The 111,915-nt window shown below is 67.5% G+C and carries 106 protein-coding genes and 1 pseudogene (2 of these 107 only partly in view); 24 read left to right on the top strand and 83 right to left on the bottom strand.

Annotated features, from left to right (window positions below):
- The 3 genes in view from J2Y70_RS16580 to J2Y70_RS16570 are tightly spaced (at most 7 nt apart) and all read left to right on the top strand, a layout consistent with a single transcriptional unit that may run on beyond the window.
- Window positions 1-60, top strand: the 3' end of a protein-coding gene (locus J2Y70_RS16580; protein WP_309919919.1) for an ABC transporter substrate-binding protein. 609 nt of this gene lie to the left of the window's left edge; the window shows 60 of its 669 coding nt (coding positions 610-669); its start codon lies beyond the left edge, outside the window; the stop codon is at window positions 58-60.
- Between the two features lie 7 nt (window positions 61-67).
- Window positions 68-364 carry an STAS domain-containing protein gene (locus J2Y70_RS16575; RefSeq protein WP_309920011.1) on the top strand — a complete coding sequence of 99 codons (297 nt, stop codon included), beginning with the start codon at window positions 68-70 and terminating at the stop codon, window positions 362-364.
- A 4-nt stretch (window positions 365-368) separates the two neighbouring features.
- Window positions 369-1,442 carry a VacJ family lipoprotein gene (locus J2Y70_RS16570; protein WP_309919917.1) on the top strand — a complete coding sequence of 358 codons (1,074 nt, stop codon included), beginning with the start codon at window positions 369-371 and terminating at the stop codon, window positions 1,440-1,442.
- A 1,097-nt stretch (window positions 1,443-2,539) separates the two neighbouring features.
- Here the strand turns inward: J2Y70_RS16570 and J2Y70_RS16565 are convergent.
- The 3 genes from J2Y70_RS16565 to rmuC all read right to left on the bottom strand — a co-directional run bounded on the left by J2Y70_RS16565 (window position 2,540) and on the right by rmuC (window position 5,209).
- Window positions 2,540-3,079 (bottom strand): glutathione peroxidase, encoded by a 540-nt coding sequence (locus J2Y70_RS16565; RefSeq protein ID WP_309919915.1) that lies wholly within the window; start codon window positions 3,077-3,079, stop codon window positions 2,540-2,542.
- Window positions 3,080-3,152: 73 nt separating this feature from the next.
- A complete protein-coding gene (locus J2Y70_RS16560; RefSeq protein ID WP_309919913.1) occupies window positions 3,153-3,533 on the bottom strand; it encodes a hypothetical protein in 381 nt (126 codons plus the stop codon).
- Window positions 3,534-3,616: 83 nt separating this feature from the next.
- On the bottom strand, window positions 3,617-5,209 hold the full coding sequence (rmuC, locus tag J2Y70_RS16555; RefSeq protein WP_309919912.1) for a DNA recombination protein RmuC: 1,593 nt from the start codon (window positions 5,207-5,209) through the stop codon (window positions 3,617-3,619).
- 166 nt (window positions 5,210-5,375) lie between these two features.
- On the opposite strand from rmuC, the gene J2Y70_RS16550 reads away from it, so the two are divergent.
- From J2Y70_RS16550 to J2Y70_RS16540, 3 genes are all read left to right on the top strand, one after another.
- Complete coding sequence (locus J2Y70_RS16550; protein WP_309919910.1) at window positions 5,376-5,999, top strand: glutathione S-transferase; 624 nt, start codon at window positions 5,376-5,378, stop codon at window positions 5,997-5,999.
- Between the two features lie 116 nt (window positions 6,000-6,115).
- Window positions 6,116-7,543 (top strand): amino acid permease, encoded by a 1,428-nt coding sequence (locus J2Y70_RS16545; protein WP_309919908.1) that lies wholly within the window; start codon window positions 6,116-6,118, stop codon window positions 7,541-7,543.
- Entirely contained in the window at window positions 7,540-8,265 is a 726-nt protein-coding gene (locus J2Y70_RS16540; protein WP_309919906.1) for a DUF6882 domain-containing protein, read from the top strand. Before J2Y70_RS16545 ends, J2Y70_RS16540 begins: the two co-directional genes overlap by 4 nt.
- 552 nt (window positions 8,266-8,817) lie before the next feature.
- On the opposite strand, the gene J2Y70_RS16535 is transcribed toward J2Y70_RS16540, so the two are convergent.
- The 10 genes from J2Y70_RS16535 to J2Y70_RS16490 all read right to left on the bottom strand — a co-directional run bounded on the left by J2Y70_RS16535 (window position 8,818) and on the right by J2Y70_RS16490 (window position 23,068).
- Complete coding sequence (locus J2Y70_RS16535; RefSeq protein WP_309919904.1) at window positions 8,818-10,029, bottom strand: MFS transporter; 1,212 nt, start codon at window positions 10,027-10,029, stop codon at window positions 8,818-8,820.
- A gap of 127 nt (window positions 10,030-10,156) precedes the next feature.
- Window positions 10,157-10,558 (bottom strand): DUF2628 domain-containing protein, encoded by a 402-nt coding sequence (locus tag J2Y70_RS16530; RefSeq protein ID WP_263396376.1) that lies wholly within the window; start codon window positions 10,556-10,558, stop codon window positions 10,157-10,159.
- 335 nt (window positions 10,559-10,893) lie between these two features.
- Window positions 10,894-12,039, bottom strand: coding sequence for a glycerate kinase (locus tag J2Y70_RS16525; RefSeq protein WP_309919902.1), 1,146 nt, complete (start codon window positions 12,037-12,039; stop codon window positions 10,894-10,896).
- A gap of 318 nt (window positions 12,040-12,357) precedes the next feature.
- Entirely contained in the window at window positions 12,358-13,608 is a 1,251-nt protein-coding gene (locus J2Y70_RS16520; protein ID WP_309919900.1) for a dipeptidase, read from the bottom strand.
- A gap of 112 nt (window positions 13,609-13,720) precedes the next feature.
- Window positions 13,721-14,044 (bottom strand): hypothetical protein, encoded by a 324-nt coding sequence (locus J2Y70_RS16515; RefSeq protein ID WP_309919898.1) that lies wholly within the window; start codon window positions 14,042-14,044, stop codon window positions 13,721-13,723.
- 379 nt (window positions 14,045-14,423) lie between these two features.
- Window positions 14,424-15,947, bottom strand: coding sequence for a tryptophan 7-halogenase (locus J2Y70_RS16510; RefSeq protein WP_309919894.1), 1,524 nt, complete (start codon window positions 15,945-15,947; stop codon window positions 14,424-14,426).
- Between the two features lie 69 nt (window positions 15,948-16,016).
- A complete protein-coding gene (locus J2Y70_RS16505) occupies window positions 16,017-17,027 on the bottom strand; it encodes a cupin-like domain-containing protein (protein ID WP_309919888.1) in 1,011 nt (336 codons plus the stop codon).
- Between the two features lie 5 nt (window positions 17,028-17,032).
- Window positions 17,033-17,797 (bottom strand): SapC family protein, encoded by a 765-nt coding sequence (locus J2Y70_RS16500; RefSeq protein WP_263396382.1) that lies wholly within the window; start codon window positions 17,795-17,797, stop codon window positions 17,033-17,035.
- Window positions 17,798-17,935: 138 nt separating this feature from the next.
- Window positions 17,936-21,109, bottom strand: a complete 3,174-nt coding sequence (locus J2Y70_RS16495; protein WP_309919883.1) for a TonB-dependent receptor — start codon at window positions 21,107-21,109, stop codon at window positions 17,936-17,938.
- A gap of 777 nt (window positions 21,110-21,886) precedes the next feature.
- Entirely contained in the window at window positions 21,887-23,068 is a 1,182-nt protein-coding gene (locus J2Y70_RS16490) for a class I SAM-dependent rRNA methyltransferase (RefSeq protein WP_263396384.1), read from the bottom strand.
- A 256-nt stretch (window positions 23,069-23,324) separates the two neighbouring features.
- Here J2Y70_RS16490 and J2Y70_RS16485 point away from each other — a divergent pair, with 256 nt between their 5' ends.
- The 4 genes from J2Y70_RS16485 to J2Y70_RS16470 all read left to right on the top strand — a co-directional run bounded on the left by J2Y70_RS16485 (window position 23,325) and on the right by J2Y70_RS16470 (window position 27,605).
- On the top strand, window positions 23,325-24,278 hold the full coding sequence (locus tag J2Y70_RS16485; protein WP_309919880.1) for a TerC family protein: 954 nt from the start codon (window positions 23,325-23,327) through the stop codon (window positions 24,276-24,278).
- 102 nt (window positions 24,279-24,380) lie between these two features.
- Window positions 24,381-25,169: a rhomboid family intramembrane serine protease gene (locus J2Y70_RS16480; protein WP_309919877.1), complete on the top strand. Its 789-nt coding sequence runs from the start codon at window positions 24,381-24,383 to the stop codon at window positions 25,167-25,169.
- Window positions 25,170-25,726: 557 nt separating this feature from the next.
- Complete coding sequence (locus J2Y70_RS16475; RefSeq protein ID WP_309919874.1) at window positions 25,727-26,587, top strand: phosphatase PAP2 family protein; 861 nt, start codon at window positions 25,727-25,729, stop codon at window positions 26,585-26,587.
- A gap of 169 nt (window positions 26,588-26,756) precedes the next feature.
- Window positions 26,757-27,605, top strand: a complete 849-nt coding sequence (locus J2Y70_RS16470) for a phosphatase PAP2 family protein (RefSeq protein ID WP_309919871.1) — start codon at window positions 26,757-26,759, stop codon at window positions 27,603-27,605.
- A 306-nt stretch (window positions 27,606-27,911) separates the two neighbouring features.
- Here the strand turns inward: J2Y70_RS16470 and J2Y70_RS16465 are convergent, their stop codons facing one another.
- The gene (locus J2Y70_RS16465) at window positions 27,912-30,824 is read right to left on the bottom strand and encodes a TonB-dependent receptor (protein ID WP_309919868.1); all 2,913 of its coding nucleotides are present in this window, start codon (window positions 30,822-30,824) and stop codon (window positions 27,912-27,914) included.
- A gap of 990 nt (window positions 30,825-31,814) precedes the next feature.
- Between J2Y70_RS16465 and J2Y70_RS16460 the strand changes: the two genes are divergently transcribed.
- On the top strand, window positions 31,815-32,834 hold the full coding sequence (locus tag J2Y70_RS16460; protein ID WP_309919866.1) for a TIGR00266 family protein: 1,020 nt from the start codon (window positions 31,815-31,817) through the stop codon (window positions 32,832-32,834).
- Window positions 32,835-32,866: 32 nt separating this feature from the next.
- Here J2Y70_RS16460 and J2Y70_RS16455 read toward each other — a convergent pair whose 3' ends face one another.
- The 7 genes from J2Y70_RS16455 to J2Y70_RS16425 form a co-directional block, all read right to left on the bottom strand.
- Window positions 32,867-33,604, bottom strand: coding sequence for a DNA-binding domain-containing protein (locus J2Y70_RS16455; protein ID WP_309919863.1), 738 nt, complete (start codon window positions 33,602-33,604; stop codon window positions 32,867-32,869).
- A complete protein-coding gene (locus tag J2Y70_RS16450; protein WP_309919860.1) occupies window positions 33,601-34,437 on the bottom strand; it encodes a DUF692 domain-containing protein in 837 nt (278 codons plus the stop codon). The genes J2Y70_RS16455 and J2Y70_RS16450 overlap by 4 nt, the downstream gene beginning before the upstream one ends.
- 67 nt (window positions 34,438-34,504) lie before the next feature.
- The gene (locus J2Y70_RS16445) at window positions 34,505-34,780 is read right to left on the bottom strand and encodes a hypothetical protein (protein ID WP_263396393.1); all 276 of its coding nucleotides are present in this window, start codon (window positions 34,778-34,780) and stop codon (window positions 34,505-34,507) included.
- An 86-nt stretch (window positions 34,781-34,866) separates the two neighbouring features.
- On the bottom strand, window positions 34,867-35,325 hold the full coding sequence (locus J2Y70_RS16440; RefSeq protein ID WP_309919857.1) for a DoxX family protein: 459 nt from the start codon (window positions 35,323-35,325) through the stop codon (window positions 34,867-34,869).
- Entirely contained in the window at window positions 35,322-36,083 is a 762-nt protein-coding gene (locus tag J2Y70_RS16435; RefSeq protein WP_309919854.1) for a DNA-binding domain-containing protein, read from the bottom strand. Before J2Y70_RS16435 ends, J2Y70_RS16440 begins: the two co-directional genes overlap by 4 nt.
- Window positions 36,080-36,922, bottom strand: a complete 843-nt coding sequence (locus J2Y70_RS16430) for a DUF692 domain-containing protein (RefSeq protein ID WP_309919851.1) — start codon at window positions 36,920-36,922, stop codon at window positions 36,080-36,082. The genes J2Y70_RS16435 and J2Y70_RS16430 overlap by 4 nt, the downstream gene beginning before the upstream one ends.
- A 16-nt stretch (window positions 36,923-36,938) precedes the next feature.
- A complete protein-coding gene (locus tag J2Y70_RS16425) occupies window positions 36,939-37,226 on the bottom strand; it encodes a DUF2282 domain-containing protein (RefSeq protein ID WP_309919848.1) in 288 nt (95 codons plus the stop codon).
- 519 nt (window positions 37,227-37,745) lie between these two features.
- Between J2Y70_RS16425 and J2Y70_RS16420 the strand changes: the two genes are divergently transcribed.
- The 3 genes from J2Y70_RS16420 to J2Y70_RS16410 all read left to right on the top strand — a co-directional run bounded on the left by J2Y70_RS16420 (window position 37,746) and on the right by J2Y70_RS16410 (window position 40,100).
- Window positions 37,746-38,309 (top strand): sigma-70 family RNA polymerase sigma factor, encoded by a 564-nt coding sequence (locus J2Y70_RS16420; protein WP_309919845.1) that lies wholly within the window; start codon window positions 37,746-37,748, stop codon window positions 38,307-38,309.
- A complete protein-coding gene (locus J2Y70_RS16415; protein ID WP_309919842.1) occupies window positions 38,306-38,947 on the top strand; it encodes a DUF1109 domain-containing protein in 642 nt (213 codons plus the stop codon). Before J2Y70_RS16420 ends, J2Y70_RS16415 begins: the two co-directional genes overlap by 4 nt.
- A 124-nt stretch (window positions 38,948-39,071) precedes the next feature.
- On the top strand, window positions 39,072-40,100 hold the full coding sequence (locus J2Y70_RS16410) for a patatin-like phospholipase family protein (protein WP_309919840.1): 1,029 nt from the start codon (window positions 39,072-39,074) through the stop codon (window positions 40,098-40,100).
- Between the two features lie 92 nt (window positions 40,101-40,192).
- On the opposite strand, the gene J2Y70_RS16405 is transcribed toward J2Y70_RS16410, so the two are convergent.
- Together J2Y70_RS16405 and J2Y70_RS16400 are read right to left on the bottom strand one after the other, a co-directional pair.
- The gene (locus tag J2Y70_RS16405) at window positions 40,193-42,400 is read right to left on the bottom strand and encodes a TonB-dependent siderophore receptor (protein ID WP_309919838.1); all 2,208 of its coding nucleotides are present in this window, start codon (window positions 42,398-42,400) and stop codon (window positions 40,193-40,195) included.
- 251 nt (window positions 42,401-42,651) lie between these two features.
- A complete protein-coding gene (locus tag J2Y70_RS16400; protein ID WP_309919835.1) occupies window positions 42,652-43,131 on the bottom strand; it encodes an Lrp/AsnC family transcriptional regulator in 480 nt (159 codons plus the stop codon).
- Window positions 43,132-43,257: 126 nt separating this feature from the next.
- Here J2Y70_RS16400 and phhA point away from each other — a divergent pair, with 126 nt between their 5' ends.
- Entirely contained in the window at window positions 43,258-44,148 is an 891-nt protein-coding gene (gene phhA, locus J2Y70_RS16395; protein ID WP_309919833.1) for a phenylalanine 4-monooxygenase, read from the top strand.
- Between the two features lie 29 nt (window positions 44,149-44,177).
- On the opposite strand, the gene J2Y70_RS16390 is transcribed toward phhA, so the two are convergent.
- The 11 genes from J2Y70_RS16390 to J2Y70_RS16340 form a co-directional block, all read right to left on the bottom strand.
- Window positions 44,178-45,380 (bottom strand): Fic/DOC family N-terminal domain-containing protein, encoded by a 1,203-nt coding sequence (locus J2Y70_RS16390; RefSeq protein WP_309919830.1) that lies wholly within the window; start codon window positions 45,378-45,380, stop codon window positions 44,178-44,180.
- 123 nt (window positions 45,381-45,503) lie between these two features.
- Window positions 45,504-46,631, bottom strand: coding sequence for a GDSL-type esterase/lipase family protein (locus J2Y70_RS16385; RefSeq protein WP_309920009.1), 1,128 nt, complete (start codon window positions 46,629-46,631; stop codon window positions 45,504-45,506).
- A 137-nt stretch (window positions 46,632-46,768) separates the two neighbouring features.
- Window positions 46,769-47,425, bottom strand: coding sequence for an RpiB/LacA/LacB family sugar-phosphate isomerase (locus tag J2Y70_RS16380; protein WP_309919827.1), 657 nt, complete (start codon window positions 47,423-47,425; stop codon window positions 46,769-46,771).
- Between the two features lie 154 nt (window positions 47,426-47,579).
- Window positions 47,580-48,335: a 2-dehydro-3-deoxy-D-gluconate 5-dehydrogenase KduD gene (kduD, locus tag J2Y70_RS16375; protein ID WP_309919824.1), complete on the bottom strand. Its 756-nt coding sequence runs from the start codon at window positions 48,333-48,335 to the stop codon at window positions 47,580-47,582.
- A 74-nt stretch (window positions 48,336-48,409) separates the two neighbouring features.
- Entirely contained in the window at window positions 48,410-49,264 is an 855-nt protein-coding gene (kduI, locus tag J2Y70_RS16370) for a 5-dehydro-4-deoxy-D-glucuronate isomerase (protein WP_309919821.1), read from the bottom strand.
- Between the two features lie 374 nt (window positions 49,265-49,638).
- A complete protein-coding gene (locus tag J2Y70_RS16365) occupies window positions 49,639-50,697 on the bottom strand; it encodes a LacI family DNA-binding transcriptional regulator (protein ID WP_263396408.1) in 1,059 nt (352 codons plus the stop codon).
- Between the two features lie 47 nt (window positions 50,698-50,744).
- Complete coding sequence (locus J2Y70_RS16360; RefSeq protein WP_309919816.1) at window positions 50,745-52,328, bottom strand: family 43 glycosylhydrolase; 1,584 nt, start codon at window positions 52,326-52,328, stop codon at window positions 50,745-50,747.
- Window positions 52,329-52,402: 74 nt separating this feature from the next.
- Window positions 52,403-53,686 (bottom strand): TRAP transporter large permease, encoded by a 1,284-nt coding sequence (locus tag J2Y70_RS16355; RefSeq protein ID WP_263396410.1) that lies wholly within the window; start codon window positions 53,684-53,686, stop codon window positions 52,403-52,405.
- Window positions 53,687-53,689: 3 nt separating this feature from the next.
- A complete protein-coding gene (locus J2Y70_RS16350) occupies window positions 53,690-54,208 on the bottom strand; it encodes a TRAP transporter small permease (RefSeq protein WP_263396411.1) in 519 nt (172 codons plus the stop codon).
- Window positions 54,209-54,218: 10 nt separating this feature from the next.
- Window positions 54,219-55,211, bottom strand: a complete 993-nt coding sequence (locus J2Y70_RS16345) for a TRAP transporter substrate-binding protein (RefSeq protein ID WP_263396412.1) — start codon at window positions 55,209-55,211, stop codon at window positions 54,219-54,221.
- 35 nt (window positions 55,212-55,246) lie between these two features.
- Complete coding sequence (locus tag J2Y70_RS16340; protein ID WP_263396413.1) at window positions 55,247-56,071, bottom strand: 2-keto-4-pentenoate hydratase; 825 nt, start codon at window positions 56,069-56,071, stop codon at window positions 55,247-55,249.
- Window positions 56,072-56,441: 370 nt separating this feature from the next.
- On the opposite strand from J2Y70_RS16340, the gene J2Y70_RS16335 reads away from it, so the two are divergent.
- On the top strand, window positions 56,442-57,605 hold the full coding sequence (locus J2Y70_RS16335) for an alpha/beta hydrolase (protein ID WP_309919809.1): 1,164 nt from the start codon (window positions 56,442-56,444) through the stop codon (window positions 57,603-57,605).
- Window positions 57,606-57,785: 180 nt separating this feature from the next.
- Entirely contained in the window at window positions 57,786-59,450 is a 1,665-nt protein-coding gene (locus J2Y70_RS16330) for a carboxylesterase/lipase family protein (protein ID WP_309919806.1), read from the top strand.
- 220 nt (window positions 59,451-59,670) lie between these two features.
- Here J2Y70_RS16330 and J2Y70_RS16325 read toward each other — a convergent pair whose 3' ends face one another.
- From J2Y70_RS16325 to J2Y70_RS16300, 6 genes are all read right to left on the bottom strand, one after another.
- Window positions 59,671-60,852, bottom strand: a complete 1,182-nt coding sequence (locus J2Y70_RS16325) for a GGDEF domain-containing protein (protein WP_309919801.1) — start codon at window positions 60,850-60,852, stop codon at window positions 59,671-59,673.
- A gap of 244 nt (window positions 60,853-61,096) precedes the next feature.
- Complete coding sequence (locus J2Y70_RS16320; protein WP_309919799.1) at window positions 61,097-62,644, bottom strand: PepSY-associated TM helix domain-containing protein; 1,548 nt, start codon at window positions 62,642-62,644, stop codon at window positions 61,097-61,099.
- Complete coding sequence (locus J2Y70_RS16315; protein ID WP_309919796.1) at window positions 62,641-62,913, bottom strand: hypothetical protein; 273 nt, start codon at window positions 62,911-62,913, stop codon at window positions 62,641-62,643. Before J2Y70_RS16315 ends, J2Y70_RS16320 begins: the two co-directional genes overlap by 4 nt.
- Window positions 62,903-63,199, bottom strand: a complete 297-nt coding sequence (locus tag J2Y70_RS16310; RefSeq protein ID WP_309919793.1) for a hypothetical protein — start codon at window positions 63,197-63,199, stop codon at window positions 62,903-62,905. Before J2Y70_RS16310 ends, J2Y70_RS16315 begins: the two co-directional genes overlap by 11 nt.
- A gap of 6 nt (window positions 63,200-63,205) precedes the next feature.
- Complete coding sequence (locus J2Y70_RS16305; protein WP_309919790.1) at window positions 63,206-65,482, bottom strand: TonB-dependent receptor; 2,277 nt, start codon at window positions 65,480-65,482, stop codon at window positions 63,206-63,208.
- A 369-nt stretch (window positions 65,483-65,851) separates the two neighbouring features.
- Window positions 65,852-68,248: a TonB-dependent receptor gene (locus tag J2Y70_RS16300; RefSeq protein ID WP_309919787.1), complete on the bottom strand. Its 2,397-nt coding sequence runs from the start codon at window positions 68,246-68,248 to the stop codon at window positions 65,852-65,854.
- Between the two features lie 291 nt (window positions 68,249-68,539).
- Here J2Y70_RS16300 and J2Y70_RS16295 point away from each other — a divergent pair, with 291 nt between their 5' ends.
- The gene (locus J2Y70_RS16295) at window positions 68,540-69,304 is read left to right on the top strand and encodes an OBAP family protein (RefSeq protein WP_309919784.1); all 765 of its coding nucleotides are present in this window, start codon (window positions 68,540-68,542) and stop codon (window positions 69,302-69,304) included.
- Window positions 69,305-69,512: 208 nt separating this feature from the next.
- Here the strand turns inward: J2Y70_RS16295 and J2Y70_RS16290 are convergent, their stop codons facing one another.
- On the bottom strand, window positions 69,513-69,938 hold the full coding sequence (locus tag J2Y70_RS16290; protein WP_309919781.1) for a hypothetical protein: 426 nt from the start codon (window positions 69,936-69,938) through the stop codon (window positions 69,513-69,515).
- 241 nt (window positions 69,939-70,179) lie between these two features.
- Here J2Y70_RS16290 and J2Y70_RS16285 point away from each other — a divergent pair, with 241 nt between their 5' ends.
- The gene (locus J2Y70_RS16285) at window positions 70,180-71,064 is read left to right on the top strand and encodes a hypothetical protein (RefSeq protein ID WP_309919778.1); all 885 of its coding nucleotides are present in this window, start codon (window positions 70,180-70,182) and stop codon (window positions 71,062-71,064) included.
- 394 nt (window positions 71,065-71,458) lie between these two features.
- Here J2Y70_RS16285 and J2Y70_RS16280 read toward each other — a convergent pair whose 3' ends face one another.
- The 21 genes from J2Y70_RS16280 to J2Y70_RS16180 all read right to left on the bottom strand — a co-directional run bounded on the left by J2Y70_RS16280 (window position 71,459) and on the right by J2Y70_RS16180 (window position 84,064).
- The gene (locus J2Y70_RS16280) at window positions 71,459-71,854 is read right to left on the bottom strand and encodes a VOC family protein (RefSeq protein WP_309919775.1); all 396 of its coding nucleotides are present in this window, start codon (window positions 71,852-71,854) and stop codon (window positions 71,459-71,461) included.
- Complete coding sequence (locus J2Y70_RS16275) at window positions 71,851-72,369, bottom strand: hypothetical protein (RefSeq protein ID WP_309919772.1); 519 nt, start codon at window positions 72,367-72,369, stop codon at window positions 71,851-71,853. The genes J2Y70_RS16280 and J2Y70_RS16275 overlap by 4 nt, the downstream gene beginning before the upstream one ends.
- 185 nt (window positions 72,370-72,554) lie before the next feature.
- Complete coding sequence (locus J2Y70_RS16270) at window positions 72,555-72,881, bottom strand: hypothetical protein (protein ID WP_309919769.1); 327 nt, start codon at window positions 72,879-72,881, stop codon at window positions 72,555-72,557.
- A 73-nt stretch (window positions 72,882-72,954) separates the two neighbouring features.
- A complete protein-coding gene (locus J2Y70_RS16265) occupies window positions 72,955-73,266 on the bottom strand; it encodes a hypothetical protein (protein ID WP_309919765.1) in 312 nt (103 codons plus the stop codon).
- Window positions 73,267-73,585: 319 nt separating this feature from the next.
- A complete protein-coding gene (locus J2Y70_RS16260; protein WP_309919762.1) occupies window positions 73,586-74,575 on the bottom strand; it encodes a DUF1028 domain-containing protein in 990 nt (329 codons plus the stop codon).
- A 208-nt stretch (window positions 74,576-74,783) separates the two neighbouring features.
- Window positions 74,784-75,299: a DUF2314 domain-containing protein gene (locus J2Y70_RS16255; protein WP_309919760.1), complete on the bottom strand. Its 516-nt coding sequence runs from the start codon at window positions 75,297-75,299 to the stop codon at window positions 74,784-74,786.
- Between the two features lie 253 nt (window positions 75,300-75,552).
- Entirely contained in the window at window positions 75,553-75,870 is a 318-nt protein-coding gene (locus J2Y70_RS16250) for a type II toxin-antitoxin system RelE/ParE family toxin (RefSeq protein WP_309919757.1), read from the bottom strand.
- Window positions 75,858-76,115, bottom strand: coding sequence for a type II toxin-antitoxin system prevent-host-death family antitoxin (locus tag J2Y70_RS16245; protein ID WP_309919754.1), 258 nt, complete (start codon window positions 76,113-76,115; stop codon window positions 75,858-75,860). The genes J2Y70_RS16250 and J2Y70_RS16245 overlap by 13 nt, the downstream gene beginning before the upstream one ends.
- Window positions 76,116-76,191: 76 nt before the next feature.
- A complete protein-coding gene (locus J2Y70_RS16240) occupies window positions 76,192-76,431 on the bottom strand; it encodes a hypothetical protein (protein WP_309919752.1) in 240 nt (79 codons plus the stop codon).
- Window positions 76,432-76,691: 260 nt separating this feature from the next.
- A complete protein-coding gene (locus tag J2Y70_RS16235) occupies window positions 76,692-76,931 on the bottom strand; it encodes a hypothetical protein (RefSeq protein WP_309919748.1) in 240 nt (79 codons plus the stop codon).
- Between the two features lie 44 nt (window positions 76,932-76,975).
- Complete coding sequence (locus tag J2Y70_RS16230) at window positions 76,976-77,374, bottom strand: hypothetical protein (protein WP_309919745.1); 399 nt, start codon at window positions 77,372-77,374, stop codon at window positions 76,976-76,978.
- Window positions 77,375-77,580: 206 nt separating this feature from the next.
- Window positions 77,581-77,913, bottom strand: a complete 333-nt coding sequence (locus tag J2Y70_RS16225) for a hypothetical protein (RefSeq protein WP_309919742.1) — start codon at window positions 77,911-77,913, stop codon at window positions 77,581-77,583.
- Window positions 77,914-78,102: 189 nt separating this feature from the next.
- Window positions 78,103-78,564, bottom strand: a complete 462-nt coding sequence (locus tag J2Y70_RS16220; protein WP_309919738.1) for a hypothetical protein — start codon at window positions 78,562-78,564, stop codon at window positions 78,103-78,105.
- Between the two features lie 43 nt (window positions 78,565-78,607).
- Window positions 78,608-79,000: a hypothetical protein gene (locus J2Y70_RS16215; protein ID WP_309919735.1), complete on the bottom strand. Its 393-nt coding sequence runs from the start codon at window positions 78,998-79,000 to the stop codon at window positions 78,608-78,610.
- Window positions 79,001-79,072: 72 nt separating this feature from the next.
- The gene (locus tag J2Y70_RS16210) at window positions 79,073-79,429 is read right to left on the bottom strand and encodes a hypothetical protein (protein WP_309919732.1); all 357 of its coding nucleotides are present in this window, start codon (window positions 79,427-79,429) and stop codon (window positions 79,073-79,075) included.
- 67 nt (window positions 79,430-79,496) lie between these two features.
- Complete coding sequence (locus J2Y70_RS16205; protein ID WP_309919729.1) at window positions 79,497-79,895, bottom strand: Imm10 family immunity protein; 399 nt, start codon at window positions 79,893-79,895, stop codon at window positions 79,497-79,499.
- A 161-nt stretch (window positions 79,896-80,056) separates the two neighbouring features.
- Window positions 80,057-80,521 carry a hypothetical protein gene (locus J2Y70_RS16200; RefSeq protein WP_309919727.1) on the bottom strand — a complete coding sequence of 155 codons (465 nt, stop codon included), beginning with the start codon at window positions 80,519-80,521 and terminating at the stop codon, window positions 80,057-80,059.
- A gap of 4 nt (window positions 80,522-80,525) precedes the next feature.
- Window positions 80,526-80,876 (bottom strand): hypothetical protein, encoded by a 351-nt coding sequence (locus J2Y70_RS16195; RefSeq protein ID WP_309919724.1) that lies wholly within the window; start codon window positions 80,874-80,876, stop codon window positions 80,526-80,528.
- Window positions 80,877-80,923: 47 nt separating this feature from the next.
- The gene (locus J2Y70_RS16190) at window positions 80,924-81,436 is read right to left on the bottom strand and encodes a DUF4431 domain-containing protein (RefSeq protein ID WP_309919721.1); all 513 of its coding nucleotides are present in this window, start codon (window positions 81,434-81,436) and stop codon (window positions 80,924-80,926) included.
- Between the two features lie 124 nt (window positions 81,437-81,560).
- Window positions 81,561-83,720 carry a TonB-dependent siderophore receptor gene (locus J2Y70_RS16185; RefSeq protein WP_309919719.1) on the bottom strand — a complete coding sequence of 720 codons (2,160 nt, stop codon included), beginning with the start codon at window positions 83,718-83,720 and terminating at the stop codon, window positions 81,561-81,563.
- Between the two features lie 248 nt (window positions 83,721-83,968).
- On the bottom strand, window positions 83,969-84,064 hold the full coding sequence (locus J2Y70_RS16180) for a SymE family type I addiction module toxin (protein WP_309919716.1): 96 nt from the start codon (window positions 84,062-84,064) through the stop codon (window positions 83,969-83,971).
- A gap of 155 nt (window positions 84,065-84,219) precedes the next feature.
- On the opposite strand from J2Y70_RS16180, the gene J2Y70_RS16175 reads away from it, so the two are divergent.
- Entirely contained in the window at window positions 84,220-84,648 is a 429-nt protein-coding gene (locus J2Y70_RS16175) for a Dabb family protein (RefSeq protein ID WP_309919712.1), read from the top strand.
- Between the two features lie 157 nt (window positions 84,649-84,805).
- Here the strand turns inward: J2Y70_RS16175 and J2Y70_RS16170 are convergent, their stop codons facing one another.
- The 16 genes from J2Y70_RS16170 to J2Y70_RS16100 all read right to left on the bottom strand — a co-directional run bounded on the left by J2Y70_RS16170 (window position 84,806) and on the right by J2Y70_RS16100 (window position 101,710).
- On the bottom strand, window positions 84,806-85,096 hold the full coding sequence (locus tag J2Y70_RS16170; RefSeq protein ID WP_309919710.1) for a hypothetical protein: 291 nt from the start codon (window positions 85,094-85,096) through the stop codon (window positions 84,806-84,808).
- A gap of 45 nt (window positions 85,097-85,141) precedes the next feature.
- Window positions 85,142-85,654, bottom strand: coding sequence for a DUF4262 domain-containing protein (locus J2Y70_RS16165; protein ID WP_309919708.1), 513 nt, complete (start codon window positions 85,652-85,654; stop codon window positions 85,142-85,144).
- Window positions 85,655-85,729: 75 nt separating this feature from the next.
- Window positions 85,730-85,948 (bottom strand): hypothetical protein, encoded by a 219-nt coding sequence (locus J2Y70_RS16160; RefSeq protein ID WP_309919705.1) that lies wholly within the window; start codon window positions 85,946-85,948, stop codon window positions 85,730-85,732.
- A gap of 228 nt (window positions 85,949-86,176) precedes the next feature.
- Window positions 86,177-86,551, bottom strand: a complete 375-nt coding sequence (locus tag J2Y70_RS16155; protein ID WP_309919702.1) for a hypothetical protein — start codon at window positions 86,549-86,551, stop codon at window positions 86,177-86,179.
- 272 nt (window positions 86,552-86,823) lie between these two features.
- Window positions 86,824-87,129, bottom strand: a complete 306-nt coding sequence (locus J2Y70_RS16150; protein WP_309919699.1) for a cyclic-phosphate processing receiver domain-containing protein — start codon at window positions 87,127-87,129, stop codon at window positions 86,824-86,826.
- A 225-nt stretch (window positions 87,130-87,354) separates the two neighbouring features.
- On the bottom strand, window positions 87,355-87,741 hold the full coding sequence (locus J2Y70_RS16145) for a hypothetical protein (RefSeq protein WP_309919697.1): 387 nt from the start codon (window positions 87,739-87,741) through the stop codon (window positions 87,355-87,357).
- A gap of 308 nt (window positions 87,742-88,049) precedes the next feature.
- Window positions 88,050-88,298: a SymE family type I addiction module toxin gene (locus tag J2Y70_RS16140; RefSeq protein ID WP_309919694.1), complete on the bottom strand. Its 249-nt coding sequence runs from the start codon at window positions 88,296-88,298 to the stop codon at window positions 88,050-88,052.
- 508 nt (window positions 88,299-88,806) lie between these two features.
- The gene (locus J2Y70_RS16135; RefSeq protein ID WP_309919692.1) at window positions 88,807-89,136 is read right to left on the bottom strand and encodes an excalibur calcium-binding domain-containing protein; all 330 of its coding nucleotides are present in this window, start codon (window positions 89,134-89,136) and stop codon (window positions 88,807-88,809) included.
- 122 nt (window positions 89,137-89,258) lie between these two features.
- Window positions 89,259-90,326, bottom strand: coding sequence for a hypothetical protein (locus J2Y70_RS16130; RefSeq protein WP_309919689.1), 1,068 nt, complete (start codon window positions 90,324-90,326; stop codon window positions 89,259-89,261).
- A gap of 126 nt (window positions 90,327-90,452) precedes the next feature.
- Entirely contained in the window at window positions 90,453-90,947 is a 495-nt protein-coding gene (locus tag J2Y70_RS16125; protein WP_309919686.1) for a hypothetical protein, read from the bottom strand.
- 184 nt (window positions 90,948-91,131) lie between these two features.
- Window positions 91,132-92,226 carry a protein kinase gene (locus J2Y70_RS16120; protein ID WP_309919684.1) on the bottom strand — a complete coding sequence of 365 codons (1,095 nt, stop codon included), beginning with the start codon at window positions 92,224-92,226 and terminating at the stop codon, window positions 91,132-91,134.
- The gene (locus J2Y70_RS16115; RefSeq protein WP_309919681.1) at window positions 92,223-92,645 is read right to left on the bottom strand and encodes a DUF3010 family protein; all 423 of its coding nucleotides are present in this window, start codon (window positions 92,643-92,645) and stop codon (window positions 92,223-92,225) included. The genes J2Y70_RS16120 and J2Y70_RS16115 overlap by 4 nt, the downstream gene beginning before the upstream one ends.
- 166 nt (window positions 92,646-92,811) lie before the next feature.
- The gene (locus tag J2Y70_RS16110) at window positions 92,812-93,177 is read right to left on the bottom strand and encodes a hypothetical protein (protein ID WP_309919678.1); all 366 of its coding nucleotides are present in this window, start codon (window positions 93,175-93,177) and stop codon (window positions 92,812-92,814) included.
- Window positions 93,178-93,269: 92 nt separating this feature from the next.
- Window positions 93,270-94,331, bottom strand: a complete 1,062-nt coding sequence (locus J2Y70_RS22265; RefSeq protein ID WP_369011101.1) for a ParA family protein — start codon at window positions 94,329-94,331, stop codon at window positions 93,270-93,272.
- A 482-nt stretch (window positions 94,332-94,813) separates the two neighbouring features.
- Window positions 94,814-98,623 carry a LamG-like jellyroll fold domain-containing protein gene (locus tag J2Y70_RS16105; protein WP_309919675.1) on the bottom strand — a complete coding sequence of 1,270 codons (3,810 nt, stop codon included), beginning with the start codon at window positions 98,621-98,623 and terminating at the stop codon, window positions 94,814-94,816.
- A 315-nt stretch (window positions 98,624-98,938) separates the two neighbouring features.
- Window positions 98,939-101,710 (bottom strand): TonB-dependent receptor, encoded by a 2,772-nt coding sequence (locus tag J2Y70_RS16100; protein ID WP_309919674.1) that lies wholly within the window; start codon window positions 101,708-101,710, stop codon window positions 98,939-98,941.
- Window positions 101,711-101,999: 289 nt separating this feature from the next.
- On the opposite strand from J2Y70_RS16100, the gene J2Y70_RS16095 reads away from it, so the two are divergent.
- The gene (locus J2Y70_RS16095) at window positions 102,000-103,022 is read left to right on the top strand and encodes a sugar kinase (RefSeq protein WP_309919671.1); all 1,023 of its coding nucleotides are present in this window, start codon (window positions 102,000-102,002) and stop codon (window positions 103,020-103,022) included.
- A gap of 602 nt (window positions 103,023-103,624) precedes the next feature.
- Here J2Y70_RS16095 and fabV read toward each other — a convergent pair.
- From fabV to J2Y70_RS16080, 3 genes are all read right to left on the bottom strand, one after another.
- A complete protein-coding gene (gene fabV / locus J2Y70_RS16090; protein ID WP_309919670.1) occupies window positions 103,625-104,830 on the bottom strand; it encodes an enoyl-ACP reductase FabV in 1,206 nt (401 codons plus the stop codon).
- Window positions 104,831-105,164: 334 nt separating this feature from the next.
- Window positions 105,165-105,797: a response regulator transcription factor gene (locus J2Y70_RS16085; protein ID WP_309919667.1), complete on the bottom strand. Its 633-nt coding sequence runs from the start codon at window positions 105,795-105,797 to the stop codon at window positions 105,165-105,167.
- On the bottom strand, window positions 105,794-106,894 hold the full coding sequence (locus J2Y70_RS16080) for a sensor histidine kinase (RefSeq protein WP_309919664.1): 1,101 nt from the start codon (window positions 106,892-106,894) through the stop codon (window positions 105,794-105,796). Before J2Y70_RS16080 ends, J2Y70_RS16085 begins: the two co-directional genes overlap by 4 nt.
- Window positions 106,895-107,129: 235 nt before the next feature.
- On the opposite strand from J2Y70_RS16080, the gene J2Y70_RS16075 reads away from it, so the two are divergent.
- From J2Y70_RS16075 to lldD, 3 genes are all read left to right on the top strand, one after another.
- Window positions 107,130-107,711 carry an isoprenylcysteine carboxylmethyltransferase family protein gene (locus J2Y70_RS16075; RefSeq protein WP_309919661.1) on the top strand — a complete coding sequence of 194 codons (582 nt, stop codon included), beginning with the start codon at window positions 107,130-107,132 and terminating at the stop codon, window positions 107,709-107,711.
- Window positions 107,712-107,984: 273 nt separating this feature from the next.
- Window positions 107,985-108,836 carry a transcriptional regulator LldR gene (gene lldR, locus J2Y70_RS16070; protein WP_309919658.1) on the top strand — a complete coding sequence of 284 codons (852 nt, stop codon included), beginning with the start codon at window positions 107,985-107,987 and terminating at the stop codon, window positions 108,834-108,836.
- 11 nt (window positions 108,837-108,847) lie between these two features.
- On the top strand, window positions 108,848-110,008 hold the full coding sequence (gene lldD / locus J2Y70_RS16065) for an FMN-dependent L-lactate dehydrogenase LldD (RefSeq protein WP_309919656.1): 1,161 nt from the start codon (window positions 108,848-108,850) through the stop codon (window positions 110,006-110,008).
- A gap of 575 nt (window positions 110,009-110,583) precedes the next feature.
- Here the strand turns inward: lldD and ligD are convergent.
- Window positions 110,584-111,438: pseudogene (ligD, locus tag J2Y70_RS16060) on the bottom strand (non-homologous end-joining DNA ligase); the annotation flags it as partial.
- Window positions 111,439-111,789: 351 nt separating this feature from the next.
- Window positions 111,790-111,915 carry the final stretch of a Ku protein gene (locus J2Y70_RS16055; RefSeq protein WP_309919652.1) on the bottom strand. Its footprint extends 852 nt past the window's final position, so 126 of the gene's 978 nt are visible here — the last part of the coding sequence; its start codon lies beyond the right edge, outside the window; its stop codon occupies window positions 111,790-111,792.

The following is a 111,915-nucleotide window of genomic DNA, read 5'->3' as shown; positions in this document are numbered from 1 at the left end:
GCCGACCTGCGCAACGGCGCGCTGCAGGTCGCACCGGCGAGCAGCAGTGACAAGAAGTGAGCCACGCCTGCGTCGCGACGGCGACACGCTCGCGCTGAGCGGCGTGCTCGACCGCGCCGCCGTCACCGCGTTGTGGCCGGCGGCGCTGCCGCTGCTGGCCGGCACGCGCGCGCTGGATCTGCGCGAGGTATCGCGGGTGGACAGCGCCGGCCTGGCGTTGCTCGCCGAACTGGCCGCACGCCTGCGTGCACAGGGCCAGGCCGAGGTCGCCATCCACGGCACCCCGGCCGGCCTGACCGAATTGAGTGCCGCCTACCGGCTGGCCTCGACCCTGGATTTCCAATCTCCCCCGGCGGCGAGCTGATCCCATGAACGTGCTGCGTATTCTCACTTCCCTGGCCCTGATCGCCGCCCTGGGCGCCTGTGCCGGCGCTCCTAAACGCACGCCACCGCCGCCACAAGCGGCCGTGGCCACCCCCGAGGCGATACCCGCCGACACGGCGGCCGCCGATGACGCGCGCGCCGCCGAGGCCGCGACGCAGGCCGCCGCCGAGGCACAGGCGGCACAGGCACCCGCCGCCGGCGAAGCGATGGCCGCTGCTGCGGGCACGCCGCCGACTGGCGGCGCCGAGACGTCGGCCGAGGGCGACTATGCCGCGCTGTACGGCGGCGACCCGTACAACCCGGTCGCCGATCCGACCCTGCCGGCCGGCGTCGCCGTGCCGCAGAGTTTCGATCCGTGGGAGAAGTTCAACCGCAAGGTCCACAAATTCAACAACGTGGTCGACCGCGCGGTGGCGCGGCCGCTGGCGCGCGCCTACGTCAACGTGGTGCCGCGGCCGGTGCGGCTGGGCGTGACCAACTTCTTCGACAACCTCAGTTCGCCGCTGACCATGGTCAACCAGCTGCTGCAGGGCCGGCCGTTGCAGGCCGGGCAGACCCTGGGCCGGTTCCTGATGAACAGCACGCTGGGCATCGCCGGCATCTTCGACCCGGCCAGCGACGCCAAGCTGCCACGGCGCAGCGAGGACTTCGGCCAGACGCTCGGCGCCTGGGGCTGGCGCCGCTCGCGTTACGTGGAGCTGCCGCTGTTCGGGCCGCGCACGGTCCGCGACGTCTTCGGCCTGGCCGGCGACGCGCCGCTGTCGCCGTTGCGGCAGATCGAGGAAGACACGGTGCGCATCGGCCTGCAGGGCCTGCAGCTGGTGGACACCCGCGCGCAGCTGCTGTCGCTGGACAGCCTGCGCGACGAGGCGCCCGACGAGTACCAGCTGACCCGCGACGCGTGGATGCAGCGCCGCAGCTACCAGATCGAAGGCGACCTGCACACGCACAAGCGCCAGGACAACGATCTGCCCGACTATCTGCGCGAGGAAGAGACCAATCCGACCGTGCCGGTGGACGCGATGCCGATCCCGGAGTGGCGCGGCGGCAGCCGCTGAGCCGAATGCGCTCGCGGTGGTACGAAAAACCCGGCTTCGGCCGGGTTTTTTTGTGGCTGAATCCTTCTGACATTTCCCGCTGTGGGGGTATCGCGATCGTGAGAGAGCATTACGGCGCGACTTGCGGCGCAGGACGCCCGGCGGCATCGCGGATGCCATGCATGCCGTGCACGCAGCAGGCTTCGCTATTGCCGTTGCTTTTGCGTTGTTCTTGCCGTTGTTCTTGCCGTTGCTCCTGCTGTCGCTCCTGCTGTTGCTTAGCTTTTGATTTACCGGGCCCCCTCAGCGCGGCAGGCCCGGCGGGCGAATACCCGAAGGGCGGCGCGCAGGATGCGCGCCGTTTTTCGCCGGCACATGGATGTGCCGTCGAAAAATGCCCGTTGGGACTGCGGACCTGGAGCGCGAAGCGCGGAAGGCGCGCTGCGGGGTGTGCTTTCTTTTGGTTACTTTTCTTTGCACAAGCAAAGAAAAGTGACCCGCGCCAGCGGAAGCCGTTGCTCTTGCTTCAAGCTTTCAAAGCTTCAAGTGCCAGCACAAAGGCAGAGGCAAAGCTTTCGCCTTGCGGCGAGTCACTTTTCTTTGCTCGCGCAAAGAAAAGTAACCAAAAGAAAGCGCGCCCTGCCTACGCGCCCTACGCGCTGCGCGCTACGGGTCCGCGGATGCACCGGGGATTCGCGGAAGGGGCATCCTGCCCCTGCCGCGAACGGCGCACATCCATGTGCGCCGCCCCTTCGGGGTTTTTCCCCGGTCCATCCGCCGCTGCGGAAGGGAACCCGGTAAGTCAAAAGCAACAGCCAAAGCCAAGCCAAAGCCAAAGCCAAAGCCGAAGCCGAAGCGACAGCAAAGGCGACGCCGCGCGCTGCATGCACTCGCGACGCAGCACAATCCGCAATGGCAGGCGCGCGCGTCCGTCGCCTGGATCAGCGACGAGCGCCAGCCGCGTGACTACTGTGGGAGCGGCTTCAGCCGCGACGAGCGGAGCCGGAACCGCAAGGGGTGCGATGGCTCCTCGGGTCCGATGGCCGAGCCACCCGGAGCCAAAACAGCGCATCCGGATAGCCAGGCATGGCCTTGCGGCAGCGAACGCCGCAGGCCATTTACGCCAGCGCCGCCTCGATCGCCGTGCGCAGGCGCGGATCCTCGGCCGTCACGTCCGGCGCGAAGCGGCCGACGACCTGGCCGTCGCGGCCGACCAGGAACTTCTCGAAGTTCCACAGCACGCCCGGCGCCGGGTTGGGCTCGATGCCGTAGCCGCGCAGCTTCTCGCGCATCGGGCCCTCGCCCTCGGTCTGCGGCTGCGCGTCGATCAGCGCGCGGTACAGCGGATGCGTGGCCTCTCCGGTGACCGCGATCTTGGCGAACATCGGGAAGGTCACGTCGTAGGTGAGCTGGCAGAACTGCTGAATCTCCGCCTCGCTGCCCGGCTCCTGGCCCTTGAAGTCGTTGGCGGGAAAACCGAGCACTTCCAGCCCGTCGGCCTGCTTTTCGCGGTACAGCGCCTCCAGCCCTTCGTACTGCTTGGTCAGCCCGCACTTGGAGGCGACGTTGACCAGCAGCAGCACCTTGCCGCGATGCTCGGCCAGCGACGTCGGCTGGCCTTCGATGGTGGTCAGCGGGATGTCTTGGATCGACTGCATGCACGGCTCCTGCAACGGAATGGGGAGCGCAAGCATAGGCGCATGGGCCGTGCAGCGGCCACTGTCCGCGCGCTCAGTCGACGCAGATCTGCGAAGCGCCCACACCGCCCTGCACTTGCTGCCGGCAGCCGAAGTTCTCGCTGATGTCGCGCTGGCACACGCCCTGGGCGGCGCTGCCGGTCGGCACCGGCGTCACCGCCAGGCAATCGCCGTGGCACTGGCCGCTGTCGCTGCAGGTCTTGCCGGCGTCGGCGAACGGGACCACGCACTTGAGCAGGCCGCGCCGGCCGAGCGGACGCAGGCTGCCGCCCTGCGCGGTACACGCCGCAGCGTCCGGCGCCACCTCGGCGCCATCGCTGCCGGATTGCGCTGCGGGCATAGCATGCGGGGTGGGGCCGCTGACGCAGGCGGCCAGCAGCAGGCTGGACAACAGGGTGGACCAGCGCATCGACATCGGCGTCTCCATTCGGACAGGGTTGCGATGCTCAGTATCGCAGCGCGCGCGTTGCGGCGGATGCAGGACCGTGCGCGATGCGCTCATTCCTGTTCGTCGCGCGCGGCATCCTCGTCCGGATCGGGATCGGCGATCGGCAGTTCGAGATCGAGCAACGGCGCGAGTTGTGCGTCGGCCAACGTCTCCACGCCGCGCAGGCGGCGCTCGATGGTGCGGGTCTTGCGGCTGGCATCGCCCAGGCTCTTGCCGACGGTGCTGATCTGCTTTTCGGCCTTTTCCAGGATGCCGGCGAACTTGCCGAACTCGCTCTTGACCGCCGCCAGCACGCCCCACACTTCGCTGGAACGCTTCTCGATGGCCAGCGTGCGAAAGCCCATCTGCAGGCTGTTGAGCAACGCAGTGACGGTGGTGGGGCCGGCGATGACGATGCGGTGCTCGCGCTGCAGCAGGTCGGCCAAGCCGGGCCGGCGCAGGGTTTCGGCGTACAGGCCTTCGGTGGGCAGGAACATCACCGCGAAGTCGGTGGTGTGCGGCGGCGCGATGTACTTGTCGCTGATCGACTTGGCCTGCACCCGGATCGCGCGTTCCAGTTGCGCGCCCATCGCCAGCACCAGGTCCGGATCGCCCTGTTCCTGCGCGTCGAGCAGCCGCTCGTAGTCCTCGCGCGGGAACTTGGCGTCGATCGGCAGCCACACCGGCGTGTCCTCGTGGCCGCGGCCGGGCAGGCGCACCGCGAAATCGACCATCTCGTTGCGCTCCGGGCGCACCTTCACGCCGCGCGCGTACTGCTCCTGGGTCAGGGTCTGCTCGAGGATGTTCTCCAGTTGCACCTCGCCCCAGCCGCCGCGGTTCTTGACGTTGCTCAGCACGCGCTTGAGGTCGCCGACGCCGGTGGCCAGCTGCTGCATCTCGCCCAGCCCGCGCTGGACCTGCTCGAGCCGTTCGGAAACCAGCTTGAACGACGCATCCAGGCGCGTGTTGAGCGTGGTCTGCAGCTTCTCGTCGACGGTGCCGCGCATCTGCTCGAGCTTGGCCGCGTTGTCGGCCTGCAGTTCCTTCAGCCGCTCTTCCAGGGTTGCGCGCATCTCGCCGATGCGCTGTTCGTTGCGCTGGATCAGTTCGTTGAGCCGCTGGCCGAGCGCGTCGGCGAAGCGTTGCTGCGATTCGGCGCCTTCCAGACGCCCGCGGCGCGCATCCTCGACCAGGGTTTCGCGCAATCCGGTCAGGTGCGCGTCGATGCGCGCGATCAGCTCGCTCTGTTGCTGGCCGAAGTGCAGCATGCGCGCGTCCTGCTGCTGACCGAACGCGTCGAGCTGGCCGCGCATTTCGAGCAGGCGCTGGTTGAGCAGTTCGGCCACGCGCTGCTGCGCCTCGCCGGCCTCGACCCGGCCGCGGCGCGCGTCCTCAGTCAGCGCCTCGCGCAGCAGGTCCAGGCGCTGGTCGGTGCGGGTGGACAGGTCGGCCAGATGGCGGGCGAAGCCCTCGCTGCGCGCGTCCTGCTGCCGCGCCAGGCTGTCGAGCTGCTCGCGCAGTTCGCCGCGGCCGCTGCGCTGTTCCTCGCGCAGGGCCTGTTCCAGCGCCGCGGGGTTGTTCCGGCGCAACAGCAGCGCCAGCAACAGCACGATGACCGCGCACAGCAGGCCGGCCAGGATCAGGAAATGGGGATCGGTTTGCATGCCGCCAGTGTAGCCGGCCGCGTCGCAGCAGCTGCGCCGCGGCCGCGCCGTCGGCCATGCCCTGACCAGCATGTCGCGCTGAGCGTGCGCGCTGCATGGCGAGCGGCGCATTGCGCACGATGCCGCGCTGGTGCACGCTCGGCCGCCCCACACTCGGCCCGACCGCATGCTCACCCTGTACGGCAAGTCGTCCTCGATCAACGTGCGCAAGGTGCTGTGGCTGTGCGCGGAACTGGACCTGGCGATCGAACAGCTGCCCTATGGCGCCGGCTTCGCCGCGGTGGACACGCCGGCATTCCGTGCGTTGAATCCGAATGCGCTGGTCCCGGTGCTGCGCGACGGCGACTTCGTGCTGTGGGAATCCAACAGCATCTGCCGCTACCTGGCGGCGCGCCAGGGACGCAGCGACCTGCTGCCGGCCGCCGCGCAGGGCCGCGCCCACGTCGAGCAATGGATGGACTGGCAGGCCACCGAATTGAACAACGCCTGGCGCTACGCGTTCATGGCGTTGGTGCGCAACAGCCCCGACTATCGCGACGCCAAGGCGATCGCGCGCAGCACGGCGGACTGGCACCGGCACATGGGCATTCTCGACGCGCAGCTGCAGCGCACCGGCGCCTATGCGGCGGGCGCGGATTTCACCCTGGCCGACATCGTGCTCGGCGTGGCCACCCAGCGCTGGATGGCCACGCCGATGCCGCGCCCGACGCTGACGGCGGTGGAGGCGTACTACGAGCGGCTGTCGGCGCGTCCCGGGTTCCTGGCGCACGGGCGCAACGGCCTGCCCTGACCGCGCCGTCGCGCAGGGTGCGCCGCCGCGATGCCGCCCGCCACGCGCTCCCGTAGCTTTGCTGCACCGCATTGGGCGACACTCGCGGGCTTGTCCCATCGCTTCCCGAGGCCCGCATGTCGTTCCTGTTCCGGCGCAAGTCGCTCGATCTGGTCACCGTCCACGAGGCCGGGCGCCGGCTGGTGCCCACGCTGAGCTGGCCGCACCTGGTGGCGCTGGGCATCGGCGCGATCGTCGGCACCGGCATCTACACCCTGATCGGGGTCGGCGCCGACAAGGCCGGCCCGGCGGTGCTGCTGTCGTTCGCGGTGGCCGGGGCGATCTGCGCCTGCGCCGCGCTGGCCTACGCGGAAATGGCGACGATGATGCCGGCCGCCGGCAGCGCCTACACCTACAGCTACATCGCGCTCGGCGAGAGCATCGCCTGGGTGGTGGGCTGGAGCCTGATCCTGGAGTACTCGCTGGTGGTCAGCACGGTGGCGGTAGGCTGGTCCGGCTATGCGGTGGGCTTCCTCAAGGGCGTGGGCGTGGACCTGCCGCTATGGCTGACCGCCGGGCCGCATGTGCCGGGCGGATTCGTCAACCTGCCGGCGGTGCTGATCACCTTCGTCGTCGCCGGCATGCTGATGCTCGGCACCCAGGCCAGCGCGACGGTCAATGCGGTGCTGGTGGCGGTGAAGATCGTCGCCCTGACCGTGTTCGTGGTGATCGCGCTGCCGCATTTCGACAGCGCACGGATGGAGCCGTTCATGCCGTTCGGCTTCGCCAAGACGATGGGCGCCGACGGCGTCGAACGCGGGGTGATGGCCGCGGCGGCGATCATCTTCTTCGCCTTCTACGGCTTCGACGCGATCTCCACCGCGGCCGAGGAAACCAAGAAACCCGAGCGCGACCTGGCGATCGGCATCCTCGGCTCGATGGTCGGCTGCACGCTGATCTACGTGCTGGTGGCGCTGTCCGCGGTCGGCGCGATGAGCTACACGGTGTTCGGGCAGAGCGCCGAGCCGCTGGCGCTGATCCTGCGCGAACTCGGCCAGGGCAAGGCGGCGACGCTGATCGCCGCGGCCGCGGTGATCGCGTTGCCGACGGTGCTGCTGGCGTTCCTGTACGGGCAGAGCCGGATCTTCTTCGTGATGTCGCGCGACGGGCTGCTGCCGCGCGGGCTGTCCAAGGTCAGCGCGCGCACCGGCACGCCGGTGGCGACCACGCTGTTCACCGCGATCCTGGTGGCGGCGCTGGCCGGCGTGGCGCGGCTGGACGAGATCGCCGCGCTGGCCAACGCCGGCACCCTGGCCGCGTTCATCGCGGTGGCCGCGTGCCTGCTGGTGCTGCGCGTGCGCGAGCCCGACCGGGTGCGCAAGTTCCGCACGCCACTGGCGTGGGTGGTCGCGCCGCTGGCGATCGGCGGCTGCCTGTACCTGTTCTGGAGCCTGCCGCACACCACGCAGAAATGGTTCCTGTTGTGGAATGCGATCGGCGTGGTCGCCTACCTGCTGTACGGGCGCCGCCACAGCCTGCTGCGGCGCGAGCAGCCGCGGCCGTGACGCCGTCCTTCCAGACCCTGCTGGCGCGCCACATCGGCACCGCCTTCGCCCGGCAGATGGCGCTGGCCGACGTGCTCGGCGAACGCGGCTGGCGCCTGGATCTGGCCGAGGGCATTGCGCACTTCGGCGACGACCTGCACTTCCCGGTCCAACTGCTGGGCAGCGCCGCCGAGGACAGCGCCAGCTGGCTGTGGGCCTGGGCCAACACCGCCAGCGACCTGCCGGAGAACCTGCTGGTCGCGGCGAACGCGCTGCGCGAAATTGGCGAACGCGAGGGTCCGGCCGAACTGGCCACCGCGTCGCTGCCGCTGGACGACGACGGCCACACGCTGGCCCTGCTCGCCGCCGCACTCAGCGTGCAGTGCTACTACCGCGGCCCGTATCGCGGCGGCGCGCTGTTCTTCCTGCTCGACGACGTCCCCGCCAGCGTATTCGCGCCGTGCGACGATCCGCGCGTGCTCAGCCTGCTCGGACAATTGGTCGCGCAGTTCCCGCTCGATCACCGCGCGATGACCGAGGGCTTTCTCGAGGACCAGGAGTATGCGTTGCAGCGCGAATCCGGGCAGACCGTGGCCACGCGTGGCGGCAGCCGGATCACGCTCGCCTTCGATGCGCTGGGTCGCCTGGCCCAAGTGCAGGGCAGCCTCGCGCCGCAGCAAGCCACCACGGTGGCGGCGGCGGCGGACAAGCCGGCGCCGAAATGGCAGTTCTGGAAAAAGTAACAACGCCACGCATAGCCCCTCTCCCCTCGGGAGAGGGGTTGGGGTGAGGGTCCGGCGCGAAAGCGCCTCGCCGAGTTTGGCTGCACGAGGCTTCGCCCGTACCCTCATCCGCCCCTGCGGGGCCCCTTCTCCCGATGGGAGAAGGGAACAGCCATAGCCCCTCTCCCACCGGGAGAGGGGTTGGGGTGAGGGTACGGCGCGAAGCGTCTCGCGGAGTTTGGATACACGAGGCTGCGCCCGTACCCTCATCCGCCCCTGCGGGGCACCTTCTCCCGATGGGAGAAGGAACAGCCGTAGCCCCTCTCCCACCGGGAGAGGGGTTGGGGTGAGGGTACGGCGCGAAAGCGTCTCGTCGCGTTTGGGTGCACGAGGCTGCGCCCGTGCCCTCATTTGCCCCTGCGCGCCACCTTCCCCCGAAAAGGGAGCCATGTCCCGACGGGAGAAGGTACAAATTTCACGGCGCCGCGGCCTGCCAGTTGCCACAAATGCATGCCTTGAAACGGATGCGAGCATCACCCGATCCAAGCAGAAAACAGCGCACCGGGCACGCGCTCAGCGCGCCGCCACCGCCGCCCGCCGGAATTCGCTGAAGTAGAACAACAGCGCGGCCACGCCGAAGCCGGCGCCGAGCAGCGACAGTCCCGGCCAGCCGGCGTAGGCGAACACCGCCGCGGCCAGCAATGAACCGGCCGCGCCGCACAGGAACACCGAGGTCATGAACAGGCCGTTGAGGCGGCCACGCTGTTCCGGCGCCAGCATGTAGATGCTGCGCAGGCTCAACACCTGGCACACCTGCACCGCCGCATCCAGGACCAGCGCGGCGACCACCAGCCACAGCAGCGCATGCGCGTGCGCGGCCCAGGCGCCGATGCCGAACGACAGCGCCGCCGCGGCCAGCGCCCAGCCGGTGGCCGGGCGGGTCCAGCCGCGGTCGGCCATGCGTCCGGCGAGCGGCGCGACCAGGGCGCCGGCGGCACCGGCCAGCGCGAACAGCGCGATATGCCGCTGGTCCATGCCGAAGGACTGCGCCAGCAGCAGCGGCGAGCCGGTCCAGAACACGTTGAACGCGGCGAACATCATGCCCTGGTAGAACGCGCGCCGGCGCAGCAGCGGGGTGTCGGCATACAGCCGCGGCAACGAGGCCAGCACTGCCGCATAGGACGCGCGCTGCGCAGGCCGGCGCTGCGGCAGGCGCCAGCGCAGCACCACCATCAGCAACAGCATCATGCCGGCGGACAGGAAGAACACCGCGCGCCAGCCCAGGGTGGCGGCGACGAAACTGGAGAACGGCCGCGCCAGCATGATCCCGGCCAGCAGCCCGCCCATCACCGTGCCGACCACGCGGCCGCGGCTGGCCTCCGGCGCCAGGTGCGAGGCGAACGGCACCAGGATCTGCGTAGCCACGGCGCACACGCCGACCACGAACGAGCCGATCAGAAAGCCGGCGGCCGACTGCGACAGGCCGATGCCGACCAGGCCCAGCACCACCCCGCCCAGCAGCAGGATTGCCAGGCGCCGGTTCTCGGCCACGTCGGCCAGCGGCACCAGCAACAGCAGGCCGGCGCCGTAGCCGAGCTGGGTCAGCGCCACGATCAGCCCGGCCAGGCCCGCGTGCAGGCGCAGTTCCGGCGCGATGATGCCGATCAGCGGCTGCGAGAAGTAGATGTTGGCCACCGCCAGGCCGCAGGCGGCGGCGAACAGCGCGATCAGGCCGGAGGACAGGCCGGCGGGTGCCGCAGCGGCCTGGGACGCAGGAGGGGACATGGGAACCTGAAGCCGGGACTCGGGACTCGGGACTGGGGACCCGGAAGAGCAAAAGCATAAGGCAAAGCGCCGCGGCGCCGCTTTTCCGGGTCCCGGTCCCGCGTCCCCGGTCCCGGCTACATCCCGCTTACCACCAGCGCATGCCTTCGAAGGGGTTCCAGCTGGTGCTGCCCTTCTTCACTTCCAGGTAGTAGGCGTAGTTGGCGATCATGCCGACCAGTACCGCATAGGCCACGCTGAGGCCGTTGATGACCATGTTCGGCAGGAAGAACGACAGCACGCCGATCGCCACCGAGATGCCGATCAGCACGATCGCCTTGCGCCACAGGCCGAGGATGAAGAAATAGATCCAGCCGAAGAAGAACGCGAAGAAGTTCATGTTGATCTTCAGGCGTTCGCCGAACGACAGGGCCTTGAACGCCGGCTTGAAGCCGGGCGAAGCCGGGCCGCCGTGGCGATCGAAGAAGTCGAAGCGGAACTGCCACTTCGGGCTGAGCGGCGCGCGCTCGGGAAGGTTCTGGGTGCTCATGCAGGTCAATTCCTTTTTTTGTAATCGTTTTCATTGTAGCTGAATAGGCTGCTGCGAGGCCATGCGCGCAGGTGGTGACTGCTGTCGGCAGCAGCCTTTGCGACGCCGGAGCCAGGCGCTCGCGGAACCGCGCACGAGGTTGCGCTGGCCACCGCACCTGGGCGCCAGGCCGGCTCGTTGCCGCTCGTTGGCATGGCCTGATCGTGCCGGGGCGCAGCTGATCCCTATCGCAGCGAAGAACGGCTGCTGTTCCCCGCCCGTGGAAGCGCAGGCCTCGGACGTGCAACCGCGTCCGGCCTATCAACCCGATTCGAGCGCGCGCGCCTGCGCGCCGCTCACTTCCCCAGATCGCGGCCGATCCGGATCGCTTCGGCCACGTTGCGCGCCGTCCCGCGCAGGTTCGCCGCCGCCTCGGCCAACGCCTGCTCCAGCGTGCAGGGGCGTGGCACCGTGCCGAACATCGCATCGATGCCATGCGCATGCAGCAGCGCCGCGTCGGCGCCCAGGCCGCCGGCGATCGCCATCACCGGTTTGTCGTGGCGCTTGGCGATGCGGGCCACGCCGAGCGGCGTCTTGCCGCGCGCGCTCTGGCTATCCAGCCGGCCCTCGCCGGTGACGACCAGATCGGCAGCGGCCACCAGCGCCTCCAGTCCCAGCGCCTCGGCGACGATGTCCGCGCCCGGGCGCAGCTGCGCGCCCAGGAACGCGACCAGCGCCGCGCCCAGGCCGCCGCCGGCACCCGCGCCGGGCAGCGCGGCGATCGCGATGCCCAGGTCGGCGTCGATCACCGCGGCGTAGTGGGACAGGTTGGCGTCGAGTTGCGCGACCTGCGCCGGGGTGGCGCCCTTCTGCGGCCCGAACACCGCCGAGGCGCCTGCGGGCCCGGTCAGCGGATTGTCGACATCGCAGGCGACTTGGATGTCGCAGTGCCGCAATCGCGGATCCAGGCCGGTCGCATCGATCCGCGCGAGCGCGGCCAGCGCACCGCCGCCGGCGCCGAGCTCACGGTCCTGCGCGTCGAGCAAGCGCACGCCCAGTGCCTGCGCCATGCCGGCGCCGCCATCGTTGCTGGCGCTGCCGCCGACCCCGACGACGATGCTGTGCGCGCCGGCGTCCAGCGCCGCCAGGATCAATTCGCCGACGCCGTAGCTGGTGGCGGCGAGCGCATCGCGCCGCGCCGGCGGCAGCAACGCCAGCCCGCTCGCCGCGGCCATCTCGACGATGGCGGTGCGGCCATCGCCGCTCATGCCGAAGAAGGCCTCCACCGGCGCGCCCAGCGGTCCGGTCGCCGTGTGTGGGACGCGACGCCCGCCGGTGGCCGCGACCAGCGCCGCGACCGTGCCCTCGCCGCCGTCGGCGACCGGCACCTTGACGTAGGTCCACGTCGGAAACACGTCGCGAAACCCCGCCTCGATCTGCGTGGCCACTTCCAGCGCGGACAGGCTTTCCTTGAACGAATCCGGTGCGATGACGATCTTCATGGTCGCCCCGATGCTAGCCGAAGCCGGGCGTCGCCGCCGCGCTGCAGGCCATGCGCGTGACCACGCGGGTCGCGCTCGCTCGCGCGACAGCTACAGGCGTTGGCACGGCCAGCCGATCCACGCCGAGCGCGCGGCAATGCGCCCGTTCCGATCGAAGTCGCCCAACACGCGCTGGCGTCATCGACGCACGCTGCGGCAGCGTCGCGGTGGCGATGCGCCAGCACGTGCGCAGTGCATTCCTGCCGTGGGCGTAGCGCCAATTGGAGCCGCGGATGCGGCCTGCCGCGATGGCCGCTGCTGCCTCTGTCCTTGGCGGGCTCAGGAAGCCCCGGCCTTCGCCTGCGCCGCCGCCCAATCCTGCGCCTGCTGCATCACCCGCAACAGGTTGCCGCCCCAGATGGCGGCGATCTGCTGCTCGCTGTAGCCCTTGCGCAGCAACCAGGCGGTGATCTTGGGCAGGTCGCCGACGTCCTCCATGCCGGCCACGCCGCCACCGCCGTCCCAGTCCATGCCGATGCCCACGTGCTCGGGGCCGACCAGCGCCAGCACGTGCTCCAGGTGCGCGAAGAAATCGTCCAGCGTCGCCTGCCGCACCGGATACCTGGCGTCCAGCGCCTTCATCTCTTCGCCCAGCGTGAGCCCATCGGCAAGTTGCAGATGCTCCCAGCCGCCGTATCTGGCGATCAACGCCTCCTCGGCGGCCTTGCGCTCGGGGCTGGCGCCGTTGTCGATCAGGTAGCCGCCGTAGGAATTCATCTGGATCACCCCGCCGTGTGCGGCCAGCACCTTCAGCCGTGCATCGTCGATGTTGCGCGGATGCGCGTGCAGCGCGCGCGCGCCGCTGTGCGAGAGCAGGATCGGCACCGGCGACAGCGCGATCAGCTGGTCGAACACCGCATCGGAGGCATGCGACTGGTCGATGATGATGCCGAGCTTCTGCGCCTGCTGCACCAGCTGCTTTCCGGCCGGGCTCAGCCCATGCCATTCCGGTCCCTTCGGATCGGTGGCCGAGTCGGCGAATTCGTTGTTGAGGAAATGCGCCGTGCTCATCAGCCGCAGGCCTTGCGCGTAGTAGAAGCGCAGCAGCGTGGGATCGGCGACCAGCGGGCTGGCGTTCTCCATGCTCAGGTACACCACGCGCTTGCCGGCGGCCTTGATCCGCGCCGCGTCGGCCGGGGTGGTGGCCATGCCGAACTGCTGCGGATGCGCCGCGAGCAGCCCGCGGATCGCCATCAGCCGTTGCAGCCCGGCATCACGATCGTCCAGATGCGCCTGCGCGCTGCGGTCGCCCTGGCCGGTGTAGATCGCCCAGAACCCGCCGTCCAGCGCGCCGGCGAGCATGCGCGGATAGTCCACCTGCGCCAGCCGGTTGCCGGCATGCGCGGTCATGATGTCGAAGTCGCCGCGCTCGAAATTGGCCGGCGTGTCCAGGTGCGAATCCAGCGTCAGCAGCCGCTGCTGCAACGCGGTGGCGCGCGCCAGTTCCGCTTTCGTGAATTCGACGGCATGCGCCGGCAACGCCGCGGCCAGCGCCAGCGATACGGAAAGACACAGGGTTCGCAGCGTCATGCATGGAGCTCCGGAACGGACGGCCTTCGATGATAGCCATGCCGGTGGGCAGGCGAGCGCCATGAAGCGACGGCGGATGCCGCCGGCCTGTCGGCGTGGTGCGCGCTGCGGCTCAATCGGCCGCCGGCGCGGCCCCTCCGGCAGCTGCCGTGACCGCGGTGAGAAGCGCATCCACCAACTCGCCAAGCGTCAACGTCCCGGCGGCTTGCCAGAAACGCGCCGGCATGGCGACGCCGAGGGAGGCGTGGATGTCGTGGATCGCGTGTTCGAGCTCGCCCTCGTTGCCCAGCGATGCAAAACGCGGGCCTCCGCCGATGACCTCGACCGCGTCGTCGGGCGAAAAATACGGACCAGGCCAATGCAGGCGATACATGAAGATGGCACCGATCGCGCGCGCCGCCTGTTGTCGCGCGCCACCGCCCCACAGATCCAGCAACTCGCCGCTGCGCGCCTTCTGCTGGGCGTAGAGTCGCCCGAAGAACGACAGGTCCAGGCCGAGCCACCTGACCGATGAAGAATCGCTCGCGCGCGCCGGTCGGCGGATAGCCTGAAGGGTAGCGCAGCGGCGCTGCCGGATCCGAGCAAGCGGTTGGCGTTGGCGTGTGCACGGCAGCCTCCGTCGCTGCAGGACAATGCGTGGGCAGGACTCGAGGCGCCGTCCTGGCCGCGCACGCTGCGCAAGCGTAGCGTGCGCGAGTCGCGTGAACCAGCACGCGTGCACTGCGCGGCAAAGCCGTGAAGGCTATGGCGCTACCGACCGATCCCGTGCTTGCGCGACCAATGGCGCGCCGCGCGCGTCGGCAATCGGCTATCCGTCACGCCGGCGCCGTCGTCCTGGCGGGGGCACGCCCCGCCCAGACTTCCGGTGGCGCCTTGCAATAGCCCGCGATGAACGCCTCCTGCGACGGCATCTGCGCCACCGCACGGTCGATGGGTTGGCGGATCGCGTCGAGGAAGCGCTGCAGTTCCTGGTCGGGCAGCGCGCGCGCCAGCAGGTGGTGCTGCGCCGGCACGATGCCCTGGCCAAGCAGCACGTGGATCCACGAATCCACCCGGAACAGTTCGTCGCTGCCCTGCCAGGCGTGCGCGCGCTCGCGCCAGGCGCGCAGCCGCTGCTGCAGCGACTCGGGCAGCGCCATCTCGCGGCAGGCCTGCCACATCGGTTCCTCGCGCTGGTTGGCGTGGTAGTGCAGGATGATGAAATCGCGCACGTGCTCCATCTCGGCGCGGCTGACGTCGTTGTAGAAGTCGGCCATCGACGGGGCGATGCCGTCGGTGGGGAACAGCGCGATCAGCCGCATCACCGCGGAGATGGTCAGGTGGATGCTGGTGGATTCCAGCGGTTCGATGAAGCCGCTGGCCAGGCCCAGCGCGACCACGTTCTTGTTCCAGGCCTTGAGCCGACGGCCGGTGCGGAACGGCACCAGCCACGGGTCCTTGATCGGCGGCGCGGCGGCGTCGTGCAGCAGCTTGGCGCGTGCCTCGTCGTCGGACATGTGCGCGCTGGAGAACACCAGCCCGCAACCGACGCGATGCTGCAACGGGATATGCCAGCGCCAGCCGGCGGCATGGGCGATGGCGCGGGTGTACGGCACCGGCGCCGCCACCGCCTCGGTCTGCACCGCCACCGCGCGATCGCACGGCAGCCACTGCTTCCAGTCTTCGTAGCCGGTGTGCAGGGTCTGCTCGATCAACAGCCCGCGGAAACCGGTGCAGTCGATGAACAGGTCGCCTTCGACCAGCGTGCCGTCTTCCAGCAGCAGCGCCTCCACGAAACCGCTCTCGGCGTGCTGCTGCACCTGCTGGATCTTGCCTTCCACGCGCTTGAGTCCGTAGCGCTCGGCGTGGCTGCGCAGCAGGCGCGCGTACAGCCCGGCATCGAGGTGGTAGGCATAGTTGACCGGCGGCGACTGTTGCAGCGCGAAGCGGTCCACGCGCGAGGCCACGGTTTCCAGGCAGTAGTCGCCCAGCTCGGAGACCATCCCGCGGCGCTGCGCTTCCAGCCAGAAATGGTGGAACGCGCAGACCAGGGTGCTCTGCCCGGTGAGGCCGAACGGGTGGATGTAGCGCTCGCCATGCCGCGGCCAGTTCTCGAAGGAAATGGAGAGCTTGAAGGTGCCGGCCACCGCGCGCAGGAATTCCTGCTCGTCGATCTGCAGGAAACGGTGGAAGCTGCGGATCGGCGGCACCGTGGATTCGCCGACGCCGACCGTGCCGATCTGCTCGGATTCGATCAGGGTGATGTCCAGCAGGTCGCGGAACTGGTGCGACAGCGCGCAGGCAGCGATCCAGCCTGCCGTGCCGCCGCCTGCGATCACCACCTTGCGTATCTGGGCCATTGCGTCGTCTCTCCTGCAGTGATGGATGGTGGCGCGCGCGGCGGCGCGCAGCCTTGGATGGGGCCGCGGTCAGCGGTTGAGCTTGGCCAGCAGCATCGCGCGCAGCTGCCGCGCCTGCATGTCGTCGATCGGCCCGAGCAGGTGCCGCGCCTGCGCCGGCAGATGCTCGCCCGCGCGGTCGGCCGGCCCGAACACGTAGTACTCGAACACCTCGCGCCAGGCCGCCTTCTCCGCTTGCGGCCGGTCGCGCAGCGCCCACATGGCGTGATACAGCGCCGGCAACGGCGGCGGCAGCCAGGCCGGTGCGCCGCTCCACCAGTAGTTGACCAGCACGTTGAACGCTTCCAGCCCTTCCACGTGGTGCCACCACAGGCCGGGCAGGAACAGCGCGTCGCCGGGTTCCAGCACCGCGCTGCGGCCATGCGCCAGCGCCTCGGCGAAGCGCGGGTAGCGGGCGAAGTCGGGCGCGGCGAAATCCACCACGCTGATCGCCTGCCCGCCCGGCGTCGGCTCCAGCGGGCCGGGATAGAGGTTGCCGATCTGCTCCGGCGGGAACACGGTGAAGCGGCGCCGGCCGACCGCGCAGCAGGCCAGGTTGTTCGGCGCGTCGTAGTGGCAGGACGCGGTGATGCGGTTGCCGATCCAGATGCTTGGCCGCCCCTGGATGCCATGCGCGGCGAAGTCGACGTCGTTGCCGTCGCGGAACCCCGGCAGGCTGTCGTCCACCGGCAGCGAGGCCAGGTAGTAGGCCGGCGGCCGCGGATCGTCCAGGTGCGCGGTGATCGCATCGAGCAGGCCGGGCAAGTCGCCGCGCCGCACCTCGAAGTTCAGCGCGGTGAAGTCGTCGTTGTAGAACGGGCGGCCGCCGATCTCCGGCGCGCCGTAGGAATATTGCAGCGCGCGGCCGTTGCTGTGCCCGCGCAGCAGCTCCATCGCCGCGTGCGTGCCGCGCAGGCCGGCCTGGACCAGCGCCCAGTCGCGCACCAGCCCGCGCAGCACCACCGGCTCGCCGGCCTCGAGCAGTTCGGCCAGCGGCAGCGCGCCGGACCGGCAATCGCTGCGTTCGGCAATCGCCGCCATCGCGCTCAGGCGGCCTGCCCGGCGGCGGCCGTGGCGATGTCCGGATGCTGCAGGCGGCGTTGCTTCTCGGCCATCAGCCGGCGCATGTTGTGCAGCGAGGCCAGCAGCAGATAGGCCCCTTCCAGGTAGCCGGTGCGGTGCAGTCCATGCAGCGACGGCGCATCCAGCGCAGCCAGCCGCTCGCGATCGATGCCGTACAGCCCGGCCAGGTGCACGTTGTGCGCCTGCCCCAGCTGCACGTCGATGCGCACCGGCTGGATCAGGCCCAGCGCATCGAACGCGGCGAACATGGCGTTGCCGCCTTCCACGCCGTCGCGGATGCCGCGCAGCACGGTGATGATGTGCTCCAGGTAGGGGCTGTTCCCGCCTTGCGGCAGGAACACCCGCTCGCCTTCGCTGAAGCTCACCCGCGGGTGGTCCAGGTCGACGTGGATCACCGGCTCGCGGCGCAGTTCGCCGTCCTCGTGCTGCTCCTGGAACCCGATCAGGAACGGGCCCTTGGCGACGATGCCCGGCAGGTACGCCGCATTCCACTGCGCGCCCTGCAGGAACAGGTTTTCCTGCTGTTCGAAGCCCAGCAGCGCCACCGACTGGAACGCGCCGTCGCCCGGATCCTTGCGCAGCAGGATCGGGTATTCGCGCTGCAGCTCGGCGAACTCGGTCGGGAACGCCTGGACCACGCCGGTGGCGTCGCCGAACTCCGGACCGAAGCGCAGGATCACGCGCAGGTCCTGGTGGGCGACGTTGTTGAGCAGTTCGTATCGGGCCATCTGTACTCCAGCGGGTCGGTGGCGGAACTCGGCGGGACGCCACGCGACCATTGCAGCAAAGCGCCGCGCCCGCAAGACGCGGTGCGGCGCACGTGCCATTGCCGCACGCGGCCGCCGCCGCGCGCGGCCGTGCCGGGTTCAGAAGTTGTAGCGCACGCCCAGCGTGTAGCGCGGACTCTGGTCGATCACCTTGATCACCTGCTTCTCCGAGCGCCCGTGCCAGCGCACGTCCTCGCTGGTCAGGTTGATCGCCTCGAAACCGACCGACAGGTTGTCGGTGATCGCGTAGCTGACGCTCAGGTCCAGCTGCCGGTACGGCTCGACGTAGTACGGATTGCGGCTGGACCCGTTCTGGTTGGCCGCAATCAGGTATTCGTCGCGCCAGTTCCAGGCCAGGCGCGCGCTCCACCCGTACTTCTCGTACATCAGCATGACGTTGGCGGTGTCGCTGAGGCCGAGCAGCGCGAACTGGTCGCGGTCCAGCACCGTGTTGTCGAAGCCGACGTCGCCCTTGACCACGGTGTAGTTGGCATAGACGCCGAAGCCGGTTTCGCCCAGGAAGTACTGGCCGCCCAGTTCCCAGCCGTGGATCTTGGCCTTGTTCTGGTTGATCGGGCGCGACACGTCGAACTCGTACAGCGGATCGTCGGCTTCGCCGACCAGGTCGTAGGCGTTCTCCAGCGCCAGGGTCTGCGCCGAGCTGCCGTTGTAGGCGCCCAGCCCGCCGGTGGCCGCGGAATTGCGCAGCAGCGCCATCGCCGAGAACAGCGAGGTGTCGTTGGCCGAACATGCCGCCGCCACGTCGTTGCCGGCCGCGCCGACCTGCGCGGCGCACGCTCCGCTCTGCAGGAACGCCAGCGCCGCCTGCGCGTCCGGCCCGGAGGTCGGATCGGTCAGCCCGTACAGGTTTTCGCGGGTGACGCTGGTGCCGATGAAGTTGGATACGCGCTTGTCCCAGAACGTCAGCGACACGTAGCTGGCGTCGGCGAAGTACCACTCCAGCGCCAGGTCCAGGTTGTTGGATTCCAGCGGATCCAGGCTCGGGTTCTCCGAAGAGCCGGACGCGCGCGTGGAGGGGTTGATCAGGATCGAACCGGACGGCGTGCCCGGGGTCGGTCCGGCGATCAGATTGGTGTACGGCGCCCGCGCGATGCTCTGCCCGAACGAGGCCCGGGCTTTCAGCGTGTCGGTGAGGTTGATGCTGAAATCCAGGTTCGGCAGGATGTGGCTGTAGCTGTGCTTTTCGCTGAACGGTTGCAGTTCGGTGGAGCGCAGCAGCCGGAAGTCGTTGTTGGCCTGCCACTCCAGCGCGGTCGGGATCGACACCTGCGAGGTGGAGACCACGTCGGTCTTCTCGTAGCGCACGCCGATGCGGGTATTGGTGGTCATGCCGCCGAGCTCGCCGTCGAACTCAAGCTGCATGTAGGCGGCGCGGGTCTTCTCCTCGACCTGGTTGTCGGAGCTGAACTGCGGGTTGTAGCGGGTGGTCGCGCCGTAGGCGGTGCTCGCCCATTGCGCCAGCTGGTCGGCGTTGCCGCGCCAGGCACCCGGCGCGGCGCCGGAGGCGTTGAAATCGTTGAACATGCCGGTGATGCCGACCGGCTGCAGCAAATCGATCATGCCCGGCTCGTTGCCGGCATTGGCCACGCTCCAGTCGCCCAGCGTCGAGTTGGTGTCGCTGATGCGCCGGTGCATCGTGGTCTTGGCGCTGTCCACGCCGAACTGGAAGCGGCCGTTGTCGAAGTCGAACTGGCCGTCGATGCGGCCTTCCTTCACCTCGGTCACCTGGCTCTGGTAATAGATGCGCAGCACCTGCGAGCCGATTTCGGCCGGGGAGAAGTTCTGATTGAGCAGGCCGTTGGTCCCGGCGACCGAATCGGCCGCGGTCGGGTACCAGGTGCGCGCGCCGATCGGCAGGCTGTTGTTGAAGAACAGTTCCTGCGCCCACTGGCCGCCGCATTGCGTGCCGCCGGTGCAGTTGTTGGTGCCGGCATAGCTGAAATAGGTGGCGCTGCCGCCGGTGACCGGATCGTTGGGCAGGCTCTGGGTCTTGGAGTTGTGCGCATCGAAGGTCAGGCGCAGGCGGTCGGTGGCCTGCCAGTCGGCATTGAAGCCGAGCGAGCCGAGCTTGTACTTCTGCATGTTGCGCTGCTGCTCCATGCCGAAGTCCTTGGCGCCGTTGGGCACGTCGCGCAGGTACACCGGCGTGGCCACCGCCTGCCCGGTGTCGAACACCAGGTCGGTGAAGCTGTTGGCGCGCTGCAGCCAGATGCCCTGCTCGCCGCGGTCCTCGCGGATCTCGTTGCTCGAGTAGGTGTAGTCCAGGGTCAGGGTCAGGCTGTCGGTCGGCGCGAACTGCACCACCGCCTGGCCGTTGAGCCGCTCGCGTTCGAAATCGGCGAAGGCGTAGCGCAGGTCGTTGGGCATGCCGTAGAGCTGGCCGATCGCCGGCGCGTTCTGCACGTTGGCGTCCGGGCGCAGCGCCGGATCGGTCCCGGTCCAGCGCTGGATGTTCCAGCCGTTCTCGGTCGCCTGCACCGAACCGCCGCGGCGCTTCTGGTAGCTGCCGCTCAGGCCGATGCCCCAGGTCTTGTCCGGGTTGGTATAGCTGAAGATGCCGGAGACCTCCGGCGTGATCTTGTTGTCGAACGGCTGCGAGTCGTCGTACGCGGCCTTGGCGCCGGCGCTGGCGACCAGGCCTTTGTGGTTGAACGGGCGATCGGTGAGGATGTTGATGGTGGCGCCGATGCCGCCGCTGGGCGCGTTGGCGCGGCTGGTCTTGTACACCTCCAGGCCGGTGATCGACTCGGACGCGAGCTGGGCGAAGTTGAACGCGCGGGTACCGCCGTCCACGCCGCCGATCGGCACCGCGCCCGGCGCGCCGAACGCGTCGGCGCCGGGGATCACGCGGCCGTTGAGGGTGACCGCATTGAACTGCGGGCCGAAGCCGCGCGCGGTGACCTGCGCGCCTTCGCCGTCGCGGCGTTCGATCGAGATGCCGGTGATGCGCTGCAGCGACTCGGCCAGGTTGGTGTCGGGGAACTTGCCGATGTCCTCGGCGCTGATCGCATCGACCACGCCGGCGTTGTCGCGCTTGATCCCCATCGACTGGTTGAGGCTGTTGCGGATGCCGGTGACGCTGACCGTGTCCAGCGTGGTGGCATCGGCGGAAGACTGCTGCTGGCTGGTCTGTGCCTGCGTTTGCGCCTGGGTCTGCGGCGCCTGCTGGGCGAACGCCGGATTGATCACCAGCACCCCGCCGACGAAGGTGAACATGGCCTTGGAGCGGAACTTCTTCAACTGCTGACGCATCAGAATGTCCTCGGTGCTGGAGTCGGACGGGCAACGCCGCCTACGGCGCCCGACGCGCGTCGCGCGCCGAAGCTGTCCCTGGTACGTGACACGCATCGCTGCATGCCTGCATGTGGTCCCCTAACTTCTTGTCGATGGATGAATCGCGCCTTCCCCCCGAAGGGCGCCGGGTGCGCCATCGCGCGCCCGCTTCCGACCCGGGCGCCGACAGAGCCGCCCGCTACAGCGAATGCCGGTACTCAACTCGAAACAAGATCCATGCGGCGCTGCTGCCGCCGCGGCGGATGACGCGATGACCACGGCGTCAGCCTCTGGCTGCTCGTGATAGCGCTATCAACCGACCGCGCAAACCTAATCCCGTGTGCCGGCGTTTGTCACCGTGCGGCGCAACAAAGCTACGTTATGCAGACATTCGCTGGGATGCGGACCACGATGTAAGCGTTATCAGTTGCAGGCGTTGCGCAAGCGGCCCGCCTGCAGCGGAATGCTGGAGTTGCGCGTCGCCGCGAGGCCATGGACGCATGCGCAAGGTGCGTGGACGCTGCCGCGTTGGCGTGGTCACGCTGATGTAGACAAAAACGGCGGCACGCGCGTGCCCCGGCGCGATATGGGCGTGCGTGCGCATCGCTGCCCACGCATGCGCACGCTCGGGGCTTACGTCAGCGGCACGCGGCTGGAAGCGTTCTCAGCCGTGACCGCACCGCGCATCGCGATGCCGGCACGCCGCCGGAACGATGGCTTTGCTGCGCGCGGCAAACGCCAGCGCGCAGCGGCGGCTCAGTTCAAGACGCGGCAGAACACCGCTTTCAGGTAGCGCGATTCCTGCACGTGGGCCATGAACGGATGGTCGGCGCCGGCGCCGGCCACTTTCAGGATCTGGATCGTGCGGCCGGAGAAGTACGCGGCGCGGCGCAGCATGTCCAGGAACTCGTGCTCGGCGACCAGGCCGGTGCAGGAGAAGGTGGCGAACAGGCCGCCGGGCGCGACCACGCCCAGCGCCAGCTTGTTCATGTCCAGGTATTTCTTCAGCGCCGGGATCACCTGGTCGCGGTCGCGGGTCATCTTGGCCGGATCCAGGATCACCACGTCGTAGCGGTCGCCGCGCAGCGCCGCGTCGCGCAGGTACGGGAAGATATCGGCCTGCACCAACTTGAGCCGCACGTCGTTGAGCTTGGCGTTGCCCTTGGCGATCTCGATCACGTCCTCGTCGATGTCCACGCCGACCACGTCCTCGGCGCCGCGCACCTTGGCGTAGACGGCGAAGCCGCCGGTGTTGCAGCACAGGTCGAGCACGCGCTTGCCGGCCACCTGCTGGCTCAGCCACTGGCGGTTCTCGCGCTGGTCGGCGAAGAAGCCGGTCTTGTGCGCGCCGGCCGGGTCGGCGCGGAAACGCACGCCGTATTCGCTGATGATCGCCGGCTCCGGACGCTCGCCGCTGCTGGACACCGGGCGGTAGTCGAAGCTCTCCTGCTTCTGTACGTGCTCCTCGGCGAAGCTGTAGAAGCGCGCGCCGGGAAACTGGGTGCGCAGCGCGGCGTAGATCCACTCGCGGTAGCGGAACATGCCGGCGCTGAAGAACTCCACCACCAGCAGATCGCCATAGCGGTCGACCACCAGCCCGGACAGGCCGTCGCCCTCGGCGTGCACCACGCGCCAGGCGTCGGACACCGCGTCCAGCTTCAGCACGTCGCGGCGCAGCGACACCGCCTCGGCGATCTTGCCGGCGAACCAGGCTTCGTCGACCGGCACGTCGCGATCGATCTCCAGGATGCGCACGGCGATGCGCGAATGGCCGTTGTAGAAGCCGCGGCCGATCCACTCCCCGTCCACCCCGACCACGTCGACGAGGCTGCCCGGCTTGGGCTTGGCGGCGGGCTTTTCGACCAGTTTCTGGAAGATCCACGGATGGCTGGAGCGCCAGGCGTTCTTGAGGCGGACTACGGGCAGGGGAGTATTCATGAACGCCATTGTATCCGCCCGGATTGACGCCACCGCCGCCAGCCGCAAGAATGGGCGCAGAAGGGGAGTAGCTCCCGACGTTGTCGCCGTCAATTCGAGCCCGCAGGCTCCGGTGCAACGGCAGCCGGAACATCGGCTGCGAGCGAGACCTTCGCCGCAGTGGCGAAGGCATTCCTCTGGCAACGACCCATCGTTTCCGTCCAGGACGCCTCGCCGCAACGGCCCGAGGTTCAACCTTCACTGACGGGAATTCCCCATGCAAACGATAGGCAACGTGTGGTTGTGGAGCGGTTTCGCGATCGTGGTGATCGCGGCGCTGCTGGCGGATCTGGTGCTGATGCGCCACGGCGGTCCGCACAAGGTCACCTTCAAGGAAGCGCTGTGGTGGAGCCTGGGCTGGATCGGGCTGGCGCTGGCGTTCAACGCCGGCCTGTGGTGGTACCTGCGCGAGACCATCGACGTGGCCACCGGCAACCAGTACGCGCTGGAGTTCCTGACCGGCTACCTGGTGGAGAAGTCGCTGGCGGTCGACAACATCTTCGTGTTCCTGATGATCATGAGCTACTTCGCGGTGCCGGAGGAGCAGCGCCAGCGTGTGCTGGTGATCGGCGTGCTCGGCGCGATCGTGCTGCGCGCGATCATGATCTTCGCCGGCTCGGTGCTGCTGACCAAGTTCCACTGGCTGCTGTACGTGTTCGGCGCGTTCCTGCTGCTGACCGGCATCAAGATGTGGTTCTCGGCGGGCAAGGAACCGGACCTGGAGGCCAACCCGGTGCTGCGCTTCATGCGCAAGCACCTGCGCCTGACCCCGCAGTACCACGGCAACGCGCTGAGCGTGACCCAGGAAGGCAAGCGCTGGTATACGCCGCTGTTCGCGGTGCTGATGCTGATCGCCATCACCGACGTGATCTTCGCGGTGGACAGCATCCCGGCGATCTTCGCGATCACCACCGACCCGTTCCTGGTGCTGACCTCCAACGTGTTCGCGGTGCTGGGCCTGCGCGCGATGTTCTTCCTGCTGGCGGGCATGGCCGACCGCTTCCACCTGCTGCCGTACGGGCTGGCGATCGTGCTGGTGTTCATCGGCACCAAGATGCTGATCATCGACCTGTACAAGATCCCGGTGCTGGTGTCGCTGCTGGCGGTGGCGCTGGTCATCGGCGCGACGGTGGCCTTGAGCCTGCTGCGCCCGGCTAAGCCGGCGCACTGACGCGCAGGACGGGTCGCGGCCGCGGATTGTCCCGCGGCCGCGGCCAGTCCCTCCCACCGGCGGCGCCTTGCCCTGGGCGCTGGGCGCCGCCATCCAGGGACCATGGACACCTCTTCTTCGCTCGCCTCGCCCCCGCCCGCCGACGACGCGCAGGCGCAGGACCGCTTCGACCGGGCGCGGATCCTGCGCGCCTTCAACGCCAGCCTGGCCCTGATCGCGGTGCTGGTGGCGGTGTTCGCCAGCCAGGACCTGTTCGACTGGCGGCCGTGGTCGGTGGGGCCGCAGCAGGCCAGCGGTCTGCTCGGGGTGCTGACCGCGCCGTTGCTGCACGGTTCGCTGGAGCACCTGGCCGGCAACGCCGGCGCGCTGCTGATCCTGGGCACGCTGGCCGGCAGCGTGTATCCGCGCGCCACCCTGGCGGCGCTGCCGTTGCTGTGGCTGGGCTCGGGCCTGGGCGCGTGGCTGCTTGGCGACCCCGGCAGCCACCATCTGGGCGCCAGCGGCGTCACCCATGGGCTGCTGTTCCTGGTGTTCGCGCTCGGGTTGCTGCGCCGCGACCGCGCCGCGATCGCCGCCAGCATGATCGCGTTCCTGTTCTACGGCGGCATGCTGATGACGGTGCTGCCGCACGAGGCCGGCGTGTCCTGGCAGTCGCATCTGGGCGGCGCGCTGGGCGGCGCGGTCGCGGCGCTGCTGCTGCGCCACCGCGACCCGCTGCCGCCACGCAAGCGCTACAGCTGGGAAGACGAGGACGAGGAGACGCTGTCGGCGCTGGACGAGGAACTGGAACCGCCGCCGCCGGCGCAGGTACCGGTGCTGTGGCAACCGCCACAGGTGCCGCGCGGCGTGGTGCTGCGCTTCCCGTCGCGGCAGGAGCGCGACGAGGGCTGAGGCTCTGCCGCGGGCGTGGTTGCCTCGCTGCGCAGTACGACAGCGGCTGTCTGCCTGCAGCGCTTCGCCCAGGGAAGCCCAGCGCTGAAGCCTGGCGACCGAGCTGTTAAGGACTACAGCGAGCTTTTTGTGGGAGCGACTTCAGTCGCGACGGGCCTTACCGGCGATGCGTCGCGACTGAAGTCGCTCCCACAGGTTGGCCGCCACTCGGCATGTTGCTGCCGTTCCAGTCCAACACCGCCCCGCGGCGCTGGACCTGGCTGCTGCAGGCTGTAGAGAGCGCCGCTCCGACCCTCCAACCTGCGCCCCGGAGAAGCCCAGCGCCTGGAGCATGCGACCCAGGTGTCTACGGCAGGCACGGGCTTTTGTGGGAGCGACTTCAGTCGCGACGCACTATCGGTAAGGCCGTCGCGACTGAAGTCGCTCCTACGGGTTCGCTCCCCCGCTCGGCATGATTGCTGCCGTCCCAGTCCAATACCGACCGCCGCCTTGGCCGCCTGCGGCGCCACGGCGCCGGCCGTACACTGGCCGATCCGCCGTCGCCCGCCCGAGATCGCATGCCCGCGTCCCCTGCCTTCCGTTTCCGTTCCGCCGCCCTCGCCCTGCTGGCGATGGCGCTTGCCGCGTGCAGCACCTCGCCCACCCGTGCGCCGGTACCGGCGCCGGACCAGGCGATGGCCGCCGCCGAGGCGGACAAGGCGGTCGGCTACCTCGCCGCTGCCGCGGTCCCGGCCAGCCTGCAGCTGCTGCCGCCGCCACCGGCCGAGGGCTCGCCTGGCGAAGCGCTGGACCTGGCGGTGAACCGCGAGGCGCTGGCGTTGCAAGGCAGCGCGCGCTGGCAGCAGGCCGCGCGCGACGCCGAACTGAGCTTCCCGGCCGGCACCGGCCAGTTCGCCTGCGCGCTGGGCGTGGCCATCGACGCGCAGCGCACCCCGCACCTGTACACCTTGCTGGAACGCAGCCGCATCGACGCCAGTGCCGCGACCAAGGCGGCCAAGAACCAGTACCTGCGGCCGCGCCCGTTCATGCGCAACCAGCAGCCGACCTGCACCCCGGACGACGAAGACGGGCTGCGCCACAGCGGCTCCTATCCGTCCGGGCACAGCGCCATCGGCTGGGCCTGGGCGCTGATCCTCGGCGAGATCGCGCCCGATCGCGCCGACGCCTTGATCGCCCGCGGCCGCAACTACGGCGAAAGCCGGCTGGTGTGCAACGTGCACTGGCAGAGCGACGTGCTGGCCGGCCGCTTCATGGGCGCGGCCGCGGTGGCCAGGCTGCATGCCGATCCGGCATTCCGCGCCGACCTGGAGGCGGCGCGCGGCGAGATCGCACGCGCGCAGGCGCAGGGCGCCACGCCGAACGAGGACTGTGCGACGCAGATGCAGACGCTGCAGGTGCGGCCGGCCAGCGCCCTGTAGCGCGTCGCCGGAACGGCCCCCGCGCGGGCTGCGCCGGCCGCTGCATCCGGCGCTGGCCAAGACTGCGTCGGCGTTTGCCTGACGCCAGCTGTACGGCCATCGCGACGGTGCCACGCACTGTCACATGCGTGCCTTCACATGGCCGGTTTCCCCCGCAATGGATTTCGCCATGGTTCGTCGCTCTTCCCGTTTCCCCGTGCTCGCCGGCCTCGGCCTGGCCGCCGCGATCGTCGCGCCGGTCGTGTTGCAGGCCAAGCCGCCCGCCGCGCCGGCACCCTCGCCGATGGCCGAGGCCAAGGCCAGCGGCTATCTGACGCCGTCGCAACTGCCCGACAGCCTGCTGCTGGTGCCGCCGCCGCCGGCCATGGGTTCGCCCGGGCGCGCGCTGGACGAGGCGGTGAACCAGGAAGCGCGGGCGATGCGCGGCACGCCGCGCTTCGCGCTGGCGGCACAGGACGCCGAACTGCACTTCCCCGGCGCGGCCAACCATTTCAGTTGCCCGCTAGGCGTCCAGGTCAGCGTCGAGCACACCCCGCACCTGTACCGGCTGCTGCAGCGCGTGGCCGAAGACGCCGGCGACGCCGCGGAGAAGGCCAAGGCCTACTACCACGTGCCGCGCCCGTTCATGGACAACGGCGAGGCCAGCTGCACGCCTGCCGACGAGGCCGAGCTGCGCCCGAACGGTTCCTACCCGTCCGGCCACACCTCCATCGGCTGGGCCTGGGCGCAGGTGCTCAGCGAAGCCGACCCGGCGCGCACCGACGCGTTGATGGCGCGCGGCCGCAGCTACGGCGAGAGCCGCATCGTCTGCAACGTGCATTGGCAGAGCGACGTGCTGGCCAGCCGCATCGTCGGCGCGGCGACGGTGGCCAGGCTGCAGGACAACCCGCAGTTCCGCGCCGACCTGGACGGCGCGCGCAAGGAGATCGCCGCCGCGCGCGCGCAAGGCCTGAAACCGGCCAAGGATTGCGCTGCGGAAACCGAGACGCTGCAGGTACGGCCGGCGAGCGCGCTGTAGCGCGGGATCGCTGCGGTGATCGATTGATCGGTCGCGGCTGAAGCCGCTCCTACAAACGCGTGCATGCCGCTTGCGCCGAGCCAGCACGCGCTTGTGTAGGAGCGGCTTCAGCCGCAGCGCTTTTCTATCCCGAGGGAGGCTTCGTTGCGTCGCCACTGAAGCGAGCCGCCGGCCGCCGGTGCAGCGGATCGACGCACTGCGACCGGTGGACGGCACCGCCCTGCCGCCGGCCCCGCCGCCACGCCACAAAGCGAAACGCCCGGCTAAGCCGGGCGCTCCGTTTGTATCGCTGCTTCAGCAACCGCTTCAATCAAACCGGTAGACGACCTCCGCCGCCACTTCGCGGCCCACCGGATTGGCCACGCAATAGGCGAAGCCGCCGCACCACTTGTCCTGGTAGTGATCGTTGAGGATGTTGTTGACGTAGACGTTCAGGCGCAACGCGTCCGTGGCCTGGTAGCCGAGGCTGGCGTTCCAATAGATCCTGTCCTGGTTGTAGTACTTCACCAGTTCGCTCTGCTGCCCGTAGCTGATGCTGCGCTCGCCTGCCGCGTTCGTGCGCAGATCCGTACAGTCGGTGGCCACATCCGGGCGGAAACCATTGGGCAGCGCGGTGCAGCCAGCGAAACGGTCGCTGCGGGTTCCCGCAGTCCAATCCACGTACAGCACCGCGGTCCAGGGATCCAGGTTCCAGGTCGCGCTGGCGCGTCCGCGATAGCGTATCTGCCGGTCCTGGTCGCGCGTGTTTTCGAACAGATCGCCCGGGAACTGCGCAATCTTGTAGGTCAGCTGCCGGGTGTAGTTCAGCGCGAAATCGAACGTTCCCCAGTTCTCGGTCTGCAGGCTGTAGCGCGACGCGACGTCCACGCCACTCACGCTCTGCCTGGCGCGGTTGATCGGGCCGATTTCGACGCGGGTGACCACGCCATTGGCGTCGCGCGTCACCCGGCTCAACTGCAGTTCGCACAGCGCTTGGCTGGGCGGCGTCCGGGCCGGCTTGTCGGCGGGCTGCTGTCCGGTGATGCAGTAAGCCTCGTCCAGCAACACCTGGTTGGCGTCGACGTCGTCGATCGCGTCCTCGATGTTGATCCGCCAGTAGTCGGCACTGACCGAGAACCCCTCGAACGCATCCCAGACGAAGCCGTAGGTGAGCGAGTCGCCGGTTTCGTACAGCAGGTCTTGCGAACCCTGCCGGGCGATCAGCGGATTGTCGATGTGGTACGGGTCGCCATCGCCGCCGGGGCAATTGCTGGTTTGGCGGTTGGGATCGGTCAAGCAGGTCCGGTAGTCGACCTGGTCGGCCACGCTTTCGCTGGGATCGGCATACACGTAGTGCATGTCCGGCGCGCGGAAGCTGGTGGCGTAGCTGCCGCGCAGCAGCAAGGTGGAGAAGGGACGCCACTCCAGGCCCACGTTGTAGGTGCTGGCGGCATCGTCGGCGACCGCGTCATAGCGATCGTAGCGGCCTGCGGTCGACAGGGTCAGGCTCTTGAGCAAGGGGATCTTGAACTCCACACCCGCCGCGTAGCGCTTGCGCTCGCCGCCGCCGGTCTCGACGTTGCCGAATGGGGTTTCGTACACGGGATCCAGGCCCATGGTGTTGGGATCGGGGGTCAGCTTGTAGCCCTGCTCGGCAGCTTCCAGCACGCCGGCAAAGCCGATCGGGCCGGCCCACCCTTCGAACAGGTTGCCGCTGAGTGCCGCGCTCGCCTGGGTGAGCCAGGTGCGCGACTTCTTGTCGCCGAGTGCGCGAATGCCTTCGTAATCGCCGCGGGACGCCGGATTCCACAGCCGGTTGTAGTCGGGCGCATAGATGTCCAAGCCGCTGGCCGCATCCGTGCCCAGCGATGGTCCGAGGAAGTATTGCGTCGCCCGCCCGTTGTGGATCGTCGGGAAGCGCTCCTGTATCTCGTATTCGGCGCGACCGGCCATCACTTCCCAGTCGAAGCGATCGCTGAAGACCGTGCCACGTAGCCCGGCGCTGAAGTCCCAGTTCTTCTCCTTGGATTTGGTCAGCGCGCGGTCTTCGCCGCCGATTTCGCCGGGGGTGAAGTAACGCAGCAAGCTGCGCTCCTGGCCACTGTCGCGATCGATGTAATTCTGGCTGCCCCAGGCCGGCATGAAGGTGTTGCTCTTTCCGGTCGAGTCCCAGTACCCGTAGGTCGCCCAGGCTTCGACGCTACCGAACTGCTTGGTGCCGTACAGATAGATCGAGAGATCCTTGCTGCCGTTGCGCAGCGTCCAGTGCTGGAACGCGGAACGATTGGCGCACTGCCAGCCGGTATCGGTCTGCGCACCGGTGAAGTCGTTGTACAGGATGCGGTTGTGCTCGTAGAAGTCGCCGCCGAACTGGTCGCAGGCACCACTCGGCGGCCTGATGCGCACGTCGTTGGTCACGTCGTAGAGACGGATGCCGGACTGAGGCGTATTCGTCGCGGCGTTTTGCCGCACGCCGCCGTAGGTCCAGTTGCGGCGGGGCGAATCGGACTCCTCGTCCATGAAGGGACGTTCGTGCGACCACAACGGCTTACGGTCGAAGTACTGCATCGTGTAGGCAACGCTCCAGTCCTCGCCGTGCCGGCCACCGGACCAGGAGACATCGCGGACGTCGCGTCCGCCCTCGGTGGTGGTGCCGTAGCGCGCGCGCAGGGTGTCGCCGTCGATGTCCTTCTTGAGGATGACGTTGACCACGCCGGCCACCGCGTCGGAGCCGTAGATCGCCGAGGCGCCGCTGGAGAGCACTTCGATGCGATCGACGATGCCCGTGGGAATGTTGTTGTAGTTGGCGAAGTTGCTCTTGCCCTGGTAGGGCATCGGATAGTCGGCCACGCGGTGGCCGTTGATCAGCAGCAGGCTGCGGCCGGGGCCGAGGTTGCGCAGGTTGAGCGGACTGGCGTTGACCGAGCTCTGGCCCCAGTCGTAGTCGTTCTGCACGTTGCCGGTGACCTCGGTGAGCGAGCCGAGCGCTTCGTACACCGTGGTGAAGCCTTCCTTCATGATCTGAGCGCCGGTGATGACCGTCACCGGCGCCGGGCCTTCGACGTCCGTGCGCTTGATGCGCGAACCGGTGACCATGACCGAATCGAGCGTCTTCGCCTTTTCGTTGGTCCCGGCCGCGGCGGACGGGTCGGCCCGCTCCGCGGGGGGTGGTGGCGCGTCCTGCGCCTGGGCCAGCACGGCTGACGGCGAAAACAGCGCCAGTGCGAGCGCACTCGCCATGGCAGTGCGATGGAATGTTGAGTGCTGCATGTATCCCCTCCGAACGTTGAAAATCAGACCTACGGTCCAACGCGATGGACAGAGTCCACCCCGAATTGCCGCGTTCGCTCGACATGCGAAATGTCAGCCGTGTGTCACCGATCCCCCGGTGGCGAACATACGCGAGATAAACGGCTGATAAACGTGACACAGTTCGCTTTTTGGAACGATCTAAGGAATCCCATTCAAGACGATTCTGTGTGCGTTGCAGCATCCGTACTGGGACGAGGCGCTTTGCTGATGGGAATCTCCGCGAGCGCCACTGGCAGCACCAGGTCGCGGTGTTGCGATCGACTGCGGCTGGACCCGTATGGATGTCGCCCGGTAGGCGGAGTTCGCAAGTAGTCGCCCTCGTATCCGTCGACGTGCAGCCGCGCTCTGTGATGCCGCCGCCCTCACGTCCCCGCCTCAGTGCGGAGCAGGCTGGCCAGGCTCCGTGCTGTCGGGCGACGCATTCAATCTTCGCCGCCATAACGCGCCTTCGTTGCTCAGCGGGGCCGCTCCGACGCCTACCGAGCGCCGATGGCGCGCGGCGCAGCTGCGGCGAAAGCCGCATCGGCGGCGCGGCGACGGTCGCCAAGCTGCAGGACAACCCCACGGTTCCGCGCGGACCTGGATGGCGCGCGCACGGCTTGAGGAAGCTGAGACCTTGCCGGCGCGGCTGGCGAGCGAGCTGTAGAGCGCTGCGGTTATCGATCGGTCGCGGCTGAAGCCGCTCCTACGGGAGCGTGCTGCCGCTTGCTCCAGTCCAGCCATGCTCTTGTGTAGGAGCGGCTTCAGCCGCGACGCTTTTCGATCCCGGGGAAGCGCGCCGCTTCGTTGCATCGCGACCGACGTTGCTCCTGCAGGAAACAGTCGGCGAACAGCCCGCGCCCATGCCTTTGGACAGATGCGAACCGACCGGGGAGGCGGGATAGACTCGCCGCAGATTTCCGCCAAGGACCTGCAACCATGACCCAGTGGTATTTCCTGACCGGCAGCGAGCAGACCCGCTCCGGCCCGTTCGACGATGCCGACGCCATCGCGTTCGCCCGCAACAATCCCGCCGCCATGGCCTGGCGCCAGGGCCAGAACGGCTGGAAGCCGGCGCAGCAGATCGACGAACTGCGTCAGGCGTCCGGTGCCGGCCTGCCGCCGGACCTGCCGCCGCCACCCGGCGGCAGCGGCCGCGCCGACGACATCGAGTACCGCATCGTCGGCCACGAGATGCAGTTCGTGGAGATCGAACTGGACCCGGGCGAAAGCGCGGTCGCCGAGGCCGGCGCACTGATGTTCAAGGATTCGGCCGTGCAGATGGACACGGTGTTCGGCGACGGCTCCGGCGGCGCACAGGGCGGCGGGCTGATGGGCAAACTGTTTTCGGCCGGCAAGCGCCTGGTCACCGGCGAGAGCCTGTTCACCACCGTGTTCACCCACCAGGGCCAGGGCAAGGCCAAGGTCGCCTTCGCCGCGCCCTATCCCGGCACGGTGCTGGCGATGAAGCTGGACCAGCACGGCGGCCGCCTGATCTGCCAGAAGGACAGCTTCCTGGCTGGTGCGCGCGGGGTGTCGCTGGGCATCCACTTCCAGCGCAAGATCATGACCGGCCTGTTCGGCGGCGAGGGTTTCATCATGCAGAAGCTGGAAGGCGACGGCTGGGTGTTCGTGCACGCCGGCGGCTGCGTGGTCGAGCGCGAGCTGGCCGCCGGCGAGCGCCTGGACGTGGACACCGGCTGCGTGGTCGCGTTCCATTCCACGGTGGACATGGACGTACGCCCGGTCAGCGGCATCAAGAGCATGTTCTTCGGCGGCGAAGGCATGTTCCTGGCCACGCTGACCGGCCCGGGCAAGGTGTGGCTGCAGTCGCTGCCGTTCTCGCGCCTGGCCGGACGCATGTTCGCCGCCGCGCCGCAGGGCGGCGGGCAGAACCGCGGCGAAGGCTCGGTGCTCGGCGGCCTGGGCCGGATGCTGGACGGCGACAACAACTTCTGAGTTGCGGGGTGAGCGGCGCATGCGTGCACCGCTCACCCCGGCACGACCGCCTCCAGCACTTCGTCGCGCAACCACTGTTCCAGCACCCGCCCGACCAGCGCCGGATCGTCGTCAGGCGCATGCCGGCACAACGCACCGAAGCGCAATCCGGCCAGGCCATCGCGCAGCATGCGCGCCTCCAGCGGCGACATGCTCTGGAAATAGGGCGACAAGCCCTTGCGCCAGACCCGGATCGTCACCGCCTCGGGCAGGCGTACCGCCGCGGGCGGCGCACGCCCCTCCGACAGTGCCAACCAGATCGCAGCGGCGTTGCTGCGCATGCGGCGGCGGCGCAAGGTCGGCACGAAGCGCAGGCGCGCCTGCTCCCAATCCACACCGGCCAGTGACGCCAGCGTCACCGGCGCCGCGTCGATCCCATCGAAAGCGCGGCGCAAGGCCAGGTCGAGCCAGGCCAGGTCCGCGAGTTCCGGCCGCTCGGGATGGCGCGCGCCCAGGTAGGCGCCGAACCGGTCGCCGTAGGCGCTAAGGTTCCAGGCAGCAGGAGGATGTCGCGCCACGTAGCCGACGGCGGCCGCGTCGAACGCAGCGTCGCCCAACCAGGCCAGGGTGGTGGCGTAGGTGTCGCGCAGTGCGTCGCCGAGCTGCGCGCGGTAGGCATGCCGGTATACGCGCAGGCCCGGACGCTGACGCGCGTCCAGGCAGGCATCCGCATCGGCCTCGGGGTCGCGCAGCCAACCCGAGAAGCGGCGCTGCAGGTCCAGCAGGCTCATGCGGCCGCGCGTGCCGCGTCGGCGGCGATGCGCCGCGCGATCTGCAGCTCGTCCAGCAATTCGGGCAGCGGCGGGATCCGGTCGTCGCGCTCGATCATGGTCGCGATCGCGCCGATGCGCCGGCACACCGTCGCATACAGCACCCACACCGGATCGCAGACGGGTTGGTCGTGGGTGTCGATCAGCAGCTCGCGGCCCTGGCTATGCCCGGCCAAGTGCACTTGGCGTACGCGGTCCCAGGGCAGCGCATCCAGGTAGGCCTGCGGATCCGCGCCATGGTTGATGGCGCTGACGTAGACATTGTTGACGTCGAGCAGCAGGTAGCAGCCGGTCCGCGCGCATACCTCGCGCAGGAACGCCGATTCGCTCATGGTGGCGCCTGCGAAGGCCAGATAGGTGGAAGGGTTTTCGAGCAGCAGCGGCCGCTCCAGCACGTCCTGGGCGTGGGCGATGTTGGCGCAGACGACGTCCAGCGCTTCGGCGTCGTAGGGCAAGGGCAGCAGATCGTGCGAATTGAATCCTGCCACCGTGCTCCAGCTCAGGTGGTCGGAGACCCACAACGGACGCACGCGCTGCGCGAGGCGTTTGAGCCGCAGCAGATAGTCGCGGTCGAGGCCGTCGGCCGAGCCCAGCGACATGGAGACGCCATGCAGCGCCACCGGATAGCGTTCGCGCACCCGATCCAGCACGTGCAGCGGCCGGCCGCCGGACACCATGAAGTTTTCCGAGATCGCTTCGACGAAATCCAGCGCTGGCGGTTGCTCGAGATACAGTGGGTAGTGCGGCGGGCGCAGGCCCAGCCCGAAGCCGTGGAAAGGCGCGATCGTGTCCATCTGGCGCAGGGTCTCGTTCGTCGTCCCGGCCGGCGCGCGTGGCGCCGGCCGGGACCCAGGCGTCGGCTCAGCCGGCGGGGGCGGTCAGCGAGCCGCCGGCCGCGGTGCACTGCTTCACCGTCACGTCCTTGAAGCCCTGGCCCTTGCACGCGTTCTGGCCCTTGCACTCGTGACTGCCGGATTTGCAGTCGGACTGGCCCTTGCAGCTGTTGATGCCATAGCAGGCCACGACCTTGGCATCGCCCTTGGCGGTGGCGCTGGCGGTGGCCGGGACGCTGGCGGCGGCGACGGCGAGCAGGGCGGCGGTGGCGGCGAAGCCGGTGACGGTACGGGTAGCGATCATGGACGTTCCTCGGGGATGGACGGATGCCGAATTGGCAGTGGGTACTTCGGCGCAAGCGTCGCTGCGGTTACACCGCGATGCGACGGTCAGGCGATGCGCAGCAGCCGGTCCAGCGATACGCGACCGGCACCGCGGACGACCAGGTACGACAGCAGCGCGGCCCAGCTCAGGTGCGTGGGCCAGGCATCGGGATAGACGAAGATCCCGATCACCGCGGTCATGCCCAGCAGCGCCAGCGCCGACAGCCGCGTGCACAGGCCCAGCACCAGCAGCAGCGGGAACAGATGTTCGGCATACGCGGCCAGGTGCGCAGCCAGCTCCGGCGCAAGCAGCGGCACGCGGTAGTCCTCGCGGAACAGCGCGTAGGTGCTGTCGGTGATGGTCAGCACGCCGCTGACCTTGGTGCGTCCGGACAGGAAGAAGATCGCGGCGATCGACAGCCGGAACAACAGCGCCAGCGCAGAGTGGCCGATGCGCTGCGACACGGCTGCAGCCAGGCGATTCCAGCGTGCGCGCAGGTCCGGGGAAGCGAGGATGGGCGTCATGGAATTCCTTGCGTGGAAGAAAGGTCGAGGAAAGAAAAAGCGCCGGCGCCCAGCAGCGTCGCGAACGTGGCCGCCAACGCCAGCGCGGGCTCAGCCTGCTGCGCCCGCTCTGCCGCGGCCTGCAGCGTGGCGCCGCCGTGGCAGGCCTCCAGCAGCACGCAACCGCCCAAGCCCAGCGCATGCCGCTGCACCTGGCCGCCGTGCCGCAGCAGCAGCGCGCCTTCGCCTTGCCACTCCAGGTCAGGCACGGGCACCGCGTCGCGTTGCGCGCACCAGATCGCGTACACCGGCAACGCCTCGAACCAATGCCAGCGCGCGCTCGGATGCAAGGTGAGGCGCGCGCCGGCCAGCCGTTCGGCGGCCAGCGCTGCCACGGCCAACGGATCCAGCGCAGCGGCATCGGCCGCGACATACGCCTCGCGCCAGCTACGGTCCAGTTGCGCCACGCCCGGCAGGTAGGGCAGTTGCCCGGCCTCGGGAAGCGCGGCGAGAAACGCATCGAAGTCGCCGCCGTAGTGCAGCAGGCGCGCATCGTCGGGTGGGCAGCGCTGGGCGTAGGCACGCGCCGCGTCTTCGAACCACGCCGCTCCCACCAGCCGGCGTACGCTCGGAAAATTTTCCTGGAGCGCATCGATGCAGGCGCGCAGCACGGTATTGCGATAGAGGCGGAATCCCGGCTGCGTCGCCAGCCCTTCGGCATCGCCATCGCCGTACAGCGCGCGCGCGAAGCCGTCCTGGAACTGCGCCAACGCGGTCATGCCGCGCACCGCCGGCGCGTCGTCGCCCGCTCCAGCAAGCGCTGCGCGCGATCGCGCTCCAGCAGCAGCGCATCGAATGCGGGCACGTCGCCATCGCGCTCGATCAACGTCGGCCGCGGCCCGGCGATGTCCAGGAAATGCGCATACAGGCGCCAGACCGCGTCGTCCACCGGCGCGTCGTGCGAATCGATCAGCAGCGCCTGCTGGTCCGCCGCATCCTCGGCATGGCCGGCCAGGTGGACTTCGACCACGGCATCGGCGGGGAAGGCGTCCAGGTAGGCATAGGCATCGAAACCCAGGTTGTGCGCACTCACGTATGCATTGTTGATGTCCAGCAATAGCCGGCAACCGCTGCGCCGCACCAGTTCGGACAGGAAATCCGGTTCGCTCCATGCATGCCCGGGCAGCGCCAGGTAATGGCTCGGGTTCTCGATCGCCAGGGTGCGGCCGAGCGCCTCCTGCGCGCGCTGGACATTGCTCACCACGCGCGCCAGCGCTGCGGCGCTGCGCGGGACCGGCAACAGGTCCGGATGGTAGCGACCACGCCAGACCGACCACGCCAGGTGCTCGGACATCTGCCACGGCTGGACGCGCTCGGCGAGCGCGGTCAGGCGGTGCAGGTGCCGCGCGTCCGGATCGGCATCGGCCGCCAGCGACAGCGACACGCCGTGCAGCGACAGCGGGTGGCGCGCGGCGATCGCCTCGAGCCAGGCCAGCCGCGGCCCGCCCTGGACCAGGTAGTTCTCCGGATGCACCTCGAACCACAACCCCGGCGCAGGGCAGTCCAGCGCCTGCGCGTAGTGCTGCGGCTTCAGGCCGATGCCGGCGCCGAGTTGCATCGCCGCGGCGCCGCGCTCAGGCGCCGACCGGGGTCAGCGTGCCATGGCCCTTCGGCGTCTTGATGCCGACGCAGGTGCCGGCCGGTACGTTCTTCCAGGCATTGCCTTGGTAGTCGCGCTTGGACGTGCCCGCGCAACTGGTGCCGGCGCCGGCCTTGCAATCGTTCTGGCCAGCCTTGGCGACGCCGTAGCACTTTTCCATCGGCTTGGGTTGCGCGGAGGGGTCGGCGCCCTGCGCCATCGCGGCTCCGGTGACGAGGGCCGCCAAGGTCAGGGCCGACGCTGCAGCGTTGCGTACGTTCATGGGATGCTCCTGTGGAAACGGGTGAAGAGAGGGACCGGATCGCGAGCGCACCATGCGACCGGATCCTTTCTGCAATTCGCCACGAATGCCGCCACGGTTACAGCCAATGGCCGAGTCGGAAATGAAAAATTTCTGTCGCTGGCTGTAACCGCCGTCGCGGATGCGACGAACTACCTCTGAATCGAAGAGGGGCAGGGAAACCGGAGTGAACAGCGAGACAGCGATGGCGGCGGTGGCCGTCGCCCCTGCGCCTGCGGCGCCATTGGTCGCGGCGGCGGCGGGCCTGTGCGCGGTTGCCCGCCCTGGATGGCGGGAACCGGCGCCGGCGCCAGGCGCTGCCGGGTCCACGGCGGTGGCGGCAATGGCGGTCGGGCACGGGACGCAGGTCCGGCGTCCAGGCCGGCGCCGTCCTATCCTGCGTGTCCGGCGCCCGCCAGGCCGCCGTGGAGAGCGCTGCATGTGCATCCGCCGTTCGCGCCGTGTCCCCGTCCCATCCCAGGCCGCCGGCAGCGTGCCGCGATGAGCCGCCTGGACGCGCTGCAGGCGGTGGAAGCGCGCCTGCACCTGCTGTTCGTGGCCGGCCTGGAGGGCGACGCGCGCGACTATCGCGCGTTCCTGGACGAGCTCAGCGCCCACCTGCGCGGTTTCCTGCGCCGACGCCTGAGCCATGCGCCCGACGACGTCGAAGACGTCCTGCAGGAGACCCTGCTGGCCATCCACAACAGCCGCCACACCTACCGCCGCAGCGAGCCGCTGACCGCGTGGGTCTATGCGGTCGCCCGCTACAAGCTGCTGGACTTCTACCGGGCGCATGCGCGCAAAGGTCCGCTGCAACTGCCGCTGACCGCCGCCGACGATCTGTTCGCGCATGCGGACGACGCGCCGGCGCACGCCCGCCATGAAATCGGCCGGCTGCTGGAGCAGTTGCCGGACCGGCACCGCTTGCCGATCGTGCATGTGAAGCTGCAGGGCCTGTCGGTCAGCGAAACCGCCAGGTTGACCGGCATGTCCGAATCGGCGGTCAAGATCGGCGTGCACCGCGGACTCAAGGCGCTGGCGCTGAAGATCAGGAGTACGACATGAAGACCGATGAATTGATTTCGCTGCTGGCGCAGGAACCCTTGCGCGTGGACCGGCATGCCTCTGCCGAACGGTTCGCGCTGGCGCTGCCGAGCGGGCTGCTGGGTGCGCTGCTATTGGCATCCGCGGTGTTCGGGATCCGCCCGGATCTGGCGGTGGCGACTGCGGATCCGGCGTTCTGGGCGAAGCTGGGCTTCGCCGCGTGCATGGCCGCTGGCGCCGGCCTGGCGACCTGGCGCCTGGCCACGCCCGGGCGGCGGGTCGGCACCGCCGCCATCGCGATCGGCGTCCCGGTCGTGGCGTTGTGGATCGCCGCCAGCGCCGCGCTGTGGGCGGCGCCGGCGGACCTACGCCTGCCATTGCTGCAGGGCCAGAGCTGGCACAGCTGCCCGTTCAATATCGCGCTGCTGTCGATTCCGAGCTTCGCCAGCGTGTTCTGGGCCTTGCGCGGGCTGGCGCCGACCCGCCTGCGCGTAGCCGGCGCCGCCGGCGGGCTGCTCGGCGGCGCGCTGGCGACCATGGCCTATTGCATCCATTGCCCGGAGATGGCGGTCCCGTTCTGGGCGCTCTGGTACGTGCTGGGAATGGCGCTGCCGACCGCCCTTGGCGCCGCGCTCGGCCCACGTCTGTTGCGCTGGTAGCGGCGGCGCCTTTCGTGTGGCGGCGCCGCGTCCGCCACCCGGCATGACCTCCGGTCGTGGGCGGTGCAGGCGGATCCCGGTATGCTCGCGCCGGCTCCGCCCTCCCTTCCACGACATCGCCTCCATGACCGCCTTCCGTTCCCCGCGCCTGCTCCTGTCCCTGTCCCTGTTCGGCCTGCTCGCGGGCTGCGGCGGCGACCCCAAGCCGGCATCGCCGGCGCCGGTGGTCGTGGGACCGGCACCGACCGCCGCGGCCAAGCCGCTGCGCATCGGCATCGCCCTGGGCGGCGGCGCGGCCAAAGGCTTCGCCCATATCGGCGTGATCAAGATGCTGCAGGCCAACGGGCTGGAACCGGTGGTGGTGTCCGGCACCAGCGCCGGCAGCGTGGTCGGCGCGCTGTACGCCAGCGGCATGGACGCGTTCCAGATGCAGCAGGCCGCGGTGGCGCTGGACGAGACCAGCATCCGCGACATGCGCCTGTTCTCCGGCGGCCTGGTGCAGGGCCAGGCGCTGCAGGACTACGTCAATGCCCAGCTCAAGAACCGCCCGATCGAAAAACTCGGCAAGCCCTTCGCCGCGGTGTCCACGCGCCTGGAGGACGGCGAGCGCACCGTGTTCGTGCGCGGCAACGCCGGACAGGCGGTGCGCGCCTCCAGCAGCATTCCCGGCGTATTCGAGCCGGTCACCATCGGCAAGTTCCATTATGTGGACGGCGGCGTGGTCAGCCCGGTGCCGGTGGACGCCGCGCGCCAGCTCGGCGCCGACTTCGTGGTCGCGGTGGACATCTCCAGCAAGGCCAGCGGCAAGAACCCGGCCGGCATGCTCGGCATCGTCAACCAGTCGATCGCGATCATGGGCCAGCGCCTGGGCCAGCAGGAACTGGCGCGCGCGGACATCGTGATCCGGCCCAAGGTCAACGACATCGGCGCCGCCGACTTCGCCCAGCGCAACGCCGCCATCCTGGAAGGCGAAAAGGCCGCACTGGCGGCGATGCCGCAGATCAAGGCCAAGCTGGCGCAGCTGCAGCAACAGCGTGCCGCGGCCGCCGCCGCGGCCGCAAAGGCCGCACAGCCGGTCGCCCCGCCGTGCGAACCGCGCTCGCGCCTGGGCCGCCTGATCGGTCGCGACGATCCGTGCAAGAAGCAGGACTGAGCCGGCACGGCAACGGCAGGCCCCCGGTGCAATTCGGGCGCGCGATGACAAGGAGCGGCTAGGCGTCCACGCCCACCGCTCCTACGCACGCCTCAGTAACGCCAGCGCAAGGTGAAGCTGACGAAGCGCGGTTCGCCGTAGTTCTGGTAATCGAGGTTGGCCCAGTACTTCTTGTCCAGCGCGTTGCGCACCGCCAGCGTCGCGGTCCATTGCGCGCTGAGCTGGTAGTTCGCGTTGAAGTGCACCAGCGTGTAGGCGTCCTGCACCACGGTGACCGGCACCTCGGCGCCGCTGCCGTCGCCCACCGGACGCAGGATGTTGTAGCCGCGCACCGCGCTCTGCCAGCTGAGCCCGCCGCCGATGCTCAGGCGTTGCCAGGCGCCCGGCAGGCGCCACTGGGTGGACAGCTGCAGATAGTCTTCCGGCAGGTTGGCGTAGATCGCGTCGGTCGGCGCGCGGGTGACCTTGGCGTGGGTGTAGCCGGCGTTGAGCGTCCAGCCCGGGCGCAGCTCGCCGCTGACGTCCACTTCCCAGCCGCGGCTCTTGGTGCCGTCGATGCCGAGGTAGGCCGAGCTGCCGTCGGGCAGCGACGCTTCGGGCTGGCTCATGTCGCGCACCGCGTAGTTGTCCTGCCGCGCCTCGAACACCGCCGCGCCGAGCAACGCGCGGCCGCCGCCCAGCTGCGCCTTGATCCCCGCTTCCAGGTTGGAGCCTTCCACCGGCGCCAACAGGTTGTTGTCCTTGTCCTTGTAGTTCTGCGGGTTGAAGATCTCGGTGTAGCTGGCGTAGGCGGAGATCTCCGGGGTGATGGCGTAGACCAGGCCGACGTAGGGCGTGACTTCGTCGCTGACCTCGTAGCGGCCGCTGGTCCCGGTGTAGGCGCCGCTGGTGTCGTAGGCGCGCGTGCGCGTTTCCCACGAGCTCAGGCGCGCGCCGGCGATCAGCGACAGCGGTTCGGCCAGGCGCAGGCGCGTGGACGCGTACACGCCGCGCTGAGTGGTGCGCGCCACGCGCGAGGCGCCGGTGCGCGCATAGGTCACCTCGGAAATGTCGCCATCCCAGTCATGGACGTTGGGGATGTAGTAGCAGCGCTCGCGGCCGCAGCTGGCCCAGTCGCCGGGATAGCGCAGCGCCAGCGTGGAGGCGGTCGATTGCAGGTCCTGCCAGCTGCCGCCGACGACCAGGTCGTGGTCGCGGCCGAACAGCGGGAAGGTGCCGGAGAGGTACACGTCCACGCCGTCGCGCGTATCGGCGGTCTCGCCGGCGGCGGCGCGCAGATAGATGCCGCTGCCATCGCGCGGGTCCGGGTAGCCGCTGCCGTACACGCGCAGATTGCGCACCTCGCCCTCGGTGCGGGCGACGTTGACCTTCAGCAGCCAGTCCTCGCCGAAGCGCTGCTCCAGGTTGGCGAAGGCGGTGTGCGTGTCGCGCTGCCAGCGCGACCACTTCGGCGCCAGGTTGGTCGAACTGGGCAGGTCGGCGAAGGAACCGTCGGCGGCGAAGTACGGCACCGTGCCCCAGGTCGAGCCGACCGGATCGTTGTCCTGGCGCTGGTAGCCGACGGTGACCGTGGTGGCGTCGGTCAGGTCGCCTTCCAGCACCGCCATGCCCGACATCTTCTGCTCGTGGTAGTGGTCGTAGTAGTAGTCGCGGTCCTGCCAGGCGGCGACGACGCGGCTGCGGAAACGGCCGTCGTCGGTGAGCGGTGCGGTCACGTCGGCCTGGGTGCGGCGGAAATCCCAGCTGCCGGCGGTGGCCGCGAACGAGGCGTCGAAGCTCTTGCCCGGACGCTTGCGCAGCATGTTGACCGTGGCCGAGGGAATGCCCGCGCCGCTGAGCAGGCCATTGGCGCCGCGGATCACTTCGACGCGGTCGTAGAAGACCATGTCGTATTCCTGGTTGGTCGAACCGCTGTAGGTCGGCAGGCCGTCGACCTGGAAGTCGGTGATCTGGAAACCGCGCGCGAAATACAGCGGGCGCTGCGTGTCGTAGAAGGACACGTTGACGCCGGTGACGTTGCGCAGCACGTCGTTGACGCTGAACAGCGATTCCTCCTCCAGCCGCTGCAGGCCGAGCACGCTGACCGACTGCGGCGTCTCCTGCAGGGTCAGCGGCAGGCGCGTGGTCGTCGACGGCTGCGCGCGCGCACGGCTGCCGCTGACCTCGACCTTGTCCAGCGTGGTGGGCTGAGCGGCGCCGGCATCGGCCGCCGCGTCGGCCGCGTGCAAGGGCGCGGTGGTGGTGGACAGGACGGACAGCAGGGCGAGATGCAGCAGGTGGCGCGTGGGGGAGCGGGTCATGGAATCGGCGTCGTCGTTGAGCGGCGGCGACCGATGCTGGCGCACCGCCGAGAGGGGAGAGGAAACGGACGGGCGCAGACGGGCTCCACGGCACGGATATCCGGCATGGCTGGCCCAGAGTTGGGGCTGGCGGGATCGAGCGGGAGACGCTGGGCCGGCTGCGGCCGTCGCGAGACGCAAATGTAAATCGTTAGCAACAACTTAACAAGCGTTGGCGCCGTTCGGCACGGGTGCCGTCGTCCGATCGCCGCTCAGGCGCGCGGCAGCGGCAGGCCGGCGAAGTCCTTGACCGTGCGCAGCACGAAGCTGGAATTGACGTCGGCCACGCCGGCGGCATTGAGCAGCTTGTCCAGCAGGAAGGCGGAGAAATGCGCCAGGTCGCGCACGTAGACGTGCAGCAGGTAGTCCATGTCGCCGGTCAGCGCGTGGCAGGCGACCACCTCGTCCCAGCCCTGCACGCTGTCGGCGAAGTGGGCGATGCCGCTTTGCCCGTGCTTTTCCAGCTGCACGCGGACGAAGGCCTGCAGGCCCAGGCCGATCGCGCCCGGCACCAGGCGTGCCGCGTAGCCGGCCACGATCCCGTCCGCCTCCAGCCGCTGCACCCGGCGCAGGCAGGCCGACGGCGATAGGTTCACCTGGGCCGCCAGCTCGGCATTGCTGGCCCGGCCCTGCCGTTGCAGCAGGGCCAGCAGGCGCAGGTCGGTGCGGTCGAACGCGGCCGAATCGGTCATTTATTGCTCTGCAACATGGATTTGGTGCAACAATCTTGCGCGCAGCGGCCGCAAGCGCGCAACTTCGCAAGCCCATTGCGTGGCTTGGCGCCTACCATCACAGGCACTCTTCCGGAGCTACCGCCCATGGACACCGCGCCGCGCCGCGTCGAACACCAGCAGACCGACAAGGGCTACGTGCCGGTCTACACCACGGCCGTGGTCGCGCAGCCATGGGACAGCTACAGCGCCGACGACCACGCCACCTGGGGCACGCTGTACCAGCGCCAGCGCGAACTGCTGGTCGGCCGCGCCTGCGACGAGTTCCTGCAGGCGCAGGACGCGATGGGTATGAACCCGCAGGCGATCCCGCGCTTCGAGCAACTCAACGAGGTGCTGGGCGCGGCCACCGGCTGGACCCTGGTCGGAGTCGAAGGCCTGCTGCCGGAACTGGATTTCTTCGACCACCTGGCCAATCGCCGCTTCCCGGTGACCTGGTGGATCCGCCGCCCCGATCAGATCGACTACATCGCCGAGCCGGACCTGTTCCACGACCTGTTCGGCCACGTGCCGCTGCTGATGAATCCGCTGTTCGCCGACTACATGCAGGCCTACGGGCGCGGAGGGGTGAAGGCGCACGGCATCGGCCCGGATGCGCTGCAGAACCTCACCCGCCTGTACTGGTACACGGTGGAATTCGGACTGATCGCCAGCGCCGACGGCCTGCGCATCTTCGGCGCCGGCATCGTTTCGTCCAAGGGCGAATCGCTGTACGCGCTGGAATCGGCCGCGCCCAACCGCATCGGCTTCGACCTGGCGCGAATCATGCGCACCCGCTACCGCATCGACACCTTCCAGAAGACCTACTTCGTCATCGACAGCTTCGAGCAGCTGATGCAGGCGACTGCGCCGGACTTCACTCCGATCTATGTGGCGCTGGAAACCCAGGAGCACCTGCCGGCCGGCGAGGTTCAGGAAGGCGACCGCGTGTACCAGAAGGGCACCGGCGAAGGCTGGGCGGAAGGCGGCGACGTTTAACCGTAGAGCCGGGCCCTGCCCGGCTGCTTTCAACGCGGCCGCGTAGCCACGCGCGCTGGTGGCTGGTTGAGTCGCTTGAGGACGGCGTGGGCGTGGTACGTCCTGCCCCACTTCTTCTCGTTGCCCTTCGACAGGATTCCGGCCTCCTCGAGCGCATAGATGCCGGTAAGCGCTGACCGGTCAGACACATCCAGCAGCGAAGCAACCTGTGACGCCGTGACCACCGGATGGCCGACCAGCAGCGCGGGAAGTCGACGCGCGACAGAATCGCCGCGATAGCGGCTTACCTTCACCGACCACTCTGCTACAAGCTGCTGCATGTCCTCGGCGATGGCGATCGCATCGTTCGCCGACTCCACCACGGCCTTGGAGACCATATCCATCCACGGTACCCAGTTGCCTTTGATCTGCACCTGGTTGAGCGCTTCGTAGTAGGTGTCCTTGCTTCGGAGCAATGCGCCGGACAGGTACAGCGGTGGATATCCTTCTGCCGCCAGTATCAGCGGCATCAGCAGCCGACCGGTGCGTCCATTGCCATCCTTGTATGGATGGATGGTTTCGAACTGGGCGTGCGCGATGGCGAGCTGGGCGAGGATGTTCAGTTCGAACTGTTCGTCTTCCGCCGCCTGGTACTGCAGCATCTGCCGTTCCAGTTCCTGCATCGCCTCGCCGATCCGGTCCGGCGGCGAAGGAACGAAGCGTGCGTCTTCAAGGCGTCCTCCCAACGGGCCGATGACGGCCTGTTCCTGACGATAGCTGCCCTTTGGGAAATGCTCGGGCGTGTCCTGCATCAGCACTGCGTGCAGGTGGTTGACCAGCGCAAGGTCGATGGCGGACCTCCCCCGCTCCCTGACCGCTTCAAGGCCGTCCTGCAGCGCCTGTACGTAACGCTCGGTGACCACCACGTCGGCGGGCAGGCCGTCGAGGCCAAGGGTAGCTTCATACACCAGCAACTGGTCCAGATCGGTCTGGGTCCCTTCTATCTGGGAGCTCTGCACGGCTTCGCGTCGCGCCAAGGTACGGGTGACCAGATCCGGGGCAGGCCAGTGGCGCATTGCCTGTTCCAGCCGGGCCAGCGCCGCGTTGGCGCCAGCGAACAGTTCGCGGTTGCCCGACTGCCCAGCGGGCAGCCTGCGCGGCGTTGGCGGGGCTGTCATGGCCACCAGGTTCGGGCGACCTTCGACCGGCACGAGGTACTGGCGCAGTGGGACCGCTATGTCTTCCCGTCGCATGGAACCCTCCGCCCTAAACTTCAAAAGCACTCTACGCTTTTGAAGTTTAGCGCACCATCCTTCAAAAGCATCAATGGCTTTTGAAGGTTGGCGCCGGTAGAGCCGGGCTCTGCCCGGCTGGCTTTACCGCGGATACGCCAGCAGCACCACCAGATCCTGCTCCCCCCGCTGCTGCAGCGCATGCAGGCTGCCCACCCGGGTCAGCAGCGCATCGCCTGCCGCCACGTCGTACTGCTTGCCATCCAGCACGTAGCTGCCCTGCCCGCTGACGATGTAATAGATCTCGTCCTTGTGCTGCGGGTGCAGGCCGATGCCCGCGCCCTTGTGCAGCACGCGCTTGCGCAGCACGAAGGGCAGGTCCTTGTCGTCGGCGAAGAAGGGATACGCGGTGGTCGGCCCGGCGCCGCCGTGCGGGCCGGGCTGACTGATGCCGATATCGCGCTCGTGGACCACGCGCGAGGGCTTGGCCGGCTCGCTGCCCTGCCCTGCGGGCTGACTCACGTCGCAGTCGATGTCGCGCTTCAAGGCCGGTTTCAGCTCGGGCGTCGACGCCACCCAGTCGCGCAGCACCAGGCAGGCCACGGCGGTGGCGCCGGCGGTACTGAAGTGGGTGCCGTCGGCCTTGTTCTGCTCGGGCACGAACATGAAGTACGGCTTGGCGCCCTGCTCGCCCAGCGCGCGGATCCAGCGGGTGGAACTGGCGTTGAGGTCGATCAGCGCGACCTGCTCGCGCGTGGCCAGCTGTTTCACCGCCTGGGTGTACAGCCCGTGGGTGTCGAGCAGCGAGCCGAAGTCGTACAGCAGCCGCGCGACCGGGGTGATCAACACCGGCGTGGCGCGCTTGTCGCGGGCCAGCTGCACGTAGCGCATCAGATACTGCGGGTAAGCGGTGTCCGGGTCGTCGTAACGCGTAGGGTCTTCGACCTTGGCATCGTTGTGGCCGAACTGGATCAGCAGCACGTCGCCGCGGCGCAGGTCCTTGGCGATGGCGTCGAGGCGACCTTCGGCGATGAAGCTGCGCGCGCTGCGCCCGCCCTTGGCGTGGTTGCGCACCTGCCAGGCGGCCGGATCCAGATAGCTCTGCAAGGCCTGGCCCCAACCGGCCTGCGGCGCGCGTTCGGGACCGTAGTCGGCCGCGGTGGAATCGCCGGCGATGAACACGCGCTGCGGTTCGGCGCAGGCGATTCCGGCGCAGAGCGACAGCAATGCAGAAAAGAGCAGGCGCATGGTGGACTCCGCTGCGCTGTGTATGCGCTTGGCACCCTGCGCCTGTCGGCGGGAAGCACGCCAAGCCGATAGGGAAGCGTGGTGCCGGTTAGTCGATCGTGTTCGGCCCTCACCCCAACCCCTCTCCCGCGGGAGAGGGGTTCGAGCGTGGCGCTGTGCGGTCAGGCCGCGGCGGCTTCCGGCTTGCCCAGCACGCCGGCGACGAAGCTGCGGATCTCGGCGTCCTGCGCGTTGTCGAAGAAGCACTGCTGGAAGCGCTCGCCGCCGACCGCCTGCTTGACCAGTTCCGGATCGATCGCGCGCAGGCCATCCAGGTAGGACTTGGCGGTGGCCTGCTTGACCTGGGCGAGGATGCCGGCATTGGCCTGCTGCGACTCGCGGCGCTCGGCCGGATAGCCCATGCCGCGCTCGCCGCTGAAGGCCTTCTCGAAGATGTAGCGCACGTTGATTTCCGCGCCCCAGCCGTAGCCCTTGGCGAAGGCCAGCGCCAGCGCGTTGCCGTTGTTGACCTGGGCGAACAGGTAGGCGTCGGTCGGCTCGATGCAGTAGCCGCAGAACACGCCCGGGTAGGCGTTGAGCGACATCATCGCGCCCTGGCCGGTGCCGCAGCCGGCGACGACGAAGTCGACCGCCTTGGAGTTGAGCAGCAGGCTGGCGACGATGCCCAGGTGGATGTAGGTCAGGCGATGATCGTTGTCGCCGTCCATGCCGACGTTGAACACGCTGTGGCCCTGCGCGCTCGCCACGTCGGTGAGCTGCTGCAGGATCACCGGGTTCTTGCCGGCCTGGCTGAATTCATTCATCAGTGCGATTTTCATGGTGTCTCCGATTGCAGGGGAAGATGGTGCGTGTGATTGATGTGGCGCCGACCGCCGTCTGCGTCTGGATGGTGTGCGTGCGGGCCAACCCTCATCCGCCCTGCGGGCACCTTCTCCCGGGGGAGAAGGGAGCAGCGCACGCTGCGTGCTTGGCTCAGCGTGCCAGCCAGCCGCCGTCGACCGGGATGATGGTGCCGTTGACGTAGTCCGAGGCGCTGCTGGCCAGGAACACCGCGGTGCCGCCGAGGTCTTCCGGCACGCCCCAGCGACCGGCCGGGATGCGCTCCAGGATCGACTGGTTGCGCGCGGCGTCGGCGCGCAGCTGCGCGGTATTGTCGGTGGCCATGTAGCCCGGCGCGATGGCGTTGATGTTCAGGCCCTTGGCGCCCCACTCGTTGGCCAGCAGGCGGGTGATGCCGGCGATGCCGGACTTGCTGGCGGTGTACGAGGGCACGCGGATGCCGCCCTGGAACGACAGCATCGAGGCGATGTTGATGATCTTGCCGCTGCCCTGGGCGATGAAGTGGCGGCCGGCGGCCTGCGACATGAAGAACGCGGACTTGATGTTGACGTTCATCACGTCGTCCCAGTCCTGCTCGCTGAAATCCACCGCGTCGGCGCGGCGGATCAGGCCGGCGTTGTTGACCAGGATGTCGAGGCGGCCGAGGCCGGCCAGGGTCTCGTCGAGCACGCGCTGCACCGGCTCGATGCTGATCAGATTGGCTTCGATGGCGACGAAGCGGCGACCCAGCGCCTTGACCTTTTCCTCGGTCTCGGTGGGCGCCTGGATGCCGGCGGCGGCGATGTCGGCGCCGGCCTGCGCCAGCGCCAGGGCGATGCCCTGGCCGAGGCCGGTGTTGGCGCCGGTGACCAGGGCGACCTTGCCTTCGAGACTGAACGGGTTCGTCATTGCAGATGCTTCCTATGAGGTGATGCGGATGCGGTCGAAAACGCGGCGGCGGCGCGCATGGCGCGCACGGCGGCCTACTTGAGCTGGCAGATGTCCAGCACGTGCATGTCGGTGTAGTCCAGGTTCTCGCCGCCCATCGCCCAGATGAAGGCGTAGTTGCTGGTGCCGGCGCCCATGTGGATCGACCACGGCGGCGACACCACGGCTTCGTCGTTCTGGATCACGATGTGGCGCTGCGCGTCCGGCTCGCCCATGAAGTGGTAGACGCGGTCGTTGGCGCCGAGGTCGAAGTAGAAATAGACCTCGCTGCGGCGGTCGTGCAGGTGCGGCGGCATGGTGTTCCAGACGCTGCCGGGCTTGAGCACGGTCAGGCCCAGCAGCAGCTGCGAGGACTGGCAGGTGGCCGGCACGATGAACTGGTAGATGGTGCGCTCGTTGCTGGTCTCCAGCGCGCCGCGGTCCAGCGCCACCGCGTCCTTGATCGACAGTTGCTTGGTCTGGAAACGCGCATGCGCCGGGGTCGAGGCCAGGTAGAACCGGGCCGGGTTGGCCGCATCGTCGGAGGCGAACACCACCTCCTCGCTGCCCATCGCCACGTACAGGCCGTCCTTTGGTCCCAGCGTGTAGGCGGTGCCGTCCACGGTGACCGTGCCGCTGCCGGCGCCGACGTTGATCACGCCCAGCTCGCGACGCTCCAGGAACGGGTGGCCGGCGGCGGAGGCCGGCTCGGTCTGCTTCGGCAGTTGCACGGCCTTGCTCACCGGCGCCGCGCCACCGAGCACGAAGCGCTCGTAGTGGGTGTACTTCAGGGTGAGCGCGTCGTCGACGAACAGGCCATCGAGCAGGTACAGCTCGCGCAGCTGGTCGTTGCTGGCGCCCTTGATGGCGTCGGGATGGGTGGCGTAGTGGGTCTTGCAGTACAGGGACATGGGGATCTCCGGGGCAAGCAGGGGCCAGGCGACGGCCCGCAGAAAGGCATTCTAGCCGCTCTGGTAAACCGGTGTCATTGCGCAGTGCACGAAACTGGGTGCTCCCTTCTCCCGTCGGGAGAAGGTGCCCCGCAGGGGCGGATGAGGGTACGGGCGCAGCCTCATGCACCCAAACTCCGCGAGACGCTTCGCGCCGTACCCTCACCCCAACCCCTCTCCCGATGGGAGAGGGGCTACGGCTGCTCCCTTCTCCCAGCGGGAGAAGGTGCCCCGCAGGGGCGGATGAGGGTACGGGCGCAGCCTCGTGCACCAAGCTCAGCGAGACGCTTCGCGCCGACCCTCACCCCAACCCCTCTCCCGAGGGGAGAGGGGCTTTAGTCTTCCGGCGGCTGGCAGGAGTCGCGCACGATCAGGTGCGGGCGGACGCTGGCCACGGCCAGCGCCGGGGTGCCTTCGGGCTGGATCAGCATCGCCGCGGCGGTGCGGCCGGTGTCGCGGGTGTGCCGGCGCACCGAGGTCAGCGACGGCCACAGGCGCGAGGCCAGTGGGCTGTCGTCGTAGCCGATGATCGACAGCTGGCGCGGGATGTTGATGCTGGCGCGCAGCGCGACCTTGTACACGCCGGCGGCCATCTCGTCGTTGCCGGTGAAGATCGCGCTCGGGCGCTGCTTGCCGAGCAGCAGTTTCTCGGCCGCGGCCACGCCGGATTCGAAGGTGTAGCCGGCCTCGACGATGCGCTCCGGCGGCAGTTCGATGCCGCGCCGGGTCAGCGCGTCGATGAAGCCGGCGGTGCGCTCGTGCGCGGAGCGGTAGGCGCTGGGACCGGTGATCAGCGCGATCTCGCGGTGGCCCAGCGACAGCAGGTAGTCGGCGGCCTCGGCCGCGCCGTCGCGGTCGTGGGTGACCACCATCTGCGAGGTGGCGTCCAGCGGCAGCGAGGCGATGCGGGTGTAGCGCACACCGATGCCGGCGAGCATGTCGGCCAGCGCCTGGTCCTCGGAGGCGCGCGGCACCAGGATCACGCCGTGCAGTTTCTGCTGCTGCACGAAGCGGCGCACGCCCTCGATGTAGCCGGGGCTGCGGCTGTCGCACGGATGCACCACCAGTTCGAAGCTGGAACCGCGCAGCGCGTCCAGCGCGCCGTACTGCATGTCCACGATGTACTGCGCGGTGGGGTTGTCGTAGACCATGCCGATCAGGAACGAACGCCGGAACGCCAGCCCACGCGCCAGCGGATCCGGCGCGTAGCCGACCTCGCGCATCAGCGCCTCGACCTTCTCGCGCGTGTCCTTGCGCACCAGCGGCGAGTTGTTGATGATCCGCGACACCGTCTTCTTCGACACCCCGGACAGGCGCGCGATGTCGTTGATCGTCGCCGCCTTGCCGTGGACGGAGGCGTGGACATCGGCGGAAGTGGGTTTGCTCGGCGCCATGGACGGAAAACCGGACGGAAGAGGACGGATTCTACCGGTAGTCATGTTCAGTCCAGCGCGCGGTAGCGGAATTGACGGAAATGCACCTTTCCATTTCCGGCCGCATACAGCGCCGGCTTCAGCGCCAGGAACTTGCCGGCGACGTTGTGGTGATAGCCGGACACTTCCATCTGCACCGGGTACTTGGTCCACGTCTTGCCGTCGCGGCTGCTGTGGAGGGTGACGATGTGGCGGTCGTTGCGCACCCGCAACCACAGCCGCCCGCCCTTGGCGCTGGGCGCCAGCTGCGCCGGGCGCTCCTCGCCGTAGCGGTGCATGACGAAGGCCTCGCCGTTGCTGCCGACCCCGGCGTACAGGCGCTCGCTGTAGAACAGCAGCGCGCCGCCCTGCGCGCCGGGCTCGATCTCCATCTCCACTTCGAACTGGTAGGCGGTGTCGGGGGCGATCACGGTCAGCGGCGAACTGTCGCGCGGCGCACGGCCCTTGCCCTGCACGCTCAGCGTGCCATCGCCGAAGGACAGCCGCTGGTATTCGTCGCGGCCCGGATTGAAGAACGACCACTGCGGGCCGAGTCGACCGCCACGGAACGCGTCCGATAGCGCCAGGCCATGCGGCAGCGCCTGCCCGCTGGGCTTTTTCAACGGCGTGCCGAGATCGCCGCCCTTGGCCACGAACCAGCCGTCGGCGGTCCACTCGATCGGATCCAGCAGCGCCTGCCGGCCCAGCGTCCAGTAGCCGTTCTCGTAGCCGTGGTAGAGCATCCACCAGCGGCCGTCGGTGCCTTCGACCAGGGTCGCGTGGCCGCGCGACCACCACGGCTCGGCGGCGCTCTTGGTGCGCGTGATCGGGTTGTTCGGCGCGTTCTGCCAAGGCCCATGGATCGAACGCGAGCGCGCGGTGATCACCATGTGCCCGGTCGGCGGCCCGGCGGTGCCGCCGACCGCGGTGGTCATGTAGTACCAGCCGTTGTGGCGGGTGATCTTCGGCCCTTCCTGCGCATAGGCCTCCACGTCCCAGCTTTCCGGGTACTTCCAGCCGTCGTAGACGTGCTTGGGCGTGCCGACCACCTTCAGGCCGTCGTCGGACAGCTGCACATAGTCGCCGCCGCTCAGGAACAGGTAGCGCTTGCCGTCTTCGCCGACCGCGTGGCCGGGGTCGATGTACTTGCCCAGGCCGATGTCGATCGGCGCGCTCCACGGGCCCTTGATGTCGTCGGCCCAGACCACGAAGTTGCTGCGCTGGCCCTGCTCGCCGCGGCGCGCCGGGAAATAGATGTAGTAGCGCCCGCCGTGCTTGATCAGGTCCGGCGCCCAGATCGCGCCGACGTTCTCGGTGATGGCGTGGCCCAGCGGCTGCCAGTTGACCAGGTCGCGCGAGTGCCAGATCGGCAGGCCGGGGTAGGCGTCGAACGAGGACAGGGTGAGGTAGTAGTCGTCGCCGTCCTTGAGCACCGACGGATCGGGGTGGTCGCCGGCCAGCACCGGGTTGAGGAAGGTGCCGTCGCCCTGGTCGGCGATGCGCTGGTGCTCGATGCCGCGTTTCCAGTCGGCCGCCGCGGCCAGCGTGCTAGCGGCGAGCAGGCCGGCCAGCAGCAGCCAGCGCAGGGAGGACGAGGTGGTAGGCGAAGTCATGGATTCCACTCCTGGGTTCGCGCCGCCGGCGCGTACGGGGACGCGGCCGGCGATGACGGCCGCGCCACGAAGGATCAGGCGCGCAGCGCGCGCGGCAACCACAGCGACAGTTCCGGGAAGAACGCCACGATCAGCAGCACGCACAGCGCCGCCAGCCAGAACGGCCAGATCGTGCGCATGCTCTGGGCGACGGTGATCTGTCCGATCGAGGTGCCGATGAACAGCACCGAGCCGATCGGCGGGGTGATCAGGCCGATGCCGCCGGCCAGCACCATCACCAGCCCGAAGTGGATCGGGTCGATGCCGTAGGCCTTCACCACCGGCAGGAAGATCGGCGTGCAGATCAGGATCTTCGGCGCCAGGTCCATGAACATGCCCAGCAACAGCAGCATGATCACGATCATCAGCAACACGGTGTTCTTGCCGTCGGCGACCGACTGCAGCAGCTTTACCGCCGCCGCCGGCACCTGCAGGTAGGCCAGCAGCCAGCCGAACACCGCCGCGGTGGCGATCACGAACAGGATCACGCCGGTGGTGCGCGAGGCATGCGTGACCGCGGCGAAGAACTCGGCCCAGCGCAATTGCCGATACAGCAGTGCGGTGACCAGCAACGCATACACCACCGCGATCGCCGCGCTCTCCACCGCGGTGAAGATGCCGGCGCGGATGCCGACGAAGATCAGCGCGACCAGGCCCAGCCCCGGCAGCGCGCCGATCAGGCGCAGCGCCACCGCGCGCCAGCCCGGGAACGGCTCGGTGCCGTAGCCGCGATGGCGCGCCACCGCATAGCCGGTGATCATCATCGCCACGGTCATCAGCAGCGCCGGGAAGATGCCGGCCGCGAACAGGTCGGCGATCGACAGCCCGCCGCCGGCCGCGGCCGAGAACAGGATCAGGTTGTGCGAGGGCGGCACCAGCAGCGCGACCAGCGCGGCGGTCATGCTCACGTTGACCGCGTAGTCGCGGTCGTAGCCGCGCTTGATCATCTGCGGAATCATGGTGCCGCCGACCGCCGATACGTCGGCGATGGCCGAGCCGGACACGCCGCCGAAGAACAGCGAGGACAGCACGCTGACCTGGCCCAGGCCGCCGCGCATGCGCCCCACCAACGACGAGGCCAGCGCGATCAGGCGCTCGGAGATGCCGCCGCGCAGCATCAGTTCGCCGGCGAAGATGAACAACGGAATGGCGATCAGCGACGCCGAGCCGCTGCCGGCGGAGATCTGTTGCACCAGCACGATCGCCGGCAGGTCCAGATACAGGATCGTCGCCAGCGCCGCGGCGCCCAGCGCATAGGCCACCGGCACGCCGATCAGCAGCAGCAGCACGAACAGCCCGAGCAGGATTGCAATGGCCATGGATCAGTTCACTCCTTCAGCGGTGGCCGGGCGCAGCACCTGCCACGCCTGGTACAACGCGAACACGCTCATCAGCGCGCCGCCGATCGACAGCGGCAGGTAGTTGATGCTCTGCGGCAGCGCGGCGCCGGCCATCTTGATGTCCAGCCCGTCCAGCAGCAGCACGCCGCCCCACCAGGCGATGACCGCGCCGATGGCGACGATCATCAGCGGGCGGATCAGGTCGATGACCCGGCGCACGTGGGCGTGCATCTTCTCGGCCAGCAGGAAGAAGCCGAAGTGGCGCCGGGTATGCACGCCGGCCGCCGCCGCCATGCTCATCGCGGTGCTCAGCAGCAGCAGCGTCACCGGCTCGGTCCAGCTCGGCGAATTGTTGAGCACGTAGCGGGTGAACACCTGCCAGCCCTGCACCACCACCAGCCCGAGCAGGGCGGCGGCGGCGATGCCGATGGCGAGGTTGGAGATCCGGTCCAGCAGCCGCTGCAGCGGCGCCACCGGGACGGCAATGGCGGGGTCGGTCATCGGCATGGCCTCAAGCGAAATCGCGGATGCGGCGGTACAGGGCTTCGATCTCCGGCTGCCGCCGGTACTCGGCCAGCAGCGGTGCGGCGGCCTTGCGGAAGGCGGGCATGTCCACCTCGTTGACCAGCACGCCGTAGTCGGTCACTTCCTGGCGCGCCTTCGATTCGGAGGCGTCCCACAGCTTGCGCATCACCGCCACCGATTGCCGCGCGGTCTCCACCACCAGCGCGCGGTCGCCCGGCGCCAGCGCCTGGAAGCTGCGCCGCGACATCACCAGCACGTCCGGCGCGTAGGAATGCTCGCTCTGCGACCAGTAGCGCGCGGCCTCGAAATGGCGGCTGGACTGGAAGCTGCGCATGTTGTTCTCGGCGCCGTCGATCATGTGCGTCTCCATCGCCGAGAAGGTTTCGCCCAGCGACATCGGCGTCGGATTGGCGCCGAGCATGCGCATCAGCTTGAGGAAGATGTCCGACGAGGCCACGCGCAGCTTGAGGCCATGCAGGTCTTCCGGACGATGCAGCGGGTGCTTGGTGTTGTAGAAGCAGCGCGCGCCGCAATCGTAGATGGCCAGGCCGACCAGGTCGCGCTGCTCGAAACTGGCCAGGATGCTGTCGCCGACATGGCCGTCGATCGCGCGGCGCAGGTGCGGCACCGAGTCGAACACGTACGGCAGGCACAGCGCCTGGGTCAGCGGAAAGGTGTTGTTGAGCGCGCCGGAATAGACCCGGGTGATGTCGATGGCGCCGAAGCGCGCCATGTCGATCGCCTCCGCTTCGCGGCCGAGCTGGCCGGAATGGTACTGGCGCAGTTTCAGCCGGCCGCCGGTCTGCTGCTCCAGGGTCTGCCCGAACCAGCGCACCGCCTCCACGGTGGGATAGTCGGCCACGTGCACGTCGGTGGCGGTCAGCAACCGGCTGCCGCCGCCGGCCTGGGCCAGCGTGCCCAGCGGGGCGGCCGCGGCCGCGGCCAGCCCTGCGCCGAGGAAACCTCTACGAGTGATCATGCTGCGCCCTCCCGCGCGTCGTCGGCTGCCGCGGCTTACGCCGCGACGGCCCTGCAATGAAGTTCGCCATAGCCGTCGAAACGGATCGTCGCGTGCTGGCCGATGGCGATGTCGTGGATGCCGGTGGCGTTGCCGGTGGCGATCAGCTCGCCGCGCTTGAGCGGCCGGCCGCGCCGTGCCGACCGCGCCAGCGCGAACGCGAACGCCGCGCGCAGCCCGCCCGGCAGCAGGGTGGCACCGCCGCTGCCGACGCGCTGGCCCTCGATCAGGGTTTCCGCCAGCAGCGCGGCCTCGTCCAGCGTGGCCCAGTCGGCGACCTGCGGCCCCAGGATCAGGCCGTTGTTGTTGCCGAAGTCGGAGATCACCACCCGCGGCCCCAGCTGGTTGATCGTGGCCAGCGGGCTGCTGGCCACTTCCACGCCGATGAACAGCGTGGACGGGACCTGCGCGGCCTGCTCCGGGGTCCAGTGCAACTGGTCGGCCGGCACGTCCGCATCCAGGCGCATCACGTACTCGGCCTCGACCGCGCCGAAGCCGCCGGCGAACACCGGGATGTCCGTTGTTCCACCGGTGGCATTCCACAGGTTGCGGGCGAAGATCGGGCCGAGCAGGCGCTCGTCGCCGGAGTGGTCGCGACGCTCGGCGCCGATGTAGCCGACCTTCCAGCCGACCACCTGGTCCGGCCACTGCGCGATCGCCAGGTCCTGCACGCGGTAGGCGGTTTCCAGGTCGTCGGGGATGGTGCCGGGGAAATCGGGCAGCGAACGGCCCTGCTGGCGGGCCTGGACGAAGCGGGCCGCGATGTCGGCCAACGCGGACGCTGGCGTATCCGAAGGGCCGGAATGAGTGCTCAAGGGCATCTCCGCAAAAAGGTTGGGGATCGGGAAAATTGCTGCGCCGCTCATCGACAACGCGTTGCGCAGTTGTATATGGTAAACCGGTGTCATTGGCAATGTGCGGTGCGGCAAAAAGGCCGGGGCTCGGGGCTCGGGGCTCGGGGCTCGGGGCTCGGGGCTCGGGGCTCGGGGCTCGGGGCTCGGGGCTCGGGACTCCGGACTCCGGACTCCGGACTCCGGACTCCGGACTCCGGGCGGCGGGCGGCGGGCGGCGGGCGGCGGGCGGCGCAGGCTGCCACCTCTTTAACCCGTGCCGCGGATACTTGCTGGCGCTTGCCGCATGGCGTTGCCGATGCGGCCGATCGAGCGCGTACGTTTGCGAGGGAACATGGCGATGAGGCGAATCCAGAAAGAGATCGGCAGGCCGGAGCCGGGCACAGCCGCAGCGGCGCCACGAGGGCTGTCGTGCACCGGCGTCGTGGCGGCGCTGTCGCGCGCGGTGCGCGCGCAGCGGCAGGCGGCACGTGGCGCGCTGTTGGCGCTGGTCGTCGGCTTGGCCGGCGCCGGCCCTGCCACGGCCGCTGCCGCGGAGCATCCCGGCAGCGAGACCGCCGCCGAGCAGGCGGCGCGCATCCCGCTGTGGCCGGGTCCGGCCCCGGGTTCCGCGCCCGGTCCGGAGCAGGCGCGCATCGTCGACCGCAGCGACGATCCGGCGCTGCCCGACCGCGCCATCGGCGGCCGCTACCAGCCCTACCTGGTGGTGTACCGGCCGAAGACGCCGAACGGCAGTGCGTTGCTGGTCGCCCCCGGCGGCGGCTACGCGCGCATCGTGCTGGACAAGGAAGGCACGACGTTGCTGCCGATCTTCGCCGAACAGGCCGGCATCACCCTGTTCGTGCTGCGTTATCGGCTGCCCGATGCGGAGGCCGCCGGCGCCGCCGCGGCGGCGCAACGCGACCTGCCGCTGGCCGATGCGCAGCGCGCGCTGCGCCTGATCCGCGCGCGCGCCGCCGACTACGGGGTGGATCCGCAGCGGGTCGGCGTGATGGGCTTCTCCGCCGGCGGCCACGTCGCCGCCAGCCTCGGCACCCGCTACGACGAGCGCGTCTATCCGGCACGCGATGCGATCGACCGGCTCAGCGCGCGGCCGGACTTCCTGCTGCTGCTGTACCCGGTCATCGACATGGGCAGCGGCACCGCGGCGCATACCGGCTCGCGCCTGCGGCTGCTGGGCAAGCATGCCGATGCGGCCACGATGACCGCGTATTCGCTGCAGAACCGCGTGATTCCGGCGATGCCACCGACCTTTCTGGTGCACGCGCAGGACGATCGGGTGGTGCCGGTGGAGAACAGCCTGCTGTTCTACCAGGCGCTGCGCCAGGCCGGGGTGCCGGCGGAACTGCACCTGTTCGCACATGGCGGCCACGGGTTCGGCACCCGCGGCATCGCCGGCCTGCCACTGGCCGCCTGGCCGACGCTGGCGCTGGAATGGATGCGCAGCGTGCAGGGCGATGCGACCGCGCTGGCGCCGATCCCGCCTGCCGCGCCGAAGCAGTAGCAGGCGCTGCCGCATTGCCGTGCACCAGACAGTCATGACCGAGCGCCGCACGCCGCCTGCATCGCACCGCCCCGAGCGGCGCTTGGCATAGGCGCGCCGCTCCGTATCCACTCGACCCTTCACGCTGCCGGCCGGGCTTTCGCACATGGCCGCGGCGCCTGCTCACGGACTCCGCCACGCATGACCACACCCGCCGCCACACCGCCCGCCGACCTTGCCGCCGCCGTGTCCACGGCACCCGACGACCACGGCCGGCGCCGTTTCCTGCATGGCGGCGCGCTCGGCGCACTGGCCTTGAGCGGCGCCTTGCCCGGCGGCAACGCCGGCGCCGCACCCGCGCCCGCCGACCCGCAAGCGCCGCTGGCGCGCACCCGCAGCGGGCGCATCCGCGGCTATCGCGACCAGGGCGTGCAGGTGTTCAAGGGCATTCCCTACGGCGCCGACACCGCGCCACGCCGCTTCCAGCCGGCGCTGCCGGAGCAGCCCTGGCGCGGCGTGCGCGACTGCAGCAGCTACGCCGCCTCGGCGCCGCAGCTCAAGCTCGATCCGGTCAGCGAGGACTGCCTGTTCCTCAACGTGTGGACGCCCGGCCTGCGCGACGGCGCGAAGCGCCCGATCCTGTTCTACATCCACGGCGGCGCCTACAACAACGGCTCCGGCAGCGACCCGCAGTACGACGGCGTGCGCCTGTGCCGGCGCGGCGACGTGGTGGTGATCAGCGTCAACCACCGCCTCAACGCGTTCGGCTATCTGTACCTGGCGCAGCTCGGCGGTGCCGACTTCGCCGCGTCCGGCAACGTCGGCCAGCTCGACCTGGTGCAGGCGCTGCAATGGGTGCGCCAGCACGCGCCCGAATTCGGCGGCGATGCCGGCAACGTCACCGTGTTCGGCCAGTCCGGCGGCGGCGCCAAGATCGCCACGCTGATGGCGATGCCGACCGCAAAAGGCCTGTTCCATCGCGCCTGGACGATGAGCGGCCAGCAGGTCACCGCCGCCGGTCCACGCGCGGCCACGCAGCGCGCGCAATTGCTGCTGCAGGCCTTGCAACTCGACGCCACGCAACTGACGGCGCTGCGCACGCTGCCGATGCAACGCCTGCTCGAGGCCACCCGCACCCGCGACCCGTCGCGGGTGGAGAACACCGGCCTGTACCTGGGGCCGGTGCTGGACGCGCAGGTGCTGCACCGGCACCCGTTCTGGCCCGACGCGCCGCCGCAGTCGGCGCAGATCCCGATGGTGATCGGCAACACCCACGACGAGACCCGCGCCTTCCTCGGCAACGACCCGGCCAACTTCGCGCTGACCTGGGACACGCTGCCGGCGAAACTGGAACAGGAGCAGTACGTGGACCTGCTGCCGCAGGTGGTGATCGCCGAGTACCGCCGGCTGTATCCGCACTACACGCCGAGCGAGGTGTTCTTCGCCGCCACCACCGCCGGACGCTCGTGGCGCGGCGCGATCGAAGAGGCCGAGGCGCGCGCGCGGCAGGGCGCACCGACCTGGGCCTATCAGCTGGACTGGGGCTCGCCGCTGGACGGCGGCAAGTTCGGCGCGTTCCACGGCCTGGACATCCCGCTGCTGTTCGACAACATCGGCCAGCCCGGCTCGCGCACCGGCGACGGCGCCGACGCGCAGCGCGTGGCCGATGCGATGAGCGAAGCGCTGCTCGCCTTTGCCCGCCACGGCGATCCCAACCATGCCGCGTTGCCGCGCTGGGAAGCGTATTCGCTCGCCCAGCGCGAGACCATGCTGTTCGACGCGGACAGCCGCCTGGCGCACGACCCGCGCGGCGGCGAGCGCCGCCTGTACCAGCAGGCGCCGTTCGTGCAGCGCGGGACGTTCTGAGGCTGGCGATGTGGGGCAGCCGGGAGCGTGTTTTTCGATCGCTTGCCAGCAGGCCGTGGCAGCGACTTCATCCGGATCGCACGCCTCAGCATCTTCTGTCGAACTGGAACCGCTTTTTGTAGGAGCGGCTTCAGCCGCGACAAGCGTTACCGGTAGCGCCGCTCCTACTATGTGCAATAGCACTCAAGGAAAGCCCAAGCCCGCGTCGATACCGGCCGCGCTACCAGCCTGTCTCCTCAGCCAGCACCACCTGGTTGCCGCCGCCGATGCGCGCGCGCTGCAGCAGCGTTTCGGCGCGTTCCAGCAGCGTGGCGGCGGTGTCGGCGGGCGCGGCGAGCAGCGCGCCGACGCTGACGCTCAGCTGTTCGGAAGCCATGTCGGCATGTTCGATCGCCAACAGTTCGACCATGTCGCGCAGCGCCGGCGCCACCTGCCGCAGGTGCGCGCCGCTGGCGTCGTACAGCACCAGTGCGAAGCGATCGGCGTCGATGCGCATGGTCACGTCCATCGGCCGCAGCAGGCATTGCAGCACCTCGGCCACGTCCACCACGGCGCGGTCGGCCTCGCGCGGACCATAGCGCTGCACGAAGGCGGCGAACCCGTCCAGTTCGACCAGGATCAACGCCAGCCCGTGCTGCAGGCGCCGGGTTTCGGCCAGCGCCACCGCCAGGTGCTCGTCGAAGCGGCGGCGATCGCCCAGGCCGGTGAGCGCGTCACGCAGGGCCTCGTCGTCGCGGACCCGGCGCTGCAGGAAGCCTTCGCGCCGCGAATGCTCGCGCAGGTAGCCGCCGACCGCGCCGATCGGCACCGCGACCCACAGCAGCCATTGCAGCCGCAGGTAGGCGTCCTGCGCCGCGCCGTCCAACAGCAGGTGCGCGGCCGCGGCGCTGATCGCGCACAACGCCAGCGCCACCGCCACGCTCTGCCACAGCGCCAGACCCAGCGGGAAGAACCCGGCGACGATCACCAGCGTCATCACCGCCGCGGCGTAGCGCAGTTCCTGCGGCGGGTAGCCGATGCTGGACAGCACCAGCCCGGTCCCGCCGACCAGCAACAGCAATGCGGCCCGGCCCGGCCCGTGCGAGGACGCGCGATGGATCGACACCGCCACCCACAGCAGCGCCAGCAAGGTCGCGGCGCGCACCGCCACCGCGTAGCCGGCCAGGTCGGCGCCGCCCAGCCAGCCGAAATGCAGCGCGTCCCATGCCAGCAGCAGCAACGCGATCAATACCCCCAGCGAGGCCGCCACGCGCTGCGCGAAGCCCATGGTCGCGGCGATATGGCGGCGATAGGCCAGTTCCAGCGGCGGGTCGAAACGCAGCGTGGCGAAGCCGTCGCGCAACTGGCGGGCATAGGCGTCGCCGGACGGAGCGTCGGGCGGCCCTTCGTGGCGATGGTGCATGCGATCCCCTGTAGACGCAGCGTGGCAGAACACGGTGACGGCCACACCATGCGACCGCGCGACGCACAGCGCTGACGCTGCCGGCTCCGACTTCCAGGGACATGAGAAATCACTGGCGCGCGATTGTCCACTTTTTGACCCACGGTGCACGCGTGCCGCGGCACGGCTTTCGAGCCAAACATTCAGGCAGCGCTGGCTGGCGCTACCGCGTCGCTGGCGCGTTCGCCGCCGCGTGCGGGCGCGCTCAGGTCTTGGCCGGCAGCGCCCACACGCTGTTGGGATCGCCCTGGCGGCCGCGGCGCAAGGTGGCGCGTGCCATCTGCCAGTACGTCCAGGCCAACGCCAATGCGCAGCCGTCGACCGCCAGCAGCAGCGCGCTGCTCCACGGCGCCACCCAGCCGTCGGCACCGCGCAGCGCGGCCAGCGGCACCAGCGCGGTGAGCACGGCGCAGGCCAGCAGCAGTTCGTAGGCGCCGCGCGCGGTGGGGCGCAGCAGCGCCCACGCCACGCCCAGGCCGAACACCGCGTAGTACACGATGCGTTCCTGCCCCGGCGGCAACAGGCGTGCGGCCACGAACAGCGCTGACACGCCGGCCACGCAACCCAGGCAGAGGCCGACGGTGAGCCGCGCCATCGCATGCGTGCGCCACGGCTGCGCCTGCTGGCGGCGCTTGCGCCGCGCCTCCACCCACAGCAGATTGCCGCTGTAGAACAGGAACGCGCCGCCCAAGCCGAGCAGGAAATACAGCCAGCGCACCGGCGCCCCGCCGAAGTTGGCGTAGTGCAACGCCTGCAGCCCGCGCAGCGACGCCACGCCGGGCGACATGTCCTGCGGCGCCAGCACCCGCAGCACCTTGCCGGTGGCCGCTTCCATGGCCACGCCGGCCAGCGTGTTGAGCCGGCGCTGCGGGTGCTGGCCGTAGATTTCCACGCGCGCATTGGCATCGCCGGCGTCGTGGAAGGACAGGCTTTCCGGCTCGAAGCCCGGGCTGGCCGCGCGCGCCCGCGCCAGCAGCTCGGCCACCGGCAGCGGCGGCGCCTTGATGTGCGCCGGCTGCACGTGCGGCGTCAGCTCCAGATCCGGCTCCAGCACCTGCATCAGCTTGCCGTCGAACACCAGGTACTGGAACGGCGCCAGCAGCAGCACGCCCAGCGCCAGCACCGCGCCGGACCAGGCGAAGATCACATGGAACGGCAACGACAGCATGCCGACCACGTTGTGCGCGTCCTGCCACACGCGCTTGACGTTGCGTCCCAGGCGCAGCGCGAACAGGTCCTTCAGGAACACCGGCGCGTACAGCACCACGCCGCTGACCAAGGCCAGGCCATAGAGGATGCAGACCACGCCGAACAGATAGGTGCCGAAGGTGCGCGGCAAGCCGGCGGTGAAATGCAGGTCGTACAGGAAGTCGACGAAACCGGTGCGTTGCGGCAGCTGCAGCGGTTGCCCGTCGGCGCCGGGCTGGAACTGCACGGTGCCGCCGAACGGCTGCGCCGGCGGCCCGAACGCATACAGCCGCGGCTGCGCGCCGTGCTCGCCCGGCAGGGTCAGGGTGAACGATTCGGCCAGCGCCGGGTGCCGCGCCAGCACCGCGTCAGCCAGCGCCTGCGCCGCCTGTTCCGGTGCCTGCGCCGGCGGCGCGACCGCAGCGGCCGGCCGCGGCCACTCGTTGAGCTCGTGCGTGAACACGGTGATCGCGCCGGCGTAGAACGCGATGAACAAGGCCATGCCGGCGAGCAGGCCCATCCAGCTGTGCGCCGACAGGAACTGGCGCAGGGTCGCCGCCTTCATACCGTCACCTGCACGAGTCCGCCGGCCTTCAGCGCGTACAGCAGGCCATGGCACAGCAGCGTGGCCAGGCCCAGCCACAACCAGGCGCGCGCGCCGCTGCGGAACACGAACGCCAGCGACATCGCGCCGATCCACAGCGGGAACATCAGCAATAGCCAGGGCAGCGTGTGCACCTGCAGCGCGCCCGGCCACAACAGCACGCACAGCCCGACCACGCCCACCGCCAGCGGCAAGCCCAGCACGATCGCCGCCAACCACCTAGCCCACATCGGCGTGGCCTCCGCGCAGCTGCCACCAGGCGTCCAGGTACGGCAACGCGACCGCGGCGAGCATCAGCGCGCTCAGCGCCGCGAACGTCCCGGCCCACACCCCGAGCGCGACGATCGCCGCGGCCAGCGCCAGCGCCGACAGCGCCACGCCGGCCACGCGCAGCGCGCGCGCATGCCGACGCCAGGCCGGGCGCAGGCGCTGGTGCGCGGTGGCCAGGTAGAACGCCAGCGCCGCCAGCGGTGCGGCGAGCAGGTACACAGCGGTGGTCAGTGCGTGCATGGCCATGGGCGTTTACCAGCGCATCTCGAAGCCGATGCCGACCACGCGCGGTGCGCCGAGGACGGCGATCGGCTGGTCGGTCCAGCGGTACTGCAGGTACTGCTTGTCGAGCAGGTTGTTGGCGAACACCCAGGCGCTCCAGTCCAGGGTCTCGTAGCCGAACTTTGCATTGACCAGCGTGCGCGAGGCCAGCTGCGGCGAGTCGGTGCCGATGTCGGTGTAGACCTTGTCGCGGAAGTTGGCGTTGAGGTTGGCGACCCAGCCGCCGCCGAAGCGCCAGTTGGCGCCCGCGGCCGCGGTCCAGCGCGGCGCGTAGGCGAACTCGCGGCCGGCATAGTCGGTGATCTCGGCGCCGACCACGGTCTTGAACTCGTCGAAGCGGGTGCGCGAATAGCCCAGCGACGCATACCAGTCGAAGCCTTCGCCGAGCCGGTGGCTGGCCTCCAGCTCGAAGCCGTACAGGTGCGCGCGACCGGCGTTGATGGTGTTGTAGTCGTAGTCGTTGAGACCGAAGAAGGCGAAGACCTGCTTGTCCTTCCAGTCGATGTAGTAGGCGTTGGCGTTGACGCTCAGGCGCCCGTCCAGCCACTGCGAGCGCAGCGCGGCCTCGTAGTTCCAGGTGTATTCCGGGTCGTAGGCGAAGGCCTGGCTGCGCGCGGTGTTGAAGCTGGAACCGCCGGAGCGGTAGCCGCGCTGCACCACCAGGCTGGCGGCCAGGTCCGGGCTCCATTCGTAGCGCGCGCCGAGCTTGGGCAGGAACGCGCTGAAGTCGCGCGCGTTGTTCGGCACCTCGCCGCTGGCCGAGGCGACGATGCCGGCCACGCCGGCGTTGATCGCATCGATCGCCTGGTACAGCGCGGTGCCCGGGCTGGCGAAGGTGGCGGGGTTCGGATAGGTGCCGACGAAGGTCGCGTTGGTACTGGAGGCCATCTCGTAGCGCTGGCGGTCGTAGCGGAAGCCGCCGATCAGCGAGAAGCCGCGGCCGACATGCCACTGCCCGTCGGCGAACAGCGCGCGGTTCTCCGAGGTGGTCGGCGACGCGCTGACGTACGACACCGGGATCACCGGCAACGCCCGCCCATACGCGGCCGAGATCGCCGCCGCGTTGGCGGCCGGGAAGCCGGCGCCGCGCAGCAGGCGGGTGATGGTGGCGAGCGGGGTGTTCACGTCGAGCCGATTGACCAGGTCGTCCTCGGTCTCGTGCCTGGCCCAGTACGCGCCGAACAGACCCTCCACCGCCTGGCCGTCGTAGTTCAGGCGCAGCTCCTGCGAGGTGGTGCGGGTGCCGGTCACGCGCCTGGCATCGGCGATCTGCACCGCGCTGCGGTCGCCGTCCCAGGTGCTGTCGAGGTCCACCTCGTTCCACGCCGTCACCGCCGACAGCGACCAGGCCGCGTTGAGAGCGTAGTCGACGTTGAGGGTGGCGATGTCGCTGTCGGTGCGGTTGCGGTTGGGGACGTTGTCGTGGTTGACCCGGCGCTTGAAGGCGCCCGCTTCGTCGGTGTGCAGGTACACGTACAGGTATGGCCCGGTGCGGTGCGCCTTGGTGTAGCCGAGCTGGACCCGCAGGCCCTCGATCGCCGACGGGGTCCACAGCAGCTTGCCGCGGTAGGTCAGCGCATGCTGCGCATCGTCGGGGGCCTGGCGCGTGTCGTTCCACAGGTAGCCATCGAAGCTGCGCTGCTCGACCGAGGTGCGGAACGCCAGTTCGTCGGCCACCAATGGGCCGCCAAACGCCGCGGCCAGGGTGCGGTCGGACGGATCGGACGCCAGCACGCGCACCTTGCCTTCCCAGTCCATGGTCGGCTCGGCGGTGTGCAGGATCACCGCGCCGGCCAGCGCGTTCTCGCCCTGCAGCGTGGACTGCGGCCCGCGCAGGATCTCCACCTGCTGCAGGTCCCACATGCTCAGCGGTGCCGAACTGGTCGCGGTCCGCGGCAGCGCCGCGCCGTCCAGGTAGATGGTGGCCAGCGGCGCATCGCCGCCGCCGTCGATGTCGCGGATGCCGCGGATGGTGAAGCCCAGATCGCCGTAGCTCTGCGACACGTTGGCGGTGCGGTTGAACACCTCGTAGAGATTCTGCAGGTTTTCCTGCTCGATCCGCGCCTGAGTGGTCACCGCCACGCTGCTGGTGGTGTCTTGCAGCGTGCGCTCGCGCTTCTCGCCGGTGACGACGATGCGGTCCAGGGTGGTGGGATCGGCAGCGGCCGCCTCGGCGGCCAGCGCGTGCGCCGGGCTGGCCAGGACCGCGGCAATGGAAACGGACAACAACAGCAAGTTGACGCGCACGCGCATCGCTCCGTGGAAGCAGGATCGGACGGAGGCATGGCGGCGGCTGTGCCTGGCTGCCGGACCCGGCAGCGCTGGGCGCGGACTTTAACAGAGGGTGAAGATGGGGGCTACAAATTTGTGCGGCGTATCAAGGGCTGCCATGGCGGATCTTCGGCATGGGTTCTCCCGCTCTTCAGGACGGAGCGGCCCTCTGTAGGAGCGGCTTCAGCCGCGACAGGCGTACCGATAGATCCTGTCGCGGCTGAAGCCGCTCCTACAGAGGCTGGTGAGACGGCACAGCCCGCCAACCGGCAGGCTGTGCCATCGCGGCGCTGGCCATCCGAGGCCAGCCGGCGCCGCGTTACAGGAATACCGGCCTTTTGCGCATCAATGCCAATGCACGTCGACCGACAGACCGACGATGCGCGGCTCGTTGTACACCGCCGCCATGTAGTTCTCGATCACGCCCTTGAGGTTCTTCTCGTTGGTGATGTTGCGCGCGAACGCCGCCACTTCCCACGCGCCGTAGTCGCCGCTGTAGCCCAGCTTCAGCCCGCCCTCGAAATTGCCCTTGGACTTGAACTCCGCCGTGTCGTACAGCACGAAGTTGGTCTTGCCCTGCTTGTTCCAGTCGGTGGCGACGAAGAACGTGCCGCCGTCGGACACCGGGATGTCGTAGCGCGCGGCCAGGTTCACGTTGTAAGTCGGCGCGTTCGGCAGCGGGTCGCCGTCGATCTGGGCGAAGGTGTTGGCGCCGACCTTGATCGTCGGATCGTTCACCGTGCACACCACCACGCCGTTCAACGCGCACACCTGCGCATACACGCGCTTGTCCTGGATCTCGCTGTGCAGCAGGCTCAGGCCGGCGCTCAGCGACAGGTTCGGGATCGGGCGCCAGTCCAGGTCCGCTTCCAGGCCGTAGGCCTTGGCCTTGTCGGCATTGAACAGCACGCCGTTGCCGTTGGAGTCGTTGCCGTTGAGCTGGATGTCGTCGACGGTGTAGGTGAAGCCGGTGACGTTCAGGCGCAGCCGGTTGTCGAACAGGCTGCTCTTGATGCCCGCTTCCCACGACAGGATCGTCTCCGAATCGGCGGTGGTGAAGTCGGAGTTGAACACCGCCGAGCGGCCCTGGATGGTCGGGCCGCGGAAGCCGCGGGCGACCTTGGCGTACACGCTGACGTTGTCGCCGATCGCGTACATCGCGCTGAAGTCCCAGCTCGGCTGGGTGTCGGCCATGCGCACGTCGGTGCGGCCGCGGTAGGTGACTACGCCGGCGGCGGTGTCGGCGGTCTTGAGCAGCCGGGTTTCCTTGCTGTCGCGGGTCTGGCGTACGCCGGCGGTCAGGGTCAGCGCGTCGGTGGCCTTGTAGGTCAGCTGGCCGAAGCCGGCCCACGAGGTATTGCTGTTGCGCAGGCGCACCCAGTTGTTCGGGTTGCGCGCGGCGGTCTGCAGGAAGTACGCGCGCTGGTAGAAGTCGGTGGTGTCCTTGCCGTCGAAGTAGAACGCGCCGGCCTGCCACTGCAGCGCCGCGTCGCCTTCGCTGGCCAGGCGCAGCTCCTGGGTGTACTGGTCCAGATCGCGCACCTGGCCCATCGACTGGCCGAAGCCGTTGGCCACGCCGTTGACCGGATAGTTCGCCGCCGCGCCGCCGTCGGTATCGCCGCGGCTGTAGCCGGAGGTGGTCTCGTAGGCGCTGATCGAGGTCAGCGACACGCCGCCGAAGTCGTACACCGCCTTGACCGAGCCGCCGTGGGTCTTGTACGCCTGCGGATTGTCGTGCGCCTCGTCGTAGGCGACCTGATCGCGCGGCACGTCGACCTTGTCCGAGCCCTTGGTGATCGCGTTGCGCAGGAACAGCGTGGAGGTGCCGTCGTAGTCGCGGGTGTGCGCCGAGGCCAGCAGCGAGAAGTTCTCGCTCGGCTTGAGCAGCAGCTGCAGGCGCGCGTTGCGGTCGTTGTAGCCGCCCATCGCGTCCTTCTTCGGGGTGACCGTGCCGTCGGCGCTGGGGCCGCTGTAGGTGTTGTCCACCCAGTCGTCGCGGTGCTGATACAGCGCCGACACGCGGAACGACAGCACGTCGTTGACCGGCCCGCCGAAGCCGCCGTCGAGCGAGGTGGTGCCATAGCTGCCGTAGCTGGCGCTGAGCCGGCCGCTGTAGTCCTCGCTGGGCTTGATGCTGTCGAACTTGACGATGCCGGCGGTGGTGTTGCGGCCGAACAGCGACCCCTGCGGACCGCGCAGCACTTCCACCTGGTCCAGGTCGTAGACCGGATTGGACTTCAGCACCACGTGCTCCAGCACCACGTCGTCCTGGATGATCGACACCGGCTGCGAAGCGCCGAGATAGAAATCGATGTTGCCCAGGCCGCGGATGTAGAAGCGCGGGAAGATGCGCCCGGTGGTGGTCTCGGCATAGAAGCTGGGCACCCGGCCGGACAGCGCCAGCAGCGTATCGTCGCCGCCGGCGGTGTAGTTGCGCATCGCATCGCCCTGCACCACGCCGACCGACACCGGCACTTCCTGCAGGTTCTGCTCGCGGTGCTCGGCGGTGACGGTGATGGTATCCAGCGAGGTCGCCGCATCGCCCGCCGCCGCGCCGCGCGCGGCCTGCGGTGCGGTACCGGCCAGCGACGGCGCCGCATCCTGCGCCACGGCCGCGCTGGCGATCGACGCCAACAGCAGCCCGGCGCAAGCCTGCGCCAAGCGGTGGCGGCCCGGGGTGCCGGACAGGCGCGAGGAGCGCGTGGCAGGGCGGCTCGCGGAGAGATGAGGGTGCAGCAGCATGAGGATTCCTTTGGGCGCTGGATGACGATTCCGTTCGGCTTGCGCAGCAGCCCGCGACGGCGCGCCATGATATGGCGTAGCGCGGCACGATATGTCATGTGTATTGCATCCCGGTTGCAATGCGGACGGGTGCTCGACGATCGGCGCGGTCACGTCGGCCATCGCCCTCGCACACGTGTATTCGTGCGGCCTCGACCCGCTCGCGACCTGGCGACGACACGACGGCGACGAACGTTTCACCTGCGCAGGCCGATGCTCGGAGCGATCGTGCCGTCCCGCTGGAGACACCGCATGCGCACCACCTTGCTGCCCCCACTGCTGCTCGCCCTCGCCGCCTGCTCGCGCGACAATACCGAACCGGCCACGCACCCGCCGGGCGCCGAAGAGACCGCCAAGACCGACATGCTCGAAGCCGGCGCCAAGGCGCTGCAGGGCAACGGACCGCTGGCCAAGCTCGACATCCACCTGGTCGGCTTCCACCCGATGAAGGACCACCCGCACCAGCAGATGGAAGCGCACCACTTCTGCCGCCAGGTCAACCAGGATTTCGCGCAGTGCGCCCTGTTCGACGGCGACAGCGCGCAGGCCAACCTGACCGGTGTCGAGTACATCATCTCCGAGACCCTGTTCCAGCGCCTGCCGCCCGAGGAGCGCGGCTACTGGCATCCGCACAATGGCGAGATCCTGTCCGGGCAGCTATCCGCGCCCGGCTTGCCGCTGGCGGCGGAAAAGGAACTGATGCGGACCAAGATGAACAGCTACGGCAAGACCTGGCACACCTGGCATACGCGCGAGGGCGCCGCTCCCGGCAACGCGATGCCGACCGGCGAGGCGATGCTGGCGTGGTCGTTCAACCGCGACGGCGAACTGCAACCGTCGCTGCAGGCGCGCCGCGACAAGATCGCCACGCACAGCGCCGCCGAACTGCGCGCAGACCGCAAGGATCTCACTGGACTGGCGAAGCCGCAGGAAGGCGTGGACCTGCTGCGCCCGGCGTTCCCCGACGCCACGCCGATTCCTGGCGTGGTGGATGCGCGGGCATCGAAGCCAAAGTGACGTGCGGTGCGGGCGCGCGTCGTCGGGCAGGCGGAGCGCCCGATGGCGCGCGGCGCACGTGCGGATCCGATTCGGATGCGGATAGTGACGTGCTCTAGTGATGCTGCAGGAGCGGTTTCAAGCAGTCCCCAACCTCGGCATCGCACGGAGAGATGGAGTTGTTCGGATGCCTCCGCCGATGGCGTGTCCTTGGCCCAGTGTGGCCGACTCAGTCGCTATCGACGCCAACCACCGTCAACCGCAACGCAGGTTCCCCCTCGCCGGCCGCGACCTGCGACAACATGCCGGTGACCCGCACGATCTGGCCCGCCCCCTCCTCGCCCAGGTGCGCCGCCTGGTCGGCGCTCAGCGCCAGGCGCAGGCGCCGCACCTCGTCATGACCCGCCATCCGGCCATCGGCCGAAGGCGCCACGCACAGCCGCGCCGGCAGCACCAGCACCTCCTCGCGCGTCGCCGCGCCGCCGCCTGGTGCAGCACTGGCATGGTCATGGGGCGCAGCCCGCGCGCGCTCCAAAGTGCCGGACAAGGTCACCTTGATCGGCCCATAGGGCAGGCAATGCTTCTGCGCCGCCTGCGCGCCCGGTACGGCGCCCAGCAACAGCAACGAGAACAGCGACAACACGCGGATCGGCATCGGGCTACACGTCGGCAGGAAAGGCCGCGCGAGCATACCCAAGCTTGATGGCGGTGGTGCTGCAGGTAGCGACCCGCCGGGCGGGACGGGGTTCTACTACGCAACTATCCCGATCGTCCGCAGAGCGCGGGCGCAGCATTCCCCAGCAGCATCAACAGGCTCGGGCGTCGCTTGCGCTTTTCTTGAGTGCCCAGTGTGCCGCGTAGTACCGTGCCGCATCAGGATGCAAGGAGAAGCAAGGATGCGTTTCTGGGCTTTGATCGCGCTACTGGCGTTGATACCCGCAGCGGCGGCACAGGACGGCAAGCTGGGTCGGGCGCGGGCTCATGAGATCGTCGACCTGTGGCAGGACGTCTCGCCGAACGACGATATCATCGCCGACGACTACGCGGGTTTCGTCCGTGCCGTGGATCTCGACGCCGACGGCATCGACGAAGTCGTCTATTACAGTTCTTCCTATTGCACCGGCTCCACCTCCGACTGCCCCAACGGCATCGACGTGCTGCGCAAGCGCGGCTCCGGCGAGATTCCACGCACCGGAAGGCGCGCCGACGAATGGGAAGCCAGGGCGCACAAGACGGGATACATCCCGGATGCGAGTCAGCAGATTCCCGGCGAGGTCATGGACCTTCAGGCAAAAGGCGATCGCATCGAGGTCACCTTCATCGTCAGCGAAACGTCTCCGATCTGCCTGCGCCATCAACGTGGCCCCGATGGCAAGGATCGCTGCCCGCCGCCGGGGCGCTACACCTGGGCCTACCGCTGGACACCCGGCACGCTGACACGGCTGCCCGATAGCCGTTACGAAAGGCACGTGGCCAGGGCGCACTTTCCCGAACAATTCCAGGGCAAATGGGTACTCCGAGGCGACACCTGCGAGAAAACCGGAGACCCCGACCAGTACATCACCTTCACCCATGATCGGATGGCCGGAAAGGGCGAGGACATCCGGCCCAACGCGATCGTCCTGGTCGCGCGTTCACCGTGGACGTGGCGCATCCTTGCTGCCTCGGCTGGCGCACCCGACAAGGAAGTTCCGGCCGTTTTCATCCTGGGCGAACGCCAGGCTGGCCTGGTCATCGCCGATGCAGAGCGCGTGCGAACCTTCGACCGCTGCGGGCTTTAGGCAAGACGAACGGCGGACATTGCATCCGAAGAGGCCGATGCCGACCTGGCGTGGGCACGCTCGTAAATCCGGATCGGCCGCCGCGTATGTCTGGCCGTCCACTTGCCCGGAATCAGCCAGCTCTCTTGGCAGCGCAGGCTCTTACGATATCCATCCACGTCTTCTCATCGGGCTCAAGCCCGGGAAAGTCGTGAACGGCGGGATCGACCATTCCGCTTGATGGGCGCTGCCTGCAAGAGCATAGGCGGAGGATTGCGTCATGCGGCGAGTGGCGGTCGGACCACGCGTCGCGGCATCGCCACTTCCTCGTCGCGCCGGCGGACGACTTCAACGCCGGCAGCCGCACCAGCCGCGCGCCAGGGTCTGCACGGGAGCGGGTTCATCGCCGGTCGCCTCAGACAGCGCTCGCACGCAGCTGCACGACATTGCCTTCCGGATCGTGGCCGTCCAGGTGGAGTTGATCGCGCCACCGCCACGCCAAGTCGATGGGCTTGAAGGCGCCGCCGGTCGCTTCGGCGGCGGAACATGCGCGTTCCAGGCTCTCGACCAGGAACGAGCCCTTGATTGGCGTCTCGGCCCGCAGATGGTACGAGCCGGACTCTGGACCCCGCGCCCGCTCGCCGGCCGCATGGACCACCGCGATCTCGTAGTGCGCATTGCCCACCACCACGAAGCAATCGCCCTGCTCCACCAGTTCCAGCGACAGCGTGCGCCGGTAGAACTCGGCCACCCGCTCCATGTTCCTGGCATAGATCACGGTCAGCGCGTGGACGGGCCGGGGTGCGTTCATGCGTGGCGCTCCGGTTCGAACGGCTGGTTCGGCAGGTCGTGGCCGCACCATGGACAGAACCGCGCGAACGAATAGTCGCCATTGATGCACCAGCTCGGATCTTCGCCGCGGAACATCTCGAACGAAAACCGGACCTCGGCGTCGGGGCTCACCACCGCATGGAACATGTGGCTGCAGCAGTACTTCTGCAGGCGTTCGCGATGGGCCACGCGCTCCGGGAACTGCGCGTCCAGCCAGCTGCCGACCCAGCCCTGGCACGCCGGGCACGCTTCGATGTGCGCCGCCGCCACGTACGTCGCCTCGTCCGGGAAATGCTCCCGCTCGACCGCGATCATGCCCTCGATCGTCAACATGAGGGTGGCATCCTCGTCGATCCGGCTACGCAGTTGCACGAAGGTGTGCCTGGCGGTGCGGCATACATCGTCGGTTGTCATGGCGGCGTACGTCCAGTGCGCGGGTTTGGGCAGAGGCGATGCGCCGGTTTCGGCACACCGGCATGCGGCGCGTCGGGACAAGATTACGACCAGCGCGACGACAGTGCCACCCGCGCTTCAGGCACCGCGCTCGCGAAGTGTTCGATGGCGGCCGACGGCCACGCCATGGATTGGCCGCCAGCGCCGCGTGCCAAGGGAAAGCGCGCGAACCGGCAGCCCGGGAATCGCGTCGATCAGCGTGCGTACTGCGCCCGTCTGTGCCCCAGTCACCATTTTCCGAAGTACGACGAGATGTCGAAGTAGATCTTCCGCTCCTCGCCGGACGGCAACGCGAGCGTGATCTCATCCATGACCGGCGGCCCGAACAGGAGCGCCTGCCCGGTCACCCGCGCGCCGGGATAGTGTCGATCGAGCCATTCTTTCTGTGCCCGCATGCCGGCGCCCTCGCTATGCGCGCTGGACAGGTCGACCGTCCGCTCCGGAGAAGAACCATCCCCATGCACGACAGCGGCGCGCGGCGCCGAGACGGGAGCGGCGGATTGACACGCGGCAAGCGCGACCACCATACCCACCGCGATGAAGGCGTTTCGCATACGTTTTCTCCCATGTGATTCGACGACGCCTGGCAGCACCCTGCCGCCAAGCCTGACACGGCGCGGATGCCCGTCAATCCGCAGGCTCGGCGCGGCGGTAGGCCACGTGCTGCAGCCCGCACAGCGGCGCGGGCGCGGGCACCGATACGTGCACTTCGTCCAGATCCCAGCCGTCCGGGAAATCGGCGATCACCTCGGTGGCGGCGCACGAGCAACTGTCGTGCGGCACTTCCGCCGGCGGGCCGTCGTACTCGAAGCGCAGGCGGACCAAGTGATGCGCACGGTCGGCCTCGATCGAGGCCTGGCGCAGTTGCGGATGCACCTCGCCGAGCAGGCCACGCTGCAGGCTCAGCAGCAGCGCCACGGGGCTGGTGTAGTCGTCCATGACGCAAGACCTGGCGGGCCGCCGACTGCGGCATGCACGATCGTCTCCGAGCCGGCGCATGCCGTCAATCGCGCATGCGGATAGCGCCGCTCGACTGGCCGATAGGCAGCCCCAGCCCGTGTCAGCCCAGTCCCAGCGGATGGTGGAGATCAACGCCCATCGCGCACCAGCACCGCCACATACGACGCACAGATCGACCCGGCTACTGCGCCAGGTGTCCGTGTTCCACTAGCAGAAGCTTCCGGTGACGCCAACGCCGGCACGTGCCTGATGCCGCCAACCGCCGCTACGCTCGGCGCGCCTGCATCGGCAGCCACCCTTACTTCGGTTTCGCGCCAGCGTCAGCGCCCGGCTCGCCAGCCCAGGCCTTGAACAGCGCGTTGTCGCGCAGCGGCCGGTAGATCGGGTCCTGCAGTTCGATCCTCGCCCAGACCGGATTCTCGGATGCGAACACACCGAGTTGGGCGAGGGCATCGTCCAGCGCCCCGAGCCGCATCGAGAGCCGGGCGGCGCGGCGCCAGATGCGGTCCCAGTGCCAGCTCAGATGCAGCGCCTCGGCGAGCGCCAGCTTTGCCTCGACGGTCTTGCCGCGATCGGCCAGGCGCTCGGCCTTGATCATCGCCTGGTGCGCGTAGTAGCGGTCCAGCAGCCGGCGCAGGTCCGGCACCGGGGACGCCGAGGCGTCGACGCGCAAGTCGATGTCTTCCCATCCGCCGCCTGGCGTTCGCACCAGCAACGCGGCGGACAGCCTGCCGGTGGTCTGGCCGCCCGCCTGCTCGCCCGCTTCCAGCGCCGACAGCAGGCAGTTGGCCAACGTCGCGCGGCACGACAGGAATGCCGTCTCCACCGCCGCCAACACGCGCGCGGATGCCAGACCGTTGCCCTGGACCGCGTACCCCTTTCCATGGCGGGCGCCCGCCCAGGCCGAGGCCGCCGCTTCCTCGCCCGTGTAGGTCGCCGACGTACCCGCGGCGCTCACGATGCCGACCTGGCGCGCGGCAGTCGTGGTTCCGTCGAAGTTCCCGTCGTTCGCCAGCAGATCGGACATCACCTCCGCAGGCGTCGAGCCGGCGGCAAGCCGCTCAAGCCCGCGCGGGCCATAGGTGGGATTGGTTTCGTACTGGGTCGCCAATGCCCCCACGCCGGCCTTGGCATGGATGACGCTCGCACCGACCGCCAGGTTGTTGGTGGCGACGGCGACGCCGCACGTTCCGTCCGGCGCGCACGCCACGATCGAGAACGTCGCGTTCGCGGCGAACGGGAACGCCAGGCAGCCCAGCGCGATGATCCATCGGGAACGAGCGTTCATTGCGGCGGCTCCGGAAGGCGAACGATGGGGAACATCACCGGGATTGTGCATCCAACACGCGGCCCGTGAGCCGGTTGCCTGTGCCGACGATCAGATCAGGAGCTGGCCGCCGTGATTGTCGGACCAGTGGAACGACGCCCGGATCGCGTCGACGTTGCCCTCGTTATACCTTCAGACCCAATGCGCCGCGGAACACGCAGCGGCCGGATCAACGCGTGCCGCGTACCGGCTTCAGGTTGCCTGGGCGGTGCTGGTCGCACTGGAAGCCGTACGACCGGTACGCCGCGGCCTGCTCCGGCGACATGTGCTTGAGCATCACGCAGACGGTGAAGCTGCCATATTGCTTGCCGTCGCGTTGATAGCCCCAGTCGCTGATGTCCGCGCGCGCGAAGCGCACCGTCTGCCCCGACTGCACGTTGCGCACGGTCTGCGGCTCGTTCGCGAGCACGCCACTGAACCCCTTCCCGTTCTGCTGGAACGGGATGACCCACATGTGTTCGGCCCCGTGCGCGTCGGAGAACTTCACCTTGAGCTTGAAGGTGTCGGCGCCGCTGGGCGGATTGCGCGCCAGGGCGAGGAAGTCATCCAGGGACGCCTGCGCCTGCGCGATCGCCTGGTTCATCTCCGCATCGTCGCTGCGTACCCGTGTGATCTGATCCGCCTTCGGCTGCGCAGCGGCAAGTGCGGGCAAAAGGGCCAAGATGGCGACGGCGATGAGACGCATGAACTCTCCTTAGGTCATGTAGATCGGGCGACACCGCCGACGCGGCGCCGGGGCGGATGATGCCACGAACGCCGACACCACCGTGGTGCCATACGGCACCAACGGCCATCGCTACGTGGATCGCTCACCCATGTCTTCCCGCACATCTGCTGCGTAATGGAGTGGATGAAACGCCAGCGCCGCACCCAACCGTGCTAGTCAACGGCACTGGTGTGCCGCGCGAGGCGCGCTTAGCCGGGCAGTTCGCCGGCAATCACTTTTTCCTGCCGGCAGCGGAGGCAAGGCGCGCCTTGCGGAGCACGCGCTCCGAACGCATGGCGTGCAGGACGAACACCTTGTGTCCATCGAACCGGTAGAAGACGCGGCAGGGCGGCTCGACGATCTGACGGTGGCGGGAACGGCCCAACTCCGCCGGGCGGCTACCGCTCTCAGGATGATCCGCTAGTTGTTCGACATCGGCAAATACGCGCTTGACGAGCTCGGAAGCGGCGAGCGGACTTTCCAGGGCAATGTAGTCGGCAATCGCATCCAGATCGCTCAACGCCGGTTCCGACCAGACTATTTCAACCATCGCGCGAGACGTTTCTTCGCTTGAGCATGGGTCGCCACGCGCCCCTCGGCGATCGCTTGTTCACCCCGGGCGATGCCCTCGAGTACAGCCATGCGCTGTTGCATGAGCTGGAAGCTCTCGACATCCACCAGATAAGCGCTGGGCAGGCCGTGTTGGGTGATCAGGATCGGCTGCTTGTCCCGCTGGATGTCCGCGAGAAGCTCGGTCGCCTGGCGTTTGAGAGTGGTGACGAGTTCGGTACGCATGAAGTGACACTACAGTCACTTTTGGCCACACAAGACGGGCCGCCTCATGGCCCGGGCAACCGCAGTGGCTCTGAGATCATGGCGCGCCTGCAGGCGCGGGGTACCACGCCTCCAGCCCGACGGCGGATTGAGAGGCATTGGAGGTCGGTCCGCAGCTGGCCAGCGAATAGTTGTCGTAGTTGACGCTCATGGTGCAGTAGAAATGCGTGGCAACCGGCTTCGTCTCGTAGCGGACCTCCAGCAGCGGTACCTTGTCCGGTCCGCACAGCACCGCCCAGGCCTCGCCTGGGACAGCGGCACCATCGGCCTCGCGCACCAAGACGTAGCGCCCCTGTAAGACCGCGAGGACAGCGAACCCGCATACAACCTGCCACTCCGCGGTTCCTTGCCGATGACCGTGTACGACGCGTCTACGGGCGCCGGCAAGTGCTCACGGGAGGTCCTGGCGCAGAACGCCTGAGGCTGCGCAGGCGGCGCGGGAGGGTGTTGTGCCGCGGAGTGAAGCAAGAGGAGGAGGGAGATCATGTGCGCGTCCTGACACGTGAATCATGCTGTACGGCGTCGGCCTGGCGCTTGTCACGGCATGGAGGGTACCAAGGCCAGCTCGTCTGCCGAGAACTCGCCCAACCACAGCGTCTCGCCGGACGCATCCACGCATTCGACGACGTATCGGTCTGGCTGGCCCGGTGCATGCAGTATCTCCACCACAGCGCCCCGGTCCCCGACCTGGGGCGGCACTCGGTTGATGTTGAACGGATCACGGAGCGCCGACGGATGTCGAAGCGCGACGACGAATACCGTGGCGTACTGGGACATCACTTAGCGGCGCTTGATGGTTGGCTGGAGCGGCGGCTGGCGCATCAGGGCACGTAGACCATGCATACCTGGATAGCAAACGCCGCATCCGTCTCGGTGACCCTGACCTGCAGCACCAGATCGCTCCGTCCTTCTTCCAGGGTCCATAGGTCGATCAACGCATCCCAGTGGCCGCCGTACCAAATGCAGACAGACGTCTCCCAGGTTGCTTCCGGCAACGCCGCGAGCGTCGCACCGTACGCCTGCAGGTAGCCCCGTATCTGGGACGCCGTCTCGAGCGGAACCGGCGCGACGCCCGCAAGTCCCTTGGAGAGGCCATGGTCGCCGGCCGCGAGGGCATCGGCGATTCCACGCAGCGTGTCGCGCCACGCCGTCGGTATCGGCCGCTCCATCGCCCCATCTTTGATGGCGAGGACCACTGCAGGCTGGCCCACGTCTTTCATGCCAGAAAGCACTCTTTTTTTGCTGGCGCAGTCATCGGATCTCCTTGCGTCATGGCGATTCGGTGCGGTGGCCCAAGGCGGAGGCGAATTGCGCATCTTCTCTGGCACTTGAGAAGCATTCCGACCAGGAACGGCGCCTATCGGTCAAGCTGCACCTGGTGCGAACGCATGGTCATTCCGCGCGCTCACGCCCAATGCGGGCGTTGTCAGCCATCCAACTCGCGCAGCCGCTGCTCGATCTTGTCCCGGTCCAGGCAGCGGGCCACCACGGGCCAAGCCCGAGCAGCGCTCATGCGCCATTGACCGAAACCGGCCGCCAACCCGACGACGAGCGCGCCCACCGTCGTGAACACGGTGAGCAGCGAGTTGGCGCGAAGCACGCCCAAGACAATCACTACGGCGAGGAATGGAATCGTCAGGCCAATCACCTCCCGCTTGAACATCGAGCGCCAACCGTTGTCTATCGGCTCGTTCATGCTGGCCAGCATCGAGGCCAGCAGGTGCTTTTCTTGCCGCCTGTCCAAGGGACGCAGTTTCATTCTCTGTCCATATATGGAGATGTCATCGTGTTGCGAAGCGATCGCCGGGAACGTTGCGGCTGGTTATGCCACGAAGCGGTAGCCGAGCCAGCCCGGACGGGCGCCGGTCTGCAATGCCTCCAATAGTGCCTGGAATGCGCGGCTCCTTTCCATCCTTGGCTTCCTTCGATAGCCAACCGACGATGGCGCTCAGCATGAGTCGCCGCGTGTCACCAACAACTGCACGCTCCTGTCGAGTGGCGCATCCTCGGGAGGCGGCGCAATGGGGCTGCTACTACCGGCGGCAATGGCGGACTTGATCTGGCATGCGGGAATCCCGTGCTCCAGCAGATAGTCGTACACGAATTGCGCGCGGCGTGCCGTCAACGCTACGCAGGACGCGGGATCGCACTCGCGTTCGTTCGCCCTGCCCATCAAGTCGTAGGGAACGCTGGGATAGTCCTTCAGGATCGAGACGTTCACAAGCAGGTTGTCGATCTGACTTCCAGCGGAGTTGTCCAACGATTGCTCAAGGCTCTCCCCGACGAGCGGGCGGCCTTGCTTGAAGTAGATGGTTCGCCAGTCGAGCGACGTCGACTGGGCGGGGCTTGTCGTCAATGACAGCGCGAACAGCGCAAGGACGCCGATCGGGGCAAGGCGGATCGTCGGCATGAGACGTTACCCCTGAGTGGACGGCCCACGATGCGGGGCTCGGTTAGGCCTTTGCGGACCGATAGGACGATACGAGGCTTATCAGCGCAGCGAAAACAGCGATGAGAAATCCCATGCGCACGTTGGGTGGACGCCATTGCAGGTAGGCGACACCCGCCAGCACTGCGGAGGTGGCGAACAGATAGGTGGCTTTTTGGGGGGTCCGCAGAAGATGGAATCCTCCGAACGCCAGGGCGACGTTCGCCAGGAACCACGGCAAGAACTCGATTACGCTTATCTCGCCGTTGCGGAACCTCTCAAAGGCGAGCGGCACATACAGCGCCGCCAGAAGCGCCTGGAGGCACACGAGAGGAAGCACCAGCAGCCTCCAGCGCCGCGGGGTCGGGGCAACGATAGCTGAGGTTGCTGGAGCCTGGTAGGGATTCTCTTCGGTCATCGAAGCCACTAACGGGTTGACGCGTGAAAGGGAGTCTAGCGTCGGCGTGGAAAACGGTGGGCACCCGCGACGTCACCATTGACCGCATTCCAGCTTGCCCCGGTATGTCTTGCCGCGCACGGTCAGCACCGTGTTCGCAGCTGAGCCCTTGAGCGTGAAGCTCGGTGGGAGCGTGGGGTCATCTGGATTGGTGTAGACGAGATCGATACGCGGAGCGTGCTGATCCAGTTTCGCGACCTTGTACGAGCCCGCAGGCAGACTGCGGGGGCCGCCGTTGCCGGGAACGAGGATCCCGCCGAGCTGGTCGTACCCCAGGAACTCCAGGTCGGGCACTGGCGCGCCGGGCGGCGCGTAGAACATGCACATGGTGCTGCTGGCCGAGGCCGAGGATGCGGCGAGTAACAGTGCAGTGGCAAGGACGAATCGCATCGAGGCCTCCATGGCCGCTAACCGTTGAACCAGCCCCACCCGCGAAGCGGTTCGGTGAGAGTGTATGTCAGGAGTCGGCCACCACGAGGCAGCCGCTCCCCTCGAAGATGTGGCCAAGGGCTTCCCGCAACGCCAGGTGCTCCGAGGGCGTCAACCGGAAGGATATGGTGAGAAGCTCCATGCCGGCCAGCGCCGCTGGCGCGTTTGGTGCGAACGTAAGCTGCGCATGGCCGGGCCGCAGCAGGCACTGCGAGATGCCGCCATAGCCCGACGCCTCCTGGCCGCACCACTCGACATGATAGGTATCCATGCCAAGCGCCACGTCCTGCGCGTCGAACGCCAACGCACGCTGGAGCAGGAGATAGGTTGTGGAATCGAACGCGCGGTCAGCAAAACCGGCCAGATGGCACTCGCCGTCAGGGTGCTCCACCACTACGCTTCTTGCTTCGAACTCGAATGACGCCATTCCGATGCCTGGTGTCTGAATCCTGCCCCCGCGAAGCGGCGTGGCTTGAATGGAAAAGTCGGATGGCCGCCCAACGGGCCATTCCGATGCATTTGCACGTTGCACGTTGCGTCCGCGCATTCCTGGGCTGGCATGGATGGCATCGACTGTAGACCAACGGGCTACTTGGGAACAATCAGCCTGGCCTCCTCGGAGTTGCCACTGAAGAAGATCACGTGTTGGCCGGGTCGAACCGGCGATCTCAGTGCGAACGTAATCTTGTTGCTGCAATAGCACGACGCAGCGAGGCCTGCGTCGGGGTCGATAGGGACCGGCCTGGTCCGGAGAAAGAGCGTGTTCGCCCGTTGGCTGACGCTCGGGTGGCCGGGTGTATCTGCACAGTTGAGCGAGGCAAAGACCTGAATGGAGCGCCTGTCGCTGCTGAGCGCCATCGTATCCGGTTGATAGGGGTCTCGCTCCTCGCACACGCCGAGGGATGCGAACGCGAACGGTACCTCTTTGGTTGTGGCGGCGAACCACACGTCTTGCGGCCATGTCGGGCGAAGGATGGTTGCGACGACCATTACCAGGACCGCGACTGCGATGACGGCACTGCGCGACGTGCGTCGACGTTCGGTCGTTCCCATGCGCTTAGCGCCTGAGCGACGTCGCGGGGCGAAGCGGCGGCGGCGCGAATGCATTCTTAGGACCGCGGCCGCAGACGCACCACCCGCTCATGCGTCCCTCCATGGGGAAGAACAGATAGTCCGTGTCTTTCATACGGATCGACGCGTCAAGCGGGTGAACGACCTTGACGGCAATGGTGGGCGCCACGGAAGCCGCCAGGCCCCACCGGGGGCCGGCCTGGATTGCCGAGACGGCCTGTGCAGCCGCTGCCTCCTCACCGGGCGCTTCGATCCTCTTGGTGATGAAGAAGCCCTGGAGCTCCGGACATCCGGCGACGAGGAAGTTTTCTCCCATCAGGAACACGGCGAAGTTCAAGTCGCTCTTCCTTGAGGCGGCGTTGCTCATCCGGGCCTATCTCCGCGTCAACCCGCGCCCCGAGGTGGCGCCGGGGTGGGCGCATCGTTGGCACCCGCCTTGTCCGGTACCGGCGTGAACATCAGCGGTGTGTGGTGGTGACCGCTTTCGGCCGGCCACAGTTCGCCCGGCAGCGTGATGCGCGTGCCGAGCCGGGGGCGGAACAGCGCGTACTGCCCCGGCTCCAGCAGCAGTTGCAGGCGGTCGGCGGAGACGACGCCTTGATCGGTATCGCGCACGCACACCTGCGCCGGCAGCCGCAGCACGAAATAGGTCTCGGCCTCGTCGCCGTCCTGGACGCTTTCGTAGTTGGGCGGGCCCGCGAACGTGACCCGCTCGAGCACGCCGGTGAGCCGGACCACCGACGGCTGGCCGGGCAGGCACTGGGCATTCGCGTTACCCGTTGCCGCGAGCAGCAAAGGCAGCAGACAAGCGAGGTATCGGGGCATGGGGACGAACCACTGGTGGACCGCCTCGACGCGGCGTACAACGATCGTCGCCGAGCCGTTGACTGCCGTCAATCAGCCCAAGGCCTGGGCGTACCTGGCCTTTGCCAACGCAGTGTAGGAACTGGAATCGGAGCGCAGCTTCAAGGCGCCGGGCACAGAGAAAAGTGCGCTCCTGCCCCATGCTCCAAACTCACGCTCACCACTCGATGCGCAGATCCAATGAGCCATTGATTTCCTCGCCCATGGTGTTGAGATTCCAATACTTGCGGTTGAACAGGTTGTTGATGTTCCCGGTCACCACCGCGGCACGCCCGGCGAGCGTCATGGCGTACTGGAAGCCAGCGTTCGCCACGGTGTGGCCGGGGATCAGGATGCGGTTCTGGTCTTCGTAGTAGGCATCGCCGGAATAGCGGACGTTGCCATGCAGGCTCAGGCCGTTCACGGCGGCGGGTCGGTACTCGGCGTTGGCCAGCAGCTGGCGGCGCGAGGCGCCGGCAGGACGATTGCCCTGCAGTGCCGCGTTGTTCGGGGAAAGATCCTCCAGGCTCGCGTCCAGCCACAGGCCGCCCAGGCCCAGGTCGAGGCGGTCGGTGACGGCCAGGCTGCCGCTGAGTTCCAGCCCCCGGTACAGGGTCATGCCGTCCTGGGTCAGATAGCGCAGGCCGTCGCGCAACTGGTCGATCTGTGCGGCGCGCTCGACCCGGAACGCCGCGGCGGTCAGGCCGATCTTCCCCGTCTGGTACTTGGCGCCGACTTCGTACTGCTTGCTGGTGGTCGGATCGAGGATCTCACCGGCGTTGGCGTACGCGGGCGTGGCGTCGGTGCCCACCCGCGTGCCCGGCTCCAACGACTCCACATAGCTGCCGTAGAGCGACAGCGCATCGACCGGCTTGTAGATCAGCGCCACCGTCGGCGTCACCACCGAGGTGGTGTAACGGCTGTCCACGTCCGGGTCGCCGTCCAGGTCGCGCTGTTCGTAGTCCACGTGGCGCGCGCCGAGGATGGCTTGCCACCGTTCGCCGAAGTGCAGCGTGTCGCTGACGAACAGCGCCTTCTGCCGCAGGTCCGAACTGACCGGCGCCAGACGGTAGTCCGGGGTATGCGCCGACAGGAAGCGCTGGCGCTGGTACAGGTTGCCGTCGAAATCGTGGCTGTAATAGAACGCGTTGCTCCACTGGTCCCAGGTGCGCTGCTGGGATGCGCCGAACACCAGCTCGTGCTCGATGGGACCGGTCGCGACATTGCCGGTGACGACAAGTTGGACGACGCTGCTGCGCAGCACGGCTGCGAAGTCGTAGACGTATCCCGCGTAGTCGCCGGCGTCGTTCAGCAGGTTGGCGAACATCTTGTCCGATTCGTGCTCCCTGCGGCTCTTCCCCACCGTCAGGTCCGCATCCCATGCGTCGTTGATGCGCCACTTCAGGCCGGTCGTGGCGTGCAGCGTGCGGGCGGTGTACGACGAGTTGCCCACCCTGAAATTCTGGTACGCATAGGTGGGGTCCGGAAGGCGCTCGCCCTGGTAAGCGTCCCAGTAGAAGTACAGCGGCTCGTGCTTGAGCGTGTTGTCTTCGTGGACGAGTTCCGCGTGCCAGGTCAGCCGCTCGCCGATCGGGTGGTCGACCGCCAGGGACACCATCTTCCGGTCGATGCCGGCGCCGTTGTAGGCATCGCCGTTCTCGACCGCGGCGTTGAGCCGATAGCCCAGGGACTGCGGGCCGTCCAGCCGCCCGCCCGCATCGACCCGAGCGGAAAACACGCTGTCGTTGCGATAGCCCACCGTGGTCGCCAGCAGCGACGCATCGGTGGGACGTTTGGTCCGGTAGCTGATGATGCCGCCCGGCGAACCGAATCCGTACATGAAGCCGCCCAGGCCCTTGAGCGCCTGCACCGACTCCACGGCCTCCAGCGGGAACTGCCCGCCCCACTCCATCAGCATCGGCACGCCATCGACGTAATGGTTCTGCACCCCGATGCCGCGGATCTGCGTGCCCCACCAGTTGGTGCTGGCCGACGGCTCGGCGGCGAACACCGCGGGGTCGTTGATGAAGACCTGCCCCAGCGTGGTGGCCTGGCGCTTGGCGATCTCTTCCTGGCCAACCACCGTCACCGAGAACGGCGTGTCGAGCAGCCGCTTCGCGCCCAATGCGCCGGCGGCCGCGGTCTGGTCGAGTTGCAGGCTGGGACGTTCGCCGTGTACCAGCAACGCATCCAGTTGCCGGACGTCTGCGTCCGCGGGGCGATCGCGCGGGTCGGTGGCCTGCGCCGCCGTGTCGGGATCCGCCTGCCCGGCCTCCTGCGCCTGTGCGCCGAAAGCCGCGAGCAGCAGGCCCAGCGAGAGCGCGGTGCGCTGCGGCATCCGCGTGCGAGTCGAGTGCTGAATCAACAAGTGACGTCCCCTGGGGCGAAGCCCGGCATGGGTGGGCGTCGCGCCCAGCCCCGATGTGTGTTCGGGGCGGGATCTTACATGAGAATGCTTCGCAATTGCACGGATGGCGCCTCCTTCCTCGCGCTGCTCGTCAACTAGCCAAACGAAGGCGGGACGCCCGGCACTCAGGTGGATTGCAGACGATGCGCCGTGGTCGATCCAGCCCTCTTTGGCGACGCTCACCACCAACTCGCCGTAGCGCGCACTTGCAGCGTCTGGCCGATGGCGAAGTCCAGTTCTTCCAACCAGCGGCCGGGCAGGTGCAAGGCAGGCATGCGCTTGCAGTGGGCGTAGTGGCCGCAGCCGACGGTGCACTGCTGCGCGACTCAGGCGGCGCGAGGCGCGCTGCTGGCGGGCGAATCGGCGGCGTCGGCCGCAGCGATACCATCCTATACTCGCAAGCCCGCAGACTAACTGAAGGGCCTGGATCATGACCGATCGCACGCGCCGAGATGTTCTCGTTGCCGCCACCGCTTTGGCTGCCAGCGTGGTTGCCACCGGCTCCCGCGCGGCCACGCCCACGTCCGCCAACAAGGCAGCGTTCCCGCCGGTCGTGCACCACGTGTTCTTCTGGCTGAAGAATCCGAATTCCAAGGAGGATCTTGCCAAACTGCTCGCCGGCTTGCGCACGTTGGCCGGCATCGACACCGTGCGCGGCATCCACATTGGCGTGCCGGCCGATACCGAGCAGCGCGGCGTCGTCGATGGCAGCTACAGCGCCTCGGAAATCCTGTTCTTCGACGATGTCGCCGGACAGAACGCCTATCAGGTCCATCCCATCCACAAGCAGTTCGTCGCCGATTGCGAGCACCTGTGGGAGCGCGTGGTCGTGTACGACGTCAAGGCCGTCGCGCCGTAACGCGTTTGCGCCTGGAAAAGGCTAGTACATCTTCTACGGCACGTATTCGGCGGGGGCCCTTCCGCCACACGGACGCCCAATCTCAGTCGAAGGCGTAGAGTTCGGAAGCACTATCGCGAAACCTTCCCTCACTGGCGGCATCGGCAGTGCAAGTGCCTTAGAATTCAACTACCGTTGAAGGACCATCCAAGCCTGCCGACAACTGCTCAGCAAGAAAGACCGCATCAGCGAGAGTCTCGCTTGGGCCATGAGAGGCCGTAAGCATGAAGTATGGGTTCGAGCCGTCGCCCACACACAGCGCATCAATCGCTTCCTCAATCTGCGCGGCATCTACACCAACAACGCCGACGTACTTAACCCCTTCTCGAATCCAGTCGGCAACTAACGGCTGGAGATCGGCTCGATAGCCCTGTAGTGAGTGCAAAATGATCTTGCTTGGAGTGCTCATTGGGTTATAAGCCTGGATGGCTGTTGATTGCGGCCAGTCTTTGCATCAGTCGCGAGCATGTTCGTTCAACCCAGTAAAACCCGAAGCTCCGCTCGCGGCCTGTCCGAGCAGCGGCTGGGCTGCACGGAACTCCAAGCTGGCCTGAGGATGCCAAGGAAATTGGCCGGACTTGGAGGGCCAAACGATCTGGTAAAGTGGAAAATTATTTCCTTGGTAGTACCAGCGGGCAAAACCTACGTGTTCGTAGTACTCCGACAAGGGTACTTCAGTAAAACAGCAGGAATAGCGGTCGATGAGGGCATCGGCTGGCCGTGAAAGGTCAAGCGGTGCTCCAACTCGTGCCGCATCAGCGACGATCGAGAGGATTTGGTGCGACACGCCTGGGGGCAAGCCAACGACTATCAGCTCTGGGTGTCCGTACGTTTGGTACAGGCCGACGGTAAAGGAGTATGCAACGTGTTCGCCCTCCGCCATGATGTGGACGCAGTGCCACCCACGCCCGGCAACATCGTCAATGAGCTTCTGCTCGCTTTCGTCTTCACCAACAGTGCGAACCATGCGCGACGCCCAACTGCTATCGGACCGCGTAAGCGCGGCTGGCGCCATCGTCGCCTAGTCGTAGACCACCGTCAATCAACCCAAGGTGCTGCTGGGCCTCTCGGGAAATATGACATAGCCGATCCCTGATGCTTCGGCATCGCGGAATGCTTCGCACAGCAAGGGGTCGTTCACCGCGTCGATCGCTTGAACTTCCTTATACCGCTCGGTGGCCATGGCTGCCCAACCTTGAGCCGCCAGCACGGGCGCGAGCATGTCTTCTGCCTGCTCAAGGGACATCGCCGCCGCAAACAAGATAGATCCTACATGCTCCCCCGCATGGAATTTCTCGTGCGTAGACCCCGCGGTAAGAGTTGCCCTAATACACAACATGGCTGCTTGAGCCTTAAATTGAATTTCAGCGAAGCGACGTTGGTTTGAATGATGGCTAGATGTCCGGAGCAACGGGTCCAGCTGGCTTCCGGGGAACGGCCAAGCTGGCTTCTAAAGTGAACCTGACCCGGTTTCTTCAGCTGTCGACTGTCAGGCGGCAATGGTGCCATGGAACCACCTGAGCCGTTTTTGCAGGATCCTTTCCAAGGTCGGCTGCCACTCGTCGGCGGAGCATTCCCGGGACCATGATGAGAAGTCCGCTGGACTCTGGCAGTAGGTGAAGGTGAAGGACTGCGTTGCTGGGTAGAACTGGATCTGCAACTCACCATCACCAGAGGTGAAATCTGCGGTGCGGCCAAGGCAGAGTTTTTCGTGCGATGTGTACGGAAACAGTGCAGTCGCATAAGGTGAGCCGGCCATAAACTGGACAAGCTCCAGCATCGGCTCAATATGCCAGGCGCGCTCATGGACAAGCGAACAATAGAATGAAACAACGTCTGGCCAGGGAAGCGTGCGAGAACGCATGGTTTGCCGCCTAACTGCATGGGACCGCTTGAACGCGGCACGCCAAGATCCTCACCGAGTCGTTGGTCGCCGTCAATTGTTTCAATCCGTCGGGCTTTTTTTGGCGTTGCGTCACCATCCTGGAGCACGGCTCAGACCTGCTTCTTTTGCATGTTTGGTCCGCCGCGAAGCGGCTCACGCTCGATTGACGTCGATAGCGATGCACCTGTAGCCCGCGGCTCTCAATCAGCTCATCGAGCGTACGGCGCCGACTGATGCCTCGCGTGCCTGGGCTAGCCTCGAGCAGCCGCAGCCGCGAGCCGCACGATGGACCGGATGCCAGACTCCATCTTCTGCCGGGCCGACGAATTGGCCGAGTGCACCGAGATCTTTGGCGGACGGAACCCCCTCAAAGCCACCGCTTCCTCAATCCATACCACTACGTCGTATCCGGTACCACGCAAGTCATCGCCGAGATCGTGGTCCAGGCTGAGCTCGTCGACCTGGCCGGACTCTAGGAGCGCAATGGCTTCATCGGGCCAATAGACGCGAACCCACCCTTCTGGGGCAGAGCGCTCATCGTCGAGGTATACACGCATGGTGATCAGGTCCTGTGCGTATTCACTACTATTGGGCCGCCTAAACTCGGCGTAGCACGATCCTCGCCGCGTCGTTAACCGCCGTCAATCAGTTCAAGTCTCTGGCTTCGTCATCTTTGCCAGTCTGGTGTCTGTTCCCGAAGAACTGGGGTCCGAAGAACTGGGTCAGGGTGCACCTCTAAGGTGCCGAACATGGACAGAATTGCATTCTGTCCCCCCTTTTCGTCAAACCACTGACGTTGCGTGCACTGCACGATGAATCTTCGCGCGGTAGCTCCAGGCGAAGCACAGTGCCACGGGATAGCCCAGCACCCGCAGGGGGTTGAGGAAATGAACCCAGTATGGGCGGCCATACCAGCGGGCGATGCGGTTTCGCAGGTACTTATCGCTGTAGCCCCAGTCTGGCATCAGCATCCACAGCATCAATGGAAAGACAAGAAAGGCGTCCACCGCGAAGGAAGCGCAGATGTCCCTATAGAACAGCCGGTCGACCTCGTCCAGGTCACCCATGCTGATACCGCCCTTTTGCACCAGCGCCTGGCACTCCGTCTCGTCGATTCCGATCTCGGTCCAAGCGTAGGAGATGATCTCCCAAACGGTGCGTACGTCCATGAATGCGTCCCCCGTGAGGCGTCCGACCTTCTATTGGCCGTGCAAGCGCGGCATGGCACGATCCTCGCCGAGACTCCGCCGGCCGTCAATTATCGAAATGCCCCAGGTTTGCCTCATGACCGGTCGCAAGGCGCATGGCAGGAACCGGGGTCAGAGCGCGCTTCTAGTAAAAATTGCACTCTGACCCCATTTGTCACTCTGACCCTTTTTTTAACTCCCGAAGGTGCGCACACACCATGATCTCTAGCGGAGGACGGCGAGCGCTGCTGCCCGCACACATGGGTCGCGGCCGATATTCGGTGGCCGATTCAGTCCTCTTTGGTCAGGCTCACCACCAGCTCGCCGTCACGTACGCGCACGTGCAGCTTCTTGCCGATGGCGAAGCCCAGTTCCTCCATCCAGCGGCCGGCCAGGCGCACCGCGGGCATGCGCTTGCCGTTGGCGGCATGGCCGCAGCCGACGGTGCAGTGTTGCGGTGGGCGCGTGCGGCGCGGGGCGCGTTGCTGGCGGGCGAGATCGGCGGCGTCGGCCGCGGCGATCTGTTCGGGCGTCAGCATGGGGATGAGCTCGGACTCGACGATGGTCCAGTTCGGGCAGCAGGTTGCTTTCCGCGTGGCACGCTTGCGCGCAGGGGCGGGACGGGATGACGGTGGATGCATGGCGAAGCCCTCCTTGACGGCCAGAAAGCCGCCGCCGACCGGCGACGGGATGTCGGGAGGTTAGAAACCGCAGACAGACGGCGGGCGTATTTCCCCGAAGGGTGTTGTATTAGCCGCCCTCCCGACGTAGGCATCGCGTCGGTTGCACCTGAAGATCGGGCACAAAAAACCCACCGGCTTGTCGGAGGTGGGTACCGCTGTCTGAGGAGTTTCTACGCTCCTTGAGGAACAGATTGCTACTGCTTGTTTCGAATGTCAACTGATTGACGTGGCGAAATCGCAGAATTAAACGTGAACTTGATCCTGTTATCGCAGACCTCTTTTTGTCTGTTACCAGACATACAAATAAGCCACACAGCGAAGCGACCTCAGCTTGGACGGATTGTTGTGCTCAAGCCTCTGGATATCACTCACACCCAACACCATCGTTATCGCGGTCCAGCTTCGGAGCGTACCCTGGATCGCCACGGCGGACGGGTGCGGCACCCGCGGCCCGAGCTTCGGTGCAATTGACAAACTGCCGAGAATTGCTATTGGTCCGGGCCGGGGCAGAGAAGCTCTGCCGAGGGACAGTAGAGCTGCGAGAGCCAGAAGCGCCACCTCGGTGGCAGTGGTAATCGCCGGTCTTGCGGTTGTTGTGGCAGCCCTCGGCGTTCAGACCACCCGGATGCGCGAGTGCCAATACTGGAGCGAGCAAGGTGATTAGTGTTATGAAAACGACGATTGCAGCGTGCATGTTGGCCTCCATTGTGGAAAATCGGAGTCAGGGGAGAATTTATTTCCTCCGCGCCCTTTATTTGATCAAAATTAGGGCTGTAATTTACATTTAGGTGAGCCTGACCTCTGTTCTCATCTTTCCTAATGCAGCGTGATGAGTCGTATTCTCCGATCTTTCGGTAGGTATTCAAAGGCAGCTGCGAGTCTTGTGGGATAGCCGTCCTCACGCTCGATCTCGATTATCATACTGAACTTCATCACGTTATGCTCTTCCAAGAATTGCATGTTGTAGATGTAATTCGCATCTAGCTTCTGATGAATGACAGCCTGTAGTTCGTCGCGGCTAAAATCCGCGAGTCTCGCCTTCTGCAGTTTTCCAGCCTTTTCGGTCAGCAGGTATCCGTACTTGGCAGGCTCGATATAGACCTCGCACTCCCCAAGCGAGAGAATGTCCTCGGATATGGCGTTCAAGGACATTTCCAGGTCTGCTTCGAAGCCCGAGAAGACAGGGCGCTCGATCTTGAAGGAAAGAAAGACTCCCTCTAGTGATTCTTGTAGGCTGAGGACTCGATAGCCCGCCTCTTCAAAGGGAAGTCCCGGCAAATTCACATCTTCGTGGTTCGGGCGATCATCCTCGTGTCCGAGCACAATCTGCTTCTTGACCTTTAGGCCTACGTTCGTAAGGCATGTACTGAGATAGGTCTTGGCCCGCGTTCCGAATGTAGTCGGGATATAACCGACGTATGCAGGGTACGTCGATAACATGGAATGCATCCGGATCAATGTCCCTTCCGAGAGGTTATTGAGGTACACGGCAAATAGCAGGGTTCCATGCCGGAATTTCAACGGGCGCGACAGAACCAGGGACTCTCGGAGAACTTTCAAGATGAAGTCTTGGTCATTTCCCAGGAGGTCGCCGCATAGCAGACTTTGGGTGCTCGCCGGCTCTAATAGAGGCAAGAGCTTGGCAAACACTTCACGCGCATACCAAGACGACTTGATCGCGGAAGAATCGAAGATGAAGGCAGCTTCATGGCGATTCAAAACCGGTGCTAGTCCGGATCGCAAAGAGCCGTAGTCAATGCCCTTCTGACGGAGAACTTCTACAGTCTTTGCGTGTAGCACTACAATCTCCTGACGCATCTGCTTCGGAGACAATTTGAAGTGGCTTCGTATCACCTCAAGCATGATGTGACCACGCGCGTTCAATGTGTGAATGCTAGGCAGGTGCTTACCTCATAAAAGATAATTCCAGCTAACAGGCTGTTACCAACGTAGCTGGTAGACGTCCTGCTAAAAAACAGTTAGGCGTTGGTGGCAAAGGCGCTGCTTAGCCTATTCTGCTTTTGGTTGAAGAAACTGGGCTGCATGTGAAATTGAGCTGGCAAAGTATGCGCAGACAATCGTGGTGTAAAAATCCAGCATTTCGCGGGCATCATTGGGAATATCCGCTCGTTGTCCTTTGCTGCACTTCTCTAGAAACTGCTGGAATGGAAGAAGGTCTTCTTCCGTCAAGCGTGTGGAAATGTTATGACTGAACTTGTTCCGGAGAGAGTTCAAGTGCTTTATGGTAGGCGGAAGGTTATAAGGTTCCGGAAATGGGACCTTGGAAATTAGCGAAATTTTCTGCCCGAACGTGAGCTTCGCACTTTCCCATGAAAAAGGAGCTTTTGTGTAAGTTGCAATGAAATGATCTAAATAGTGCTCAATGATGAGGTGACAACTAAGTAAGTAGCCTAGAGTTTCATAGTCAATGGCCTCAAGGCGTTGCCAAGTCACTTTGCCGTCTGCGAAGCCGCCGACGAGTGGTGGTAGCGACCGCTTTTTCATATGTCTAACGCCTGAGTTAAGCCGCACCGAAGGCGTCGGCCTGATGAATTTTTAGGCCGCAGCTTCTGCGCGCCGAAAATGGGTCAGAGATTGCACTTTCTAGAGTGCCGGTCACAGGAAAAGTGTACTCTGACCCCTTTAGCTGCTGTAGCTGCTGCACCCCTTTAGCTGCTTGAATTAATAGTTAGGCTTTGCTTGCGACTGCTGCGACCAATTCAGCAAGCGAACCACCAATGGCTGTTCTGTCATTGCGCCAACCGTTTCCTGCATTCTTTTGAACAGAATAATGCCCGTTTAGTTCTCGAATTCGATAGCTTGGATTGCCGTGGCAAGTTGGAACGCCATCGATGACTCGCCAATCTAGTGTCTTGGTTCGTACCTCATGCAGCTTCGCCATGAATGTGGACCCAGCCTGATAGCGCTGTTGAGGGTCACGGTGACACGCTTTGCTAACAATTCGTCGGACCGCATTAGGCACCCATGGCGGAAGGGTTGATAGATCTACTGCGCGGCCCGCTGTGATCTTTGCCTTGATGCAGCAATCTAAGAAAGCGTCTTTGTCAGCCTGAGTTTCCACTGCACTCAGCTGTACCTGCTCTCGCTTATTAAGCCACGCTGGTCCATCGTATGGCAGCGAACCTCCAAGAAGCTGATAGAGAACTAAACCGCATTGATAAATATCGCCCGTAACACCGTAGGTATTGGTAACTATTGTCTCGGGAGGACGATAGATCAGCGAATGGCTCGATGCGGGAATCGCAGACTGCGCTTCCGGAAGAAGTTTTACTGATCCGAAGTCGCCTATCACCACCTTATCGGCGTCGGTCAAATATAAGTTTGCGGGCTTTATGTCTCTATGGAGATATCTAGACGCATGGAGATGGCTTAGGCCGCAAAGAATTTGATGAACGTAGTCCAGCGCTGCGCGCAGGCCGACAGGATGGGACTCCAGTGCTGAGTCGAGATCTCCCCCAGCGCAAGTAGGAGTAATGAAGTATGCCCAAGTTGCGTCAATCAGCCCTGCATCTAGAATTTTTAGAACATTTTCAGCATCGAGCTTAGCCAGCTGCCGCGGCTCCGCGTGGTACTGCGTCTTGCCGCCCCAGTAGTAGTACTTGAGAGTGACCTGCGTGCCAGTTACTCGATTAGTCCCAAAAAAGACATAGCCGTTGGCTGCTTTAGAGTCTTCGCGATGAAACTGAATGCTCCTGGAGAGGTCACGCAGTGATCGTTTGATCTCTTCAGGTGCACTAGATCCGTCAATGTAAAGTGTCGTCATCCCTGAGTCCTGGCCAAAGCCGCACAAGCAGTTCGGAATGCCTCAAGCTGGTATTTGTTTAGCGAGTTCGGTGCCGGAAACGAGTGCCTACGGTCCTGCGCTGAAATGGTCTGCGCAGAAATCAACTCAACTTGGCAGTCCTTTAGCATTTGAAGCACCCCTTCAATCTTGAAGGTGGTGGCCCCTCCAGCAAAATCCCCCTTCTTTCCACGTTTTTTAACTGCAATGCGGGATATATTACTATCCCGCATGAATCCAGCGAGGAGGTCCGCGAATGACCGTACGTTTGTAGCATCTTCGTCATCAGCCAAAGCTATACGCTTAGTCTCAGCGGGAACGTGTACAAAACGACCATCTTGCAGGTCTGCAATTGCAATAATCGCTTCACTTCCTTTAATCTCGATACCGCAAACTTGCATACGCCTCTCCCTAAGAGACCTAACGCCTAAGTTAAGCAGCGCCGCGAAAGCGGCGTGGGATTGAATGAATTATTACCACATAACTGGGGTCCACATAACTGGGGTCGGAGTGCGCTTTCTAAAGCGCCAATCACAGATAAAGTGTACCCTGGCCCCATTTACTCACTCACAGGCAGAAGACCTCTTGCACCCAAGCGTCATGTTGATACGGGCCATGAATCGATTGGAATGCTCCACGGCTCTCAGCCACGTCGCGATTCAGGTCGGTAGCTACCCAGTCGACGGTACAGAGAACCCGGTTTGTGTCGAGGATAACGCCACGCACAATTCCCAAGTGCATGATACGAATGCCTATCTGGGCCTTACCTTTCATCCTTTTAATAGCAATACGGTCGCCTGGCTTTATCTCTGCTGCACGCGCAGGCTGATGCCCGTCTTCCCAGCCAAGCATCCAGATGCCCTCTTTGACGAAGCGCTGATCTTGATGATCAGAACCTCCCCAGCTAGCGCCAACTACCCAATAGTTCGCCATGAATCCCCCGTAGCACCTAATGTTCGATGCCCCCTGATAGCGAGAACCAGTCAGAGCGTACTTTCTTAGGAAAATGCACTCTAACCCCTGTTTTATACTGATCTGACGAGAGTATCTAGCGCTATTCTACAATCTGTGATTCTATCATTGTCGACACGCACACCGCGTCCATGCACAACATGATTTCCGCTCTGCAAAGACGAAACCGGAATACCCTCATGAGCAGCAACTACCCCAGCCGTGTTAAAGTCACGAAGAAGTACTGAGTATTTCCCAACAAAATCAGCCTCACTTGCCGGTGACGCTACCCTGCTAGTAAATCTTGTTGGATTTACTACAAATAGGCTATACAGAGACTCGACACTTGCTTGAGAAAGCGCAGCGAACGCGGCTGCAGCACCAAGATTTTGCGTTAGACGATTTCCTATTACTAAGTGAATCTTTGGAACTTGCACATTAAAAATAACCGCATTATGTGCGAAAGTCCATGCACCATATATTGGGTGCGGAGGATTTTGCCCGTACAGCAAAGAATGCATCGCACCTATCGCAGTCCGAGATGAGTCATCGGCGTTTACCGGGAGTAGCAACCTGTCGACGGCACAAATAGCCAGCTCTGTGTAACTGGAAAAACTTGGATTTGTGTCTATGAAAACGACCCAGTCACCAGGGAGTTCCATTTTAAGTAAATCGATGAAGCGCCGCATTACCTCATGGACCCATACCCATGGGCGGACGTTTGGAAGAACTTGCTGAGATGATGCAAGGTTAGATATCCACGCCGCTATTAGTTCAAGGTTCGGATCTCCACATACCAAGTATAGATTAGCTGGCAAGCTAGGATTAGTGTTGCTTACTTGCCCAATATAGTCTAACGGATTGGGCGACGGCGCTAGCGGACCACCGCCAAGGGCTTTCGTCAGATAGCCCACGATAGTAGGAGACGCTGCGCTAGTACAGAGAGCGTGCACAGCAGCTTCGCCACGTGCTCCGCCTCCCAAAAGCATCATGCTAGCATTTGCTTGAGGGCACATATCTATCACTAGAACTTTCTTTCCTGGGTTTAATTCTGCGTATCTAGACGCTAAATTAAAAGTAATAGTACTTTTACCTACGCCGCCCTTGTTATTCCAAATTACGTATGAATTCGTCATTACAACTCCCGTTATTTATTTAGAAACTTTGCATCGCTCAAGTCTTAGAAACAAGAGGCAACACGTATGACGGCCCCAGGGACCCGGGGGGCAGAGCACACTTTTAAAGGCGCCATACATCAGACGTGTAGTGACCACCATGACTGATTGTGTGATGTGAGCCGGATGCGCGCACCCGCGCATCTGCGGATGTGCCGGCCAAGCACATGGCAAACCCAGTCAGCCCCGCGATGATCGAGACTTTGGTAAACATCAATTCCCCCCCTGAGAATATGGCGCTTCCTGACTTAAGCAGATTTACGCTGCGCGCCGCTTTACCCCGGCAGGTCCGATGGAAGCCTGTTCTCCCCCGACAGACACTCTTGTTCTAGCACGCCGTCACACTTCGTGGGGAGACAAATGCAGACGTCAGCCCGGAGCGCTTCCCAGGCGAAGGCACCCCGCTACGCCAAGGCGCGTCGTTGACGTACGCCCCGATTAACTCAGGGTACTTCCAGCGCATTATTGCGCTGCGTCAGTTCGGCCACGTTGCCGTCGGTGGCGATGCGAATCCGGCCTCCCTTGGCGCTGGTCCCAACCGGCACAACCAACCGCATCTGCGCCGTCTTCGGCTCCAAATCCCGCGGCGCCTCCAACGCAGGAAACGCCGCCCGCGCCAATTCCCGGCCACGCGCGTCTTCCAGCACCACGAACCCAGCCGGCGCATCCGCATGACCCAGACTGTGCACGGTGACCTCGATGGCATCGGCACTCACGCGCACGTCGCCACGCCCAATCCCCAGGTCCGGCCGCTGCTCCACCGGCACCGCCGCAGGCGCGATGAGTTCGAACTCCATCACCACCGTCTTGCCGGCGGGAAACTCCACGTCCACCGCCCCGCTCTTCTCGAACGCGAACTCGCGCGTGGCGGGCTTGCCGTCGATGCGCCCATCGCCATCGCGATCGAGGCCCGAACGCATGCGCCATTGTCCGGCGGCGACGTTCCAGCCGGTCATCTGCGCCCGCTGCAGCTTGCCGCTGGTGTTGTGGCCGATGACGGTGAAGCGGTCCTGGCGCGGCTTGGGCAGCAGCAGGGCGACCTGCACGGCGCCTTCGGGGTCGGCGAAGCGCCAGCTGACGGTGTGGCCGGGGTAGGTCTGGTTGCGCTTGAGCGCCACGCCGCCCAGGCGGGCGCGCTGCAGGTTCACGGTGGGCGATTCGACGCGGTCGCTCCACCAGTGGCCTTCGGTGTTCATGTAGAAGGTCTGCAGTTTGTCGCGGGTCTCGGCGCGGTACAGGGCTTCCAGCCAGGCGGTGTCGCCGCTGGCCTCCCAGGCGGCGTGGTGGGCAAAGTCGGGGACGGCATCAGGTTTGGCGGCGGCCTTGGCCAGGTCGGCGCCCCAGCTGTCGCGCTTGCCGAGCAGGTCGATGAAATTCTCGTTGAGCAACGACAGGCCGGCCGGGCCGGCGTTGGCGACGCGGTAGTCGATGGGCTTGAGGTAGCGCGCCTCGCCGGTCCAGCGGTAGGCGGCCCAGAAGGTGTGCAGGGTGTCGGCGCCGCCGCTGCCTTCGAACAGTTCGCCGCCGCGGGTCTTGCCCGTTTTCCAGTTGATCTCGTTGGGCAGCGCCCATTGGCCCTTGGCATTGGTGTAGGCGTGGGCAAGGTAGCCGTCGGCGAGGCCGGTGACGATGCGGCGGCTGTTGGGGTCGGCGTTGTAGCCGCCGAGCAGCATGGCCGGGTGCAGCACCGGGAACGAGTAGGGTTTCTGCCACTGCCAGTTCGGCTCGCGGTAGACCTTGCGCCCGCCGAACCAGTTGCTGGCGAACAGCAGGTGGCCCTGCGGGTTGACCTGGATGATGCGGTCGAAGGCCTTCACCGTGCGCATCAGGCGTTCCACCGTCAGCGGGTCGCCCCAGTTGAGGTAGAGCATGGCGCTGTTGATGTTGATGCCTTCCTCATAGGCATGCAGTTCGTCGGTCTCGATGGTGGACAGGCCGTCGGTGAACATGCCGTTGCGGTAGTTGGCGTCGGACAGCGCGGTCAGCGAGGCATTGAGCTTGTCCGGGTCCACGCCCATCAGGGCGAGGCTCGGCCATTGCTGGGTGAGGTCGGAATCGTCGGAGATGCCGCCGCCGAAATCTCCGTAGTTCACCTGGCGTTCGTCGATCCACCAGCGGATGTAGCGGCGCGTGGCCTTGAGGTCTTCCAGCTGCCAGAACGCCCAGGCCGGCACGCTCTTGGGCGGGGGGGGCAGCTCCACCGGCAACGCGCCCTGGTTGCCGTAGCTGATGTCGTTCCAGTATTCGCGGCCGAGCGCGTTGTCGGGGTCCACGCGCAGCAGGTCGCCGATGTCGGCGTCCAGGCGCGCGTACAGCAATTGGCGCTTGGAGGTGGTGTGTTCCTCGACCAGGAAGCCCCAGTTGTCCTTGACCTGGTTGAAGCGGTCGGCGACGTGTTCGGCCTTGGCCTGGTCGCGCGGCTTGAACAGCAGGCGCAGTTGCGCGCCGTCCAGCGCGCGCGCGTCGAAACCGGGCGCGGCGGAGGCGATGCTGAGCATCAGGCTACGGTCGTCGAGGATACGGTCGCGCAGGTCCAGCCACAGCGTGCGCGCCTGGCCGGGCTTGACCGACACCGACACGTCGAGCATGTCGCGCGCCGGCCAGATCGGATCCTTGATGCGGATGTTGAGCGGAATCAGGCCGTCGTGGGTGGCCGGCAGGTCCAGCGCCGGCAGGTCGATGGCGATGCCGTCCAGGCCGTCGTGCATGTTCTCCCAGCCGTAGGACCAGCTGCGCATCAGCGGTTGGTCGGGCGGGGCGTCGCCGAGGCTGGAGGGGATCAGCACGTGCACGATCGGCAGTGCGGGCGTGGCGGCTTTCTCGGCGCCGCGTTTGCGCGCTGGCGCCTTGCTCGGCAAGGCGACAACCGTGCTGCGTTCGCCCGGCGGGTAGCGGCCGGCGATGGTGGCGCGCAATGCGGCGAGGTTGGCGTAGTCGGGCGCGATGTCGCTGCGCACGGTGTAGCTGAGCGTGGCGCTGGCGTCGGACGGCGGCGCGCCGGCGCTGACGTCGTAGGCCCAGATTTCCTGGATCGGGGTTTCCTGCGCGGTGTTGGTGAAACGCAGGTGGCCGCCGCGGCGGCGTTCGAACTGGTCGACGCTGCGCACGGTGCCTTGGCTGCGCTGGAACAGCGGCGCGGGCGTGGCGCCGGCGGCGGCGTAGCTGGCCTGGCCGTAGGCTGCGCCACGCAGTTCGATGCGGTTGAAGGGTTCGTCCGGCAACGCCAGGTCCAGCGCCTTGCCGCCTTCGACGTAGGTGTTCCAGTCAGGCAGCTGGAAGTAGTCGTCGCGGCCGGGCAGGCGCGAGCGGTTGTAGACGCCGGGCCAGGTGGTCTCGGCGATGCCGTCGGTGGCCTTCCACATCCACTGCTTGAGGTCCTTGGCGTCGGCGAACTCGACCTTGCGGATGCGGGTGGACGGTGCGTCCAGCGCAGGCGGCGCGTGGCCGTGGTCCCAGCCGTAGCGGTGCAGCCAGGCGTTGCGCGCGGCGTCGGCGCGCGGCGGTTCGGCGCTGCGCGGTTCCTGCCGGCGCGCCAGGGCCGCGGCGCCGGCGGCGTCGAGCATGCGGTCGTAGATGCGGATCTCGTCGAAGTCGCTGCCGCGCAGGAAGTTGTAGCGGCTCTGCACCTGGTGCGGGGCCATCACCCGCCCGGCCAGGCCGAGCTGGTCGAGCGCGGCGTCGAAGTCGAGCGCGCCGCCATCGGCGCAGGCCTGCGCGCACTCGGCGCGCGCGGCTTCCTTGCCATCCACGTACAGGCGCACGCCGCGGGTTTCGTCCCAGGCGAAGGCGAGGTGGGTCCAGGCGCTGGCGGCGGGGTTCTTGTCGAGCTTGAACGACACGCGGGTGCGCGCCAGGTTGGCGTCGGTGACGAAGGCGTCGAAGCCGTGGCCGTTCCAGTCGATGCGCAGCCAGGCCATGTCCCAGCTGCTGTGGTCGGCGTAGCCGACGCGGAAAATCACGAACGGCGCTTCGCCGACCGGATAGCGCGAACGCCAGAAAAAGGAGAGGGTGCCGCGTTGGGTGTAGAGGTTGCCGGGCGCGTTCCAGGCGAGGACGCCGTCGTCGGCCCATTCGATCGCCTGGCCTTTGACGCCGGTGGGGACCAGGGCGACCTTGTCGCGGAAGTTGGGTCTGGCGTCGCCTTGGGCGATGTCGGCGTCGAAGCCTCGGTCGGCGGAGACGCGGAACAGGAGGTCGGGGGCGGTGGTGGGTGCGGGTGCGGCGAAGGCCGGGGGTGCCAGGCAGGACAGCATGGCCAGGCAACAAGCCAGGATGCGATTGCCGGTGGTGGGGGATGTTTGACCTGTCCGTGCGGAGCAGCGCGCGTGCGGGGCGCGGTCGCGCGATGGTGGGTGCCTGTCGCGGCTGAAGCCGCTCCTACAGGGGAACATGGTTGCGGCAGCGCGCGTGGCGCTGCGGCGGATTGCCTCTTTCATGTCGCTCCTTTGCGATCGCCGTGCGCGCGTGCCGCCGCATGGCGATCCTCGCTACCCCCGACCCGGCGAGTATGCAGGCAGCGGCGCACTGCCGGTGCCGCGCGCGGGGCGCGACACCGGCGGGCGCGGACGTCAGAACTTGTAGCGCACGCCGAGCAGGTACTGGCGGCCGGTCTCGCTGTACTGCAACGGCAGCTGCGAGGTCGAGCCGACCCATTCGTCGGACGGTTCGTTGGTCAGGTTGATGCCTTCCAGGCTCAGCTCCAGGTGGTCGTCGATCTTCCAGCTGATCGAGGCGTCCACCGTGTTGACCGCGGTCATGCCGTGCACGTCGAAGCCGGTTTCGGTGGCCGGGACCTGGGTCAGGTAGTCGTCGCGGTGGGTGTAGGACACGCGCGCGCTCAGCTGCTCGCCCTGATAGAACAGGGTGCCGTTGTACGAGTTCTTCGACAGGCCGGTCAGGTCGGTTTCCAGCGAGGCCGCACCGGTCGCGGTCAGGTACTGGATCTTCGAATCGACGTAGGTGTAGTTCAACTGCACGCCGAAGTTGCTCCACTTGCCCGGCAGGAAGCTGAAGGGCTGGGTGTAGTTGAGCTCGACGCCCTTCAGGTCGCCGCCGGGGGTGTTGAGCGGCACGGAGAACACGAAGTCGTCGTTGATGCCGGCGCCGGTGCCGTCGAGCAGGCTGGCGGGCAAGCCGCTGGCCGAGTACGGCTGGGTCACGCGGGTGGTCTGCACGAAGCTCTCGATGTCCTTGTAGAACACCGCCGCGCCCAGCATCGCACCGTCCTGGAAGTACCACTCGAAGCCCAGGTCGGCGGTCTTGGCGCGGATCGGCTCCAGGTCCGGGTTGCCGCCGCTGACGGTGCGCGCACCGCCGGAGACGTTGACGGTGACGCCCGGGGTCAGGCTGCCCAGGCCGGGACGCGACATCACCTTGGCCGCGCCGAAGCGCACCAGGAAGTCCGGCGAGATCTCGGCGACCAGGTTCAACGAGGGCAGCGTGTCGCTGTACTCGCGGTTGACCGTGGTCTGCACCAGCGCGCTACCGACCGTGGCGTAGCCGGTGGATTCCTGCTTGGTCTTGACGTAGCGCACGCCGAGGTTGCCGCTGACCGGGATCGAACCGATGTCGAACCCGAACTGGCCCATCAACCATGCGCCGCGGTCCTTCTCCTCGACGCTGCGCGTGTTCACCGCGCGCTCGGCCAGGGCGAAGGTGCCGGTGCCGCTGTAGATGTCCAGCGCATCGGCCACCGCGTTCAGATCCGGCACCACCCAGCTGCCCGGGCTGCCGCTGACGCCGCCGAGGTTGGCCAGTTCGGTCATGTTGACCGGCACGATGCGGGTGCCGGTGGCGAAGGTCGGCACCGACACTTCCGAGGCGCGGCGCAGTTCCTTGGTCTTGAACGTGTAGTCCTTGGCCAGCACGCCGCCGCGCAGGCTGAAGCCCGGGCCCAGGGTCCATTCGAAGTTCAGGCTGCCGGTGTCGAAGGTGTTTTCCACGTACTGCGGACGCAGGCGGATTTCCGCCAGGGTCCAGCCGTTGCCGTTGGTGGGATCGACACCGTAGTTGAACACCGGCGAGCGGCTGTTGCCGCGGTAGTCGTACGAGTAACCATCGACGTTGAGCTTGTCCATGATGATCGTGGTCTGGATCGGGTTCTCGTGCTTGGAGCTGGAGGTACCGATCTGGCCGTCGATCTTGAAGACGTCGCTGAACCTGTGCTCGCCGTTGAGGGTGAGCTGCTTGAACACGGTATTCCACTCGTCGTAGCGCTGCTCGGAGCGGATGTCCACGTCGTCGAACTGCCCGTACAGCAGCGCACCGGTGTTCGGGTCGATATAGCCGTCGCGCACGATGGTCTGCGGCTTGCCGCCCTGCGAGGCGCCGCGGCTGAAGGAGATCGCCTCGATGTACTTCTCGGTGCGCTTGGCGTCGATCTTGGAGTACAGGCCGTCCAGCGAGAACTCGGTGTCCTTGCTCGGCTTCCACTGCAGCGAGCCGGTCACGCCGGTGCGCTTCTGCTCGTGCTCCATCAGCGTGTAGCGCGGGAAACGCGGGTGGAACACGTTGGCGCCACGCGCGGCGGCGAACGGCGAGGTGGCGCTGAAGTTGCCGTTGCTCGGGCCGTTGGCCCAGCGCCCGCTGTTGCTGCCTTCTTCCAGGATCTGCCGCTCCGAGTACGCCACCGACAGCAGCGCGCCGAAGGTGCCGTCGGCCCAGGTGTTGGCGATCAGCCCTGCCACGCGCGGGTCGGCCTTGTCGGCCATGTCGTTGTAGCCGGCCTGGCCGTTGACGGCCAGGGTGAAGCCGTCGTAATCGAACGGGCGCGCGGTCTTCAGGTCGACGGTGGCGCCGAGCGAGCCTTCCTCGACGTCGGCCGAGGCGGTCTTGCGCACCACCAGCTGGGTGAACAGGTCCGAGGCGAATACGTTGAAGTCGAAGCCGCGGCTGCGGTTGGAGCCGCCGGACTGGTCGGAACCGCCGACCGTGGTCAGCGCTTCCATGCCGTTGACCCGCACCCGGGTGAAGTCCGGACCCAGGCCGCGCACCGAGATGCTGCGGCCTTCGCCGGCATCGCGGGTGATGACCACGCCGGGGATGCGCTGCAGCGATTCGGCCAGGTTGAGGTCAGGGAAATCGGCGATGTCCTCGGCCACGATGGCGTCGACCATGCCGGTCTCGCCGCGCTTGAGGTCCAGCGCCCGCTCGACACTGGCGCGGTAGCCGGTGACGGTGATGGTGTCCAGCTCGGTGGCCGGTTCGGTGGACCCGGTGGCAGGCGCGACATCCTGCGCGGGGGCGTCCTGCGCCTGCAGCACGCCGGCCTGCAGGGCCAGGCCGATCGAAAGCGCGAGCAAGGTAACCGGTGTCTTCCGGCGTTCGGTACGAGATTGCATGTCTCCCCTCCCAAGGGTCCATGAACTGCGTTGGATTCGGTTTTGCCGCGGATGACACCGCTGGTCAAAACCGACGTTAACAGTTGCGAAACATTGCGGCATCTTGCAGCGCAGCAGAAAACGCCTTGGATTTGCAGGCCTTTCGGACCGCGGCCCGGCGCGGATGGCGCCGCCGCAAGGCTCGGCCTGGATTTGTCGCCAGGAAAAATGACACCGCTGGTCACGATATCTGGCCGTGGCCGCCGTTCCCCGGCATGCTTGGCGCCTTTCCGACGCCAAGGATCCTGCCATGACCGCCTCCCGCATCGTCTGCTTCGGCGAACTGCTGCTGCGCCTGGGCGCGCCCGGCCACGAGCGCCTGCTGCAATCGCCGCGGCTGGACGTGCACGTCGGCGGTGCCGAGGCCAACGTCGGCGTGTCGCTGGCGCATTTCGGCCACGACGTGGCGATGGTCAGCGTGCTGCCGGACAACCCGTTGGGCGAGGCGGCCGCCGGCGAACTGCGCCGGCACGGCGTGGACACCCGCGGCGTGCGCTTCGTGCCCGGGCGCATGGGCCTGTACTTCCTGACCACCGGCGCCGGCCACCGCCCCAGCGAAGTCACCTACGACCGCGCCGGCTCGGCGTTCGCGCTGGCCGAGGCGGACACCTACGACTGGCCGGCGTTGCTGCGCGGCGCGCAGTGGCTGCACCTGTCCGGGGTGACCCCGGCGCTGGGCGAGCGCGGCGCGGCGGCGGCCCTGGCGGCGGCGCGCGCCGCACGCGAACTGGGCGTGCGCGTATCGTTCGACGGCAACTACCGGCCCAAGCTGTGGGAGGCCTGGAACGGCGATGCACCGGGCATCCTGCGCCAGCTGCTGGCGCAGGCCGACGTGCTGTTCGCCGACTACCGCGACCTGGGCGTAGTGCTGGGCCACCAGTACCCGCAGGACAGCGCGCAGGCGCGGGTGGAGGCCGGCGCGCGCGACGCCTTCGCCGCGTTCCCGCACCTGCAGGCGATGGCCTGCACCCAGCGCGTGGCGCACAGCGTGGACCACCACAGCCTGGGCGCGATGCTGCTGCGCCGCGACGGCAGCGTGGCGCAGGCCCCGGCCGAGGAACTGACCGGCATCGTCGACCGCATCGGCGGCGGCGACGCCTTCGCCGCGGGCGTGCTGCACGGGCTGAGCCAGGGATGGGACGATACCGCCGCGATTCGTTTCGGCCTGGCCGCGGGCTGCCTGAAGCACTCGGTGCCGGGCGATTTCCATCCGCTGGGCGAGGCGGATGTGCAGGCGTGCGTGGGGGCTTCGCGGTTCGATGTGAAGCGGTGAGGAGCCGGGATTGGGGAGTTGGGATTGGGGATTCGTAAGAGCGTTGGTTGCGGCGTTTTTGTATGTGGTCCGGCGTTGCTGGCGGTTCGTTTTTCTGTCGCGGCTGAAGCCGCTCCTACAAAAAAGCGTGCGTGCTTCCCTGTAGGAGCGGCTTCAGCCGCGACAGGTAGACAGGGGTGAAGGGGAAAAACCAAATTGCGGTTCCCGAGACAGTGGCTGCTTTTTTTCCACCGCGTCGCGACTGAAGTCGCTCCCACAGGGACGGTGGCGGGCTGTACACGCGGCTGCAGGAGCCTCTTGTGGGAGCGACTTCAGTCGCGACGCGGGATTCCATCGAGCGCGACTGGTTCCAGATGTCGGCTGGACGTCCATGCGTTTCGCGCCGCGGCGATTTCATTGTCCTGTCGCGGCTGAAGCCGCTCCTACAGGAGCAGCGCGCGCTTTTTGTGTAGGAGCGGCTTCAGCCGCGACAAACGCCCAACGAAAAACGGCCGGCGTCAGGCGCCGGCCGCATCTCCACTTCCGAACGCCAATTCCGAATCCCGGCGTTCCTGCAACCTTCCGAATCCCGTTGTTTCTACAACTCGATCAATCGAGTGTTCCTACAGTTCGATGCAGTCGAACTTCACGTCCGGATCGACGTCGGCGTCGTAGTCCACGTCCTTGCGCTCGAAACCGAACAGCTTGAGGAACTCGTGCTTGTAGCCGGCGTAGTCGGTGAGCTGGAACAGGTTCTCGGTGGTGACCTGCGGCCACAGCGCCTTGCAGGCGTCTTGCACGTCGTCGCGCAGTTCCCAGTCGTCCAGGCGCAGCCGGTTCTGCTCGTCGGTGGCCGGCGCCTGGCCGTCTTCGCGGTACATGCGCTCGCGGAACAGGCGGTCGAGCTGGTCGATGGTGCCTTCGTGCAGGCCCTTTTCCTTCATGATCTTGTAGACCATGGAGATGTACAGCGGCATCACCGGGATCGCCGCGCTGGCCTGGGTCACCACCGACTTGAGCACCGCCACGTTGGCGCTGCCGCCGCTTTGCTGCAGGCGCGCGTGCAGGCGCTGCGCGGTCTGGTCCAGGTCCACCTTGGCCTTGCCCAGCGCGCCGTGCCAGTAGATCGGCCAGGTGATCTCGGTGCCGATGTAGCTGAAGGCCACGCTACGCGCGCCCGGCGCGAGCACGCCGGCGGCGGCCAGCGCGTCGATCCACAGTTCCCAGTCCTGGCCGCCCATCACGGTGATGGTGTCTTCGATCTCCTGCTCGGTGGCCGGCTCGATCGAGGCCTCGATGATCGCGTCCTTGTTGGTGTCGATCGCGGTGGCGGTGTAGGTCTGGCCGATCGGCTTGAGCGCCGAGCGCTTCACTTCGCCGGTGCCGGGTAGCTTGCGCACCGGCGAGGCCAGCGAATACACCACCAGGTCGACCTGGCCGCCCATCTCGGTCTTGATCAGGTCGATCACCTGCGCGCGCGCCTCGTCGGAGAACGCGTCGCCGTTGATCGACTTGCTGTACAGGCCTTGCGCCTTGGCGAAGGTGTCGAACGCGGCCGAGTTGTACCAGCCGGCGGTGCCGGCCTTCTTGTCGCTGCCGGGCTTTTCGAAGAACACGCCGAGCGTGTCGGCGCCGAAGCCGAACGCGGCGGTGATGCGCGAGGCCAGGCCGTAGCCGCTGGAGGCGCCGATCACCAGCACCTTCTTCGGCCCGTCGCTGCGCACGCCGCGCGCGCGCGTGGCCTCGATCTGCTCGAGCACGTTGCGCTCGCAGCCGAGCGGATGCGTGGTGGTGCAGATGAAACCGCGAACTTTCGGGTGGATGATCAACGTGGTGTCCTCTCGGCAAGATGCCCCGCGGCATCTTAATGTCTGCGGCGCGCATGCAGAAGGGCCGAGTGCTGCAGACGGCGGGGTATGGAGGCGTTATGCACCGGCGATGCTGGTGCGGGCGTGCGACGAAGCATGGCTGGCTGGCGTTGGCGGTGCGTGTCGCGTGATGTGCTGGCTTGGCTGCGTTCGTCTGGTCTGTGTCGCGGCTGAAGCCGCTCCTACACGATGCCGTGCGTGCCGCGAGCACGCCGCGGCCTCTTGCCACGGGTACGCCGCGGCCTCTGTCACCACTGTAGGAGCGGCTTCAGCCGCGACCGGCACCAACAGCCACTCAGATGATCCGCAGCGTGATCGCCTTGAGCACCGCGCGGGTGCGGTCGCGGGTGCCGAGCTTGTCCAGGATCGTGGAGACGTAGTTCTTCACCGTGCCTTCGGCCAGGAACAGGCTGCGCGCGATTTCCTTGTTCGAGTAGCCGCCGGCGAGCAGGCGCAGGATCGCCACTTCGCGTTCGTTGAAAGTGTCGCGCGGCGCGTCTTCGTCGCGGTAGCGGTAGCGCGCGCGGACCGGGTCGGTGCTGACCGGCTGCAGCAGGGTCTCGCCCGCGGCCACGCGCACGATCGCATCGCGCAGGTCTTCGGGCGCGGCGTCCTTGAGCAGGAAGCCCTGCGCGCCGGCTTCGGTGGCGCGCAGCAGCAGGTCGGCGTCGTCGAAGGTGGTCAGCAGCAGCACCGGGGTGGCGTCGCCACGCTCGCGCAGCCGCTGCAATGCCTGGATGCCGTCCATGCCGGGCATGCGGATGTCGCTGAGCACCACATCCACCGCAGTGGTGACCAGCGCGGCCAGCAGCGCTTCGCCGTCGTCGGCCTCGCAGGCCACGGCGATGCCCTGGGTCTGCAGCAGCGCGCGCAGGCCGGCGCGCACCAGGATCTGGTCGTCAGCCAGGGCGATGCGCAAGCCGCTCACAGCGGCAACCGCGCGGTCAGCAGCATGCCGCCCAGCGGCGTGTGGCCCAGGTCGAGCCGGCCGCGCAGCGCGGCCAGGCGCTCGCGCATGCCGGCGATGCCGTTGCCTTCCTGGATCCGCTCGGCGCGGCGGCCATCGTCCTCGATGTCCACGCGCAATTGCCCATCCTGGTGATGCAGACGTACATGGACCGCGTCGGCATCGGCGTGCCGCGCGGCGTTGGTCAGCGCTTCCTGCACCAGCCGCAGCAGCGCTTCGGCCAGTTGCGGATCGGTGACGCGCACCTCGGGGTCGATCTGCAACCGCAGCTGCGGCCGCGGGAACGGCGCGGCCAGCGCGCGCAACGCCGTCTCCAGGTCCAGTCCGCGGTCGTCGCGCAGCGACTGCACGACGTTGCGGATGTCGGCCAGCAGTTCGCCGGACAGCCGCTCGACCACGCCGAGCTCCTCACGCCGCGCCAGGTCCGGATCGGCCAGCAGCAGGCGCAGGTTGATCCGCAGCGCGGTCAGTTTGTGCCCGGCCACGTCGTGCAGCTCGCGGGCCAGGCGCAGGCGTTCTGCGTCGCGGGCGCTGTCGGCCAGCAGCGCGCGGGTGGCGAGCAGGTCGGCGTTGACCCGGGCCAGCGCCTGGCGGGCGATCTCGGTGGTGCGCGCGTAGTGCGCGGACAGCGCGGCGAAGGCGTGGAAGCCGGCGTAGATCAGGGTGGTCAGCAAGGCGCGCTTGAACCCGGCGGTGGACAGCAGCAGGAACGTGCCCAGGTTGACCAGCAGCGCCAGCACCAGCACCCGGCGCGGCTCCCACAGCAAGGCCACCTGCGTCACCACCACCACCAGCAGCACCGGCGCGGTGCCCACGCCCGGTTCCAGCCACACCAGGGCCAGCCCCGCGGCGGCCTGCAGCCACAGCGCGACATCGCGCAGGCGCGGCGTGGGCAGGTAGCGGTAGCCGAGCAACAGCAGCACGAACACGCCCGCCACGGTCCAACGCCAGGCAGGCGGTGCCTGCGGCTGCAGATGGAACGACCACAGCACGGTGGCCACGGTGGCTATCCCGGCCAGGCGCTTGGGTTCGATCAGGTCGTGCAGGAAGCGGTGCATGCCGCGGATGCTGACCGCGCGGCACGGCGGCGGCAATGGGGCGGACGCAGAAAGTGACTTCCGGCAGGTCGGATCGATGACCGGCGGCCACTGAACGGCCACGGCCGCGGCGCCACACTGGCGCCATGCCATCGCCGCCCTGCACCACGGCCCTCATGAACACGGGCACGGCGAAGGTTCACCCGGCTTGCGCCGCCATGGCGTACACCACATCGCTCACCACGAGGACACGACGATGCACCTGACCCTGCGAAACCCCGACCTGCTGTTCGCGCTGCTGGGCGCCTGCTGGGGCCTGTACGAGGTGCTGCTCAGCCGCCGCCGCCGCGCGGCCGACGGCGGCGCGCGCGACCAGGGCACGCTGAAGATGCTGTGGCGGGTGCTGTACGCGGCGCTGGCGGTGGCGGTGCTGCTGTCCTTCCTCGGCCTGTGGCGCTATGCGCCGGCGCTGCAGGAACCAGCGCGCTGGATCGGGTGCGCGTTGCTGGCGGCCGGGCTGGCGCTGCGGCTGTGGGCGATCCGGGTGCTGGCGCGCTGGTTCACCGTGGACGTGACCATCCAGGAAGGCCACCGGCTGATCCGCCGCGGCCCGTACCGCTACCTGCGCCACCCTTCCTACACCGGCGTGCTGCTGTCGTTCTACGGGCTGGCGATCGGGCTGGGCGACGTGCTGTCGCTGCTGGCGATCGTGCTGCCGGTGACCTGGGCGTTCCTGCGCCGCATCCAGGTGGAAGAGGCGATGCTGACCCAGGCCTTCCCCGAGGAGTACCCCGACTACGCCGCGCACAGCTGGCGGTTGCTGCCGTTCGTCTGGTGAGACGCGGCCGATGCGCCGCGCTGGCGCCGGCAAGCGCGCCGGCAGCCAGGATGCGTGCCGGCGCCGGACGGGCGGCAACGTCGTAGCGCGTGGTCCGCGTCGAACTAGTCCTGCTGGCGCTGCTGGTCGTGCTGGTCGTGCTGGTCGCGACAATGGCGCGGTAATGGAGCTGTGCCGCGATTGGTATGACCAATAGTCAGGCCAGCCACGATTGACCCGGCAAAGCGCTACGCGATCTAATTGGGCTTCCGATATTCCGCGGCAGCCATTGGTATGACCAATTCACCGGCGCCTGCAACGGCCGATGCTGCACCCCAACCAGCATCACGCCGTGGCCAGCGCGATCCTGCGCCCGAAGCGTCGGCGCCCGGCAGCGGCCGCCTCAGCGATCGCGTCGCCGCGCAGCTTCGTGCGCTGATCGCCCAACGCGGGCTGCAGCCGGACGCGCGCCTGCCGGCCGAGCGCACCCTGGCGCTGGAACTGGGCGTGTCGCGCACCGCGTTGCGCGAGGCGATCGCCCAGCTCGCCGGCCAGGGGCTGCTGCGCGCCCGCGCTGGCGGCGGCACCTACGTGCAGCGCCCGCACACGCCCGAGGAGCGCGTGGTGGCGCCGCTGCAGCCGTTCCTGCCGCTACTGCAGGGCGATCCGGAATACCGCTTCGACGTGCTGGAGACCCGCCACGCGCTGGAAGGCGCCACCGCCTGGCACGCCGCGCTGCGCGCCACCGATACCGACCGCGCGCGCATCGCCGCCGCGTTCGAAGCGATGCTGCAGGCGCATGCGCAGGGCGATGCGGCCGCCGAGGCGCGCGCCGACGCCGACTTCCACCTGGCCATCGCCGAGGCCGCGCACAACCGCGTGCTGCTGCAGGTGATGCGCGGCCTGTTCGACCTGCTGCAGACCAACATCTCGCAGAGCCGGCACATGCTGTTCCAGTCGCCGCGCACCTTCGCCCCGCTGCTGGCGCAGCACCGCGCGCTGCACGACGCGATCCTGGCCGGCGAGCCGGAACGCGCGCGCGACGCGGCGCACGCCCATCTGGCCTTCGTCCATACCGCCCTGCGCAGCCTCGACGAGGACGAAGCGCGCCGCGCGCGCGCCTCGCGCCTCCCCTCCTCTCCCTGACGACCGCGCCGATGATCATCTCCGCCGCTTCCGACTACCGCGCCGCCGCCCAGGCGCGGCTGCCGCCGTTCCTGTTCCACTACATCGACGGCGGCGCCTACGCCGAGCACACGCTGCGGCGCAACGTCGCCGATCTGGCCGACATCGCGCTGCGCCAGCGGATCCTGCGCAACATGGCCGAACTGAATCTGGAGACCGAGCTGTTCGGCGAGCGCCTGGCGCTGCCGCTGGCCCTGGCCCCGGTGGGCCTGACCGGCATGTACGCGCGCCGCGGCGAGGTGCAGGCCGCGCGCGCGGCGGCGGCCAGGGGCGTGCCGTTCACCCTGTCCACGGTGTCGGTATGCCCGATCGAGGAAGTGGCGCCGGCGATCGACCGGCCGATGTGGTTCCAGCTGTACGTGCTCAAGGACCGCGGCTTCATGCGCAACGCGCTGGAGCGGGCCAAGGCGGCCGGCGTGACCACGCTGGTGTTCACCGTGGACATGCCCACCCCCGGCGCGCGCTACCGCGACGCGCACTCGGGCATGAGCGGGCCGAACGCGCCGCTGCGGCGCATGCTGCAGGCCGTCACCCATCCGCGCTGGGCCTGGGACGTGGGCCTGCTGGGGCGCCCGCACGACCTGGGCAACATCTCCACCTACCGCGGCAGCCCGACCGGGCTGGCCGACTACATCGGCTGGCTCGGCGCGAACTTCGACCCGTCGATCGCGTGGAAGGACTTGGAATGGATCCGCGAGTTCTGGACCGGGCCGATGGTGATCAAGGGCATCCTCGACCCGGACGACGCGCGCGATGCGGTGCGTTTCGGCGCCGACGGCATCGTCGTCTCCAACCACGGCGGGCGCCAGCTCGACGGCGTGCTGTCCAGCGCGCGCGCGTTGCCGGCGATCGCCGATGCGGTGAAGGGCGAGCTGAAGATCCTGGCCGACTCCGGCATCCGCAGCGGGCTGGACGTGGTGCGCATGCTGGCCCTCGGCGCCGACGCGGTGCTGCTCGGCCGCGCGTTCGTCTATGCGCTGGCCGCGGCCGGCCAGGCCGGAGTGGAGAACCTGCTGACGCTGATCGAGAAGGAAATGCGGGTGGCGATGACGCTGACCGGCGCCCGCTCGATCGCCGAGATCTCGCGCGATTCGTTGGCGCGGGTCACCCGCGAGTCGACGGTGTCGCCGTAAGTGGCTGGGCGAAACGCTGCCGCTGCGGGTCGTGCGCTGCGGTTTCTGCCTGCGCAGACAGCGGCAGCGTGATGCTTGCATCGGTGCAAGGTGCCGACATAGCTCGGCGTTTGCGGTTTCGATGGTGGATGCGCTCACGCTGCTGGGGTCGGCGCCACGGTTGGATCGAGGCTCCGCTCGTCGCGACTGAAGTCGCTCCCACAAGGAGCGGCGTGCTTTGCGCGAAGAGCAGCGTCCTTTGCGCGGATGCGCGGCTCGCGCACCACGTGTGGGAGCGACTTCAGTCGCGACGCCGTTCGCCAGCAGCGGCGGGATTGCATGGCGCTGGCACGGGTCGCCTTTGCGGTGTTGCATGTGGATACGCTCGCGTTGCAAGGGTCGGCGCACACGGTTGGATCGGGGCTTCGCTCGTCGCGACTGAAGTCGCTCCCACAAAGAGCGGCGTGCTTTGCGCGAAAGAGCAGCGTCCTTTGCGCGGATTCGCGGCTCGCGCACCACGTGTGGGAGCGACTTCAGTCGCGACGCCCTTGGCCATCAGCAGCGGCAGACAGAACCGCTCCGGAACGACCGACGGCTCAGCTCCCCGGCAGCCGTTGCTGCAACGTCTCCATCTCCTTCCATGGATGCTCGCGCAGGCGCGCGGCGCGTTGCAGCGCCTTGGCCAGCGGGAACGCCTGCGGCGAGGCGATGCGCGCCAGTTCCTCCCAACGCAGCGGCACCGCGACGGTAGCGTGCTCGCGCGCGCGCAGCGACCACGAGCACACGCTGGTGTTGCCGCGGCCGTTGCGCAGCCAGTCGATGAAGATCACCCCGCTGCGCTTGGCCTTGCTCATCGTGGCCACGTAGCGGTCCGGCGCCTGCGCGGTCAGCGCCTGGGCGAAGGCTTCGCAGAAGTCGCGCGCCTGATCCCAGCTGGCGCTGCCGGCCACGATCGGCACCACCACGTGCAGGCCCTTGCCGCCGGACAGGCGCACGAAGCTTTCCAGCCCGGCTTCGCGCAGGCGCTCGCGGATCGCGCGCGCGGCGGCCTTGATCTGGGTCCAGCTCACGCCCTCGCCCGGGTCCAGGTCGAACACCAGCCGGTCCGGATGCTCGGGATCGTCCACGGTCGAACCCCAGGGATGCAGCTCCAGGGTGTTCATCTGCACCAGCTCCAGCAGGCCCGCCAGGTCGCCGATGTACAGGTAGTCCTCGGTGCCGCTCTTCTGGCGCAGCGCGATCGCCTGCACGTGGTCGCCGAGCGCGCGGTTGTTGTGCTTCTGGAAGAAGCATTCGCCGGCGGTCCCGTCCGGGCAGCGCAGCAACGACAACGGCCGGTTGGCGACCTCCGGCAGCAGCCAGGGCGCGATCGCGCGGTAGTACGCAGCCACCTCGCCCTTGCTGATGCCGGCGCCGGGGTAGACCACGCGCTCGGGATGGGTGATGACGACGGCGTCGGCTGCGCTGTCGGCAGCGGTCGATGCCGGCGCGGGCACTGGCGTGCGGCGGTGCGCGGCGGCGACTGCCGCGCTTCCACGGCCGGCAGCGGACCTGGCCTTCGCCTTGGCGGTGCCCGGCTTGGCGCTCGCGACCTTGCGCGGTGCCGCCTTGCCTGGCGTCGCTTTCGCCGGTGCGGGCTTGGCCGGCGCGCGCGGGGCCGGCGCGGCGCTTCCCGGCTTGCGGGTCCCGGCCGCCTTGGCCGCCTTGGTGGCTTTGATGGCTTTGGTGGCCTTGACCACCTTGGCCGTTTTGACCGGCGCGGCACGGCCGGTACGGGCTGTCTCGCGTGACGGCATGGCGCCCTACCCCGCCTTGCGCCGCGCCGGCGCCTTGCTTGCGCCGGTCTTTTTCGCCGGCTTGGCCTTGGCCGCGGATTTGGCGGCGGGCTTGGCTGCCTTCTTCGCCGCTTTCTTGGCCGGCTTCTTGGC

The sequence above is a fragment of the Xanthomonas sp. 1678 genome (assembly GCF_031455575.1).
Taxonomy (GTDB): domain Bacteria; phylum Pseudomonadota; class Gammaproteobacteria; order Xanthomonadales; family Xanthomonadaceae; genus Xanthomonas_A.
The sequence above is the reverse complement of the archived record's forward strand: the minus strand, read 5'-3'. Positions and strand labels throughout refer to the sequence as shown.

What these genes read in the sequence shown, in the direction of transcription:
- J2Y70_RS16570 (WP_309919917.1), top strand. Translation starts at nt 369, where the DNA reads ATGAACGTGCTGCGTATTCTCACTTCCCTGGCCCTGATCGCCGCCCTG.
- J2Y70_RS16565 (WP_309919915.1), bottom strand. Translation starts at nt 3,079, where the DNA reads ATGCAGTCGATCCAAGACATCCCGCTGACCACCATCGAAGGCCAGCCG.
- J2Y70_RS16560 (WP_309919913.1), bottom strand. Translation starts at nt 3,533, where the DNA reads ATGTCGATGCGCTGGTCCACCCTGTTGTCCAGCCTGCTGCTGGCCGCC.
- rmuC (WP_309919912.1), bottom strand. Translation starts at nt 5,209, where the DNA reads ATGCAAACCGATCCCCATTTCCTGATCCTGGCCGGCCTGCTGTGCGCG.
- J2Y70_RS16550 (WP_309919910.1), top strand. Translation starts at nt 5,376, where the DNA reads ATGCTCACCCTGTACGGCAAGTCGTCCTCGATCAACGTGCGCAAGGTG.
- J2Y70_RS16545 (WP_309919908.1), top strand. Translation starts at nt 6,116, where the DNA reads ATGTCGTTCCTGTTCCGGCGCAAGTCGCTCGATCTGGTCACCGTCCAC.
- J2Y70_RS16535 (WP_309919904.1), bottom strand. Translation starts at nt 10,029, where the DNA reads ATGTCCCCTCCTGCGTCCCAGGCCGCTGCGGCACCCGCCGGCCTGTCC.
- J2Y70_RS16530 (WP_263396376.1), bottom strand. Translation starts at nt 10,558, where the DNA reads ATGAGCACCCAGAACCTTCCCGAGCGCGCGCCGCTCAGCCCGAAGTGG.
- J2Y70_RS16525 (WP_309919902.1), bottom strand. Translation starts at nt 12,039, where the DNA reads ATGAAGATCGTCATCGCACCGGATTCGTTCAAGGAAAGCCTGTCCGCG.
- J2Y70_RS16520 (WP_309919900.1), bottom strand. Translation starts at nt 13,608, where the DNA reads ATGACGCTGCGAACCCTGTGTCTTTCCGTATCGCTGGCGCTGGCCGCG.
- J2Y70_RS16510 (WP_309919894.1), bottom strand. Translation starts at nt 15,947, where the DNA reads ATGGCCCAGATACGCAAGGTGGTGATCGCAGGCGGCGGCACGGCAGGC.
- J2Y70_RS16505 (WP_309919888.1), bottom strand. Translation starts at nt 17,027, where the DNA reads ATGGCGGCGATTGCCGAACGCAGCGATTGCCGGTCCGGCGCGCTGCCG.
- J2Y70_RS16500 (WP_263396382.1), bottom strand. Translation starts at nt 17,797, where the DNA reads ATGGCCCGATACGAACTGCTCAACAACGTCGCCCACCAGGACCTGCGC.
- J2Y70_RS16495 (WP_309919883.1), bottom strand. Translation starts at nt 21,109, where the DNA reads ATGCGTCAGCAGTTGAAGAAGTTCCGCTCCAAGGCCATGTTCACCTTC.
- J2Y70_RS16490 (WP_263396384.1), bottom strand. Translation starts at nt 23,068, where the DNA reads ATGAATACTCCCCTGCCCGTAGTCCGCCTCAAGAACGCCTGGCGCTCC.
- J2Y70_RS16485 (WP_309919880.1), top strand. Translation starts at nt 23,325, where the DNA reads ATGCAAACGATAGGCAACGTGTGGTTGTGGAGCGGTTTCGCGATCGTG.
- J2Y70_RS16480 (WP_309919877.1), top strand. Translation starts at nt 24,381, where the DNA reads ATGGACACCTCTTCTTCGCTCGCCTCGCCCCCGCCCGCCGACGACGCG.
- J2Y70_RS16475 (WP_309919874.1), top strand. Translation starts at nt 25,727, where the DNA reads ATGCCCGCGTCCCCTGCCTTCCGTTTCCGTTCCGCCGCCCTCGCCCTG.
- J2Y70_RS16470 (WP_309919871.1), top strand. Translation starts at nt 26,757, where the DNA reads ATGGTTCGTCGCTCTTCCCGTTTCCCCGTGCTCGCCGGCCTCGGCCTG.
- J2Y70_RS16465 (WP_309919868.1), bottom strand. Translation starts at nt 30,824, where the DNA reads ATGGCGAGTGCGCTCGCACTGGCGCTGTTTTCGCCGTCAGCCGTGCTG.
- J2Y70_RS16460 (WP_309919866.1), top strand. Translation starts at nt 31,815, where the DNA reads ATGACCCAGTGGTATTTCCTGACCGGCAGCGAGCAGACCCGCTCCGGC.
- J2Y70_RS16455 (WP_309919863.1), bottom strand. Translation starts at nt 33,604, where the DNA reads ATGAGCCTGCTGGACCTGCAGCGCCGCTTCTCGGGTTGGCTGCGCGAC.
- J2Y70_RS16450 (WP_309919860.1), bottom strand. Translation starts at nt 34,437, where the DNA reads ATGGACACGATCGCGCCTTTCCACGGCTTCGGGCTGGGCCTGCGCCCG.
- J2Y70_RS16445 (WP_263396393.1), bottom strand. Translation starts at nt 34,780, where the DNA reads ATGATCGCTACCCGTACCGTCACCGGCTTCGCCGCCACCGCCGCCCTG.
- J2Y70_RS16440 (WP_309919857.1), bottom strand. Translation starts at nt 35,325, where the DNA reads ATGACGCCCATCCTCGCTTCCCCGGACCTGCGCGCACGCTGGAATCGC.
- J2Y70_RS16435 (WP_309919854.1), bottom strand. Translation starts at nt 36,083, where the DNA reads ATGACCGCGTTGGCGCAGTTCCAGGACGGCTTCGCGCGCGCGCTGTAC.
- J2Y70_RS16430 (WP_309919851.1), bottom strand. Translation starts at nt 36,922, where the DNA reads ATGCAACTCGGCGCCGGCATCGGCCTGAAGCCGCAGCACTACGCGCAG.
- J2Y70_RS16425 (WP_309919848.1), bottom strand. Translation starts at nt 37,226, where the DNA reads ATGAACGTACGCAACGCTGCAGCGTCGGCCCTGACCTTGGCGGCCCTC.
- J2Y70_RS16420 (WP_309919845.1), top strand. Translation starts at nt 37,746, where the DNA reads ATGAGCCGCCTGGACGCGCTGCAGGCGGTGGAAGCGCGCCTGCACCTG.
- J2Y70_RS16415 (WP_309919842.1), top strand. Translation starts at nt 38,306, where the DNA reads ATGAAGACCGATGAATTGATTTCGCTGCTGGCGCAGGAACCCTTGCGC.
- J2Y70_RS16410 (WP_309919840.1), top strand. Translation starts at nt 39,072, where the DNA reads ATGACCGCCTTCCGTTCCCCGCGCCTGCTCCTGTCCCTGTCCCTGTTC.
- J2Y70_RS16405 (WP_309919838.1), bottom strand. Translation starts at nt 42,400, where the DNA reads ATGACCCGCTCCCCCACGCGCCACCTGCTGCATCTCGCCCTGCTGTCC.
- J2Y70_RS16400 (WP_309919835.1), bottom strand. Translation starts at nt 43,131, where the DNA reads ATGACCGATTCGGCCGCGTTCGACCGCACCGACCTGCGCCTGCTGGCC.
- phhA (WP_309919833.1), top strand. Translation starts at nt 43,258, where the DNA reads ATGGACACCGCGCCGCGCCGCGTCGAACACCAGCAGACCGACAAGGGC.
- J2Y70_RS16390 (WP_309919830.1), bottom strand. Translation starts at nt 45,380, where the DNA reads ATGCGACGGGAAGACATAGCGGTCCCACTGCGCCAGTACCTCGTGCCG.
- J2Y70_RS16380 (WP_309919827.1), bottom strand. Translation starts at nt 47,425, where the DNA reads ATGAAAATCGCACTGATGAATGAATTCAGCCAGGCCGGCAAGAACCCG.
- kduD (WP_309919824.1), bottom strand. Translation starts at nt 48,335, where the DNA reads ATGACGAACCCGTTCAGTCTCGAAGGCAAGGTCGCCCTGGTCACCGGC.
- kduI (WP_309919821.1), bottom strand. Translation starts at nt 49,264, where the DNA reads ATGTCCCTGTACTGCAAGACCCACTACGCCACCCATCCCGACGCCATC.
- J2Y70_RS16365 (WP_263396408.1), bottom strand. Translation starts at nt 50,697, where the DNA reads ATGGCGCCGAGCAAACCCACTTCCGCCGATGTCCACGCCTCCGTCCAC.
- J2Y70_RS16360 (WP_309919816.1), bottom strand. Translation starts at nt 52,328, where the DNA reads ATGACTTCGCCTACCACCTCGTCCTCCCTGCGCTGGCTGCTGCTGGCC.
- J2Y70_RS16355 (WP_263396410.1), bottom strand. Translation starts at nt 53,686, where the DNA reads ATGGCCATTGCAATCCTGCTCGGGCTGTTCGTGCTGCTGCTGCTGATC.
- J2Y70_RS16350 (WP_263396411.1), bottom strand. Translation starts at nt 54,208, where the DNA reads ATGACCGACCCCGCCATTGCCGTCCCGGTGGCGCCGCTGCAGCGGCTG.
- J2Y70_RS16345 (WP_263396412.1), bottom strand. Translation starts at nt 55,211, where the DNA reads ATGATCACTCGTAGAGGTTTCCTCGGCGCAGGGCTGGCCGCGGCCGCG.
- J2Y70_RS16340 (WP_263396413.1), bottom strand. Translation starts at nt 56,071, where the DNA reads ATGCCCTTGAGCACTCATTCCGGCCCTTCGGATACGCCAGCGTCCGCG.
- J2Y70_RS16335 (WP_309919809.1), top strand. Translation starts at nt 56,442, where the DNA reads ATGAGGCGAATCCAGAAAGAGATCGGCAGGCCGGAGCCGGGCACAGCC.
- J2Y70_RS16330 (WP_309919806.1), top strand. Translation starts at nt 57,786, where the DNA reads ATGACCACACCCGCCGCCACACCGCCCGCCGACCTTGCCGCCGCCGTG.
- J2Y70_RS16325 (WP_309919801.1), bottom strand. Translation starts at nt 60,852, where the DNA reads ATGCACCATCGCCACGAAGGGCCGCCCGACGCTCCGTCCGGCGACGCC.
- J2Y70_RS16320 (WP_309919799.1), bottom strand. Translation starts at nt 62,644, where the DNA reads ATGAAGGCGGCGACCCTGCGCCAGTTCCTGTCGGCGCACAGCTGGATG.
- J2Y70_RS16315 (WP_309919796.1), bottom strand. Translation starts at nt 62,913, where the DNA reads ATGTGGGCTAGGTGGTTGGCGGCGATCGTGCTGGGCTTGCCGCTGGCG.
- J2Y70_RS16310 (WP_309919793.1), bottom strand. Translation starts at nt 63,199, where the DNA reads ATGGCCATGCACGCACTGACCACCGCTGTGTACCTGCTCGCCGCACCG.
- J2Y70_RS16300 (WP_309919787.1), bottom strand. Translation starts at nt 68,248, where the DNA reads ATGCTGCTGCACCCTCATCTCTCCGCGAGCCGCCCTGCCACGCGCTCC.
- J2Y70_RS16295 (WP_309919784.1), top strand. Translation starts at nt 68,540, where the DNA reads ATGCGCACCACCTTGCTGCCCCCACTGCTGCTCGCCCTCGCCGCCTGC.
- J2Y70_RS16290 (WP_309919781.1), bottom strand. Translation starts at nt 69,938, where the DNA reads ATGCCGATCCGCGTGTTGTCGCTGTTCTCGTTGCTGTTGCTGGGCGCC.
- J2Y70_RS16285 (WP_309919778.1), top strand. Translation starts at nt 70,180, where the DNA reads ATGCGTTTCTGGGCTTTGATCGCGCTACTGGCGTTGATACCCGCAGCG.
- J2Y70_RS16280 (WP_309919775.1), bottom strand. Translation starts at nt 71,854, where the DNA reads ATGAACGCACCCCGGCCCGTCCACGCGCTGACCGTGATCTATGCCAGG.
- J2Y70_RS16270 (WP_309919769.1), bottom strand. Translation starts at nt 72,881, where the DNA reads ATGCGAAACGCCTTCATCGCGGTGGGTATGGTGGTCGCGCTTGCCGCG.
- J2Y70_RS16265 (WP_309919765.1), bottom strand. Translation starts at nt 73,266, where the DNA reads ATGGACGACTACACCAGCCCCGTGGCGCTGCTGCTGAGCCTGCAGCGT.
- J2Y70_RS16260 (WP_309919762.1), bottom strand. Translation starts at nt 74,575, where the DNA reads ATGAACGCTCGTTCCCGATGGATCATCGCGCTGGGCTGCCTGGCGTTC.
- J2Y70_RS16255 (WP_309919760.1), bottom strand. Translation starts at nt 75,299, where the DNA reads ATGCGTCTCATCGCCGTCGCCATCTTGGCCCTTTTGCCCGCACTTGCC.
- J2Y70_RS16250 (WP_309919757.1), bottom strand. Translation starts at nt 75,870, where the DNA reads ATGGTTGAAATAGTCTGGTCGGAACCGGCGTTGAGCGATCTGGATGCG.
- J2Y70_RS16245 (WP_309919754.1), bottom strand. Translation starts at nt 76,115, where the DNA reads ATGCGTACCGAACTCGTCACCACTCTCAAACGCCAGGCGACCGAGCTT.
- J2Y70_RS16235 (WP_309919748.1), bottom strand. Translation starts at nt 76,931, where the DNA reads ATGTCCCAGTACGCCACGGTATTCGTCGTCGCGCTTCGACATCCGTCG.
- J2Y70_RS16230 (WP_309919745.1), bottom strand. Translation starts at nt 77,374, where the DNA reads ATGAAAGACGTGGGCCAGCCTGCAGTGGTCCTCGCCATCAAAGATGGG.
- J2Y70_RS16225 (WP_309919742.1), bottom strand. Translation starts at nt 77,913, where the DNA reads ATGAAACTGCGTCCCTTGGACAGGCGGCAAGAAAAGCACCTGCTGGCC.
- J2Y70_RS16220 (WP_309919738.1), bottom strand. Translation starts at nt 78,564, where the DNA reads ATGCCGACGATCCGCCTTGCCCCGATCGGCGTCCTTGCGCTGTTCGCG.
- J2Y70_RS16215 (WP_309919735.1), bottom strand. Translation starts at nt 79,000, where the DNA reads ATGACCGAAGAGAATCCCTACCAGGCTCCAGCAACCTCAGCTATCGTT.
- J2Y70_RS16210 (WP_309919732.1), bottom strand. Translation starts at nt 79,429, where the DNA reads ATGCGATTCGTCCTTGCCACTGCACTGTTACTCGCCGCATCCTCGGCC.
- J2Y70_RS16205 (WP_309919729.1), bottom strand. Translation starts at nt 79,895, where the DNA reads ATGGCGTCATTCGAGTTCGAAGCAAGAAGCGTAGTGGTGGAGCACCCT.
- J2Y70_RS16200 (WP_309919727.1), bottom strand. Translation starts at nt 80,521, where the DNA reads ATGGGAACGACCGAACGTCGACGCACGTCGCGCAGTGCCGTCATCGCA.
- J2Y70_RS16185 (WP_309919719.1), bottom strand. Translation starts at nt 83,720, where the DNA reads ATGCCGCAGCGCACCGCGCTCTCGCTGGGCCTGCTGCTCGCGGCTTTC.
- J2Y70_RS16180 (WP_309919716.1), bottom strand. Translation starts at nt 84,064, where the DNA reads ATGCCTGCCTTGCACCTGCCCGGCCGCTGGTTGGAAGAACTGGACTTC.
- J2Y70_RS16175 (WP_309919712.1), top strand. Translation starts at nt 84,220, where the DNA reads ATGACCGATCGCACGCGCCGAGATGTTCTCGTTGCCGCCACCGCTTTG.
- J2Y70_RS16170 (WP_309919710.1), bottom strand. Translation starts at nt 85,096, where the DNA reads ATGAGCACTCCAAGCAAGATCATTTTGCACTCACTACAGGGCTATCGA.
- J2Y70_RS16165 (WP_309919708.1), bottom strand. Translation starts at nt 85,654, where the DNA reads ATGGTTCGCACTGTTGGTGAAGACGAAAGCGAGCAGAAGCTCATTGAC.
- J2Y70_RS16155 (WP_309919702.1), bottom strand. Translation starts at nt 86,551, where the DNA reads ATGCGTTCTCGCACGCTTCCCTGGCCAGACGTTGTTTCATTCTATTGT.
- J2Y70_RS16150 (WP_309919699.1), bottom strand. Translation starts at nt 87,129, where the DNA reads ATGCGTGTATACCTCGACGATGAGCGCTCTGCCCCAGAAGGGTGGGTT.
- J2Y70_RS16145 (WP_309919697.1), bottom strand. Translation starts at nt 87,741, where the DNA reads ATGGACGTACGCACCGTTTGGGAGATCATCTCCTACGCTTGGACCGAG.
- J2Y70_RS16140 (WP_309919694.1), bottom strand. Translation starts at nt 88,298, where the DNA reads ATGCTGACGCCCGAACAGATCGCCGCGGCCGACGCCGCCGATCTCGCC.
- J2Y70_RS16135 (WP_309919692.1), bottom strand. Translation starts at nt 89,136, where the DNA reads ATGCACGCTGCAATCGTCGTTTTCATAACACTAATCACCTTGCTCGCT.
- J2Y70_RS16125 (WP_309919686.1), bottom strand. Translation starts at nt 90,947, where the DNA reads ATGAAAAAGCGGTCGCTACCACCACTCGTCGGCGGCTTCGCAGACGGC.
- J2Y70_RS16120 (WP_309919684.1), bottom strand. Translation starts at nt 92,226, where the DNA reads ATGACGACACTTTACATTGACGGATCTAGTGCACCTGAAGAGATCAAA.
- J2Y70_RS16115 (WP_309919681.1), bottom strand. Translation starts at nt 92,645, where the DNA reads ATGCAAGTTTGCGGTATCGAGATTAAAGGAAGTGAAGCGATTATTGCA.
- J2Y70_RS16110 (WP_309919678.1), bottom strand. Translation starts at nt 93,177, where the DNA reads ATGGCGAACTATTGGGTAGTTGGCGCTAGCTGGGGAGGTTCTGATCAT.
- J2Y70_RS22265 (WP_369011101.1), bottom strand. Translation starts at nt 94,331, where the DNA reads ATGACGAATTCATACGTAATTTGGAATAACAAGGGCGGCGTAGGTAAA.
- J2Y70_RS16105 (WP_309919675.1), bottom strand. Translation starts at nt 98,623, where the DNA reads ATGCTGTCCTGCCTGGCACCCCCGGCCTTCGCCGCACCCGCACCCACC.
- J2Y70_RS16100 (WP_309919674.1), bottom strand. Translation starts at nt 101,710, where the DNA reads ATGCAATCTCGTACCGAACGCCGGAAGACACCGGTTACCTTGCTCGCG.
- J2Y70_RS16095 (WP_309919671.1), top strand. Translation starts at nt 102,000, where the DNA reads ATGACCGCCTCCCGCATCGTCTGCTTCGGCGAACTGCTGCTGCGCCTG.
- J2Y70_RS16080 (WP_309919664.1), bottom strand. Translation starts at nt 106,894, where the DNA reads ATGCACCGCTTCCTGCACGACCTGATCGAACCCAAGCGCCTGGCCGGG.
- J2Y70_RS16075 (WP_309919661.1), top strand. Translation starts at nt 107,130, where the DNA reads ATGCACCTGACCCTGCGAAACCCCGACCTGCTGTTCGCGCTGCTGGGC.
- lldR (WP_309919658.1), top strand. Translation starts at nt 107,985, where the DNA reads ATGACCAATTCACCGGCGCCTGCAACGGCCGATGCTGCACCCCAACCA.
- lldD (WP_309919656.1), top strand. Translation starts at nt 108,848, where the DNA reads ATGATCATCTCCGCCGCTTCCGACTACCGCGCCGCCGCCCAGGCGCGG.